Source organism: Streptomyces sp. NPDC044704, from assembly GCF_056433525.1.
In genome coordinates this window covers 1-111,440 of the sequence record NZ_JBWKGY010000002.1, presented here as the reverse complement: position 1 = coordinate 111,440, position 111,440 = coordinate 1, and the positions used below count along the sequence as shown (strand labels likewise).

Genomic DNA, 111,440 nt, shown 5'->3' with positions numbered 1-111,440 from the left:
GGTGCAGCAGGGCGGCGACCCGGGCCAGCGTGGACTTGCCGCAGCCGCTGGGCCCGAGCAGCCCGAGGGCCTCGCCGGGGTGCAGGGCGAGGTTCGCGTCGCGCACGACGGGGCTGCGGCGGTCGTATCCGGCGGTGATCCCGGCGAGCTCAAGCATGGTGGCAGGCCACCCCTTCGGCGAACGGGGGCCGGGCGGCCCGGCAGGTGGCGTCGGCGAGGGGGCAGCGGGCGGCGAAGGCGCAGCCGGGCGGGAGGTCGCCGAGTTCGGGCGGGGCGCCGGGGATGGGGGTGAAGGCCCGTTCGGGGAGGGCGTCGAGCAGGCCGCGGGCGTAGGGGTGGCGGGGGCCCGGTGCGCCGAAGAAAGCCTCGGCGGGGGCGGTCTCCACGATCCGTCCGGCGTACATGACGGCGACGGTGTCGGCGATCCGCTGGGCGGCCGCGAGGTCGTGGGTGATCATCAGCAGGGCGCGGCCGGCGTCCCGGGTGTGGGCCCGCAGTTCGTCGACGGTGCGGTGGACGAGGTCCCGGTCGAGGCCGGTGGTCGGCTCGTCCGCGAGGAGCAGGGGGGCGTCCCCGACGAGGGCGAGTGCGGTGGCGGCGCGCTGGGCGAGGCCGCCGGAGAGTTCGTGCGGGTAGCGGTCGAGGTGGCTCGCGGGGAAGGCGGCCCGGGCGGCGGCCGCCTCGGCGGCGGCCCGCAGTTCCGCACGGCGCCGGCGGGCCCCGCGCGGGCCCTTCCCGTCCGTGCCGGTGAGTTCCCGGACGGTCTCCTCCAGGTGGGAGCGGACGGTGCGGACGGGGGTGAGGTGGGCGGCGGGGCTCTGCGGTACGAGGCCGATCCGGCGGCCCCGCACGGTCCGGGCGAGGGTGGCCTCGTCGGCGGCCAGCAGGTCGAGGCCGTCGGCGAGCCGGGCGGAGCCGGCGGTCTCGGCGTTGCCGGGGAGCAGGCCGAGCAGGGCGGAGGCGAGGACGGACTTGCCGCAGCCGCTCTCGCCGACGAGGGCCAGGCAGGCGCCCGGTCCCAGCCGGAAGGTGGCGTCGGTGACGGCCTCGACGTGGCGGCCGGCGCGCATCCGGAAGCGGACCGAGAGCCGGTCCACGGCGAGGACGGTCCCGGCGGGCGGGGTCGTGGTCACAGGGTCAGCTCCGAGCGGCGTCGGGGGTTCAGCCGGTCGCGCCAGGCGCCCGCGAGGCCGGCGACGGCCAGCGTGGGGACGATCAGCAGCAGGCCGGGGAAGAGCGTGGGCCACCAGTCCCCGGCGAGCAGCGAACCGCGGGCCGTCTGGACGAGGTTGCCGAGGCTGGCCTGGTGGGACGGCAGGCCGAGGCCGAGGAAGGACAGGGCCGACTCGTGCCACATGGCGTGCGGGATCATGAGCACCGCGGCGAGTCCGGCCTGTGGGAGCACGCCCGGTACCAGGTGCCGGACGGCGACCCGCCACCTGGAGGCTCCGCCGGAGACGGCGGCGTCCACGTACGGGCGGCCGCGCAGTGAGAGGACCTCGGCGCGCACGATCCGGGCCGTGGACAGCCAGTGGGTCAGGGCCACCGAGACCACGACCGGCCACACCCCGGGCCGGAACAGGGCCACGATGAAGACGCCGAGCAGGAGGTGGGGTATCGACGACAGGGTGTCGACGGCCCGCATGACGAGGCGGTCGGTCCAGCCGCCCAGCGCCCCGGCCGCGGCGCCGACCGCCGTGCCGATGACGGTGGCGACCAGGGCGGCGACCAGTCCGACCAGCAGGGAGACGCGGAGCCCGTAGACGCAGCGCAGGAGCAGGTCCCGGCCGACGTCGTCGGTGCCGAAGGGGTGTTCCCAGGACGGCGGGAGCAGCCTCGCCGAGAGGTCGACGGCCTGCTGGTCCAGCTGCGCCAGCGGGGGTACCAGCAGGACGGCGAGGACGGTCAGGGCGGCGACGGCGGCGCAGACGCGCACGCGCAGGGTCCGGGTGGAACGCCGGTCCGTACCGCGGGACTTCCAGGTGAGCGCCGGTTCAGCCATCGAAGCCCACCCTCGGGTCGGCGAGTCCGTACAACAGGTCGGACAGCAGGTTGCCGGCCAGGACGGCCGCGGTGGCCAGTACGGTGAGCGCGGCGAGCAGCGGGAAGTCGACCGAGGTGGCGGCCTGGACGGTGGCGGCGGCGATGCCGGGCCAGCTGAACACGGTCTCCACGAGCAGGGCGCCGGTGATCAGTTCGGGGACCCGTGAGCCGATGAGGGTGAGCATCGGGAGCATGCCGGAGCGCAGTCCGTGGCCCAGCAGGACCCGGCGTTCGGCCGTGCCCCGGGCGCGGGCCCCGCGTACGGGGTCCTCCTCCAGCGCGTCGGCCACGCCCTGGCGGACGTACAGGAAGAACCAGGGCAGCTGGGAGATGCCGAGCACCAGGGCGGGCAGTACGAGGTGGGAGGCGACCTGCCCGAAGGTGACCGTGTCGCTGGCGGCGTCCGTGAGTCCGCCGGAGGGCAGGACACCCAGGCGTACGGAGAAGAACCAGATGGCCAGCAGTCCCAGCCAGAAGGCGGGGGCCGCCTCCAGGGTGTAGGCGAGGGCGGACACGCCGCGGTCCAGGAGGCCGCCCTGGCGGCGGGCGGCGAGCACGCCGAGTCCGGCGCCCAGCAGGACGGCCACGGCGAAGGCGCAGGAGGCGAGCAGGGCGGACCAGCCCACCCGCTCGGCGATCACGTCGGCGACGGGCTGGCGCATGACGGAGGAGGTGCCGAGGTCCCCGGTGAGGGCCGAGGCGAGCCAGTCCCACCAGCGGGTCACGAGCGGCTGGTCGACGCCGAGGTTGGTCCGCAGCTGGTCGAGTTCGGCCTGCGGGGCGGTGAGCCCGGCGGTGCCGGCGTAGGCCTTGACGGGGTCGAACGGGGACAGTGCGGCGACGGCGAAGACCCCGAAGGTGACGACGAGCAGGACCGGGGCGGCGAAGAGGATCCGCCGCCCCGTCATGCGTGCCATCGGCCCCCAGGGAAGGCGGAGCGGGCTGGTCACGTGCGTCGGCTCACTTCTGCTTCGGCTTCCAGGTCTCCACGTTCCACCAGGGGCCGGAGCCGAGGCCGTGGTCGTGCGGTTCGACCTGGGTGGCGGGTCCGTCCCACTTGTCGTTGACGACGTACAGGTGGTCGATGTGGGTGAGGAAGACGTAGCCCGGGTTCTTCACGAGTTCGCGCTGCACGGTGTCGTAGGCGGCCTTGCGGACGGCCGGATCGCCGCTCTCGCGGCCGTCGACGAGGGCCCGGTCGACGGCGGGGTTGTCGTACCACGCCATGTTGTTGAACCCGTCGCCGCCGAGGGAGGAGGTCAGCAGCAGGTACTGGTCGAAGTCCGGGTCGGCCGGGGAGCCGCCGCCCGCGAGGACGGCGTCGGTCTTCATCCGGGGCTCGATGACCTCCCAGGTCCCGGCCTCGGTCTTGACCTCGATGCCGGCCTTCTTGGCGTCGGAGGCGAAGGCCAGGGCGTGGTCCTGGCGGATCTTGTCGCCGGAGGTGTACCAGAGCGGGAAGGAGGCGCGGACCCCGTCCTTGACGCGGACGCCGTCCGCCCCGGCCTTCCAGCCGGCGTCGTCGAGGATCTTCTTCGCCCGGTCGAGGTCGTACGCGCGCTCGGTGCCGGCGGTGAACCAGGGGCTGCCGACCGGGACCGGGCCGTAGGCTGCCTTGCCGGCGCCCTCCAGGAGCTTGTCGACCATGGTCTTCCGGTCGACGGCGATGTCCAGCGCCTGCCGGACCGCCACGTCACCGGTGACCTTGTGGTGCGTCGGGAGGGTCACGTTGCGGTAGTCGAAGGTCTTGGCCGCGTAGGTGGTGCGGGCCTTGTCCTTCTCGAAGCCGCGGGCGAGGTTCGGGGGCAGGATCGCCGCGTCCAGTTCGCCGGAGCGCAGCCGGGTGGCGCGGACGTCGTCGTCCTTGACGATCGCCATGGTGAACTTCTTCACCGCGGGCTCGCCGCCCCAGTAGGAGGGGTTGGCCTTGAAGCTGATCTTCTCGCCCTTGGACCAGCCGGTGAGGAGGTAGGGGCCGGTGCCGACGGGCTTGGTGGTGAAGTCGCCGCTGTTGACGTCCTGCTTGCCGGCGATGTGCTCGGGCGCGATGGGCAGGACGGTCCGCTCGGCGAACGGCGCGTAGGGGTACTTCAGGGTGAAGACGACCCGGTCCTCGCCCTGCGCGGTGACGTTCTCGACGGCGTCCAGCTCGCTCTTCGAGGCGTTGTTCGTCGCCGGGTCGAGGATCTTCTTGTAGGTGAAGACCACGTCCTTGGCGCCGAAGGGCGCCCCGTCGCTGAACTTCACGCCCTGGCGCAGCTTGTACGTGTACGTGCGGCCGTCGGCGGAGACCTCCGGCAGGGCCTCGGCCAGCGCGGGCTTCAGCTTCATGTCGGCGTCGTGGGTGAGCAGGCCGTCGAAGATCTTGGAGTTGCCGTCCTTGCCGTAGCCCAGCAGCGGGCTGAGGGTCTCCGGCTCGGTCGCGATGCCGACGACCGCGGAGTCGGCTCCCGAGGCGGAGGCCCCGGCTCCGCCCGTCGGATTCGAACAGGCCGCCACGCCCGTGATGAGTACGGCGGCGAGCGTCGCCGCGGCGGCTCCCCGTGCTGTCCGGGCCGTCATGCTGTGCACATCCCTGTTCGCGATCATCTGTTATTGCAAAGAGATCGCAATAATGCCAGACGGGATCAGAAGAAGCCGAATCGGATCACAGACGGCACAGCGCCTCCGACCCCCTCAAGGCCAGGCAAATCCCTTGCCAGACCGGCGGGTTCCGGCCTCAGGGGGCTTGCCCGGGCCCCGCCGCACGTGCCATATATGTCTAGACCTTTACGAGGACGACGACGAGGATCCGGAGGAAGCGCCCCCGTGCGACGCACCGCCCCGCCGCGCCCCCTCCCGGCGGCGCTCGCCCTCTGCCTGGCCCTCGCGGCCCTGGCCGGCTGCACGAGCGCCGACACCGAGCCCCCGCCCGCCCCCTCCGGTCTCACCGCCCAGGCCGGCAGCGCCACCTCCGTGCACGTGATGTGGGAGGCGGCCGCGCCCGCCGACGGCGTGACCGGGTACCAGGTGTTCCAGGCCGGACAGCTGGTCCGGGACCTCCCCGCCGACAAGACGATGGTCGACGTCACCGGCCTCGCCCCGCAGACGCCCTACGACTTCAGCGTCCGGGCGCGCGACGCCGCCGGAAACCGCTCCGCCCTGAGCGCGGCCGCGCGCACCACCACCCCGGCCGCCCGGGCCGAGGACCGGCAGCCGCCCTCCGCGCCGCCCGCGGCGACGGGCGGCGCCCGGGGCCCCCGTACGGTCGGGCTGGGCTGGACCGCGGCCGCCGACGACACCGGCGTGACCGCGTACGACGTCTACCAGGGCGGAGTCCGGATCCACACCGTCGGCCCCGGCGAGACCTCCACCACCCTCGACGGACTCCAGCCCGGCACCGCGTACGTCTTCACCGTCCGCGCCCGGGACGGCGCCGACAACTCCTCCCCCGACGGGCCGGCCGTCGCCGTGACCACCCCGCCGGACCCGGCGCAGGGCCCCGGCACCGCCCCCGGCGCCTTCACCGCGACCGCCTCTCCCGGCATCGTCGACCTGGCCTGGACCGCCCCGGACACCGGCCGCGCGACCACCGAGTACGAGCTCTACGTCAACGGACGGCCCGTCACCGTCATCCAGTTCGGCGCGGGCGCCCGGCCCGGCGGCCCGGCCGCGCACCGCCTCACCGCGACCGAGCCCGCCGGTACGGCCTGGACGCTGAAACTGCGGGCCCGGCTGCCCGACGGCAACTGGGGCGCCTTCTCGCCGGAGCAGCGCGTCGTCCTCGCCGGCTGACGCGGCGGCCGCCTTCCGGCCACCGATCTGACCCGAACGGCCCTGCCACGAAAGAAGATCGCGCACAATACATCCGTGTTCGGTGAGTACTCGGTCAACGACAATCAGGCAGACTCCGCAGGCGGCGGCCCTGCGCCAGACTCTGGCGCCGTGCCGGGAAACCTGCCGCCGGAGACGGCGAGCTTCGTCGGCCGGGAGGGTGAACTCACCTCTCTCGGCGCACTGTTGCGCCGGCGCAGGCTGGTCACCCTGACCGGGGTGGGCGGCGTCGGCAAGTCCCGCCTCGCCCTGCGGGCGGCCGCCGACCGCCGGCAGGCCCGGGCCGACGGCGTCTGGTGGGTGGAGCTCTCCCCCCTGCGCGACCCCGCCCTGCTCACGACGACCGTCGCCCACGCCATCGGTCTCGCCGACCATTCCGCCCACTCCCTCGACGAGGAACTGTGCGCCTGGATGGCCGACAAGGAACTCCTGCTCGTCCTCGACACCTGCGAGCACCTGGTCGCCGAAGTCCGCCACCTGGCCGCCGAACTCCTCCAGTCCGCCCCCGGCCTGACGGTGCTGGCCACCTCGCGGGAGCGGCTGGGCTCCCCCGGCGAAACCGTCGTCGACGTGCGCCCGCTGCCCTGCGACGGCCCCGACAGCGACGCCCTCGCCCTCTTCCGGGCCCGCGCCCTCACCGCCACCCCGCAGGCCGCCGAGGTCTTCGCCGACGCCGGCCGGACCGCGATCGCCGCCGAGGTGTGCCGGCGCCTGGACGGGATCCCGCTCGCCCTCGAACTCGCGGGGGCCCGGATGCGGTTGTGGTCGCTGGAACAGGTGGCGCAACGGCTCGGAGCCCGGTTCGACGTCCTCGCCGACACCCGCGCCCCGCTGCTGCCCCGCCACCAGACCATGCGCACCGCCATCGGCTGGAGCCACGAGCTGTGCGAGCCCGTGGAACGGCTGCTGTGGGCCCGGCTGTCGGTGTTCACCGGGGACTTCGACGTGGCCGCCGCCCGGTCTGTGTGCTCCGGCGGCCCGTTGGCCGCTTCCCGGGTGGAGCGCGTCCTGGAGGGCCTGGTCGCGAAGTCCGTCGTACGGCGCTCCGAGGAGCGGGGAGCCGGAGCCCGCTACCGGATGCTGGACACCATCCGCGAGTTCGGCCACGACTGGCTGGCCGAACTGGACGAGGTACGCACCGTCGCGGACCGGCACGCCCACTGGTACGCGGCCCTCGCCGAGGCCGCCGACCTGGGCTGGCTGGGGCCCGCCCAGGTGGACTGGTACCGCAGGATGACCGCCGAGCACGCCCAGCTGCGCACCGCCCTGGAACACCTCCTCGGCACGGACCCCGGGGCCGCCCTGGAGATGGCCGGGGCCCTGTGGTTCTTCTGGTTCGCGTGCGGGCACGTCCACGAGGGCCGGGGGTTCCTGGAGCGGGCCCTGGCCGAGACCCCGCCCGGCGGGGCGGGCCACGTCCAGGCCCTGTGGGCGCTCGGGCTGACGGCCCTGCTCCAGGGCGACATGGGCGCCGCCCAGGACGTCGGCGCCCGGTGCACCCGCGCGGCGGCCGCGCTGGCCGACCCGGAACAGGAACTGCGCGCCGCCTACCTGCGGGCGGTGTCGGTCCTGATGCCGGGCGACCCGCGGACGGCGCTCGCGCTGGCCGGCCCCCGGGCGCGGGCCGGCCACGGCGGGCGGACCAGCGGGGCGGGGTGGCTGCTGTGCCGGCTGGCCACCGGCTACGCGCTGTGCGACCTCGGGCGCTTCGAGGAGGCCGCGGAGGAGGCGCGCGGGCTGCGGGAGGCGTGCGCGGAGCTCGGCGAGCGGTGGCTGCGCGCCTACGCGGACTACATCCTGGCCGTGTCGGCGCTCGGGCTCGGCCACCACGGCGAGGCGGCCCGCTACGTACGGGCGATGCTGTCCGGCAAACGGCTGCTGGGCGACCGCTTCGGCATCGCGCTGGGCCTGGACGTGCTCGCGGCGGCCGTGGCGGCCCTCGGCGACGGGGAACTGGCCGCACGGCTACTCGGTACGGGGCACGCCTGGTGGCGCACGGTGGGCAGGCCGCAGATGGGCGGCTCGCCCTCGCTCACGGCCCTGCGGGACCAGGGCGAGCGGCAGGCCCGCGCGGCGATCGGCGACGCGGCGTACGAGACCGCGTTCCTCGGCGGCGCGGCTGCGTCCACCGGCTGACCGGCAGCCGGTGGACGGCGTGACTCCGGGGCTCCCGTCAGTACGGGAGGGGTCTGCCCGACGGGGTACGCAGGTCCAGGTCTCGGGGGGCGGGCTTGGGGACGGGCTTGCGGATCAGCTGCTGGCGCACGCTGCCTCCTCGGTCAGACCAGGGCCGGCCGACGGGGTTCCACCGTCCGGCCTTCGGGGAGCAGTTCACCTGTGTCGTCGAACACCACGACGCCGTTGCAGAGCAGGCTCCAGCCCTGTTCGGGGTGGGAGGCCACGGTGCGGGCAGCGTCGTGATCGGCGCTGTCGGCGGGCGGGCAGGGGGGCTGGTGGGAGCACATTGGCGCACCTCCTCGCAGAGTGGGGCGGGAGGGCCGGTGGTCACCCGGTCGAATCCGCGATCCACGGTGGCGGTGAGTATTACTGATCGCCGCCCCCGGACGGAACCCATATTCGCGGTCCAGTTCAGGGTGTGTATGCCCGCTTACCATGCGCTCATGCCCGCTATCCGGATCATTCGCCGCAGTCCGCTCCCGCCCGCCGAGGTGTGGCGCAGGCTCACGGACTGGGAACGGCACGGCGCACAGGTCCCGCTGACCCGGACGATCATCGAGACGGAGCCTCCGACGCACGTCGGAACGCGGTTCACGGCGCGCACGGGAGTGGGAAGGGTCACGTTCGACGACATGATGGAAGTCGTCCTCTGGCAGCCTCCGGCGGCCCCTCCCGCAGCCCCGTCCGCCGGGCTGGTCCGCCTGGAGAAGCGGGGCCGGGCGGTGACGGGATGGGCGGAGATCGAAGTGCGGCCGCTGCCCTCCGGGGGCACGGAGGTGCACTGGCGCGAGGACCTCCGCCCGCGCGGCGTCCCCCGCCTCCTCGACCCCGTGACCGCCGCCGCCGGCCGCCTCCTGTTCACCCGCGCCCTGACCCGCCTCCTCGCCCCCTGACCCGGGTCGAACCGGGGGCGCTCGCGGCCGGGTCGTGTCGTCGAGGTCCCGCCTGCCCGGCGGGTCCCGGCACGCACGCTCCCTGGCGCCGTGACCGCGGTCCTAGTGCCGTGACCGGAAAGGTCCACCGGGTCGCGACGCCCGGCACGGCACCTCTCCGCGTTGTCGGACCACGGAGGTACGTCCGGTACGAGCCGTGGCCCTCCGCCTTGAGATGCACCGCACCGGACGCCGCGACCCGGCAAACCTTCCCGGCCACGGCACTAGCGGATGGGCATGCCCGAGAGGGTCCGCGCGATCACCAGCCGCTGGATCTCGCTGGTCCCCTCGAAGATGGTGTAGATCGCGCTGTCGCGGTGCATCCGCTCCACCGGGTACTCCCGGGTGAAACCGTTGCCGCCGAGGATCTGGACGGCCTGCGCGGTGACCTTCTTGGCCACCTCGCTCGCGAACAGCTTGGACATCGAGCCCTCCGCCGAGGTGAACGGCCGGCCCGCGACCGCCATCCACGAGGCCCGCCACACCAGCAGCCGGGCCGCGTCGATCTGCGTGCGCATGTCGGCGAGCTGGAAGGCGACGCCCTGGTTGTCGATGATCGGGCGCCCGAACTGGGTGCGGGTCTTCGCGTAGTCGAGGGCGACCTCGTAGGCCGCGCGCGCCGTGCCCACGGCCATCGCGCCGACCGCGGGCCGGGACGCCTCGAAGGTGGCCATGGCGGCGTTCTTCACCCGCTCGCCGCCGCCCGCCGCCGCCCGCTCGCGGGCCCGCGCGAGGCGCTCGTCGAGCTTGTCCTTGCCGCCGAGCAGGCAGGAGCCGGGTACGCGGCAGTCCTCCAGGACGACTTCCGCGGTGTGGGAGGCGCGGATGCCGTGCTTCTTGAACTTCTGCCCCTGCGAGAGTCCCGGGGTGCCGGGCGGCACGATGAAGGAGGCGTGGCCCTTGGTCCCGAGCTCGGGGTCGACCACGGCCACCACGATGTGCACGTTGGCGATGCCGCCGTTGGTGGCCCAGGTCTTGGTGCCGTTCAGCACCCACTCGTCCTTGGCCTGGTCGTACACGGCGCGGGTGCGCATCGCGCCGACGTCGGAGCCGGCGTCCGGCTCCGAGGAGCAGAAGGCGGCGACCTTGACGTCGTCGGGGGTCCCGTACATCTGGGGGATCCAGGTGCCGATCTGTTCCTCGGTGCCGTTGGCGACGACTCCGATGGCGGCCAGGCCGGTGCCGACGATGGACAGGGCGATGCCGGCGTCGCCCCAGAAGAGCTCCTCCATCGCCATCGGGATGCCGAGGCCGGTCGGGTCGAAGAACTGCTGGGCGTAGAAGTCCAGGGAGTAGATGCCGACCTTGGCCGCCTCCTGGATGACGGGCCACGGAGTCTCTTCGCGCTCGTCCCATTCGGCGGCGGCGGGGCGGATCACGTCGGCGGCGAAGCCGTGGATCCAGTCGCGCACCTGCTTCTGGTCGTCGTTGAGCTCCATGGTGAACTCCGCCATGTCCCCTCCAGCTGTCTCACGTGGCACCCAGCGAAGTTACTGCCGGTAACCTGAACAAGGGCCACAGTCTGTTACCGGTCGGTAAGCACTGTCAAGCGCCGCCGATTCGATCGCGAGGGTGTGCGGGGTGTTACGTTGCGTGGGCGTCACGCACATCGCAAGGGCGGGGAGAGAAACACGTCATGCAGACCACTCAGCAGGCCGGCGAGCCGGGAGCGGCGGACCGCCGTCGGCGGGAGCTGCTCGAGGCGGCCGACCGCGTCGTACTCCGGGACGGCCCCAAGGCCTCCATGAACGCCATCGCGGCCGAGGCCGGCATCACCAAGCCGATCCTCTACCGGCACTTCGGCGACAAGGCGGGCCTCTACCAGGCCCTCGCCGTCCGGCACACCGACGCACTGCTCGACTCGCTGCGGGCCGCGCTCGACGCCCCCGCCGAGCGGCGCCGGCGGGTCGAGGCCACGCTCGACACCTACCTCGCCGCGATCGAGGCCCGCCCGCAGGTCTACCGCTTCCTGATGCACCCGGCCGAGGACTCGCAGAGCCCCGAGCGGGGCTTCGACGTCGGCCTGCACTCGGCCCCGCTGCTGCGCCGCCTCGGCGAGGAACTGGCCCAGGTGGTCGGCGAACGGGTCGACCTCGGCCCGGGCGGCGAACGCATGGCCCGGATCTGGGGGCACGGCATCGTCGGCATGATGCACGCCGCCGGGGACTGGTGGCTCGGCGAGCGCCCGTGCGAGCGCGCCGAGCTGGTGGCTGGCCTCACCGACCTGCTCTGGGGCCGCCTGTCCACGGCGGGCAACCGCGAGGACGGCCCCGGCTTCTGACGGACCGCCACCCAAGGGCGGCGGGCCGGGCCCCGGGTCAGCCGCGCGGCGCCCGCGCACCCCACGGGGCCTTGCGGATCGCCCGCCGCAGGCGCCGTGCGCGCAGTCCGGTCACCCGGTCCGCGTAGACGGTGCCGTCGAGGTGGTCGCACTCGTGCTGGAGGCACCGGGCGAAGAAGCCGGTGCCCTCGATCCGTACGGGGGCCCCGTCGGAGGTGACGCCCTCGACGACCGCGCGGTCGAAGCGGACGGTCCCGGCCTCCAGTCCCGGCAGGGACAGGCAGCCCTCGGGACCGCGGTACTCGTCCCCGTCGGCCGCGACCAGCCGGGGATTGACGACGTGCCCGACGTGGCGCACGTCCTCGTCGTCCGGGCAGTCGTAGACGAAGACCCGCTGTCCCACGCCGATCTGGTTCGCGGCGAGCCCGACGCCCTGGGCGGCGTACATCGTCGCGAACATGTCCTCGACGAGCCGGTCGAGCTCCGGGCCGAAGGCGGTGACCTCCGCGCAAGCGGAATGGAGCACCGGATCGCCCAGCAGGCTCATGGTGCGGACGAGTCCGTTGGTACCGGGGAGGGGGCGCTGTCGCATGGCCGTAAGGGTACGACGGGCGAATATATGAGGAGATCCGCGGCGGCCTGGGGGCGCCGCGGTCAAGGCCGCGGCCGGTACTGGATAGGCTGGGGCCGACCGACGCAAGGAGGACAAGGGACGATGGCAGGCAACACGGAGCCGCTTTCGCCGCGGGCCAAGCTGGCCGTGACGGCGGGCAAGGCCGCGGCGGCGGTGTCGCGGGCCGCGGGACGCGGAAGCGGATCGGTGATCGGTGGCAAGGTCGCACTCAGGCTGGACCCCGATCTTCTCGGCGCGCTGGCGCAGCATCTCGACGTCGTCCTCGTGTCCGCGACGAACGGCAAGACCACGACGACCCGCCTGATCGCGGAGGCCCTGCGGGCCGCCGGTCCGGTCGTGTCCAACGCGCTGGGCGCGAACATGCCGGCGGGCATCACCTCGGCCCTGGCCGGGGGCTCGGACGCCAAGTACGGCGTCATCGAGGTCGACGAGAAGTACCTGGCCGGGGTGGCCCGGGACGTCACCCCCAAGGTGATCGCCCTGCTGAACCTCTCCCGTGACCAGCTGGACCGGGCCGCGGAGACCCGCATGCTCGCCGAGAAGTGGCGCGAGGGCCTGGAGGGTTCGAAGGCCGTCATCGTCGCGAACTGCGACGACCCGCTGATCGTGTGGTCGGCCTCCTCCTCGCAGAACGTGGTGTGGGTCGCCGCCGGCCAGGAGTGGAAGGACGACGCCTGGTCGTGCCCCTCCTGCGGTGGTGTGATGCAGCGCCCCGGCGACGACTGGTTCTGCGGCGAGTGCGGTTTCCGCCGCCCCACGCCGAGCTGGGTGCTCTCCGGCGACCACGTGCTGGACCCGCACGGCTCGGCCTGGCCGATCCACCTCCAGCTGCCGGGCCGCGCCAACAAGGCGAACGCCGCCACCTCGGCCGCCGTGGCCGCCGTGTTCGGCGTGCCGCCGCAGGTCGCGCTGGAGCGGATGTACCAGGTGCAGGCCGTGGCCGGCCGGTACGACGTCGTGAGCTTCATGGGGCGCGAGCTGCGGCTGCTCCTCGCGAAGAACCCCGCGGGCTGGCTCGAAACGTTTTCGCTGATCGACCCGCCGCCGACCCCGGTGATCCTGGCGGTGAACGCGCGCGGCGCCGACGGCACCGACACCTCCTGGCTGTGGGACGTCGACTACCCGCGCCTGGCCGGTCACCCGATCTTCGTGATCGGCGACCGCAAGCTGGACCTGGCGGTGCGCCTGGAGGTCGCGGGGCTGGACTTCCGGGTGTGCGAGACCATCGACGAGGCCGTGCAGCTGGCGCCGCCCGGGCAGATCGAGCTGATCGCCAACTACACCGCCTTCCAGGACGTGCGCCGCCGCGTCGGCAACTAGCCCCCGTCAGAAACGCAGAGGACAAGAGCATGAGCGACAACAGCCTGCGTCTGGTGTGGGTCTACCCCGACCTGCTCAGCACGTACGGAGACCAGGGCAACGCCCTCGTCGTGGAGCGCCGGGCGCGCCAGCGCGGCCTGGACGTGCAGCGCGTGGACGTGCGCAGCGACCAGCCCATCCCGACCTCGGGTGACATCTACCTGATCGGCGGCGGCGAGGACCGGCCGCAGCGGCTGGCCGCCGAGCGGCTGCTGCGCGACGGCGGCCTGGAGCGGGCCGTCTCCAACGGGGCGATCGTCTTCTCCGTGTGCGCCGGGTACCAGATCCTCGGCAAGGAGTTCGTCAACGACATGGGCCAGCGCCAGGAGGGCCTGGGCCTGCTGGACGTCGTGACCGTGCGCGGCGAGGGCGAGCGGTGCGTCGGCGACGTGCTCGCCGACATCGACCCGCGCCTGGGCCTGCCGCAGCTGACGGGCTTCGAGAACCACCAGGGCGTCACGCACCTCGGCCCGACGGCCCGCCCGTTCGCCCGGGTGAGCATGGGCCGCGGCAACGGCAGCGGCGACGGCACCGAGGGCGCGTACAACGACACCGTCTTCGGTACGTACATGCACGGCCCCGTGATGGCCCGCAACCCGCTCATCGCGGACCTGCTGCTGAAGCTGGCCCTCGACGTGAACGCGCTGCCGGCCATAGACGACCGCTGGTACGAGGCGCTGCGCGCCGAGCGCATCGCGGCGGCCACGCAGCCCGCGTAGCGCGCCGCACCCCCCGCGACCGGCCCGGATCCCCCCGAGGGGGATCCGGGCCGCGTGCGTTCGTACGACGGAGGGGACCAGCATGTGGAGGATGGTTCAGTCCACTGCGGATCCGCTTGTAGGGTGACGGTTAGTTCCAACCGGACGACGTGGTCCGGTCGTCGGCCCACGTTGCAAAGGTTCTTCCTGCCATGCGCATTGGTGTGCTCACTTCCGGAGGCGACTGCCCCGGCCTCAATGCCGTCATCCGCTCCGTCGTGCACCGCGCCGTCGTCGACCACGGCGACGAGGTCATCGGCTTCCACGACGGCTGGCGCGGCCTGCTGGAGTGCGACTACCGCAAGCTCGACCTGGACGCCGTGAGCGGCATCCTGGCCCGCGGCGGCACCATCCTCGGCTCCTCCCGCGTCCAGCCCGCGCACCTGCGCGACGGCGTGGAGCGGGCCCGCGGACACGTCGAGGACCTCGGCCTCGACGCCATCATCCCGATCGGCGGCGAGGGCACCCTGAAGGCCGCCCACCTGCTGTCGCAGGGCGGCCTGCCGATCGTCGGCGTGCCGAAGACCATCGACAACGACATCGCGTCCACCGACGTGACCTTCGGTTTCGACACCGCCGTGGGCGTCGCCACCGAGGCCCTGGACCGGCTGAAGACCACCGCCGAGTCCCACCAGCGCGTGATGGTCGTCGAGGTCATGGGCCGCCACACCGGCTGGATCGCGCTGCACTCGGGCATGGCGGCCGGCGCGCACGCCATCGTCGTGCCGGAGCGGCCCTTCGACATCGAGGAGCTGACGGCGATCGTCGGCGAGCGGTTCGAGGCGGGCAAGCGGTTCGCGATCGTCGTGGTCGCCGAGGGCGCCAAGCCGGCCGAGGGCTCGATGGCGCTGGAGCAGGGCGGTACGGACATCTACGGTCACGAGCGGTTCGCCGGCATCGGCAACCGGCTGGCCGTCGAGCTGGAGGAGCGCCTCGGCAAGGAGGCCCGTCCGGTGATCCTGGGCCACGTCCAGCGCGGCGGCACGCCGACCGCGTACGACCGGGTCCTGGCGACCCGCTTCGGCTGGCACGCGGTCGAGGCGGCGCACCGCGGCGAGTTCGGCATGATGACGGCCCTGCGCGGCACGGACATCGAGATGGTTCCCCTCGCCGGGGCCGTGGAGACCCTGAAGACGGTCCCGTCCGAACGGTACGAAGAGGCGCAGAACGTCCTGTGATGTTTCCCGCCTCCTGATGGCGCCCCCGGACGCGATCGCGTCCGGGGGCGCCATTACTGTGGTGGGGCACCACGGTCAAGGGAGTGAACAGATGGATCACAGCGGGCACGGCATGGACATGCACATGGACTTGCCGCCGTTCACTCTCGCGCGCGGGCTGGAGTTCTCCTTCGACGCCGTGTTCCTGTTCGCCTCGCTGGCCGGGCTCGGCCTGTACGGCTGGGGCGTGCTGCGGCTGCGCCGGCGCGGGGACTCCTGGCCGGTGGGCCGGACCGTCGCCTTCACCACCGGTGTGCTGACGGTGATCCTGGTGATGTGCACCAAGCTGAACGACTACGGCATGGTCATGTTCAGCGTGCACATGGTCCAGCACATGGTGATCAGCATGGTCACCCCGATCCTGCTGCTGCTCGGCGCTCCGGTGACGCTGGCGCTGCGCGCCCTGCCGCCCGCCGCGCGCGGTCACAAGGGTCCGCGCGAGCTGCTCCTGATGCTGCTGCACAGCCGGTACATGCGGATCGTCACCCACCCGGCCTTCACCATTCCGATGTTCATCGCGAGCCTCTACGGGCTGTACTTCACCCCGCTCTTCGACTTCCTCATGGAGAGCCGGGCCGGGCACGTGGCGATGATGGCCCACTTCCTCGCGGTCGGCCTGATCTTCTTCTGGCCGATCATGGGCGTGGACCCGGGCCCGCACCGCCCCGGCTACGTGATGCGGATGCTGGAGCTGTTCGCGGGCATGCCCTTCCACGCCTTCTTCGGCATCGCGCTGATGATGGCGAGCGAGCCGATGATCAAGACCTACTCCGACCCGCCGGCCTCCCTCGAGATCGACGCGCTGCTCGACCAGCAGTGGGGCGGCGGCATCGCCTGGGCCTTCAGCGAGATCCCCTCGGTGCTGGTCCTGATCGCGCTGGTCTACCAGTGGTACCACTCGGAGCAGCGGGCCGCGAAGCGATCCGACCGGGCCGCCGACCGGGACGGCGACCAGGAGCTGGCGGCGTACAACGCGTATCTCGCCTCGCTCCAGGGGCGCGGCCAGTAGCGCGGGAGCGCCTTCTGGCGTCACCATGGGGCATGACCGGATCCGTTAAGGCGATGGCCGTCACGACCCTCGCCGCTCTGGTGGCCGTCTCCGCGTACTCCGTGGCGCTCGGCAGCAACGGCTGGCTGTGGTTCGGCTGGGTGGTGCTGGGGCTGCTGACCCTCGGACTGGCCGCCTCGCGCAGCAGCGTCTGACCGGCCCGCCCCGCGGCCCTGCCCGGCGTGGCCCCGGAGGCCCGCCGGACAGCGGGCTGCCCCCGACCCTCCTGATCCGTGCCTGACTGTCCGTAGGATGGACGTGACATTGAGGCATCGACGGGAGCGGCCTGGTGTTCTACCACTTGCTCAAGCACGTCCTGCTCGGCCCGCTGCTGCGGCTGCTGTTCCGGCCGCGGATCGAAGGACTGGAGAACATCCCGGAGGAGGGCGCGGCGATCGTCGCGGGCAACCACCTGTCCTTCTCGGACCACTTCCTGATGCCGGCGATCCTGAAGCGGCGGATCACCTTCCTGGCCAAGGCCGAGTACTTCACCGGGCCGGGCCTCAAGGGCCGGCTGACGGCCGCCTTCTTCCGCAGTGCCGGGCAGATCCCCGTGGACCGCTCCGGCAAGGACGCGGGCCAGGCGGCGCTGCGCGAGGGGCTCGGGGTCCTGGCCAAGGGCGAGCTGCTCGGCATCTACCCCGAGGGCACGCGCTCGCACGACGGACGGCTGTACAAGGGCAAGGTCGGCGTGGCGGCGATGGCGCTGGGCGCGGGGGTGCCGGTGGTGCCCTGCGCGATGGTGGGCACCTTCGAGATCCAGCCTCCGGGCCAGAAGATCCCGAAGATCCGGCGGGTCACGATCCGTTTCGGGGAGCCGCTGGAGTTCTCCCGGTACGCCGGGATGGAGGGCGAGCGGGCGGTCCTGCGCGCGGTCACCGACGAGATCATGTACGCGGTCCTCGGCCTCTCCGGCCAGGAGTACGTCGACCGGTACGCGGGCGAGGTGAAGGTCGAGGAGGAGGAGAAGAAGCGGAAGAAGGCCCGGCGCCCGGGGCGCTGAGCCTTCTCCCTCACTTCACCGGTTCAGTGCTTCCCGGTCGCGGTCCTCAACGGACGGCCGGGAGCTCCTCGCGGGCCGGGAGGTCGGCGCCCGGGGCCTGGGCGAGCGACTTCGCGGCGGCCGGGGCGGGCGCCACGGGCGTGGCGTGCGGGGCGCACTTCACGTCCTTGGCGTCGACCTTGCCGGTCAGCAGGTAGCTGTCCACGCGGGTGTTGATGCAGGGGTTCACCAGGCTGGTGACGCCGTGCGAGCCGGCGTTCTGCTCGGTGATCAGGCGCGAGCCCCCGAGCCGCTTGTGCAGCGAGACCGCGCCCGCGTACGGAGTGGCGGCGTCGCGCTCGGACTGGACGATCAGGACCGGCGGCAGACCCTGACGGGCGCCGGCGCCGACCTCGATCGGGGTGCTCTGCTTGGACTTCCAGGTCGCGCAGGGCAGGTTCATCCAGGCGTTGGACCAGGTCAGGAACGGGTACTTCTGGTGCAGCTTGGTGTTGTCCCGGTCCCACTTGGCCCAGCTGGTGGGCCACTTCGCGTCGGCGCACTCGACGGCGGTGTAGACGGCGTTGCCGTTCTCCGAGGCCGCGTTGCCGACGGTGTCGGACATGTCCGGGGCGATCGCGTCGACCAGGGCCTGGGTGTCACCGGCGGCGTACGCGGCCCAGGTCTGGGCGACGGGCACCCAGGAGGAGTCGTAGTACGGGGCGCCCTGGAAGAAGCCGATCAGCTCGGCCGGACCGACGACCCCGCCGATGGGGTTGGCCTTGGCCGTGGCGCGCAGCTCCTGGTACTTCGCCTCGACCTTGGCGCGGGTGTTGCCGAGGTGGAAGACGTTGTCGTTCTTGGCGACCCAGTCCTGCCAGTCGTTCCAGCGGGTCTGGAAGGCGACGTCCTGGCCCAGGTTGGCCTCGTACCAGATGTTGTCCTGGTCGGGGTCGACCACGCTGTCGACGATCATGCGGCGCACGTGGCTCGGGAAGAGGGTCGCGTAGACCCCGCCGAGGTAGGTGCCGTAGGAGACGCCGAGGAAGTTCAGCTTCTGCTCGCCGAGGGCGGCCCGGATGACGTCCAGGTCGCGCGCGGTGTTGGGGGTGGTCATGTGCGGCAGCATCTCGCCGCTGCGCTCCTTGCAGCCGTCCGCGTACTCGGCGGCGAGCTTGCGCTGGGCGCGCTTGTCGGCCTCGTTGGAGGGGACCGGGTCGGCCTTGGGGGCCTTCACGAACTCCTGCGGGTCGACGCAGGAGATGGGCGCGGAGTGGCCCACGCCGCGGGGGTCGAAGCCGACGAAGTCGTAGGCCTTCGAGGTGTTCACCCACAGCGGGCTCTGGGTGGTGGACCGGCGCGGGAAGCGCATGCCGGAGCCGCCCGGGCCACCCGGGTTGTAGACGAGCGCGCCCTGGCGCTCCTGCTTGGTGCCGGTGCTGACGGCGCGGTCGACCGCGATGTCGATGGTCTTGCCGAAGGGCTTGGTGTAGTCGAGCGGGACCTTCACCCAGCCGCACTGGATGGGCTTCTCGAAGCCCCAGTCGGCGGGACAGTCCTTCCAGTCGATGCCGGTCCGCGCGGCGCGGGCGGCGGCGATCCGGACGCCCACCGCCTCGGCGGATCCGTTGTCCCGGCCGGCCGGAGCGGCGGCGGCGGGCGTCGCGAGCAACAGGCCTGCGGCCAGTGCGCCGGTGACGAGAGTGGCGGCGCTCCCCAGCGCCGCGGTGCGTATCACGTGGTTGTTCCCCCTGCGTAGGTGCCGCCGTGGGCGGCCGGGTTCGGTCTGCCTCGGTCGTCGGCGTGCAAGGGGATCCTCACGCCTGACCCGCACCCGGCGACAGTGCGCGGGCGGGTTCTTTGCCAACCCGATAACCGGAGAGGTGTGTACCGCTCACCGGTGTCTGCTTCGCCCCGAGTTGGGCCGTCTCACCAGCCGTAGTCCACCAGGGCCGCGTCCAGCAGTTCGCGCAGCCGCAGGGCGTCGGGGGCCAGGGCCGTCACGAGGACGGCCGGGCCGGCGAGCGGGGTGACCGCCGCGAACTCCCCCAGCAGCGCGGCCGGCGGCGGGGCCGCGGCGAACGCCGGGTCCACGACCAGGAGCTGACCGAGCGCCCGGTGCCCGGCGAGTCCCGCCGGGCCGTCCCAGCCGCCGGGGGCGCCGGGTCCGCAGGCGGTGTCCTGGTCCAGCAGGGGCCGCCCGTCCCGGGTGACGGTGAGACGGCTGCGCAGCAGGCCGGGGGCCTCGCCGGTGCGGCCGAGCACCTGCTCCTCGCGCAGCACCAGCCGGGCGGCGGGCGCCAGTTCGGCCCGGGTGCGCACCCGCAGGTCGCTGCCGCGTACGGAGACCAGCTGCTCCGGCAGCCAGCGCACCTCCGCGTCCCCGGACAGGGTCAGCCGTACGTCGTACCGCGCGGCCTCACCGCCCCGGCCGGGCAGCGCCAGGGTGGCGGCCGCCGAGCGCAGGGCGAGGCGGGCGCCGGGTCCGGCTGCGGCCTCCACCGTGAGGTGGTCCCCGCCGAGCGGGGCGCTCATCGCGCCGACCAGCATCACCTCCGCCTCGCCGGCGCCGCCCCGGGTGCGGCGCAGCGCGAGCGGGCCCTGCCCGGCGAGCAGCGGGAGGGAGGTGCCGCCCCGCCCGTCGGCGACGGCCCCGATCCGGGCGGTGGCCCGCAGGCCGGCGGCGGGCGGGGGTGCGGGGTGGGTGGCCGGTGCGCCGGCCACCGTACGGTCCGGGCGCGCGGCGGGGAGGGTGGCGGTCACCGTACGGTCCAGGCGGCCATCCGCTCGCGCACCCAGGCGGCCACCGGGCCCACGCCCTCGGGGCCGCGCAGGGACTGGAAGGCGACCGGCAGGTCCCCGCGCTGTTCGGCGGCGTCGTGGGCCATCCGGCCGAGGTCCGAGCCGACGTGCGGTGCGAGGTCGGTCTTGTTGACGACCAGCAGGTCGGCGGTGGTGACTCCGGGCCCGCCCTTGCGCGGGATGTCGTCGCCGCCGGCCACGTCGATGACGAAGATCTGGGCGTCGACCAGACCCCGGGAGAAGGTGGCGGTGAGGTTGTCCCCGCCGGACTCGACGAGGATCAGGTCGAGGGGGCCGCTCAGCCGGAAGGCCTCTTCCAGTTCCTCGACGGCCTCCAGGTTCGCGGAGATGTCGTCGCGGATGGCGGTGTGCGGGCAGGCCCCCGTCTCGACGGCGGCGATCCGCTCGGGGGGCAGGACGGCTTCGCGCAGGAGGAACTCGGCGTCCTCCCGGGTGTAGATGTCGTTGGTGACGACGGCCATGGACAGTTCGGCCCGCAGGGCCCGGCAGAGGGCGGCGACGGTGGCGGTCTTGCCGGAACCGACGGGCCCGCCGAGGCCGATGCGCAGGGCGCGCCGGGTGCCGTCGGTACGCACCGGGGCGGCGGCGTGGGTGTGCCGGTGGCTGTGGGGCAGATCGTGGTCGAGGTGCACGGGGGTGACTCCTTGGGGGGTGGTCAGGAAGCGAAGAGGCGTACCGGCCAGTCGGCATGGGCCTCGGCCGCGATGTCCAGCAGGGGGGAGGAGGCCGCGGGCAGCGCCTGCGGGCCCCGGGTCCGGGCCCGGTGCGCGGCTTCGGCCGCCCGCGCCGCGACGGCGTCCAGCTCGGGGGCCAGCCGGGCCAGTACCCCGGTCGCCTCGAAGGGGTCCAGGCCCAGCAGCCGTACCGTGGCGGTCGCCGGCCCGCTGACGCTCTCGTACGCCGCCACGTGCGCGGCCTCCAGCGGTCCGAGCCCGGCGGCGCGGGCGGTGAGGCCGAGCACCACCGGCTGGTGCGCCCCGCGGGGGAAGGCCGCCGCCAGCGCTTCCAGTGCGGGGTCGGGCCAGGTGGCGCGGGCCGCGCGCAGCAGCTGCCGCCCCAGGCGCCGCGCGGCGGCGCGCAGCGCGGGTGAGGCGGTGCGGGCGTCGGCGGCCGCGTCGAGTGCGGCGGGGTCGAGGCCGAGGGCCGCGGCGGCGGCGAGCCCGGCCGAGGTGAGGCCGGCGGTGTGCAGCCGGCCCCGGCAGAAGGCGGCCAGGGTGGCGGCGTCGTGGACGCGGCCGGTCTTGCAGGCGGCCTCCGCCCCGCCGGAGTGGGCGTGCCCTCCGGCGGGGAAGCGGCCGTCCGCGAGTACGAGCAGGGCGGCGAGGCTCACCTTGGGACGCCCCTCATCTTTGCGTGCCGCCCCATCAGAAGAGGAAGTAGCGCTGGGCCATGGGCAGTTCCGGTGCGGGCGCCGGTTCCACGGCCTCGCCGTCGATGGTGACGGTGAAGGTGTCGGCGTCGACCCTTACCCGGGGCATGGCGTCGTTGTTGCGCATGTCCGCCTTGCCGACCTTGCGGGTGCTCTCTATGGCCACGAACTCCTTGCCGAGTCCCAGGCGTTCGGGGAGTCCGTCGTCGAGGGCGGCCTGGGAGGTGAAGTTGAGCGAGTTCAGCGCGGGTGCCCGGCCGTGGCCGCCGAACATGGGGCGGGGCAGTACGGGCTGCGGGGTGGGGATCGAGGCGTTGGCGTCGCCCATCTGGGCGTGGGCGATCTGGCCGCCCTTGATGACCATTTCGGGTTTGACGCCGAAGAAGGCCGGGTCCCACAGGACGAGGTCGGCGAGCTTGCCCGTCTCGACGGAGCCGATCTCGCGGGCGAGTCCCTGGGCGACCGCGGGGTTGATCGTGTACTTGGCCACGTAGCGGCGGGCCCGGTGGTTGTCGGCCGGGCCGTCGCCGGGCAGGAACCCGCGGCGCTTCTTCATCACGTGGGCGGTCTGCCAGGTGCGCAGGACCACCTCGCCGACCCGGCCCATGGCCTGGGAGTCGGAGGAGATGATGGAGATGGCTCCGAGGTCGTGCAGGACGTCCTCGGCGGCGATGGTCGAGGGTCTGATCCGGGATTCGGCGAAGGCGAGGTCCTCGGGGACGGCCGGGTTGAGGTGGTGGCAGACCATCAGCATGTCGAGGTGTTCCTCGACGGTGTTGACGGTGTGCGGCCGGGTCGGGTTGGTGGAGCTGGGCAGGATGTTGGGCTCGGAGACCACGGTGATGATGTCGGGGGCGTGGCCGCCGCCCGCGCCTTCGGTGTGGTATGAGTGGATGGTCCGTCCGGCGATGGCGGCGAGGGTGTCGTCGACGAACCCGGCCTCGTTGAGGGTGTCGGTGTGGATGGCGACCTGCGCGCCGGTCTCGTCGCACACGCTCAGGCAGGCGTCGATGACGGCCGGGGTGGCCCCCCAGTCCTCGTGGATCTTGAATCCGAGTGCGCCGCCGCGCAGTTGGGAGTACATGCCCTCGCGGGACATGGTGTTGCCCTTGCCGAGCAGGCCGATGTTGACGGGGTGGGCCTCCAGGGCGGCGAACATCCGGGCGAGGTGCCAGGGGCCGGGGGTGACGGTGGTGGCCTTGGTGCCCTCGGCGGGGCCGGTGCCGCCGCCGACGAGGGTGGTGATCCCGGAGGCGAGGGCCTCGTCGATGACGGTCGGGGAGATGAAGTGCACGTGCGCGTCGATGGCCCCGGCGGTGACGATCTTCCCGTTGCCGGCGATGATCTCGGTCTCGGGCCCGATGACCAGGGCCGGGTCGACCCCGTCCATGGTGTCGGGGTTCCCCGCCTTGCCGATGCCGCTGATCCGGCCGTCGCGGATGCCGACGTCGGCCTTGACGATGCCCCAGTGGTCCAGGATCACCACTCCGGTGATCACCGTGTCGGCGGCTCCCTCGGCGCGGGTGGTGCGGGCCTGGCCCATGGACTCGCGGATGACCTTGCCGCCGCCGAAGACGGCCTCGTCCCCGGAGCGGCCGGGGCCTCCGCTGAGGTCCTGCTCGATCTCCACGAAGAGGTCGGTGTCGGCCAGCCGGATCCGGTCACCCGCCGTCGGCCCGAAGAGGTCGGCGTACCGCTGCCGCGACACCTCAGCCATCGAGCGGCCCTCCGGTCTCCCCGCGCAGTCCGGGCACGGCCCTGAGCCCGCCCAGCGGTACGAGTTCCACGGCGACCGGGATGCCCGGCTCGAAGCGGACGGCGGTGCCGGCGGCGATGTTGAGCCGCAGCCCGTGCGCGGCGGGCCGGTCGAAGTCGAGGCCGGGGTTGGCTTCGGCGAAGTGGTAGTGCGAGCCGACCTGGACGGGCCGGTCGGCGGCGTTGAGGACGGTGAGGCGGGTGACGGGGCGGCCCTCGTTGAGGAGCACCGGACCGTCCCCGTAGGCGATCTCGCCGGGGATCATGACGGGTACTCCTCTCAGACGATCGGGTCGTGGACGGTGACCAGCTTGGTGCCGTCCGGGAAGGTCGCCTCGACCTGGACGTCGTGGATCATCTCGGGGATCCCGTCCATGACCTCGTCGCGGCGCAGGACGGTCCGGCCGGAGGCCATGAGCTCGGCCACGGTCCGCCCGTCGCGGGCTCCTTCGAGGAGGTGCGAGGTGATGAGGGCGATCGCTTCGGGATGGTTGAGCAGCAGCCCGCGCGCCCTGCGCTTCTCGGCCACGTCGGCCGCGACGTGGATGAGGAGTCTCTCTTGTTCATGTGGTGTCAGTCGCACACGTATCACCAAGCTTCCGGGACATGATCAACATCGCGCCGGGACGACCGTAGTCGCCTTCAACGACTTGTTGACCTGCGCATATCCATGCCAAGCAGGTCTTGTCCAACGCGGGGCGAGGCTTTCCGTTACGATCACCGGTGCTTTACCGGGCCATGGGTGATCATTGGCGGAAGACCGCGGGCTCACGGTAGGGCCCGCACTTTTCCGCTGAGTTAACCCACGTTTCGGGGAGGCACCCGGTTCAACTCCGGGAGGGCCTCCGGGTGGTCGCCGTATACGGGCGGATCCGCCGCAGGCAAGGAGAGCCATGTTCGTCAACCCGGTGCGGCACATCACCTTCGACGCCCTCGACCCCTACCGGCTCGCGGAGTTCTGGTCGGAGGTGACCGGCTATCCGATCCACCCCGACGACGTGGAGGGCGACGACGAGGTCCTGCTGGAGCCCGGGCAGCCGGGTGTGCCGGGGCTGCTGTTCATCCGCGTTCCCGACGCCAAGGCCGTGAAGAACCGCGTCCACCTCGACATCCAGCCGCCCGTGGGCACCCGCGACGAGACGGTGGAGCGGCTGGTCACGGCCGGGGCCCGGATCGTCGACGACCGGCGCGACGAGGACGGGGTCATGGGCTGGGTGGTGCTCGCCGATCCCGAGGGCAACGAGCTGTGCGTGGAGCGGAGCGCCGTCGAGCGCGGCACCGCCCTGTAGGGGCCGGCCGGTCAGCAGCCCCGGGCGGCGCCGGCCGCCGGCGCGCCGACGGGCTGCCAGGGCAGGGCGATCCACACCGTCTTGCCGCCGTCCTCGGTCGGGCTGACCGAGAGCCGGCCGCCCGCCTCGGCGGCCAGCCAGCGGATGATGACCATGCCCCGGCCGTTGTCCTGCTGGACGGCGGCCGGGAGCCGGCGGGGCCAGCGCGGGTGACTGTCCGTCACGCCGACGCGGAGCCACTCCTCGCGCTCCAGGCGCATGTCGACGGTGAAGGTGGGCGACTGGCCGAAGGTGTGCTGGACGGAGTTGGTGGCGAGTTCCGAGACGATCAGCCGGACGGTGTCCGCGGTGTCCGCGTCCTCGGGCAGTCCCCATGAGCTCAGCACCTCCGCCACGTAGCGGCGGGCGGCGGCGACCGAGAGCGGATCGCTCGGCAGAGTGACGGATGCTTCCTGGTGATCTGCCATGGCGACGTCCCTTTCCCACCAGGGCGGAGCCGCCCCGGATCTACGCTGAGCGCCAGAGTGCCACCCATCGTGCCGCCGTTTCCGGCGATCCCCCAAGATATGCATATATCTGTCGCTCAATGCGGTGAACTCTGCTACGGAAGAGCGTATTTGGACGGCAGACTGGTGCGAGCTGTGCCGGTGGAAGGAGAGCGGGTATGCAGCACGGTCCCGCGGTACGCCGGCGCAAGCTCGGCGAGGAACTGCGTGCCCTCCGTGACCGGTCCCGGCTCACCAGCGGTGAGGTGGCCCGGATCGTGGGATGGCACCAGTCGAAAATCAGCCGCATCGAAACGGGGCGCAGCGGCGTCAAGGCGGAGGACATCAGGCTGCTCCTCGATGCCTACGGGGAGGTCGTGAGCGCCCAGCAGCGGGCCCTGCTGGAGGCCCTGGGCGCCTCGGCGGCGGGTCCCGGGGCGGGTGCGGACACCGGCCGGGGGCGCCAGTGGTGGCACGACTACCGGGGGCTGCTGCCGCAGGAGTACCGGGACTTCATCAGCCTGGAGGCCGGGGCCCGCGCGGCCCGGACCGTGGAACTCTCCGTGGTCCCGGGCCTGTTGCAGACGCCGGACTACGCGCGGGCCGTGACCCGGGCCGCGCTCGGGGGGCTGCCGGAGCCGAAGGTGGACGCGCTGGTCGACGTACGGCTCGCACGGCAGGCGGTCCTGCGGACGGATCCGCCGCTGGAGCTGAGCGCGGTGCTGGACGAGGCGGTGCTGCGCCGGCAGATCGGGGGGCCGGGGGTGATGGAGGAACAGCTGAGGCACCTGGTGGAGGTGGCACGGCTGCCTCAAGTGCGTCTACAGGTACTGCCGTTCAGCGTGGGGGGACATCTCGGCCTCACCGGACCGTTCGTAATTTTCTCATTTCCGAGCATCGCCGATCTGGATGTGGTGGTACTCGACCATTTGACGAGTAGCCTCTATCTGGAGCGGAAGGAAGACCTAGACGCGTACAGCGCCGCGTTCCGCACGATCCAGGCGCACGCCCTCCCGCCCCGTGACTCGTCGGATCTCATCAGCTCTATCGCTGACGACGCGTAAGGAGGCACCCCCGTGTCCGCAACCCCCTTATCCACCAGCGGACTTCTGAGAAGCGCGCGGTGGCGGCGGAGCAGCCGCAGCACCGGAATGAACAACTGCGTGGAAGCGGCCGCCCTCACCGGCGGTCTGCTGGCCGTCCGCGACTCCAAGCGGACGGACGGCCCGGCCGTGCTCTTCACCGGGCCGGCCTGGGACGGCTTCCTCGCCTCCGTACGGGCGGACGGGCTCGACTAACCCCGTAGCGCCCGCGGGTCCGTGGCCCCCGCCGGAGCGGTCCGCAGGATCGTCTCCACGGCGCGTCCGATCTCGTCCCCCGTGAGATCGGCGCGAGCCGTCAGCCGCAGCCGGGAGATGCCGTCCGGCACCGACGGCGGACGGAAGCAGCCCACGGACAGACCCGCCTCGCGGCAGTCGGCGGCCCAGCGCAGTGCCGCCGAAGCCGACGGGGCCCGTACCGACACCACGGCCGCGTCCGGCCTGGCCGCGGTCAGGCCGGACGCGGTGAGCCCCTCGTACAGCAGGGCGGCCACCTCCCGGGCCCGGTCCGCTCGCCCCGGCTCACGCTGGAGCAGCCGCAGGCTCGCCAGCGCCGCGCCCGCGGCGGCCGGAGCCAGCCCGGTGTCGAAGATGAAGGTCCGGGCGGTGTTGACCAGGTGCCGGATCACCTTGGCCGGGCCCAGTACCGCACCTCCCTGGCTGCCCAGGGACTTCGACAGCGTCATCGTCGCGACCACGTCCGGCGCGCCCGCGAGAGCCGCGGCGTGCAGTGCGCCCCGGCCGCCCTCCCCCAGCACGCCGAGCCCGTGGGCGTCGTCCACGACCAGCGCCGCGCCCTCGGCCCGGCAGGCCCGCGCGTACGCGGCGAGCGGTGCGGCGTCCCCGTCCACGGAGAACACCGAGTCGGTGACCAGCAGGGCCCGGCCCGCGTGCGCGGCGAGCGTCTTGCGCACCGGCTCCGGTTCGCCGTGCGGGGTGACCGCGACCTCGGCGCGCGAGAGCCGGCAGCCGTCGACGATCGAGGCGTGGTTGCCGGCGTCGGAGACGACGAGCGTGCCCCGGTCGCTCAGGGCGGTCACGGCGGCGAGGTTCGCCGCGTATCCGGACGAAAGGACCAGCGCCGCCTCGAAGCCGCAGAACGCCGCCAGTTCCCGCTCGAGCTCCGCATGAAGCTCGGTCGTGCCCGTCACGAGACGGGAGCCCGTGGCTCCCGCGCCCCAGCGCTCCGCCGCCTCGCTCGCGCCCCGGACGGTCTCGGGATGCCGGGACAGACCCAGATAGTCGTTACTCGCCAGGTCCAGGAGCGGTGAGGAAGCCGGGCGCGGTCTCAGGATCCGGACCAGTCCGGCCCGCTCCCGGGCCCGCTCCGCTTCGTCGATCCAGGTGAAGACGTCCGGGGGCTCGGGGGCGTGCTGAGGCATCGGCGGGTCCTCGTTTTTTGTCGGCAGTCCACAGATCAGAAAGACCCTAGCCGCCGTGACCCGTGCGCCAGGTGTGGCGATACACACACTCCGTTCCGGCCATGTTGTTCATTCTCTCCTTGGCCGGGAGTGGTCGTGTGGTCCAGGATCGGCCTCATGGACCTGCTGAACACCCTGGTGGACAAGGGGCTGCGGCGAGAGCTGCCGACCCGCGAAGAGGCACTCGCCGTGCTGGCGACCTCTGACGACGAACTGCTCGACGTGGTGGCCGCGGCCGGCAAGGTGCGCCGCCAGTGGTTCGGCCGTCGGGTCAAGCTGAACTACCTGGTCAACCTGAAGTCGGGACTCTGTCCCGAGGACTGCTCGTACTGCTCCCAGCGCCTGGGCTCGAAGGCCGAGATCCTCAAGTACACCTGGCTCAAGCCAGAGGAGGCCTCCGAGGCGGCCGCGGCCGGCGTCGCGGGCGGCGCCAAGCGGGTCTGTCTCGTGGCGAGCGGCCGCGGTCCGACGGACCGGGACGTGGACCGCGTCGGCAAGACGATCGCGGCCATCAAGGAACAGAACGAGGGCGTCGAGGTCTGCGCCTGCCTGGGCCTGCTCTCCGACGGCCAGGCCGAGCGGCTCCGCGACGCGGGCGCCGACGCCTACAACCACAACCTCAACACCTCCGAGGCCACGTACGGGCAGATCACCAAGACCCACACGTACGCGGACCGCGTCGACACCGTGCAGAAGGCGCACGCGGCCGGCCTGTCGGCCTGCTCCGGCTTGATCGCGGGCATGGGCGAGAGCGACGAGGACCTCGTCGACGTCGTCTACTCGCTGCGCGAGCTGGACCCCGACTCTGTGCCGGTCAACTTCCTGATCCCGTTCGAGGGCACCCCGCTGGCCAAGGAGTGGAACCTCACCCCGCAGCGCGCCCTGCGGATCCTGGCGATGGTGCGGTTCGTCTGCCCCGACGTCGAGGTCCGGCTCGCGGGCGGGCGCGAGGTCCACCTGCGCACGATGCAGCCGCTGGCCCTGCACCTGGTCAACTCGATCTTCCTCGGCGACTACCTCACCAGCGAGGGCCAGGCCGGCCAGGCCGACCTCGACATGATCGCGGACGCCGGCTTCGAGGTGGAGGGCGCCGGTACGTCGACGCTCCCCGCGCACCGCTCCGACATCGCCGCCGCCGCGGCGGCTCCCGCGGGCAGCCCGTGCGGCTCCGGTGCCGCGTCCGTCTGCGGCTCCGGAGCCGCGCCGGAGTCCGCCGGTGCCGGCTGCGGGTCCGCCTGCGGCGGCTGCTCCGGCCACGCCGAACCGGCCGCGGCCGTCGGCGAGGTGCCGGCCCAGGCGGAGGCGGGCGAGGTACGCCCGGACCTCGTGGCGGTGCGCCGCCGCGGCGCGGGAACGGACCTCGCCCCCAATGCCTGATCAGAACCATCCTCACCCCCCGTACCGCCGGCCGGACGCGCTGCCGGCCGCCGAACTCCTCGAACTGGACCGGCAGCACGTCTGGCATCCGTACGGTCCGATGCCGGGACGCCAGGAGCCGCTGATCGTCGCCTCGGCCTCGGGGGTCAGGCTGCGCCTCGGCGCCCCGGCCGAGGGCCAGGACGAGCTGGTCGACGGCATGTCCTCCTGGTGGTCCGCCATCCACGGGTACAACCACCCGGTGCTGAACGAGGCCGTGACGGCCCAGCTCGGCAGGATGTCGCACGTGATGTTCGGCGGGCTCACCCACGAGCCCGCCGTCCGGCTCGCGGCGAAGCTCGTCGAGATCACCCCGGCGGGCCTGGAGCACGTCTTCCTCTGCGATTCCGGCTCGGTCTCCGTCGAAGTCGCCGTCAAGATGTGCCTTCAGTACTGGCGTTCGCTCGGCCGCACCGGCAAGACCCGGATGCTGACCTGGCGCGGCGGCTACCACGGCGACACCTGGCAGCCCATGGCCGTCTGCGATCCCGACGGCGGCATGCACGAGCTGTGGCAGGGCCACCTGCCCCGGCAGGTCTTCGCGGACGCCCCGACCGGGGGCTTCGACACGCCCGTGGACCCGGCGTACGCCGACCACCTGCGCTCCCTGCTCTCCGCGCACGCGGACGAGCTGGCCGCCGTCATCGTGGAACCGGTCGTGCAGGGCGCGGGCGGCATGCGCTTCCACCACCCGGACCACCTGCGGGTGCTGCGCGAGCTCTGCGACGAGTACGACGTCCTGCTGATCCTGGACGAGATCGCCACCGGCTTCGGCCGCACCGGCGCCCTCTTCGCCGCGGACCACGCGGGGATCACCCCGGACGTGATGTGCCTCGGCAAGTCGCTGACCGGTGGTTACCTCACGCTCGCCGCGACGCTGTGCACGTCCCGGGTGGCCGACGGGATCTCCCGGGGAGAGGTCCCGGTCCTCGCGCACGGGCCGACCTTCATGGGCAACCCGCTCGCCACCGCCGTCGCGCTGGCCTCGATCGACCTGCTGCTCGGCCAGGACTGGGCCGGCGAGGTCAAGCGCATCGAGGCGGGCCTGCGCGAGGGCCTGGCCCCGGCGGCCGGCCTCCCCGGCGTGCGGGACGTACGGGTGCTGGGCGCCATCGGCGTGATCCAGCTGACGCACGAGGTCGACGTCGCCGCCGCGACCCGGGCGGCGGTCCGCGAAGGCGTCTGGCTGCGCCCGTTCCGCGACATGATCTACACGATGCCCCCGTTCGTCACCGGCGACGCCGACGTGGCCCGGATCTGCCGCGCGGCCGTCGCGGCGGCGCGGGAAGGATGAGGCCGGTGTCCGTCCTCTTCGTGTCCGGTACGGGCACCGAAATCGGCAAGACGGTGGTCACCTCCGCGATCGCGGCGGCCGCCGTGGCCGCCGGCCGGTCGGTGGCGGTGCTCAAGCCCGCGCAGACCGGCGTCGGCCCCGACGAGCCCGGGGACGCCGCCGAGGCCGTACGCCTCGCCGGCCCGTCCGTGACCGCGCTGGAACTGGCCCGCTACCCGGAGCCGTTGGCCCCGGACACCGCCGCCCGGCGCTCCGGCCTGCCGTGCCTGTCCCCCGCCGAGATCGCGGAGGCCGCGGCGCGGCTGGCCTCCGATCACGACCTCGTCCTCGTGGAGGGCGCGGGCGGCCTGCTCGTCCGCTTCGACGAGGACGGCCACACCCTCGCCGACGCGGCCAGGCTGCTGTCGGCCCCGGTGCTGGTGGTCGCCCCCGCCGGGCTCGGCACGCTCAACTCCACCACCCTGACCGCGGAAGCCCTGCGCGCCCGGGCCCTGAGCCCGCTCGGCGTGGTCGTCGGCAGCTGGCCCGCCGAACCGGACCTGGCCTCCCGCTGCAACCTCGCCGACCTCCCCGGGAGCTCCGGCATCCCGCTACTGGGCGCGGTGCCCGAAGGCTCCGGCGCCCTGTCGCCGGACCGCTTCCGCGCGGCCGCCCCGGGCTGGCTGGCGCCGGCCCTGGACGGCACCTGGACGGCCGGGCCCTTCCTCACCCGCTGGGCACCACCTCCCCTCGCGGGGGCGCTCCCGGGCTGACCCGCCGGCCGCCCGCAGCCGCGCCGGGGGTGCCGGGGCACTCCTGGACGCGGGTGCGGTGTGCCGGGCGGCCTCCGGGCGGTCCGCCGTCCCCGGGGCCGCGTCCCTGACCGCCGGCCCGGCGGGGGCCGGAGCCTCGCGGCGGGACCCCGGGCGGAGGGCGCCGGGTCAGTGGCCGCCGCTCGGCTCCCGGCAGCCGCCCTCCATGTACACGCCGTGCGCCTCCACCCTGGCCGGGGTGCCCAGTACGCCCGACAGGCAGGGACCGGTCTCGGGGATCCACACCGCGAAGCCGAGGCCCGAGCCTCCGGAGGCGTACACGTCGCCGCTGGACACGGGGTAGCCGAGGCCCTGGAGCAGCGCGGTCAGCTCCGCCGGGTTCTGGGGACCCGCCGCGCCGCCGGTGCCGGACAGCGCCTTCCTGACCCGGACGGCGTGGGCGTCGCCACGGCACTTCCCCTCGTCGCTGAGCCCGGCCCGCTGCTTGTAGGCGTGGTTCTCCGCGTACTTGCGCGCCTCCGGGTCCGCGGGGAGCTCCCCCGGGCTGTCCGGGGCAACGGGCGCGGCCCCCGAACCGCGCCCCTCGCAGTGGGCCGCCACCGCCGCGAAGCCCCCGTCGTCGGAAGCGGCCGCCTCGGCCCCCTCCTCCTCCGGGGGCGCGCCGCAGCCGGCCATCAGGAACAGTGCGGCGGCGAACAGCGCAGCGGCTGCGGCCCGGACGGGCTTCGTACGGGGTATCACGGTTCTCCATGTGGTTGCCGAGCGGCGCCCGGTGGGGCCGCCGCGTGCCGATTATTGCCAGTCCCCGGCGGCCGAACCGGGCCGGGCCGGGTTCGGACCCGGGTCCGGCCCCGGGTCCAGGTCCCCAGGAGTGGCGGACGCGGGCTCGATTCCGGTTCCGGTTCCCGCGATGACGCCTCGGGGTGAATCGTTTGTGCGGTACCGGCGCCGCCCGTCCCGACGGGTCCCGGCCGCTTTGTCCGCCGTCCGGTTTCGCGGAGCACGGACGCGGGGAAACAGCACCGCAGCGCACGCGCACCGTCAGCCCCGACCCGCGCCCGGAGGCCGCCATGCCCGCACCTCCCCCCGATCCGGTCCACCACCCGTACTTCGCCCGGTTCTACGCCCGCGCCAGCAGCGCCGCCGAGACCCGTGCCGGCATGGCCGCCCTGCGCCGCGAGCTGCTGCACGGCGTCTCCGGCCGCGTCATCGAGATCGGCGCAGGCAACGGCCTGAACTTCGGCCACTACCCGCGCGCCGTCTCCGAGGTCGTCGCCGTCGAACCGGAGCGCACCCTGCGCCGGCTCGCGGCCGCCGCCGCGCTGCGCGCCGAGGTCCCGGTGGACCTCGTACCGGGGGTCGCCGAGGCCCTGCCCGTCAAGAGCGAGGCCTTCGACGCCGCCGTCGCCTCGCTGGTGCTGTGCACCGTACGCAACCTGCCGCGCGCCCTCTCCGAGCTCCACCGGGTGCTGCGCCCCGAGGCCGAGCTGCGGTTCCTGGAACACGGGCTCGCCCCCGGCCCCGGCATGGCCGCCGTGCAGCGCGGGCTGGACCGGACCGTCTGGCCCCGCCTCTTCGGCGGCTGTCACACCGCCCGTGATCCCCTCGCCGCGATCGAGGCCGCCGGGTTCCGGATCGTGTCGCAGCGCTCCTTCCGGCTGCCCGAACGCGGCCCCGCCCTGCCCACCTCGTACTGCGTGATCGGCTCGGCCCGCCGCGTTCCCTGACGTCCCCGGAGGCACCGGAGGCGCCCGGTCACCCGTCCGGCCTCAGGCCGTGAGCGGCTTGACCCAGCGCGTCCAGATGTCCTCGGGGTGGTAGCCGGCCGCGTCCCACGCCCCGTGCGCCCCCGCGTTCCCGTCGAGCACCATCGCGTCGGCCCTGCGGCCGCCCAGGGCAGCGAACCGTGCCTCCGCGGCGGCCAGCAGGGCCGAGCCGATGCCCTGCCGACGGTGGCCGGGGTGCACCGCGAGCCGGTAGAGGTGGCAGCGCCAGCCGTCGAACCCGGCGACGACGGTGCCGACGAGCTCCCCGTCCCGCCGGGCCAGCAGCAGGGCCCCGGGGTCCCGGGCGTGGAGCCGCTCGACCCCGGCGAGGTCGTCGCTGATGCTCGTGCCCTTGGCGGCGGCCTGCCAGAAGTCGAGCACGGCGGTCAGGTCGGCCGCCGAGGCGGGAGCGATGTGAAGATCGTTCATGACCGGATCCCATCACCTGCCCGGACTCGGCCAGAAGGGCGATCGGCCGCCTTTGCCCTTCCTTTGCCGACCCGGGGAAGGGTTCCCCCGCGATCTCCCGTTCCGTCCCGACCGAAAGGTGTGAGCGTCCGCCCATGGGCGAACCCCCCGGCACCCGGCCCCCGCACAGGTGCGCGCGACACCGCGCGGCACCCCTCCGCCTGACTGATCATGGGACGGAGGTGATCGACCGATGACCGAAGTGCTTCTGCTCGTCGTGGCGCTGCTGCTGTGCGTCGCCTGCGGGGTCTTCGTCGCGGCCGAGTTCTCGCTGACCACCGTCGAGCGCAGCGAACTCGAACGCGCCGTGGAGCGCGGTGAGCGGGGCGCGGACAGTGCCCTGACCGCCGTCCGCAGCCTCACGTTCCAGCTGTCCGGCGCCCAGCTCGGCATCACCGTGACCGGACTGGTCATCGGCATGCTCTCCAAGCCGTCGATCTCCGCCCTGCTCCAGGGCCCCTTGGAGGCCATGGGCCTGTCGCCCTCCGCCGCCTCGTCCACCGCCCTCGCGCTCGGCACCGCGCTGTCGACGGTCGTGCTCATGGTCGTCGGCGAACTCGTGCCGAAGAACTGGGCGATCTCCTCGCCCCTGGCGATCGCCAAGCGGGTGGCCACCGCGCAGCGGGTGTTCAGCCGGGCCTTCAAGCCCCTGATCAGCCATCTGAACACCACCGCGAACCATCTCGTCAGGCGGTTCGGCATGGAGCCCGCCGAGGAGCTGGCCTCCGCGCGCAGCCCGCAGGAGCTCGTGGCTCTCGCCCGGCACTCCGCGAAGGCGGGCGCGCTGGAGAAGGACACCGCCGAACTGTTCGTACGGACCCTGAACCTGGCCGACCTGACGGCCGAGAACGTCATGACCCCGCGCGTGCAGGTGACCGCCCTGGACGTGCAGACCACCGCCGAGGACGTGGCGAACGCGACCATGGCGACCGGCCTGTCCCGCTTCCCGGTCTACCGGGGCAGCCTCGACACCGTCGTCGGCACGGTCCACATCAAGGACGTACTGGCGCTGCCCGCCGAGGAGCGTCACCGCCGTCCGGTGTCGCAGCTGCTGCGCGCGCCGCTGCTCGTACCGGAGTCGCTGACGGTGGACCGGCTGCTGGACCGGCTGTCCGGCAGGCAGACGATGGCCGTCGTCATCGACGAGTACGGCGGTACGGCCGGAGTGGCGACGCTGGAGGACATCGTCGAGGAGGTCGTCGGGGAGGTCCGCGACGAGCACGACCCGCACGAGACCTCGGACCTGGCTCCCGCCGGCACGGACGAGGCCGGACGCCCCCTCTACTCCGCCGACGGCGCCGCCCGCACCGACCAGCTGCGGCAGATCGGGCTGCGCGTGCCGGACGGACCGTACGAGACCCTGGCCGGGCTGGTGGCCACGGAGCTGGGCCGGATCCCGGCCGTCGGCGACAGCCTGGAACTGGACGGCTGGCAGCTGGACGTGGTCGACGCCGGCGGGAGGCGCGCCGCGCGCGTGCTCCTGCACGCACCCGCCGAACCCGTCGGTGACGCGCGGACGGAGGACGCCCGATGACCGCCGTCCAGCTGCTGATCGGCCTGGCCACCCTGGTCGTCAACGCCTTCTTCGTCGGCGCGGAGTTCGCGATGATCTCGGTCCGGCGCAGCCAGATCGAGCCGTACGCCGAACAGGGCGACCGGCGCGCCCATTCGGTCCTGTGGGGGCTGGAGCACGTGTCCGCGCTGATGGCCGCCGCCCAGCTGGGCATCACCCTGTGCACCCTGGTGCTGGGCGCGGTGGCCGAGCCCGCCATCGCCCACCTGCTGACGCCGCTGCTCGACGCCGTGGGCGTGCCGTCCGGGGTGACCCACGCGATCTCGTTCGTGGTGGCGCTGGCGCTGGCGACGTACCTGCACATGCTGTTCGGCGAGATGCTGCCGAAGAACGTGGCCCTGTCGGAGCCGGTGCGCACGGCGCTGCTGCTGGGGCCGCCGCTGGTGGGCGTGGCCAGGGGGCTGAGGCCGGTGATCTTCGCGGTCAACGCCTTCGCCAACTCGCTGCTGCGGCTGCTGCGGGTGGAGGTGAAGGACGAGGTCGCGGCGACCTTCTCGGACGACGAGCTGGCCCGGATGGTCAAGGACTCCAGTGACGCCGGGCTCATCGACGACCGGGCGAGCGAGCGGCTGCACGACGCCCTGGAACTGGGCCGCCGGCCGGTGACCGACGTGGTGCTGCCCGCGGACCAGGTGATCGCGGCCCGGCTGGGCATCAGCGCGGCCGGCCTGGAGCAGCTGTCCGCCGCGTCGGGGTACTCCCGCTTCCCGGTGATCGACCCCCAGCACCGGATCCTGGGCTACCTGCACGTCAAGGACGCCCTGGACGTGACCGAACGGGACGAGCCGTTCCCGTCGGCCGAGCTGCGCCCGATCGCGCAGGTACGGGCGGAGACCCCGCTGGACGACGTGCTGACCGCCATGCGGCGCAGCCGGACGCACCTGGCCGCCGTGCTGGGGGCCGACGGGGCCATGACGGGCCTGGTGACGATGGAGGACGTGCTGCGCGAACTGTTCGGACGGCCGACCTCCGCCTGAGGCGGCGCCCGGAGTCCGCTCCCCGGCCCTGCGCGGCCGGGGTACCGCGCGGTAGCATCGCTCCCGCCATGGAGATGAATGCGTCTTACACCAGTTTCGTCGCGGTCGGCGACTCCTTCACCGAGGGCATGTCGGACCTGCTCCCGGACGGCTCCTACCGGGGCTGGGCCGACCTGCTCGCCGACCGCCTCGCGCGGCGCGGTCCCGGTTTCCGGTACGCCAACCTCGCGGTGCGCGGAAAGCTGATCGGGCAGATCGCCGGGGAGCAGGCCCCGGTGGCCGCCGCGATGGGGGCCGACGTGGTGACGCTGGTCGGCGGGCTGAACGACACCCTGCGGCCCAAGGTCGACATGGGCCGGGTCCGCGGCCACCTGGAGGAGGCCGTGGCGCTGCTGGCCCCCTCCTGCGGGCAGCTGGTCCTGATGCGCTCGCCGGGCCGCAACGGGCCCGTCATGGAACGCTTCCGCCCGCGGATGGAGGAGCTCTTCGCCATCCTGGAGGAGCTCGCCGAGCGGCACGGCGCGCTGCTGGTGGACCTGTACGGTGCCCCCGTGCTCGGGGACCCGCGCCTGTGGGACGTCGACCGGCTGCACCTGACGGCCGAGGGGCACCGCCGGGTGGCGGAGGCCGTCTGGCAGGCCCTGGGCCTGCCGGCGGAGGAGGACTGGCGGGCGCCGCTGCCGCCCGCCGTCGCGCCGGGCTGGCCGTCCCGGCGCACCGAGGACCTGCGCTTCGCCCGCCGGCACCTGCTGCCCTGGATCGGGCGCCGGCTGACGGGCCGTTCCTCCGGGGACGGTCTTCCGCCGAAGCGTGCGGAGCTGCTGCCCTTCGGAGGCTCCCGGCTCTCGTAGCAAGGCACAATCGCGGGCGGTGTCCCGACCTGCGTAAACGCACAGCCGCGGCCCAAGTAGAATTCCTCCACGTGACAGCCAAGCCCCGCATCCCCAATGTCCTGGCCGGCCGCTACGCCTCCGCGGAGCTCGCCGTCCTGTGGTCCCCCGAGTACAAGGTGACGCTGGAGCGGCGGCTGTGGCTCGCCGTACTGCGCGCCCAGAAGGACCTCGGCATCGAGGTCCCGGACGCCGCCCTCGCCGACTACGAGCGCGTCCTGGAAACCGTCGACCTCGCGTCCATCGCCGAGCGCGAGAAGGTCACCCGGCACGACGTGAAGGCCCGGATCGAGGAGTTCAACGCCCTCGCCGGTCACGAGCACGTCCACAAGGGCATGACCTCCCGCGACCTCACCGAGAACGTCGAGCAGCTCCAGATCCGGCTCTCGCTGGAGCTGGCCCGGGACCGCACCGTCGCCGTCCTCGCCCGCCTCGGCAAGCTGGCCGGCGAGCACGCCGAGCTGGTCATGGCCGGCCGCTCCCACAACGTGGCCGCGCAGGCGACCACCCTGGGCAAGCGCTTCGCGACCGCCGCCGACGAGCTGCTGGTCGCCTACGCCCGCCTGGAAGACCTGCTGGAGCGCTACCCGCTGCGCGGGATCAAGGGCCCGGTCGGCACCGCCCAGGACATGCTGGACCTGCTGGGCGGCGACGCCGCCAAGCTCGCCGACCTGGAGCAGCGGATCGCCACCCACCTGGGCTTCGCCCAGGCCTTCACCTCGGTCGGCCAGGTCTACCCGCGCTCGCTGGACTACGACGTGGTCACCGCCCTGGTGCAGCTGGCCGCCGCCCCGTCCTCGATCGCCAAGACGATCCGTCTGATGGCCGGCCACGAGCTGGTCACCGAGGGCTTCAAGCCCGGCCAGGTCGGCTCCTCCGCGATGCCGCACAAGATGAACACCCGCTCCTGCGAGCGCGTGAACGGCCTGATGGTCATCCTGCGCGGCTACGCCTCGATGACCGGCGAGCTGGCCGGCGACCAGTGGAACGAGGGCGACGTGTCCTGCTCCGTGGTCCGCCGCGTGGCCCTGCCCGACGCGTTCTTCGCCTTCGACGGCCTGCTGGAGACCTTCCTGACGGTCCTGGACGAGTTCGGCGCCTTCCCGGCCGTCGTGGCCCGCGAGCTCGACCGGTACCTGCCGTTCCTCGCCACCACCAAGGTCCTGATGGGTGCCGTCCGCGCCGGTGTGGGCCGCGAGGCCGCGCACGAGGTCATCAAGGAGCACGCCGTGGCCTCCGCCCTCGCCATGCGCGAGCAGGGCGCCGAACGCAACGAGCTCCTGGACAAGCTGGCCGCCGACGAGCGGATGCCCCTGGACCGCGCACAGTTGGACGCCCTCATGGCCGACAAGCTGTCCTTCACCGGCGCCGCGGGTGACCAGGTCGCAACCGTGGTCTCGCGCATCGAGGCCATCGCGAAGCAGCACCCGGAGGCCGCCGGGTACGCGCCGGGGTCGATCCTCTGACCCCCGACGAGCTCGACGCCGCCCGCGACCGCGTCCTCCCGGACGTGGTCGCGGGCGGCCTGCGTGTGTTGTTCTGCGGGATCAATCCGGGTCTCCTCTCCGCCGCGACGGGCCACCACTTCGCCCGCCCCGGCAACCGTTTCTGGCCGGTCCTGCACCTGGCGGGGTTCACCCCCCGCCGGCTGGCTCCGGAGGAGCAGCAGGAGCTGCTCTCCTACCGCCTCGGCATCACCAACGTCGTGGCCCGGGCCACCGCCCGCGCCGACGAGCTGAGCGCCGAGGAGTTCATCGAGGGCGGACGGATCCTGACGGCCAAGGTGGAGGCCCTGCGCCCCCAGTGGTTGGCCGTGGTCGGGGTCACCGCCTACCGCACCGCGTTCGGCGACCGGAAGGCCGCCATCGGCCCCCAGGAACGCACCATCGGTGACACCCGGATCTGGGCCCTGCCCAATCCCAGTGGCCTCAACGCCCACTGGACGGCGGAGTCCATGGCCCAGGAGTACGGCCGCCTGCGCGCGGCCGCCGAGGCCCGGCTCGGATCCTGACCCACCGCGCACCCCGTCACGGCGGGAGTGCGTCACGGCGGGAGGGCCGGTCACGGTGGGAGGGCCGTCACGGCGGGTCGATCACGGTGACCGCCGCCATCAGCAGGTACGGGTCCTCCTCGGCCCACCGCGCCACGCAGACCACCAGCCACCGGTCCCCGGCCCGCCACAGGTACAGGTGGTCGGTGGTGTGGCTCAGTTCCCGCCACGGCTGCGGTATCTCCTCCTCGGCGAGGCCGCGGTGCGTCAGGGAGTCCAGGGAGAAGACCTGGGGCTGCCCCCACCGGCCGGTCACCGCCTGGGTGAGCGCCCCGTATTCGGCACCGGTCTGCTCGGCCGCCTCCGCTCGGCGGGAACCGTCGTCGTCCCAGAAGTCCCGGGTCCCGCCGAGCCGTACCAGGTGGTAACCCGGGCCACTGCTGTGCCGGCCGAGCCGGACCGGCTTGTCCACGAAGGCCTGCGCCCGCAGCCGGTCGATCAGGTCGAGTTGCTGTCCCGTGGTCATATCGTCAGTATTCCGGGGGCCACTGACATCTGGCCCTTCGTCACGCGTCGCGGCGCCGTACCGCGAACCAGCCGGCGGCGAGGGCCAGCACGGCCCACACTGCGGCCACGCCCAGCCCCGTCCAGGGTCCCAGGGACCCCTGCGCGTCCATCCGCATCACCATCTGGCCGGCCCGGTCGGGCATGAAGTCCATGGCGCCGCCGGCCACCTGGCCGACCACGAAGGGCACGATCAGGAGGAACGGTATGAGCAGGCTCATCACCAGGGCTCCGCTGCGCACCAAGGCGGTCAGCCCGGCCGCGAACAGGGCGATCAGCATCAGGTAGGTCCCGCTGCCGAAGACGGCCCGCAGCACCCCGGGGTCACCCAGGGAAAGTGCGTACTCCCCCATGAAGGCCTGACCTGCGAGGAAGGTGACGAGCCCGGTTATCTGCCCGACGACGAAGGCGAGTCCGGCGACCACGGCCGCCTTGGACAGGTAGAGCGCGGTCCGGTTCGGCACGGCGGTGAGGGAGACCCTCAGTGCGCCGTTGCGGAACTCGCCGGCGAACGCGGTGGCACCGAAGGCGATGGCCGCTATCTGCCCGAAGTTGATTCCGAAGAAGGCCCCGAGCAGACGGTCGTCCCCCAGAGCGTCGGGCTCCGACGTACCGATCGCGGCGGCGGTGAGGACCGTGATGCCGGCCGTGGCGGCGAAGACGGCGGCCAGCGAACCGAGGATCGAGCGGGCCGAACGTATCTTGATCCATTCCGAGCGCAGGACGGGTCCGGTGGGCAGGGCCGTGGCGGTCTGGACGGTGGAGGACGCGGCGGCAGTGGTGGTGGTCATGATGGTGGCTCCCGTCGTGGGGTCAGGCCGCGTTGACGGCATGGGCGGCGAAGGGCGTGCGGTCGGCGGTCAGATCGAGGTAGGCCTGCTCCAGCGAGGCCCGCTCGTCGGCAAGTTCCAGCAGCGGGACGCCCTCACGCGCCGCGAGGGCGCCGATCCGCTCGGCCGGTATGCCGTCGACGGTCCATCGCCCTTCCTCGGCGGGAGCCATCGCGAACCCGTCGCGTTCCAGGGCGGCCCGCAGCCGGTCGGGTTCCGAGGTCCGCAGCTTCACCCGGGGGGCGCTGCGCGCGTCGATGAACTCCTTCAGGGAACTGTCGGCAAGGAGCCTGCCCTGCCCCAGCACCACCAGATGGTCGACGAACGAGGCGGATTCGGCCATGAGGTGGCTGGAGACGAGGACCGTACGCCCCTCGGCGGCGAGGCCGCGCATCAGCTCGCGGATCCAGATGATGCCCTCGGGATCGAGGCCGTTGGTCGGCTCGTCCAGCAGCAGTACCGCCGGATCGCCCAGGAGTGCGGCGGCTATCCCGAGGCGCTGGCGCATCCCGAGTGAGAAGGTGCCGATCCGCTTCCGGGCGACCGCGGCGAGCCCCGACTGCTCCAGCACCGCGTCCACCCGCGGAACGGGGATGCCGTTGCTGACAGCGAGCGCGAGCAGGTGGTCACGGGCCCGGTGACCCCCTGGCGCCGCCTGGGGGTCGAGCAGGGCTCCCACCTCGCGCAGCGGGTGGCGAAGTTCCCTGAACTCACGGCCACCGATGGTGGCCGTCCCGGCCGTCGGCCGACTCAGGCCCAGCAGGAGGCGCATGGTGGTGGACTTGCCGGCGCCGTTCGGTCCGAGGAAGCCGGTGACCCGGCCGGGCAGGACGTCGAAGGTGAGGTGGTCCACGACCCGCTGGGTGCCGTAGTCCTTGGTCAGTTCGCTGATCTCGATGCGTTTCATGGCTCAAGATTCGCCGTCGGCCCCTGCCCTTTCCCTCCCCCGTGCGGGGGTGCCGTCTCCCCCACGTGGGGGAGACGGCGGCCGCCCGCTCGCTGCCAGGATGAGGGCATGTACAAACTGCTCCGTGCGCCGCTTCGGCCGGTGACGTACTCGCGCTGGCTGCACTTGTGCGTTCCCCTGCTGCTGCTCGCCATATGGATGTTCATCAATCCGCGCTGGCCGTGGATGCCGCTGCTGATCGTCGTGCCCTTCGGCTTCGTGCCGTGGGTGCGGCTGGCCGAGGGGCTCCAGGCTCAGTTCCTGCTGACCCCGCAGGACCGGGGCTCCGATGACAGCGGCATCAGCACCGCCCCGTCGGTGCGCTGGAGCGACCGGTGGCGGACCGTGCTGTGGCTGGAGATACGGCTGGTGGTGGCCGGAGCCGCCATGTTCGCGACCGTCTTCCTCCCGGTGATGTCCGTGGAGCTCGTCGCGACCGCGCTCGGTCACCCCCTGAACTCCGACCCCGCGATCCCCTTCGCTCCGCCGCGCTGGGCCGCGGCCCTGCTGGCGCCCCTGCCGCTGGTCGTGCTCATCGTCCTCGTGACCCTGCTCGGCGAGCTGATCACCGGGATCGCCCGGCGGCTGCTGGGGCCGTCGGCGGCCGAGCGGCTGACCGCGTTGGAGGCCCGCACGGAGCAGTTGTTGGAGCGGACCCGGATCGCGCGGGAGCTCCACGACTCCATCGGGCACGCGCTGACCGTGGCGGTCGTCCAGGCCGGGGCGGCACGAGCGGCCAAGGACCCGGCCTTCACCGACCGGGCGCTGAACGCGATCGAGGAGACGGGCCGGGCGGCGCTGGAGGACCTGGAGCGGGTGCTGCTGGTCCTGCGCGAATCCGCACAGCCGCCTTCGCAGCGGCCCACTCTGGCGGAGGCCGGCCGGCTGCTGGAGTCGGCCCGGGCCTCGGGGGCGGAGGTGGACGCACAACTGGCCGGTGCTCTGGAGAAGTTGCCCGGTCCGGTCACCCGGGAGGGCTACCGGATCCTGCAAGAGGCTCTCACCAACGTGCTGCGGCACTGCGGTCAGGTGCCCGTACGGGTGCGGGTGGAGGTGGCGGCGGGCCGGCTCGACCTGGAGGTCACGAATCCCCTGCCCGAGCGGCCCACGATGACGGGCGGCTCCGGGAGCGGCCTCCGGGGAATGCGGGAGCGGGCGGCGCTGCTCGGCGGCGAGGCCGAAACCGGTCCGTACGAGGGCGGTTGGCGGGTGCGCGCCCGGCTTCCGCTGGAACGAATACGCTGACCGGATGCCGGTTACCGTACTGCTCGTCGACGACGAACCCCTGGTGCGCGCGGGCCTGCGCGCCGTACTTGACTCCCAGCCCGACATCGAGGTGGTCGGCGAGGCCGCGGACGGGGCGTCCGTCATCCCCCTCGTGCGCCAGTTGCGACCCGATGTGGTGGCGATGGACGTGCGGATGCCGCTGCTCGACGGGATCGAGGCGACGCGGGCGGTCCTGCGCTCCGTGGACTTTCCGCCGAAGATCCTCGTCGTCACGACCTTCGAGAACGACGAGTACGTCTATCAGGCGCTGCGGGCGGGTGCGGACGGCTTCCTGCTGAAGCGGGCCCGGCCCGCGGAGATCGTGCACGCGGTGCGGCTGGTGGCCGAGGGCGACACTCTGCTGTTTCCCGCGGCCGTGCGGGCCCTCGCCGCCGAGTACGGCAACAGCCGGGCACGTACGCTCCTGGAGCGGGCGGCGCTGACCGAGCGGGAGGAGGCGGTCCTGCGGCTGATGGCGCGCGGGCTGACGAACGTGGAGATCGCCGGCGAGCTGATCGTCGGCACGGAGACGGTGAAGTCACACGTCAGCGCCATTCTGGGCAAGCTGGGGGCCCGTGACCGCACGCAGGCGGTGATCACCGCGTACGAGTCCGGATTCGTCGCACCGGCCTGAGCTAGTGCCGTGACCGGAAAGGTCCACCGGGTCGCGACGCCCGGCACGGCACCTCTCCGCGTTGTCGGACCACGGAGGTACGTCCAGTACGAGCCGTGGCCCTCCGCCTTGAGATGCACCGCACCGGACGCCGCGACCCGGCAAACCTTCCCAGCCACGGCACTAGCTCGGCGTCTTTCGTCGCTGGGCTCGGGGCGGGGTAGGTGGCGCGACTCTTCCTCACGCTTCGAGACGTCCGGCAACGACGTGCGGGAGAACGGCCGCTGCCCGTGCTCCGCGACCCGGGGCCCTTCCGCTCCGGACCGGAGGGCGAGCGGCCCCGCCGGCTGGTCGTCTCCGCCCGCACCCCGCTCTGTGCCGCACCGAAACCGTCCCGACGCGGCCCCGGACGACCTCCGGGCTCGGAGAACAAGCACGTACGCCGAGCCGAGGGGAAGGGCCGATTCCGAACAATGGGGGGCTGCTTCTCGCCGCCGCGCCGGGCGCGCAGTACGATCCGGCTGACAGGGCCGCTAGCTGGGAGGACACACGTTGGGGCAGCTGACCGGCGGGGATCCCTCTCTGCTCCGGCGGATCAATTCGGCCGTGGTGCTCCGGGCACTGCGCGCGGCCGAATCGCCGACCCTCACCGACCTCACCCGGGTGACCGGGCTGTCCCGGCCGACGGTCGAGGGCGTCGTCGAGGGACTGATCGGCACCGGGCTCGTCATGGAGGCCGAGGCGGGGGAAGGCGCACGGCGGCAGGGCCGGCCGGCCCGGCGCTACCGCTTCCGGGCCGAAGCGGGCCATCTGCTGGGCATCGAGATCGGCTCGCACCGGATCGCGGTGCTGCTGTCCGGACTGGACGGCCGGGTCATCGGCGCGGGCACCAAGGACGTCACCGAGACCGCGTCGGCCGATGAACGGCTGGACAAGGTCAGGGCGGCCGTGGCCGATCTCCTCCGCCGCGCCGGGGTCCCCCGCGACTCCTTGCGGGCGGTCGGAGTCGGCAGCCCCGGGATCGTGGAGGCGGACGGTACGGTCCGCCTCGGCACGGCCTTGCCCGGCTGGACCGGCCTGCCGCTGGGCGACCGTCTGCGGCGTTCCTTCCGGTGCCCGGTGCGGGTGGAGAACGACGCCAACGCGGCGGCGGTCGCCGAGCACTGGAAGGGGGCCGCGCGGGACACGGACGACATGGTGTTCGTCATGGCGGGGCTCAGCCCGGGCGCCGGCTCGCTGATCGGCGGGCGGCTGCACCGGGGCTTCGGCGGTGCGGCCGGCGAGATCGGCGCTCTGCACCTGCTGGGGCGCGAGGTCACGCCGGAGCGGCTGCTGTCGACGACCGGCGAACCGTTGCACCCCCTGGACGAGGCCGCGGTCGCCGAGGTCTTCGCGATGGCCAAGCGGGGCGACGAGCGGGCGGTGGCCGCCGTGGAGAGGTTCTTGCAGCGGCTGGTGCACGACGTGGCCGCGCTCGTGCTGGCGATGGATCCGGAGCTGGTCGTCGTCGGCGGCTGGGCGGCCGGCCTGGACGGGGTCCTCGAACCGTTGCGCCGGGAATTGGAGCGGTACTGCCTGCGCCCGCCGCGGGTGGCGCTCTCCCTGCTCGGCGAGGCCGCCGTGGCCACCGGGGCGCTGCGGCTCGCGCTGGACCACGTGGAGGAGGAACTCTTCGCGGTGGAGAAGACGGTCACCGCCCGCCGCTGACTCCCTCGGTCCGGGCCGGAAGGCGATGAGCCCGTAGGCAGGGGTCAGGGGCCGCGGCGCCACACCACCCGGGCCGGGCAAGGCACGCCAGGGCGGGGAAGCCGGGCCGGGCCGGCCAGGCAGGTGCTGCGGCCGAAGCGGGGGGCCGGAAGATCGTTCGGGGACGCTGATCAGGGTCGGGCAGGTCCGCATTCCTGCCGTCGACCGGGGCCGAGGCCTCTCTGGCCGAGCGCGAGCACGGGGTGTCCTTCCCGGCCGAGTACCGCACGTTCCCGAAAGAGGGGAAGGAACCCCGCGCAGCGGGTGTTCCGGCCCCGCCGGGAGGAGTCGGGAGGGGAGCACGACGTGCCGGTGAAGCTGCTGACCCTGTCGTCCCCGCACCCCGATCCGTAGCAGCCAGCGGGCGGACGACGGGCTCGTGGCGCGGGAACCCCGCCCGGAGGACTTCCCGTACGTGTTCGGGCACATGGAAGCGTGGAATGCGTGGGCCCGGGACTGCGGGGGCTTCGGGAGTGGCTCCGCCACGGTTCGTGGGGCTTGCTGCCGCCGGGCCGGGGCCGGTCTCCGGTCCGCTGGCGGGCGGCGACGACGGACGGCGCTGATGGACGGGGGCGGGAACGGCCGTACCCCGGGCCTCAGGGTCCGGGGTACGGCGGTGCGACTGCGGGGGCTTCGGGAGTGGCTCCGCCACGGTTCGTGGGGCTTGCTGCCGCCGGGCCGGGGCCGGTCTCCGGTCCGCTGACGGGCGGCGACGACGGACGGCGCTGATGGACAGGGGCGGGAACGGCCGTACCCCGGGCCTCAGGGTCCGGGGCACGGCGGTGCGACTGCGGGGACGGCGGTCAGGACGCGGCGCGGGTTTCCGTGATCTCGACTCCGGAGTCACCGAAGGTGAGGCGGCAGGTGTCGGCCCGGTAGGTGGCCACCGACACGGCGGCGGTCCCGGCGGCGGTGAAGTACCGGGTGGTCACGAGGAGCACGGGAGCCCCGGGAAGCCGGTCCAGTTCCTTGGCGTCGTCGGCGCGGGCGGAGCCCAGTTCCACCGAGCGGTCCTGCCCGTCGAGCGCGAGGCGCTGGAGTTCGCGCAGTACGGCGCGCGCACGGGCGGGTCCGGCGGGGGCGTCGATGGCGGAGAGGCCGGGCACGGACGCGGCGGGCACGTACAGCAGCTCGGCGGCGACGGCCTGCCCCTGGGTGACGCGCGTCCGCCGGACGGTGTGCACGGGCTGGTCGGCGGGGGTGCCGAGGAGTCCCAGGACGGCGGCGGCGGGAATGCCCTCCGCGGCGTCGACGGGCTCCCAGCCGTCACCGCTCTCGCCGGGCCAGCCCTGCTGCGCACTGCCGACGGCGACGCCGACGCGCGGCGGGGCGACCGTGGTACCGACTCCACGGCGGCGCTGCAGGCGGCCTTCGAGTTCGAGCTGCTCCAGCGCCTGGCGCAGGGTGGCCCGGGCGACTCCGAAGCGCGCGGCGAGCTCGCGCTCGTTCGGCAGGACCTCGCCCACGGCGAAGTCCTGGTCGAGCGCCTCGCTGAGGACGGTCTTCAGGTGCCAGTACTTCGGCTCCGGCACTGATTCGAGCTGCGTGGTCCCCACCCTGACTCCTCCTGCAATCGCCGCTTCGCCGTGTTCCAGCGGCAGTTCCGCGCCGCAGTTCCGCGCCTTTGTTTATTAAAGGTTCCTGCACTATCCCTGCGACGATAGGACGGCGCTCCCCCTTGGTCAAGACCAATCCTCGCCGCTTTGCCGGGCAGATCGGGCATATGTAGCAAGCCGTTCACAGGATGTTCGCGCGTACCCCCCTCTTGACGGGAAACCTTGTAGCGGGGGCCTACCGGGCGGTAATCATGGGGACAGTCGTTACTGACGGCCTGTCTCACACGCGTCCATCCGACGAGGAGCAGCATGACCGCCACGGTCTCGTTCACGATCGATTCGCCGCTGGGTCCCCGCACGACCACCGTCTCCTACGAACGCAAGGGCGCGGGCGAGCCGCTCCTCCTGCTGCACGGCATCGGCCACCACCTCCAGGCCTGGCATCCGGTGACCGACATCCTGGCCGCCGGACACGACGTCATCGCCGTCGACCTGCCCGGCTTCGGCGCGTCGGAGCCGCTGCCCGCGGGCGTTCCCTACGACCTGGACACCGTCACCCCGGCGCTCGGGGCCCTCTGCGCGGCGCTCGGGGTGGATCGCCCGCACGTCGCGGGGAACTCGCTCGGCGGGCTGCTGGCGCTGGACATGGGGCGCGCCGGTCTCGTCCGGTCGGTCACCGCACTCTCCCCCGCCGGCTTCTGGTCTCAGGCCGAGCGGCGGTACGCCTTCACCGCGCTGCGCGCGATGCGCGCCGGCGCCACGGCGCTGCCCCGCCCGGCGCTGGAGCGGCTCTCCCGCAGCGGCGCCGGCCGGGCCGCGCTGACGGGCAGCATCTACGCCCGTCCGGCCCGCCGCACTCCGGAGGCCGTGGTCGCCGAGACGCTGGCGCTGCGCGGCGCCACCGGCTTCGAGGAGACGCTGGCCGCGGGCGGCTCGGTACGGTTCGCGCACGACGTGCCGGGGCTGCCCGTCACCATCGCCTGGGGCACCCGGGACCGGCTGCTGCTCCGCCGGCAGGGGGTGCGGGCGAAGCAGACGCTTCCCGGGGCGCGGCTGGTGCGACTGCCGGGCTGCGGTCACGTGCCGATGAACGACGACCCGGCGCTCGTGGCCCGGGTGATCCTCGATACGGCGCGCACCGCACCCCGGGACGGCGGCCAGGACCAGGGACGGACCGCGGCGCAGAACGCGGCGTGAGGCACCGGGCCGGGCGATGACCGGCACGACACCGGACACGACCGGAAGCACCGGGCCCGACGCCGACCGGCACGACGCCGAACACGGCCTCTGGAACCACGCCGGGGCAGTGGCCGGCCGCTGGCGGGTGTTCATCCACGGTTCGCGCGGCCGACGCGGCCGGGCCGGTGTGCGGCGGCACACTGGTCCGGCCCGTCCCCGCCGGCCCCTGGAGACGCACCGATGGCACCGATGCCGCACACCCGACGTTCCCTGCTCGGCGGGTCACTCGCCGTGCCCCTGGGTCTCGCCCTGTCCGCGGCCTTCGCCGCGCCCGCCCTCGCCTCCCCCGTGGGGGCTCCGGCCTTCACCCGCTCCGGCCGTCCGGTCGCGCTGTGGGGGACGCAGTCCGGCGAGATCACCGCCCACTCGGCCACCGTGTGGACGCGCTCCGACCGTCCCGCGCGGATGTACGTGGAAACCTCGCCGAGCGAGTCGTTCCGGTACGGCGTCCGCCGCCACGGCGGCCCCTTCCTCGGCCCCGCCACCGACTTCACCGGCACGACCACCCTGCGCGACCTGCCGCCGGGCCGGCAGATCCACTACCGGATCACCCTCGCCGACCCCGACGACCCGCGCCGTACGAGCGAGCCGGTACGCGGCACGTTCCGCACGACGCCCGTCTCCCGCCGCCACGACGTGCGCTTCCTGTGGTCCGGCGACCTGGCCGGCCAGGGCTGGGGCATCAACCCCGACCTCGGCGGCTACCGCGTCTTCGAGGAGATGCGGCTGCGCGACCCCGACTTCTTCCTCTTCAGCGGCGACGCGATCTACGCCGACGGCCCCATCCAGGCAGCCGTGCCGCTGCCCGACGGCCGCATCTGGCGCAACGTGACCACGGCGGAGAAGGCGAAGGTCGCCGAGACGCTCGCCGAGTTCCGCGGGAACTTCCGCTACAACCTGCTCGACCGTCATCTGCGGGAGTTCTACGGTCAGGTCCCCGTCCTCGCCCAGTGGGACGACCACGAGGTGCGCAACAACTGGTACCCGGGCCAGCTGATCGACGACCCCCGCTACACCGTCAAGGAGGCCGACGTCCTGGCCGCCCGCGCCCGCCGGGCGTTCGGCGAGTACTTCCCCGTCACCGATCTGCGCGGCGGCCGGGCCGAGGGCCGGATGTACCGGGTGGTGCGGCACGGCCCGCTGCTCGACGTGTTCGTCCTCGACATGCGGACCTACCGCAACGCCAACTCCCCGAACCGCCAGACCGAGGACCCGGTCGGCATCCTCGGCGCCGAGCAACTGGCCTGGCTGAAGCGGGAGCTGTCGCGCTCGCGCGCCACCTGGAAGGTGATCGCCTCCGACATGCCGCTCGGCATCGTCGTCCCCGACGGCGCCACGAACTTCGAGGCCGTCGCGCAGGGTGACCCCGGGGCGCCGCTCGGCCGGGAGCTGCAGATCGCCGACCTGCTGCGGTACGTCAAGCACCGGAACATCACCGGCACCGTCTGGCTCACGGCCGACGTCCACTACACGGCCGCGAACCACTACGCCCCCGAGCGCGCCGCGTTCTCCGACTTCGCGCCCTTCTGGGAGTTCGTGTCCGGGCCGGTCGGCGCGGGCGGCTTCCCCGCAGGGCGGCTCGACGCCACCTTCGGGCCGCGGACGGCGTACGTGCAGTCGGCTCCGGTGGCCAACATGTCCCCGGCCGAGAACCCCCCGTACTACGGCGAGGTGGAGATCGACGGCGGCAGCGGGGAGCTCACCGTCCGGCTGCGCCGACAAGGCGGGGGCGTACTCTTCACCCAGGTGCTCCAGCCGGGCCTCGTGGGGCAGGCGTGAGTACGGCGCCGCACGGGGGCGCTTCGGACCCGGTATCGGAAACCGGATGGAAAACCGGGAGAAACCGGCCAGATCGACGCTTAACCAGTCGGTCACAGATCGTTCGCGATCACGCAACACCCCTGCGCCACAGTGGTGTGCATGACTGACCGTAACCCCGCCTCCGCCCCGCGTCCCCACCGCCACCACTGGCGCCGCGACGTGGTCGAACTCGCCGCCCTCTTCTGCGCCGTGGCCGTGGCCGACGGCATCGCCAATCTCGTCGTGCACGGCCCCCGTGGCCCGGTCCTGCTGGTCGCCTCGGCCGTGGCACTGCTCATCACGGCGGCCTTCCACACCTGGTGGGCACGCCGCCACAGCCATGCGCCGCCGCCCACGGCCACCGCGCCCTCCGATCCCGTGCCCGTGAAGTCCGCGACGGCAGGCGCGGGCGGCACGGGCACGACCGCCGCCCTGTGGCGGATGCGGACGACCGTACGGGACGAGCCCGGCAGCCTGGCCGCGCTCTGCACCGCGCTCGCCCGGAGCGGCGTGGACATCCTGACGCTGCAGACCCACCCGCTCCCCGAGGGCGGCACGGTCGACGAGTTCCTGCTCCGCGCCCCGCAGCAGCTGCCCTCCGCCGACCTCACCCGGGCCGTCGCCCAGGCCGGCGGCCACAGCACCTGGATCGAACGCGCCGACGCCCACGACCTCGTCGACACGCCCACCCGGGTCCTCGGCCTGGCCACCCGCACCGCCCTGGACGCCGCCGAACTCCCGCTCGCGCTGCGCCAGCTGCTCGGCCGCTGCACCATCCACTCGATCCCGGCGACCACCCTCTCGGGCCGCCCCAACGCGGGCGCCGACGCCCCCGTCGAGGGGGTCCTGGAAGCCACGGTGATGCGGCTGCGCGACCCCTCCGGCGGCGCCATCACCGTGGAGCGGCCGTACCTGCCCTTCACCCCGACGGAGTTCGCCCGCGCCCGCGCCCTCGTCGAACTCGACGCCCGCCTCGGCCCCCGCGTCCCGCGCAGCCAGGACGTCCTGACCCTGCCCGAGGGCAACGAGATCACCGTGCGGCGCGCCGACGGCTCCGACCTGCCGGCGGCCCGCGCCATGCACGACCGCTGCTCCGAGCGCACCCTCGGCCTGCGCTACCACGGCCCCGTCGCGGACGCCGACCGCTACCTCGGCCACCTGCTGAGCCCCCGCTTCGGCCGCACGCTCGCCGCCACCACCGCCTCCGGCAAGCTCGTGGCCCTCGGCCACCTGCTGTGGGACGGCGACGAGACCGAGGTGGCGCTGCTCATCGAGGACGACTGGCAGCGCCGGGGCATCGGCTCGGAGCTGCTGCGGCGGCTCCTCGCGATGGCCGTCGAGGCCGGGTGCGACAGCGTTTACGCCGTCACGCAGGCCTCCAACACCGGCATGGTCGCGGCGATGCGCGGCCTCGGCCTGCCCCTCGACTACCAGATCGAGGAGGGCACCCTGGTGATCACCGCCCGGCTGGGCGCGGCCCCCGTCGGCGCACGCACCGCCCACGAACTCCCCCGCGCACAGGCTCCGTACGAGCGCTAGCCACCCTGCCCCTCGCGGCGCCCTGCCCGCCCGGGCGGGGCGCCGTTCCGGCGCGGCCTCGGGCGCCGCTGGAGCGCGGATGGGGCGGGGCCGGAGCACGGACCGCGCCCGTTCCCGTCCGCCGGTGCGCGGGGGGCGCCGGTTTCCGGCAGCCGCCGGGTCCACCACCTCGCGCGAAGTTGCGTACGGTGCGCACGAGTTGAAAGGACGGTCGGCCCCACGGCGGCCACCGGCACCGGTTCCGTCAGGAGCCCGGCTCCCAACGGTGATGACGCGGGGCCGATCCCGTACGAAGATGGCCGCATGTCAGAGACCCTCCACAGTGACAGCGCAGCCCGGCTGCCCCGTCAGGTCGCCGACGCGTACGTCGACGACCTCATCGCCATCGACCCGATCACGGGCACCTACCTCGGCAACCCGGCCAGCTCCCGCGAGCTGCCGGACTTCTCCCCCGCCGGCCGCGCCGCCGCGGCCGAGCTGTCGCGCACCACGCTCGCCCGGCTCGACGCCGCCGAGCGGCTCCCCGGCGCCGACACCGACGCCGAGCGCCGCTGCGCCCGTCTGCTGCGCGAGCGGCTCACCGCGGAACTCGCCGTCCACGCGGCCGACGAGGACCTGCGGGCCGTCAGCAACATCCACTCCCCCGCCCACTCGGTCCGCGAGGTCTTCACCCTGACCCCGGCCGACACCGAGGAGGACTGGGCCGCGATCGCCGAGCGGCTGCGCGCCGTGCCGGCGGCCTTCGCCGGCTACCGCGAGAGCCTCGCGCTCGGCCTGGAGCGCGGGCTGTACGGCAGCCCCCGCCCCGCCGCCACCTTCATCGGCCAGCTCACCACCTGGGCCGGACAGGCCGAAGACGGTGCCCGGGACTTCTTCGGCGCGTTCGCCTCCGCCGGTCCGGACGCGTTGCGCGCCGAACTGGACGGGGCCGCGGCCGGCGCCACGGCGGCAGTGGTCGAGCTGCGGGACTGGATGCGCGACGTGTACGCCCCGGCCATCGCCGGCGCCCCGGACCCGGTGGGCCGCGAGCGCTACGCCCGCTGGGCCCGCTACTTCAACGGCACCGACCTCGACCTCGACGAGGCGTACGCCTACGGCTGGTCCGAGTACCACCGCCTCCTCGCCGAGATGAAGTCCGAGGCGGCCAAGATCCTGCCCGGTGAGCCCGATCCGTGGGACGCACTGCGGCACCTGGACGCGCACGGCACCCACATCGAGGGCGTCGACGAGGTCCGGGCCTGGCTGCAGGGCCTGATGGACGAGGCCATCGAGAACCTGGACGGCACCCACTTCGAACTCGCCGAGCGGGTCAAGCGGGTGGAGTCCATGATCGCCCCGCCCGGCGGCGCGGCGGCCCCGTACTACACCAACCCCTCCGAGGACTTCTCCCGTCCCGGGCGCACCTGGCTGCCGACGATGGGCCAGACCCGCTTCCCCGTCTACGACCTGGTCTCCACCTGGTACCACGAGGGCGTGCCCGGGCACCACCTCCAGCTCGCGCAGTGGCAGCACGTGGCGGACACGCTCTCCCGCTACCAGGCGAGCGTCGGCCTGGTCAGCGCGAACGCCGAGGGCTGGGCCCTGTACGCCGAGCGCCTGATGGACGAGCTGGGCTACCTCAAGGACGCCGAGCAGCGGCTGGGCTACCTGGACTGCCAGATGATGCGGGCCGCCCGGGTGATCGTGGACATCGGCATGCACCTGGACCTGGAGATCCCGGCGGACTCGCCGTTCCACCCGGGCGAGCGCTGGACGGTCGACCTGGCGCAGGAGTTCTTCGGCCTGCACAGCGGGCGGCCGGCGGACTTCATCGAGAGCGAGCTGACGCGCTACCTGTCGATGCCGGGGCAGGCGATCGGCTACAAGCTGGGCGAGCGCGCCTGGCTGCTCGGCCGGGACAACGCCCGGGCCGCGCACGGCGACTCCTTCGACCTGAAGGCCTGGCACATGGCGGCCCTGTCGCAGGGCTCTCTGGGCCTGGACGACCTGGTGGACGAGCTCTCCAAGCTCTGACCGCCGCGTTCGACGCGCCGACGGGCCGCGCGCTCCCCGAGGGGGCGGGCGGCCCGTCGGCGTACCGGGGTGGGCGGTTCAGCAGCCGCAGTCGTCCGAGTCGGTGGGCGCGGTCAGCGGGTCGGCGCCGGCGCGCCGCTCGGGGCCCTGCCAGGTCTCGACCTCGAAGCCCTCGCGGATCCAGTACTCGATGCCGCCGAGCATCTCCTTGACCTGGAAGCCGAGTTCGGCGAAGGCGAGGGCGGAGCGGGCGCCGCCGTTGCAGCCCGGGCCCCAGCAGTAGGTCACCACGGGCACGTTCTTGTCGAGGAGCCGCTCCGCCTGCTCGGGGATCAGGGCGGTGGGCAGGTGGACGGCGCCGGGCACGTGGGCCTGGTCCCAGGACGGGGTGGAGCGGGAGTCGACCAGCTGGAAGCCGAGGTCGGCGCCGTGCTCGCGGTGGGCCGCGAAGGCGGCGGCGACGTCCGACACGTCCGCGTGGAAGGCCAGGCTCGCCGCGAAGTAGGCGGCGGCCGCGGCGGGTCCGGCCGGGGGCACGCGGAGCACGGGGTTGACGTAGGCGGTGTCGGGGACCGTGGTGTTCGCTGTCGTCGTCATGGCTCAGAATCTACGAACTGTTGATCATCCCGTGAAGTGAGTTTCCCCGGCCTTTCCCTTGTTCACCCGGGGATTCCCCTGCTACACCTTGGCCATGACCGACTATTCCCCCGACGCCACGGACTGGCGCATCCTGGACGTGCTCCAGCGCGACGGCCGCGCCAGCTTCACCGAGCTGGCCCGCTCCGTGTCCATGTCCGCGAGCGCCGTCACCGAGCGGGTCCGCCGGCTGGAGGAGGCGGGGATCATCACGGGCTACGCGGCCGTGGTCGATCACGAGAAGCTGGGCAAGGCCATCCTCGCGCTGGTGCGGCTGCGCTATCCGCACGGCAATTACAAGCCCTTCCACGACTTCCTCGACGCCACCCCCGAGATCCTGGAGGCGCACCACGTCACGGGGGACGACTGCTTCGTCCTCAAGGTCGCCGCCCGCTCGATGGGGCACCTGGAGGAGGTCACCGGCCGGATCTCCGGCCTCGGCCCGGTGACCACCAGCGTCGTGTACTCGTCCCCGCTGGCGCGGCGGCCGCTCAGTCCGTGACGAGCACCACCGCCGGGGAGCGCACCCTCGGTCCGTGACGAGCACCACCGCCGGGGAGCGCGCCCTCAGTCCGTGACCGCCGCCGTGCGGTGACGGACGACCGAGCCGCCACGCTGTTTGACGATCTCCAGCTGGGCCTGGACCCGGGTGCGCAGGTCGCCGACGTGGCTGACGATGCCGACGCTGCGGTCCCGTTCACGCAGCGAGTCCAGTACGTCGAGGACCTCGTCCAGCGCCTGGTCGTCGAGACTGCCGAAGCCCTCGTCGATGAAGAGGGTGTCCAGGCGCATGCCGCCCGCCTCGTCGGTGACCACGTCCGCCAGCCCCAGGGCCAGGGCGAGGGAGGCGAAGAAGGTCTCGCCGCCCGACAGGGTGGCCGTGTCCCGCTCGCTGCCGGTCCAGGCGTCCACGACGTGCAGTCCGAGCCCCGAGCGGCCGCGCCCGCCCGCGCGGGCGTCGGAGTGGACGAGCGTGTAGCGGCCGCCGGACATCCGCAGCAGCCGTACGGTCGCGGCGGCGGCGACCTGCTCCAGCCGTGCGGCCAGGACGTACGCCTCCAGCCGCATCTTGCGCTCGTTGTCGGCGGAGGTGCCCGCGGTGAGCCCGGCCAGCCGGGCCACCCGCTCGTACGCCTCGCGCAGCGGTCCCAGGGCGCGCAGCTCGTGCTCCGCCTGCCGCGAGAGCCGGTCCAGCTCGGTGCAGCGCACCCGGGCGGCGTCGACGGCCGAGCCCGCGGTGCGCAGCCGGGCGGCGGCGTGTTCGGCGCGGGCCCCGGCGGCGTGCGGGTCGGCCGGCGGCAGGGCCGCGGCGCGGGCGGTGTCCTGCTCGGCGTGCCGCTCGGCCAGCATGGCCTCCTCCGCCTGCCAGGCGTCGGTGCGGTGCTGGAGGGCGGTGCGCTCGTACTCGGGCAGCACGGCGTCGGCGGCCGCCTCGGTGGTGTCGAAACCGGCCTTGAAGGCGGCGTCGGCGAGCTGGTCGTCGGCTTCCTTCAGCCGGGCGGCGGTCACTTCGGCCCGGCGCAGGGCGGTGGCGGCCGTCGTCACCATCCGGATCCGGTCCTCCAGGGTGCGGGCGCGGGCGGCGACGCTGGGGGCGTCGCCCCGTACGAGGACCAGCTCCGCCTCCAGGGAGGCCCGTTCCCGGTCGAGGGCCTCACGCCGCTCGGCGCGGGCGGCGGCGCGGCGTTCGGAGTCGAGCCGGTCGGCGCTGCGCGCGGCGTGCTCGCGCTCGGCGCGGCCCAGGCGTTCGCGGGCGGCGTGCAGTGCGGCGGCGTCCGCGTGGGCGGCGGCGTGCCGGGAGCTCAGGTCGGAGGTGAGGGCGAGGAGCTCGGCGGTGGTGGCCTCACCGGCGGCGGCCGCGGCCTCGGACTCGGCCTCGCGGACGGCGGCGAGCCGGCGCTCGACGGCGGCCCGGCGCTCCTCGGCCCCTTCGAAGCGGGCGTGGGCGGCGTCCTCGGCGGCCCGGTCCACGTGCCCGGGGGCGGGGCGGGCCGGTGCGGGGTGCCGCTCCGATCCGCACACGGTGCAGGGTTCCCCGGCGGTGAGGGCCTCGGCCAGTTCGGCGGCGATACCGCGCAGCCGGGCCTCCTTGAGCTCCAGCCAGCGTTCCCGGGCGGCGGCGGACCCCTCGCGGGCCAGGAGCAGTTCGCCCGCGGCGGCTTCGGCGTCGGCGGCGAGGGCGTCCCGCCGGCCGGCGGCGGTGAGCTGCATGCGGACGGGCTCCAGCCGGCCGGCGAGCTGCTCGGCCAGGGTCGCCGCCTGCTGGGCGGCGTCGACCCGCTCCTGGAGGGCGGCCCGGGTGTCCTCCCAGCGGTCGAGCCAGTCGAGGGACTCCTGGTGCTGCTCGTCGGCGTCCCGGGCCTCCCGCTCCAGGGTGGCGCGCTCGCGGCCGATCTCGGCGCTGCGCTGCTCCGCGCGCCGGGCGGCGCCGACCGCGCCGAGTTCCTCGCGCAGCCGCTGCTCCACGGAGGCGAGCTGTTCGACGCCCGCCTCGGCGAGGGGCGGCGGGAGGACGGAGCGGGCGACGGTCTCGGCGTGCGCGGCGGTGAGGTGGGCCGCGGCGGCGGCGCCGCGCAGTTCCAGCGCGGGGGCGACGAGGGCGCCCCGGCGGGCCCGGTCCAGGAGGTTCCGTACGCGGTCGCGTTCCGGCGCGGCCTGCGCCAGCTGCTCCGCCCGGCGGGCGGTCTCGGCGTGGCGGCGCTGGAGCCGGTCGAGTTCCCGGGCGTCCTCGGCGGCCCGCCGGGCGGCGGCGTGCCGTCCCTCGACGGCGGCCAGCGCGTACTCGGCGACGGTCAGCCGTTCGCGGGCGGAGCAGCGGGCGACGGCCGCCCAGGCCCGGACCGCCTCGGCCAGGCCGGGGTCGCCGGGCTGGTGCCGGGGCAGGGGCCAGGCCCGCAGGTCGGCGCTGTCCCCGGCGGCCTGGGCGAGGCGCTGGGCGGCGGCGAGCACCTTCTCGTCGCCGGCCCGGACCCTGGCCTCGGCGGCCCGGCGGCGTTCGGCGAGCAGGGTCTCGACGGCGGCGAAGCGGCGGGTGTCGAAGAGGCGGCCGAGGAGCCGGCCGCGGGCTTCTGCGCCCGCGCGCAGGAACTGGGCGAACTCGCCCTGCGGGAGGAGGACGACCTGGCAGAACTGTTCGCGGCTCATGCCGAGGAGCTGTTCGACCTCTTCGCCGATCTCCTGGTGGGAGCGGCTGAGCGCCGTCCACCGTCCGCCGGTGTGCTCGCGCAGCCAGCTCTGTGCCTTGTCCTTGGTGGTGCCGGTGCCGCGTTTCTTGGGGCGGTCCTGTTCGGGGCGCCGGGTGATCTCCAGGCGGCGTCCGCCCGCGGTGAGTTCGAGGGTGATCTCGGTCGGGTTGTCGGGGAGGGCGTGGTCGCTGCGCAGGCTGGTGCCCGGTGCCTGCCGGGAGCCGGGCACGGACCCGTACAGGGCGTAGCAGACGGCGTCGAGCACGGAGGTCTTGCCGGCGCCGGTGGGGCCGTGGAGCAGGAAGATCCCGGCGCCGGAGAGGGCGTCGAAGTCGATCTCCTGGGGTTCGGCGAAGGGCCCGAAGGCGGTGATGCGGAGCCGGTGCAGCCTCATCGGGCGGTCTCCTGACGGCTGTCCTGGGCGCGTACGTCGTCGAAGGCGCCCCGGAGCACGTCGCGTTCGGCCTCGTCCGCGGTGCCTCCGCCGCGGACGTGGGCGACGAAGTCCTCGGCGATCTCCTGGTCGGTGCGGCCCTTGAGGCGCTGGGCGTAGGAGGCGCTCTCGTGTTCCTCGCGGCCCTCGGGTTCGAAGGCGAGGCTGAGGGTGTGCGGGAAGCGGGCGGCGAGGCGTGCCATCGGGTCGTCGGGCCGGACCGGGTCGGTGAGGGTGGCCTCGATCCAGTGGTCCTCGCGGGGGGTGAGCGCGGGGTCGTCCAGGAGTTCCTCCAGGCGGCCGCGCAGGCGGGCGAGGGACCTGGGGACGGGGCTGTCGATCCGTTCGGCGGAGGCGATCGCGCCGTCGCCGTCGAGGTCGATCAGCCACATCGTCTTGCGGTGGTCGGCCTCGGAGAAGGAGTACGCGAGCGGGGAACCGGAGTAGCGGACCCGTTCGTTGATCGTCTGGCAGCCGTGGAGGTGGCCGAGGGCCGCGTAGTCGACCCCGTCGAAGACGGAGGCGGGTACGGCCTCGACCCCGCCGACGGTGATGTCGCGTTCGCTGTCGCTGGCCTGCCCGCCGGTGACGAAGGCGTGGGCGAGGACGATGGAGCGGGTACCGGGTGCCCGGCCGGCCAGGTCGGCCCGGATCCGGTCCATGGCCGCGCCCAGCACCGCCTCGTGGCTGACCTTCTCCGCGCCGAACTCCTCCTTGACGAGGGCCGGTTCGAGGTACGGCAGCCCGTACAGGGCCACGTCGCCGTGTACGTCGGCCAGCACCACGGGGTCGGCGCAGCCCGCCGGGTCGGTCCTGAGGTGGATCCCGGCCCGGCCGATCAGCCCGGCCCCGACGCCGAGGCGGCGGGCGGAGTCGTGGTTGCCGGAGATCATCACGGTGGGCACGCCGAGCTCGGCGAGCCGGTGCAGGGCCCGGTCGAAGAGCTCGACGGCGGGCAGCGGGGGCACGGCGCGGTCGTAGACGTCACCGGCGACGAGGACGGCGTCGACCCCGTGTTCGCGGACGGCTCCGACGAGGTGGTCGACGAACTCGGCCTGGGCGCCGAGCAGGTTCACGCGGTGGAAGGATCTGCCGAGGTGCCAGTCCGAGGTGTGCAGGAACTTCACTCGCCCGCTCCGACCCGCACGCTTGCTCTCCTTCGTGGCCCTGCACCGACCCTCCAGGCTAACCCGTTCCCCGGCCGTCCCACCCCGCCCTTCCGCTTCCCGGACCCCCCGTGCGAGGGGGCCGCGCGGGCGGGGCGACCGGGCGGCCGGGCGGGGTCCGGGCAGCGGACGTGGCGGGGCCGGAGCGGGGGTCAGCCCTCGGCGTAGGCCTCGCCGCCGAGCTCGAAGCCGGCGGTCCCGGCGGTGACGTCGGCGAGCCAGGCCCGGAAGGGTTCGACGTCCGCCTCCGGCAGCCCGATCTCGATCGAGACGGCCTCGCCGTAGCGCACGTCCAGGACGGCCCGGCCGGTGGAGCGCAGGTCGTTCTGGGTCTTCCCGGCGCGCTGGTGGTCGACGGTGACGGTGGCGAGCCGGTAGCGGTGGCGGGTGACGGTGCCGAGGGCGTCGAGGGCCTCGCCGACGACGCCGCCGTAGGCCCGGATCAGTCCGCCCGCGCCGAGCTTCACGCCGCCGTAGTAGCGGGTGACGACGGCGACGGCGTACCGGATGTCGCGCCGGGTCAGCATCTGGAGCATGGGCACCCCGGCGGTGCCGCCGGGCTCTCCGTCGTCGCTGGCCTTCTGGACGGAGGCGTCGGCGCCGATCACGTAGGCGAAGCAGTTGTGCGTGGCGGTGGGGTGCTCCTTGCGGACGCGGGCGATGAACTCCTGCGCCTCCCGCTCGGTCGCGGCGGGCGCGAGGGAGCACAGGAAGCGCGAGCGGTTGATCTCCGACTCGTGCACGCCCTCTCGGGCCACCGTCACGTACTGGTCTGCCTTCACCGCTCCACCCTACGGGGAATCGGACGGGCGTCCGTTCCGTTGATCCGGCAGACGGGCCGGCGGTCCGGCCGGGGCCCGGGCGGCAGTGGGGCCCGGCGCGGCGGCGGACCGGAGCGGCGGACCAGAGCAGCAGGAGGCGGCACACGTGTACGGCGACCAGGCGACCATCCGCAAGATCCTCACCGAACTCGGCGACACCTGGGCGGTGGTGGGCTTGTCCAACAACGCGGACCGGGCCGCATACGGCGTGGCCCGCGTGCTCCAGCGGTACGGCAAGCGCGTGGTCCCCGTCCACCCGAAGGCGGAGACGGTGCACGGCGAGCCCGGGTACCCCTCGCTGGAGGCGATCCCGTTCAAGGTGGACGTGGTGGACGTCTTCGTGAACAGCGCCCTGGCCGGAGCGGTCGCCGACGAGGCGGTGGCGGCGGGCGCGGAGGCGGTCTGGTTCCAGCTGGACGTGGTCGACGAGGCCGCCTTCGCCCGGACCCGCGGGGCGGGACTGGAGATGGTGATGGACCGCTGCCCGGCGATCGAGATCCCCGCCCTCTGAGGCTCCCGCCCGCGCGTCAGCGCTGCCCGTCGGCCCCGTGCACCGGCGGGATCGACACGGCCATGGTCATCTCCATGGGCACGGCGCCCTCGTTGCGGTAGGCGTGCGGAACGTTCGCCTCGAAGGAGACGGCCCCGCCCGCCGGTACCGCGTACCGCTCGTCGGCGATGACCAGCGTCAGCTCCCCGCTGGTGACGTGGAGCATCTCGAAGGTTCCGGCGGGGTGCGGGTCCGAGGCGGTCCCGTCGTCCGGCTCCAGCCGGTAGGTCCACATCTCCACGGGCCCGCGCCGGTCGTCGCCGAGCAGCATGTTCGCCTCGCTGCCGGCGCCACTGGACCACATGCGCACCCCCTTCCCCGGCGGCACCACGTGCACCTGGGGGCTGCGCTCGTGGTCCAGGAGCGTGGTGATGCTGACCCCGAGGGCGTCGGCCAGCTTCACGGTCGTCCCGACGCTCGGGTTCGTACGCGCCTGCTCGATCTGGATGATCATGCCGCGGCTCACTCCCGCGCGGGCCGCCAGCGCGTCGAGGGTGAATCCGCGCTCACCGCGCCACCGCTTGAGGTTCCGGGCGAGCGCCTGGGTGAGCTGTTCGAGGTCCGACACCATTCCGTCCAATATTTTGGATGACACAGTCCAATGGAGTGAACTAACCTGCGGTGTATTCGATGATGCACCCCACCGTTCACCGCACTGTACTGCGAGGCACCCCATGACCGCCCTCTTCGCCCTGGCCACAGCCATGCTGTGGGGACTCGCCGACTTCGGCGGAGGGCTGCTGACCCGCCGGATACCGGCGCTCACGGTGGTCGTGGTCTCGCAGGTCACCGCCGTCGTCGTGCTCGGGGCGGTCGTGATCGGCACCGGCGCGTGGCGGGAGGCCGGTCCGCAGCTGTGGTTCGCGGTCGGCGCCGGCCTGGTCGGTCCCGTGGCGATGCTCAGCTTCTACAAGGCCCTGGCCCTCGGCCCGATGGGCGTGGTCTCACCGCTCGGTTCCGTCGGGGTGGTCGTGCCGGTCGGCGCGGGGCTGCTGCTGGGCGAGCGGCCCGGCCCCGGCCAGTTCGCGGGCATCGCGGTGGCCGTGCTCGGCATCGTCCTCGCGGGCGGCCCCGAACTGCGCGGAGCACCCGTACAGCGCCGGGCCGTCGTCCTCACCCTCGTGGCCGCCTTCGGCTTCGGCGCGGTGATGGCGCTGATCGCGGAAGCCTCCACGACCCTGACCGGACTGTTCCTCGCCCTCTTCGTCCAGCGTGTCACGAACGTGGCCGTGGGCGGCGCCGCCCTGTGGGCGCAGACCCGGCGGGGCGTTCCCGCCCTGCCCGAAGGGACCGGACCGCGCGTCCTGTGGGGCATGCTGCCCGCGCTGGCCTTCGTCGGCCTCGCGGACGTCGCGGCCAACGGCACCTACTCCATCGCCGCGCAGAACGGACCGGTCACCGTGGCCGCCGTGCTCTCCTCGCTGTACCCGGTGATCACCGCCCTCGCCGCCTTCGCCGTACTCAAGGAAAGGCTGCGCGGGGTCCAGGCGGCGGGCGCCGGCCTGGCCCTGGCCGGCACGGTCCTGCTCGCGGCGGGCTGACCCCGGCCGGGCAGCCCCGGGGCGGGGAGGCGTTACGCGCCGCGCTGCTCGGCCTCCGCCAGCAGGGCCAGCCCGCGCAGCTGCTCGGGCGTCATCCCGTCGGGGATCGGCACCGGCGCCGGGGTGCGCAGCGGCGGCTGCCAGCCGGTCTCGGGTTCCCAGCGGCGCACGATCCGGGCCGGCGCCCCCGCCACGACCGCATGGTCGGGCACCTCGCCCCGGACCACGGATCCGGCGGCCACCACCACGTTGCGGCCCAGGCGGGCTCCGGGGAGGATCACCGCTCCCGTGCCGAGCCAGCAGCCGGGGCCGATCTCCACCGGTGCGCTGCGGGGCCACTGCCTGCCGACGGGCTCGTGCGGGTCGTCGTAGCTGTGGTTGGTCGAGGTGATGTAGACGCCGGGACCGCAGAAGGTGTTGTCACCGATGCTGATGCGGGTGTCGGCGATGACGTGGCTGCCCCGGCCCAGGACCACTCCGTCGCCCAGGACGAGCACCGGCTCGCGGCCGAGGTCGAGGCCGGGCAGCATCCCGGCCGTCAGGGTGACCTGCTCGGCGATGATGCAGTGCGCCCCGAGCCGGATCCAGCGCTCCCCGAAGACAGTGCCCTGCGGGAAGGCGAGCCGGGTCGCCTCGCCGATGGCGCCGAAACGCAGCCGCCCCGGGGTCTGCGCGGTGACCGCGCCCGCCTGCTGCATCCAGCGCCAGCCCGCGTGCGCGACCCGGCCGGCGACGCGGCGGCGCAAGGCGGTCAGGGATGAGAACGTGTTCTGGTTCTTCGGCACCCGGCCACGGTAGTGCGCCGCGCGCCGGACGTCGGGACCCCGATCCTGTGATCTTCACCCCATCACCGGTCCGGCTCGGCGCGTGCCCTACGGTGCCGGTAGCGCGGCATCCGGAAGCAGAGGAAACGATCATGACGTATCAGGCGGGCCAGGGTCAGGGCGGAGCACTCATCGCGGGCGTCGGCGGCAAGCGGCCCTCCGTCGACCCGACGGCCTTCACGGCGCCCACCTCCGTGGTCGTCGGCGACGTCACGCTGGCCGCCGGCGCGAGCATCTGGTACTCGGCGGTGCTGCGCGCCGACTGCGGCCCCATCGTGCTCGGCGCGGACAGCAACGTGCAGGACAACTGCACCGTCCACGTCGACCCCGGCTTCCCGGTGTCCATCGGCGAGCGCGTCTCCATCGGCCACAACGCCGTGGTGCACGGCTGCACGGTGGAGGACGACTGCCTCATCGGGATGGGCGCGACCGTGCTGAACGGGGCCGTGATCGGCGCCGGTTCGCTGGTGGCCGCGCAGGCCCTCGTCCCGCAGGGCATGGTGGTCCCGCCCGGTTCCCTGGTCGCGGGGGTGCCCGCGAAGGTGCGGCGGGAGCTCACCGAGGAGGAGCGCGAGGGCATCAAGGTCAACGCCGCGATGTACACGGCCCTGGCCGATCAGCACCGGGCGGCGGTGGCCCCGGACGCCTGAGGAACACCGATCCGGGGCCGTACCGGTACGGCCCCGGGGTCCTTCGTGCCGGTCCGGTCAGTCGGCGACGCCCGCGGACGCCTTCCGCGCGTCGACGTCGGTGCCGGCGCCCTCGCGCTCGTCCCCGTCGGCGCCGGTGTTCTCGTCGGCGCCGGTGTCGGCGTCCGTGTTCTCGTGGATCGAGGCCGCTGCCTTCTTCATGCGGTTGCGGATCACGAGCGTCACGACGAGTCCGGCGGCCAGGGCCAGGAGCAGCGCCAGCCAGGAGAAGCGCTTCAGCCACGGCTCGGCGACGATCCCGACCGAGTAGATGACGGCGGTGGTGCCGCCGGCCCAGAGGATCCCGCCGAGGACGTTCGCGACGAGGAACCGCCAGTACGGCATGCGCAGCACGCCGGCCAGTGGCCCGGCGAAGATCCGCAGCAGGGCCACGAAGCGGCCGAAGAAGACGGCCCACATGCCCCACTTGTCGAAGGAGCGCTCCGCCAGGGCCACGTGCTCCGGGCCGAAGTGCTTGGGGAAGCGCCGCCCCAGCTTCTCCAGCAGCGGCTTGCCGCCGCGCCGGCCGATCGCGTAGCCGATCGAGTCGCCGATGATCGCGCCGGCGATCGCGCACAGGCCCAGGATCACGGGGTCGATCTCCCCGTGCTGGGAGGCCAGCAGGGCCGAGCTGACCAGGATGATCTCTCCGGGCAGGGGGATGCCCAGGCTCTCCAGTCCGATGACCAGACCCACCAGGAGGTAGACACTGATCGCCGGAATCGTCTCCAGCCATTCCTGGATGTGCACCGGTACGTCCTCCCGAGTCCTCGGCGGCGGGCCCCCGTGACACGCCGGACGGGCAGCCTATCCGCTCCTCACGACCGCCTTCGCCCTCAAGGACAGTTCGCGTGAGGATCGACCGGCGAAGACCTCCCGGCGGCCGGAACCGAGTACCCAGGCCCGCCGCTCCGCGTCCCAGGCCGACAGCGTGCGCGCGTCGATGTCCACGGTGACCCGCTGGGACTGCCCCGGCGCCAGGGTGAGCCGCCGGTAGCCGGCCAGTACGCGCACCGGCTGGTCGAGCTCCAGCCGCGGGGCCGGCCCGACGTAGACCTGTGCGACCTCGGTGCCCTTGCGGCGGCCGGTGTTGCGGACGGTGAACTCCGCCCGCAGCCCGCCTCGTTCGGGCCGTACGGTCAGCTTCTCGTACGCCCAGGTGGTGTACGAGAGGCCGTGCCCGAAGGGGAACAGCGGGGCCGCCTGCCGCTCGTCGTACCAGCGGTGGCCCACGTGCACGCCCTCGGCGTACTCCTGCCGGCCGCCCACCCCGGGGTAGCGCAGGGGGTCCCCGCCGACCGGGGTCGTCCGCTCGTCGGCGGGAAACGTCTGGGTGAGGCGGCCCCCCGGGTCCACGTCCCCGAAGAGGACGTCGGCCGTCGCGCCCGCGCCCTCCTGGCCCGGGTAGTACATCTGGAGGACCGCACCCGTCCGGGCGAGCCAGGGCATGGTCGTACTGGAGGAGGTGTTGAGCACCACCGTGGTGCGGGGGTTGGCCGCGGTCACCGCCTCGATCAGCGCCTCCTGCCCGCCGGGCAGCGCCAGCGAGGTCCGGTCGTGCCCCTCGGTGGCGTCCTCGTACGCGAACAGCACCACTGCGCGCGCCGCCCCGGCGGCCTTGACGGCCTCGGCGACGTCGGCTGCCCGGGTCGCGCGGGTGGTGTGGCGCAGCCGGAACCGCTGACCGCCGGAGCCGCCCTCGGCGGTGACGGCGAGCCGGTGGGGGCCGGCCTTGAGGGTGAGCGTGCGGCGCCGGACGTGCAGCCCGTCGGGGGCGCGGCCGAGGAGAGCGCCCGCGAACCGTTCGGCGCTTCCCTGCCGCACGGGGAACAGTTCCTCGCCGTCGAGCCGGACCGCGGGCCGCTCGCCGGTGTAGTGGACGACGAGGGTCCACTCGTCGTCGGCAGCCAGGGTGAACCGGCCCTCGTGGCTCCAGGTCCGGCCCGGCTCGACGCGCCGGTCGTCGAGCGCGGCGGGCGGGGTCAGCAGCCCCGCCGGGAGGGCCCTGCCGTACGGGTCCTCGCCGAGGGCGTAGCGGACGGCGGCGCCGTTGCCCGCGCGCCGGGTGAGGGCGGTGAGCGGGGAGGCGGCCCCGTCGGGGACCACGTGGGCGCTGCCGCCGCCGCTGACGAAGGGCACCCGGCCGGTGGGGCCGATCACGGCGATCGAGCGGGCCGCGGCGCCGGTCAGGGGCAGCGTGCCGCGTTCGTTGCGGAGCAGCACCGCGCCGGCGGTGGCCACCTTGCGGGCGGTCCGCGCTCCGGCGGCCGGGTCGCGGGCCGGGCGGGCCGGGGGGTGGTCCGTCAGCAGTCCGAAGCGGTCCAGGGTGGTCAGGATCCGGCGCACGGCGAGGTCCACGGCGTCCTGGGGCACGGAGCCGCCGTGCACCGCCTCGCGCAGGGGGCCGCCGTAGTGGGTGCCGCCGGGCAGCTCCATGTCGAGGCCGGCGGTGATCGAGGCGACGGTGCTGTGGGTGGCGTCCCGGTCGGACAGCACCCAGCCGTCGAACCCCCAGCGGCCGCGGAGCACCTCGTCCAGCAGGGGGCCGTTCTCGCAGGCGTAGACGCCGTTGACCTTGTTGTGGGCACCCGTCACGGCGCCGGCCCCGGCGGCGACGGCCGCTTCGAAGCCGCGCAGTCCGGTCTCGTGGAGGGTCCGGTCGGCGGCGATCACGTCGACGGTGTCGCGGCCGTGTTCCTGGTCGCCCAGGGCGAACTGCCTGACGGCGGCGATCAGGCCCTCGTCCTGGATGCCGCGGACCACCTGGGCGACCGTGTCGGCGGTCAGCCGGGGGTCCTCGGCGAAGGCCTCGAAGTTGCGGCCCGCGTAGGGCGTGCGGATCAGGTTGGCCGTCGGGGCGAGCAGGACGTCCTGGCCGAGCGCGCGGCCCTCGCGGCCGAGGACCCGCCCGTACTCGCGGGCCAGCGCGGGGTCGAAGGCCGAGGCCAGCATGACGGGGGCGGGCAGCGCGGTGGCGGGCTTCCCGACGCTGACGCCCGCGGGCCCGTCGGCGAACCGCAGGGCGGGGATGCCCAGGCGCGGTACGCCCGCCACGTAGCCGGCCTGGCCCCGCGGGTCCGGGTCCCGGCCGCCGTGCAGCAGGGCCGTCTTCTCGTCGAGGGTGAGCTGGTCGAGCAGGGCGTCGATCCGGGCCCCGGCGGCGGGCTTCCCGGGGGCGGGAGAGGCCGGCGGGGACGTGCGGGGCAGGGCGCCGGGCGGCACCGTGGCCACGCAGCCCCCGGCTCCGAGGACGGAACCGGCGGCGCCGGCCGCGCCGAGCAGCCGGATCGCGGAACGTCTGGACACGGCCTCGCTCATGGGCGCTCCCTGCGGCGGCGCCTGGGCGCCGGCCTCGGCATCGGTCGGCGGGAGCGGCCCGCGCCGGACCGCTCCCCCGCCCACTGTGCGCGCCGGACCCGCGGGGCCCGGCCGGACGCGCCCCGCGGAGTCGCCGGTTCAGCCCTGCGGCGGCTAGCGCCGTGGCCCGCCGCGGCCGGTCAGGCGTTGGGGCGCAGGGTCCACACGACGGTCATCTCGCCCGTCACGGCCTCGTCCTCGCGCTGGATGGCGATGGCGACGGGGAACTCGGGGCGGCCGCCCGCGTCGAGTTCGGCGACGACGTCGGCGATCGGGCGGCCGAGGGTGGCGGTGGCGGTCACGACGCCCTTGGCGAGCTTCTTGTAGCCGATCTCGGCCTTGACGGCGAGGGGCACGGCGCGCGAGAGCTGGTCGCCGAAGGCGGCCAGGACGATCGCGCCGCTCGCGGACTCGGCGAGGGTGAACATGGCGCCGGCGTGCGGTCCGCCGACGTGGTTGTGGAAGTCGGGCTGGTCCGGCAGGCGGACGACCGCGCGCTCGGGAGTGGTCTCCAGGAACTCGAGGTTCAGGGTGCGGGCCATCGGCACGGTCTGGGCGAGCAGTTCGCCCACGTTCATCTGTTCTGCGCTCATGGCACGCGATGTTACCCACGAGTAGAAGCGCTTGGCCATACCTGGCGCGGGGGCGGCCGTGGCTCCCGGCGACCGCGCCCACTATCGTTACCGGCCATGTGGCCAGGACAGCAGCAGCAGCCCGGGGGCGATCAGAACGCCCAGGACGCGCAACAGAACCCGTACCAGCAGCAGCCGGGGCAGCCGAACCCGTACCAGCAGCAGTCGCAGCCGGGGTTCGGCGAGCAGCAGCCCGGCTACGGATACCCGCAGGCCGGATACCAGACGCCGCCCCCGGTCCAGCCCTGGGGCCAGCCCCCGACGCAGCCCCAGCCGGTGGCCTCCGCGCCGGGCGGCGGCAGCCCCTTCTCCACCCGGACCGTGGCCATCGTCGCGGCCTCGGCGGTCATCGTGACCGCGGCCGGGACCGGCGCCTTCGTACTGACCCGGGACGACGACAAGAAGACCGAGGCGAACGACAAGCCCGCCGCCTCCTCCTCCGCCCCGGCGAGCCCCACGCCGGCTCCGCCCGCCCCGAGCGGCAACCCGCGCGGCGGCGCGGACGCGAAGCCCCTGATCGCGGGCTGGAAGGTGGTCGTCAACCCGAAGTACGGCACCGCCTTCGACGTCCCGCCGGAGTGGAACGTGCTCGGCTCGGGCACCTCCATCGGCTTCGAGGACGCCGAGAAGAACGACGGCGCCCCCTTCGTCATGATGTCCGCGCCGGCCTACCTCAAGGAGGACTGGTGCAAGGTCGACTCGGACAAGAACGGCAGTGAGGAGTCGACCTCGCTGGCCGGCACCGGCACCAAGGGCGGCCAGGGCGCCAAGGACACCGCGTCCGCCTCGCGCAGCGAGGCCGGCACCTGGGTCTACGGCGGGTACGCGCAGAAGCAGCCCAAGGAGATCGTCAAGTTCACCGGCCCGAAGGAGTACACCAGCACCTCCGGCCTCAAGGGCCACGTGACCTCCGCGACCGTGACCGGCGTGCCGAAGGAGAACAAGTGCGACTCCGACGGGAAGAGCATCGCCTTCAGCTTCAAGACCGCCAACGGTGACTTCTCCACCTGGGTCCTCTACGGTGCCGCGGGCGTCCCGGGCGAGGTCGACCAGGCCACGTACGAGAAGATCCTCAGCACGGTCCGCCTGACCGAGACCGGTCCCGCCGTCTGACCGGCGCAGGCGCCGCCTGACCCGCCCCCACCCCGGTGGGGCGCACCCCGCTCCCGCCTCCGGGCCGGTGATCCGCTTTCCGGTAATTCGGTTGGATTTCCGGCCCGGAGCGGCGAGAGTCCTCGGGTGAGTTCACCCCCCGCCCTTCCCTCCGGCGCTTCCGCGCGCCGCCGGCCCGCCTGGGCCGGCCGCAACTACACCCTGCTGACGGGCGCCGCGGTCGTCACCAACCTCGGCAGCCACGGAGCGCTCATCGCGGCGGCCTTCGCCGTACTGGAGGCGGGCGGTTCCGGTGGGGACGTCGGCCTGGTCGCGGCCGCCCGTACGCTGCCCCTGGTCCTGTTCCTCCTCGTCGGCGGCGCCCTCGCCGACCGGCTCCCGCGCCACCGCGTGATGGTCGCGGCCAACGCCCTCAACTGCGTCTCGCAGGGCGCCTTCGCCGTCCTCGTCCTCGCCGGGGACCCCCAGCTGTGGCAGATGATGCTGCTCACGGCGCTGTGCGGCACCGGAACGGCCTTCTTCAACCCGGCGGCCGAGGGCATGCTGCTCTCCAGCGTCTCGGGCGAGCACGCCAACCGCGCCTTCGCGCTCTTCCGGATGGCCGTGAACGGCGCGGGCATCGGCGGAGCCGCCCTCGGCGGCGCGATGATCGCCGCGATCGGCCCGGGCTGGGTGCTGGCGGTGGACGCGCTCGCCTTCGCGGGCGCCGGCGCCCTGCGCGCCTTCCTCGACGTCAGCCACGTCGCCGACCGCGCTCCCGGCGGCGGTCTGCTCGCGGACCTGCGCGAGGGCTGGGTGGAGTTCAAGACCCGCCCCTGGCTGTGGAGCATCGTGCTCCAGTTCTCCGTGGTCGTCGCCGTCGTCGGCGCCGCGGAGGCGGTGTACGGGCCTCTCGTCGCCCGCGACCGGCTGGGCGGGCCCGCGCCGTGGGGCGTGGCCCTGGCCCTCTTCGGTGTGGGCACCATCGCCGGCGCCGTCCTGATGATGGTGTGGAAACCCCGCCGGCTGCTGCTGGTCGGCACCCTGTGCGTCTTCCCGCTGGCGCTGCCGTCGGCGGGCCTGGCCGTGCCCCTGCCGGTGTGGGGGCTGTGCGCGGTGATGTTCGTGAGCGGCGCGGCGATCGAGGTGTTCGGCGTGAACTGGATGACGACGATGCACCAGGAGATCCCGGAGGACAAGTTCTCCCGGGTCTCCGCCTACGACTGGTTCGGCTCGGTGTCGATGCTGCCGCTGGCCACCGCGCTGGCCGGCCCTGCCGAATCGGCGTTCGGCCGCACCTCCGCGCTGTGGGGCTGCGCGGCGCTCGTGGTGATCGGCACGGCCGCGGTGCTCTTCGTCCCGGACGTACGGAACATGACCCGCAGGCCCGCTCCGCCGAAGTCCCCGGAGCCCCCGGTCCCCTCCGCCCCGGACCCGGCGGACCGTTCCAGCACCGCCGGAGTGTGACGCGCGGCCTCAGCCGAGGCTGAACGCCCCCTGCGGCGGCTCCGGCGAAGCCACCGCAGCGGCGTCCGGCACCGCCGCGCCACCGCGCATGAACCGGGCCAGCGCGGCCCCGGACTCCACGCGGGCGGGGAACGCGTCGCCGGCGCACAGCCGGGCCAGGGCGGCCACCGGCAGCGCGGAGTCGGACGCCAGCAGCACCGCGTTGCCGAACCGCCGCCCGCGCAGCACCGCCGGCTCGGCGATCAGCGCCAGTTCCCCGAAGGCCTCCGCGAAATTGGCCAGCTGCGCCTTCAGGAACGCGAACGGCGCCCCGTCCGCCAGGTTGGCCGCGTACAGGCCTCCGGGCCGCAGGACCCGGGCCGCTTCCCGCGCGTACTCCACCGAGGTCAGCTGGGCCGGCACCCGGGAGCCGCCGAACACGTCGGCGACCAGGACGTCCGCGCTCGCCGCCGGAGCCTGCCCCAGCCAGGCCCGGGCGTCGGCGGCGTGCACCGTCACCTCGGCCCCGGCCGCGAGCGGCAGGTGCTCGGCGACCAGGTCGACCAGGGCGGCGTCGAACTCCACCACCGTCTGCCGGGACCCGGGGCGGGCCGCGGCGGCGTAGCGCGGCAGGGTCAGCGCTCCGCCGCCCAGGTGCAGCAGGTCCAGCGCGGCCCCCGGCCCGGCCGCGCAGTCCAGGACGTGCGCGAGGCGGCGTACGTACTCGAACTCCAGGTGCTCCGGGGCGTCGAGGTCGACGTAGGACTGGGGCGCCCCGTCGACCGTCAGCAGCCAGGCCCGGTCCCGGTCCACGTCCGGCATCAGTTTGGCGGTGCCCTGGTCCACGTCCCGGATCACCGGGATCTGTTCGTCGCTCACCCCACCATTGTCGGGCCGCCGGTCAGGCGCCCCAGACCGCCTGCGCCTCGGCCGCGTGCCCGGCGGCCTGGGCCAGGCCCGCCCGGGCCGCCGGATCGCGGCGTGCCGGGTCCAGGACGTTGCGCCCGAAGGCCTTGCGGGCCTGCGCGGAGGGGGTGATCAGCGCCACCCGCGCACCCGCCGCGCGCAGCCGCTCGGCCTGTGCGGCGGGCGAGGGGATCATCGCGGTGCCGAGCGTCATCGGGGCGATGATCACCACGCGCCGGTATCCGGCGGCGACGTCCGCGTTGGTCGCGGAGCGGATCCCCCCGTCGATGAACCGCCGGCCGTCGACCGTCACCGGCGGCCACACCCCGGGTACGGCGCAGCTCGCCGAGACCGCGTCGACGAGGCCCGCGCCGCTCTCCCGGTCGAAGGCGGTCAGTTCCCCGCTCAGCGCGTCCACCGCGGTGACGACGAGGCGCCGCCGGGGCCACTCGTGCGAGACGAGGCGGGCCTTCAGCACCTCGCGGCGCGTGGCCTCCGCGCCGGTGTCGGCGGCGAGGGCCAGCGCGCCGATCCGCCTGCGGTAGTCCGCGGCGTTCCGGGAGCGGGCCATGGCGACGGCGTGCCGGACCAGCAGGCCGGCCCCGAACCTCGCCGTCGCCTCCCCGGCGGGATCGCCGAGCTGCCGTTCGTACAGCTGCTGCGGGGTGAGCAGTCCGGAGGTGAGCTGCGCGCCCACCACCGAGCCGGCCGAGGTGCCCACGACGAGGTCGGCGGTCGACAGGTCGACGCCTTCGCGGGCGAGCCCGTAGAGGATGCCGGTCTCCCAGCCGATGCCGGTGAGCCCTCCGCCGCCCAGTACCAGCGCCGTGTCGCCGCTCATGCCCGCCCCCGTTCCGCCCGCCGTGTCCCGCCCGTGTGGTGACGGCAGTCTGACGCAGGCGGGCCGCCGTCACCACCTCCGGGGGGGGGTGCCTCCGGGGCCCGTTCCCGCGGCCGGATGTTCGCCCGCATGAGGCCTGGATTACGGCGGTGCGCCGTACGGGTCGGTTAGTCTCCCGGAATGTCCCTCCTCCTCGCACCGTGGACCCGGCTGTCGCTGCTCGTCCTGATGCTGCTCGCGGCCGGGGTGTGCGTGGTGCTGTACGAGCCCCAGCGGCTGCTCTCGCAGGGCTGGCCCCCGGAGCTCCCGGTCGGGACGGGGGTGCTGCTGTTCGCGGGAGCGTACGGGCTGTGCACGGCGGCGTTCGTGCCCCGGCCGTTGCTGAACCTGGCGGCGGGGGCGGTCTTCGGTGCCCAGTTCGGGCTGGTGGCGGCCGTGGGCGGGACGGTGGTCGGTGCCGGGCTGGCCTTCGGCCTGGGCCGGGCCATGGGCCAGGAGGCGTTGCGTCCCTACCTTCGCGGCCGCTGGCTGGAGGCGGCCGACGCGCAGCTGAGCCGGCACGGTTTCCGCTCCATGCTCGCGGTGCGGATCTTCCCCGGGGTCCCCTTCGCCGCGGCCAACTACATCGCGGCGGTCTCGCGCTGCGGCTGGCTCCCGTTCCTGGGCGCGACGGCGCTCGGCACGGTTCCCAACACCGCCGCCTACGTGATCGCGGGGGCCAGCGCGTCCTCCCCCGGATCGCCCGCGTTCCTCGTCTCGTTCGGGTTCATCGCGGTGTCCGGGACGGTCGCCGCGGCCGTCGCCTGGCGCAAGCGGCACCGGCTGGCACCGGCCGCCACCTGCGAGCTGACGCCCCAGCACCCCCCTGTGGTCACGGTCGCTTCCCACGGGCCCTAGCATCGGACCCGAACTGCCCGACGATCACAAGGACGAGCGCACCCCGACATGAGCTGGTTCGAATCCCTAATCCTCGGTCTCGTCCAGGGGCTTACGGAGTTCCTCCCGATCTCCTCCAGTGCCCACCTGCGGCTGACCGCGGCGTTCGCCGGCTGGCACGACCCCGGTGCGGCCTTCACGGCCATCACCCAGATCGGCACCGAGGCCGCCGTCCTCATCTACTTCCGCAAGGACATCGCGCGGATCGTCTCCACCTGGTTCCGTTCCCTGTACACGAAGGCCCTGCGCTCCGAGCAGGACGCCAAGATGGGCTGGCTGGTGATCGTCGGCTCGATCCCGATCGGCGTCCTCGGCGTGGCCTTCAAGGACCAGATCACAGGTCCGGCCCGTGACCTGCGGCTGACGGCCACCACCCTGATCGTGATGGGTCTCGTCCTCGGCTTCGCCGACTGGCTGGCCTCGCGCGACGAGGAGGGCGGCCGGCACCGCGTGGTCGTCCAGCGCAAGACGCTGAAGGAACTGGGCGTCAAGGACGGCCTGATCTTCGGCCTCTGCCAGGCGATGGCGCTGATCCCCGGCGTCTCCCGGTCCGGTGCGACGATCTCCGGCGGTCTGCTGCTGGGCTTCACCCGCGAGGCGGCCGCCCGCTACTCGTTCCTCCTCGCGATCCCCGCCGTGCTGGCCTCGGGCGCGTTCGAGATCAAGGACGTGATGGAGAACCCGACCCACATCTCCTGGGGTCCGACGGTCTTCGCGACGGTGATCGCCTTCTTCGTCGGGTACGCCGTCATCGCGTGGTTCATGAAGTTCATCTCCACCAAGAGCTTCATGCCGTTCGTGATCTACCGCATCCTGCTGGGCATCGCACTGTTCGTGCTGATCGGCACGGGCGTGCTGAGCCCGCACGCCGGCGAGTCGGGCTCCTAGTGCCGTGACCGGCACTAGCGGGTCGTACGCTCACCGCTTCGCGTGAATCGGAGGCCGTCCGGGAACGTTCCCGGGCGGCCTCCGCGTCGTTGTCCCCGTAGAGAGGTGTGCCGGGAGGGACCCGGCAGGCAAGAGGGGGTGTCCCATGCGCCGTGTGGTACTGGAGCGTTTTCCGGCGGGGAGTCCGAGGGGAAGCTGGCCGGCCGAGGAGTACGCCGCGCAGCGCAAGCGCGAGGGCGTTCCGGCGGAGGTGGTGATGGACCTCGACAGCGACGCGTTCCTCGTCGTGGTCCGCCAGCGGGAGGTGCTTTCCGGTCACTGACCGTCCTCGGGTGATCCTTCCGGCGCACGCCCCTTGGCCCCGGGCGCGCGCAGCCCCACACTGACCCGATGACGCAGCGTGTGGACCTCGCGACGGTAATGGACCGGCTGGCCATCGACGAAGTGGTCTCCGGCTACGCGGTGGCCGTCGACGACGGCGACTGGGCCGCCTACCGCGCCCTCTTCGTGCCCGGCGGCCGGGCCGACTACACGGCGGCGGGCGGGATCGCCGGCCCGGCCGGGGAGGTCGCGGACTGGCTCGCGGAGACGATGAAGCTGTTCCCGGTGCGCCAGCACCTCATCGTCAACCGGCTGGTCCGGCTCGCCGAGGAGGGCGGCGGGCCCGGGGACTCGGCGCAGGTCCGTGCGGACTTCCTGAACCCGATGCGGCTCGCCGGGGAGGAGTACGACGGCACGGTCACCTCCCCCAACTTCGTCGCCGCCGGCCGCTACGCCTTCACCCTGGCCCGCACCCGGGACGGCTGGCGGCTCACCGGGGTCACGGTGCACGAGAAGTGGCGCCACGTCTCGGCCTGAGCCGCGCCCCGTCGGATGCCGTCCCACACTGGAAGCGGAGGCGCCCCATGCTCACGAAGCGGACCAGGTGGCAGCGCGCGGCGGCCGCGGTGGCCGCCGGAGCGCTGCCCTGCCTCGCCTTTCCCGCCCCCGGCCTGTGGTGGTTCGCGTACGTCGCCCTCGTGCCCTGGATGCTGCTGCTGCGCTCGGCTCCCAGCGGGCGGCGCGCGGCCCTGGAGGGCTGGCTCGGGGGCGCGGGCTTCATCGTGGCCGTGCACCACTGGCTGCTGCCCAGCCTGCACGTGTTCCTGGTACCGCTGGCCGCGCTGCTGGGCCTGCTCTGGATCCCCTGGGCCCTGCTGGTGCGGGAGCTGCTCGGCGGGGCGCCGGCGGCGGGGCGGGCGGGAGCCGCGCTGGTCCTCGTACCGGCGGGCTGGCTGCTGTCCGAGCTGGTCCGGTCCTGGCAGGGGCTGGGCGGGCCGTGGGGGCTGCTGGGGGCGAGCCAGTGGCAGGTGCCGCCGGCGCTGCGGCTCGCCTCGGTGGGCGGGGTGTGGCTGGTGAGCCTGCTGGTGGTGGCGTTGAACTGTGCGGTGGTGCTGCTGATCGCGGCTCCGGCGGCGCGGGCTCCGGCGGTCGCCTCCGTGGCGGGGTGCGCGGTACTGACGGGGGCCGTGTGGCTGTGGCTGCCGCGTCCCGAGGTGACGGGCGCGCTGCGGGTGGCCGTCGTCCAGCCGGGCGTGGTGGGCGGGGCGGACGGCGCCGAGCGGCGGTTCGACGCGGAGGAACGGCTGACGCGGACCCTGGCCGGCGCGCACCCGGACCTGGTGGTGTGGGGGGAGAGCAGCGTCGGCGCGGACCTGGCGGCGCGGCCCGACCTGTCGCGCCGACTGGGCGCCCTGTCCGCCGAGGTCGGGGCCCCGCTGCTGGTCAACGTGGACGCCCGCCGCTCGGACCGGCCCGGGATATACAAGAGCTCCCTGCTGATCGGCCCCCAGGGGCCCACGGGCGAGCGCTACGACAAGATGCGGCTGGTCCCCTTCGGGGAGTACGTACCGGCCCGCTCCGTGCTGGGCTGGGCCACCTCGGTCGGGAAGGCGGCGGGCGAGGACCGGATGCGCGGCGCGGCCCCGGTGGTCATGGAACTGCCCGGGGGCACCCGCGTCGGGCCCTTGGTGTGCTTCGAGTCGGCCTTCCCCGACATGAGCCGGCACCTGGTCCGCGAGGGGGCCGCGGTGCTGGTGGCCCAGTCGGCGACCTCGACGTTCCAGGAGAGCTGGGCCCCGGCCCAGCACGCCTCGCTCGCGGCCCTGCGGGCGGCCGAGACGGGCCGCCCGGTGGTGCACGCCACCCTGACCGGGGTGAGCGCGGTACACGGCCCGTCGGGCGCGCGGACCGGCCCGGCCCTGCCCACCTCGGCCGCCGGGGCGGCGGTGTACGAGGTGCCGCTCGCCGGGGGCACGACCCCCTACGTCCGTTTCGGGAACTGGCCCGCGGGCGCCGCCCTGACCGTGCTGGCGGTGTACTGCGCGGTCCTGGGAGTCCGGGCGGTCAGGTCCGGGAGGCCTGCTCCAGAGCCGTCAGGACCACCCGCTCGCACAGCTCGTGGGTGAGCAGGGCGTCCCGGGCGCTCAGCGTCCTGCCGGTCTCCACCGCCTCCAGGAAGGTGTCGACGACCTGCTCGATCCCGCGCTGGCGGGCCACGGACACCCAGTCCCCGCGCCGCCGGACGGTCGGCTGGCCCTTGTGGTCGATGATCTCGGCGAGGTTGACGACCTGGCGCTTGGAGTCCTGCCCGGAGACCTCCAGGACCTCCTCGGTGGAGCCGGAGAGCCGGTTCATGATGCCGAGGGCGGTGAACCCGTCGCCCGACATCTGGAGGACGACCTGGTGCATCAGCCCGTCGCGGACCACGGCCCGCACGTCGACGTGGTCGGCCTCGCCGGGCAGCAGGAAGCGCAGCGTGTCGACGACGTGGATGAAGTCGTCGAGCACGAGCGTGCGCGGGTCCTCGGGGAGCCCGACCCGGTTCTTCTGGAGGACGATCAGCTCGCGCGGATGGTCGGCGCACTGCGCGTAGCCGGGAGCGTGGCGGCGGTTGAAGCCGACGAAGAGGCTGACCCCGCGTTCCTCGGCCAGCTCCACCAGGCGCCGCGACGCGTCCAGCTCGTAGGCCAGCGGCTTGTCCACGTACGTGGGCACGCCCGCCTCCAGCAGCCGTCCGACGATCTCGGGGTGGGCGGCCGTCGGGGCGTGCACGAAGGCGGCGTCGAGGTCCTGGGCGAGCAGGGCGTCGAGCGTGGTGTGCAGGTGCCCGGCGGGAACGCGGTGGATCCCGCCGATCCGCTCCAGCGTCGCGGGGGTGCGGGTCTGCAGGTGCAGCTCGACTCCGGGGCGAGTGGTGAGGACCGGCAGGTACGCCTTCTGCGCGATGTCGCCGAGTCCGATGACGCCGACCTTCACCGGGAGCCTCCAGTTGTGTTCCTTGTGGGAACCCCGAGCTTAATCCCTGGTGGTCGGGGCCCGCGTTCGCCGAGGATCACCGGCCTGACCCGGCCCAACGGGTCCGGCGGACCGAGGCCGAACCGGCCCGGCGGGCCGCGTCGGGCCGGTGCCGGCCGGCACCGCGCGCCCGGCCCTGTCCGGCTGGCCGTCACCCGTGCGGGGGCATTATCCGCCCAGGGTTTTCGCAACGGGGTCCTCGCACAGCAGAGTTGCGCGGGTGCATCCAACCCGAACCTCTACGAAACTGCTGCTCGGAGTGGCCTGTGCCGTCTCGGCCGTCTCCGGTTGTGTGAACGTGAACCCGGCGCCGGCCATGCCGGCCGCGCCGCCCTCGGCGGGGCTGCCGCCGCAGCACCTGCCGCGCGGCGGGCCGGGGGCGCTGCCCGTGGTCGTCCAGGCGCCCGCCCTGGAGGCGCTGCGTACGGTGCCGGACGGGGCCGCGCACGCGTCGGCGCCGGCCGCGTCCCGCAGGGCGGCGGCGCCGCGCACCGGGGCCCCGGTGGCGCCCGCCGGGCACACGGAGGCGGTTCCGCCGGTTCCCGACATCCCGGAGCCGCCGAAGCCCGCGCGGCACGCCCGGGAACATCCCGCGGGCCGCCCGCACCCGGCCCGGCCGGACGCACAGGTGCCGCGCGAGCTGGTGCGGGAGCTGCCGGTCCGGCCCGCCGACGTGTGCGCGCTGGGCCGCCGGCACGGGCGCTGGCACCCGGACAGCCCGGAGGCCCGCATCTGCGCGGGCGTCCACGGAGGCTGAGCCCGGGCAACGCGCCGGGCCCGCACGCCCCCGTACGGACCCGGCGCTACGGCGCTACGGCGCTACGGCGCTACGGGGACTGTTCGGGGAACGGTCTGGGGGTCTCGTCCGGCTCCGTGGCGAGGCGCCGCTCCAGCCGGGCGATGGCGGCCCGCACCCCGTTGCCGTAGCCGTCGTCGGACAGGGCCCCGGTGGCGGCCCGGGCCCGTGCCAGGTGCACGCGGGCGGCCTCGGGGCGCCGGAGTTTGACGTAGTCGGCGGCGAGGCTGAGGTGCAGCGAGGGGTAGAAGACGCGCACCGCCCGCTGCGGCTCGCGGCGTTCGGGGCGGTCCCCGGGGCGCGGTCCGGGGGGTGCTTCGGGCAGCCGCTCCCCGAGCCCCTCGGCTGCGGTCAGGGCGCGCAGGTCCCAGGCCAGTTCGTCGGCGGGGTCGTCCTGGGCGTCGGCCATGTAGTGCGCCAGGGTGCACCGGTGGAGGGAGTCGCCGTCCTCGCCGATCTCGGACCAGATCTCCCCGAGGCGGTTGCGGGCCTCCTCGCGGTCGCCGGCGTGCAGCAGGATGACCGCTTGGCCGATCCTGGTCATGACGGCGTCCTCCGACGCCTCCTGCTGCTCGGTCAACGCGGCCTCCGGCTTGCTCCGCCGGGCCTGGTACGGCCCGGTCATCAAGAAGCTAGCCGGAGGCGCCCCCTCAGGCGCCGAGGCGCGGGGTGGCGTCAGCCCAGGTCGGGAATGCGCCAGTCGATCGGCTCATGCCCCTGGGCGGCGACGGCCTCGTTGATCTGCGTGAAGGGGCGGGAGCCGAAGAACTTCTTGGCCGACAGCGGCGAGGGGTGGGCGCCCTTGACGATGACGTGCCGCTCCTCGTCGATCAGCGGGATCTTCTTCTGGGCGTAGGCGCCCCAGAGCACGAAGACGACGGGGTCGGGGCGCTCGGACACCGCGCGGATCACGGCGTCGGTGAACTTCTCCCAGCCCTTGCCCTTGTGCGAGTTGGGCTCGGCCTCGCGGACGGTGAGGACGGCGTTGAGCAGGAGGACGCCCTGCTCGGCCCACGGCATCAGGTACCCGTTGTCGGGGACCGGCAGGCCGAGCTCCTCCTTCATCTCCTTGTAGATGTTGCGCAGCGAGGGCGGGGTCTTGATCCCGGGCTGCACGGAGAAGCACAGGCCGTGGCCCTGGCCGGCGCCGTGGTACGGGTCCTGGCCGAGGACCAGGACCTTCACCTTGTCGAACGGCGTGGCCTCCAGGGCCGCGAAGACCTGCTCGCGGGGCGGGTAGACCGGCCCGTTCGCCCTTTCCTTCTCGACGAACTCGGTGAGTTCCCTGAAGTAGGGCTGGTCCAGCTCCCCGCCGAGAACGGGGAGCCAGGACTCGGGCAGCATCTGGGTCACGTCGACAACCTCCGGTACAAGTTCGTGCAACTCCTCAGAACCTACCGGGGGCCACTGACATCTCCGCGGCCCGGCTGCCCTCCGGCGGCCGTCACCAGCTGGTCTTGCGGTACAGCTCCCACATCTGCATCGCGGTCTGCGGGTCCAGGGCCCGCTCGGCGCCGGCGATGTCCTCGCGGGCTCCGACGTAGAGCTTGCCCTGCCACAGGGGCAGCAGGCGGACGTCCTGGGCGAAGATCTGCTGGGCCTTCTCGAACTGCTTGACGCCGGCCGCGCGGTCTCCCTCGCGGCGCGAGTTGGGGAGGAGCTCGTTGAGGATCTCGCCGGGCTCGTACGGGGTGCCGACCGCGTTGTCCTTGCCGACGAACGGGGCGATGAAGTTGTCGGGGTCCGGGAAGTCGGGGAACCAGCCTCGGCCGAAGACCGGGTACTCGCGGTTCTTGTAGCCCTCCTGGAAGGCCTTCCAGGGCTGGCCGCGGAGGGTGACCTTGAAGAGGTTGCTCTCGTCCAGCTGGCGCTTGATCTCGGTGAACTCGTCCGCCGTCGAGGCGCCGTAGCGGTCGGTCGTATACCAGAAGGTCAGCTCGACGGGCTGGTTGATCCCGGCGGCCTGGAGGATCTTCTTGGCCTTGCCGACGTCCGACTGGCCGTACATGTCGTAGAACGGCGTCTTGTGGCCGACGACCCCCTTGGGGACCATCGAGTACAGCGGCTCGGCCGTGCCCTGGTAGACCTTGGAGACGATCGCGCCGCGGTCGATGATCTGGGCGATCGCCTGGCGCACCGGGAGCTTGTTGACCTGCGGGTCCTGGGGGTTGAAGACCAGGTAGCGGATCTCGGCGCCGACGTTCTCGACGACCTGGACCCCGGCGTTGTGCGAGGCGGGGCTCTGGAGGTCCTTGATCTCCGCGGCGGACAGGCCTCGGTAGGTCGCGTCGATCTCCTTGTCCTTCAGGGCCGCGACCATCTGCTTGGAGTCCGAGAAGTAGCGGATCGTGACGCCGTCGTTGCGGCGGTTGGCGAAGCCCGCGTAGTTGTCGTTGCGGCCGAGGACCGCCTCGCCGCCCTCCTTGTACGAGGTGAGGACGAAGGGGCCGGAACCGGTGATCTTGCCGTCCTCGCGCACCTTGTCGGCCGGGTAGTCCTTGGGCGCGACGAGCGAGGCGGCCGGCGAGCCGAGCACGTACGGGAAGGTCGCGTCGGAGGTCTTCAGGTGGAAGACGACGGTGAGGTTGTCCGGCGTCTCGATCTTGTCCAGGCTGTTGAAGAGTCCGTTGGGTCCGAACTTGTGGTTGATCTTCCGGATCCGGTCGAGGGAGTGCTTGACGGCCTTGGAGTCGAGCGGCTCGCCGTCGGAGAACTTCAGGCCCTTGCGCAGGGTGCAGCGGTAGGACTGGTTCGCGGAGTCGGTGAACTCGCAGCTCTGGGCGGCGTCCGGCTGGGGCTTGGTGCTGCCCGTGGGGAACGCCAGCAGGGTCTGGTAGATGTTCCGGTACAGCTCCCAGGAGCCGTCCCAGGCCGCGGCGGGGTCGAGGTGGCTCGGCGCGCTCGTCGTGCCGACCACGATCCGCTTCGACTCGTCGCCGCCGTCGTCCGAAAGCAGACCGCATCCGGCGAGCAGGGATATGGACGCAAGGGCTGCAGTGGTCCGCAGGCATCTGGTCCGGTTGAACACGTGCACGCTCCTCGATCAGCCAGGGGTGCGGCAGACCCTACCGCAGTGCATCACAAATCCAATGGGCAGGTTTCGTGAGGCACTTGACCGATTACATGCACATTCGGCACGCATTTGCCTCCCCGGGGGAGGCAAATGCGTCCGGATATCGGTCAGCCGACTCCGGCATTGAGGAAGATTCCTCCGTCGACGACGAGAGTTTGTCCTGTGATCCATTCCGCTTGTGCAGATGTCAGGAATGCGGCGGCGCCCCCGATGTCCGCGGGGACCCCGAGCCGGCCGAGCGGATAGGCCGCCGCGGCTTCCTGCTCGCGGCCCTCGTAGAGCGCCTGCGCGAATTTCGTCTTCACCACGGCGGGGGCGATCGCGTTCACCCGGACCCCGGGTGCCATCTCGTGCGCGAGCTGGAGGGTGAGGTTGACCATGGCGGCCTTGCTCATCCCGTAGGCCCCGATGAAGGGCGAGGCGGAGACCCCGGCGATCGAGGCGATGTTCACGATCGCACCGCCGTTCTCCTTCTGCCAGGCGTGCCAGGTGCGCTGGGCGAAGCCGAGCGCCGAGATCACGTTGGTCTCGAACACCTTGCGCGCGACGCCGAGGTCCAGGTCGGCGATCGGCCCGAAGACCGGATTGGTGCCCGCGTTGTTGATCAGGAAGTCGCAGCGGCCGAAGGCCTCCATCGTGCGCTCCACGGCGACGGCCTGGTGGGCCTCGTCGTGCGCCTTGCCGGCGACGCCGATCACCCGGTCCGCGCCGAGCCGCTCGACGGCCTCCTTGAGCGCGTCCTCGCTGCGTCCGGTGATGCAGACCCGGTCCCCCCGGGCGACCAGCGCCTCGGCGATCCCGTAGCCGATGCCCCGGCTCGCGCCGGTGATGAGCGCGACCTTGCCGCTGTCGATGCCGTTGTCGGTCATGACGTACGCCCTGTCTCTCGTGGTCCGGTCAGTTGAGGGGGCCGCCGGCCACGTACAGGACCTGGCCGGAGACGAAGCCCGCGGCCTCGCTCGTGAAGAAGGCGATCGCGTTGGCGATGTCGTCCGGGCGGCCCACGCGCTGCACCGGGATCTGGGTGGCCGCCGCGGCCTGGAACTCCTCGAAGTCCATGCCGACCCGGGCGGCCGTCTGCGCGGTCATCTCGGTCACGATGAAGCCGGGGGCGACGGCGTTGGCGGTGACGCCGAACTTGCCGAGCTCGATGGCGAGGGTCTTCGTGAAGCCCTGCAGGCCGGCCTTGGCTGTGGCGTAGTTGGCCTGGCCCCGGTTGCCGAGGGCGGAGCTGCTGGACAGGTTCACGACGCGGCCGAACTTGGCCTCCACCATGTACTTCTGACAGGCCCGCGCCATCAGGAACGCACCGCGCAGGTGCACGTTCATGACGGTGTCCCAGTCGGTGTCGCTCATCTTGAAGAGGAGGTTGTCGCGGAGCACGCCCGCGTTGTTGACCAGGATCGTCGGGGCGCCGAGCGTGCTCGCGACGCGTTCGACGGCCGCCTCCACCTGGGCACTGTCGGAGACGTCGCAGCCGACCGCCAGGGCCTTGCCGCCGGCCGCCGTGATCGCCTCCACGGTGTCCTTGCAGGCCGCCTCGTCGAGGTCGAGTACGGCGACCGCGCGGCCCTCGGCGGCCAGACGCACGGCGGTGGCCGCGCCGATGCCCCGGGCCGCCCCGGTCACGATCGCGACGCGCTGCTCGGTGGTGGACATGCTGGATCTCCTCGCCCTTGAGAGACGGCCGCCCTGAGGTGAGCAACCGCTTAGTAGCTTCAGCTGAGGAGACGCTAGGAGCCCTGGCACCCGGTGTCAACGGGGGCCCTCCCGGGGCGTGGTGCGCGCCGCTCCCGCCCGCGTCCGGCGCCGGTCGCCCGGGCCGGGCCGCAGGCGGGGGAACCGGCGGGCCGTTCAGCGGACCAGCAGGTCCAGGAGGCGTTCCACCTCGGCCTCCGGGTCGGCCGTCAGGCCGGTGTGCACCGGGCCGGGCTGGACGACGGTGCTGCGCGGCGCGATCAGCCAGCGGAACCGCCGGCCCGCGTCGCCGTCGGCCGCCTGCCCGGCCCGTTCGCCGCCCGCGCACAGCCCCTCGACCCCGTACAGGGCCGCCCGGACCCCGGCCACGTCGGCGCCGGGGTCGAGGGCGAGGAGCTTCGCCTCGTCGAGGTGGGTGCGCGCGGCGACGTACGAACGCGCCCGGCAGTAGACGATGACGCCGGCGTTGAAACACTCGCCGCGCTCCATCCTGGGCACCACGCGCACCAGCGCGTACTCGAACACGTCCCGCTTGGTCACTGGTCGTCGCTCGTCTTCTTGTTGATCTTGTGGGGCCATTCGGGGAGGTGGTCGGTGAGCCAGCCGGGCGGACCCGACGGAGCCTTCACCCGCGCCTCCAGCGAGATCCTCTCGTGGATCGTGGCCGCGCGCGGCAGCAGCGCCTCCACGTAGGCGCGGCGGACCCCGTCGGCGGAGTCGAAGCCCGGCTCGTCGACCAGCCACTCGTCGGGGACGTCGGCGGCGACCTCGGTGAGCAGCTCCTCGGTCACGAGCGGGGCGAGCTCGGCGGCGGCAGCGGCGATGTCCGGGCCCGCGGAGGCCAGGACGTGGTCGGAGGCGTCGTAGGGCTTGGCCGAGGCGGCCGGGGCGGTGGGCCAGTTGTGCTGCCAGATCATCGTGGCGCCGTGGTCGATGAGCCACAGGTCCCCGTGCCAGACCAGCAGGTTGGGGTTGCGCCAGGACCGGTCGACGTTGTTGATCAGCGCGTCGAACCAGACCACGCGGCCCGCCTCGACCGGATCCGCCCGGTAGGCGAGCGGGTCGAAGCCGATCGAGCCCGGCAGGTAGTCCATGCCGAGGTTCAGCCCGCCGCTGGCCTTCAGCAGCTCCTGGACCTCCTGGTCCGGCTCGCCGAGCCCGATGACGGGGTCGAGCTGCATCTGCACCAGGCGCGGTACGCGCAGGCCGAGGCGCTGGGCGAGGCGTCCGCAGACGACCTCGGCGACGAGGGTCTTGCGGCCCTGGCCGGCACCGGTGAACTTCATGACGTAGGTACCGAGGTCGTCGGCCTCGACGATCCCCGGGAGCGAGCCGCCCTCGCGCAGGGGCGTGACGTAGCGGGTCGCGATCACTTCTGTGAGCATCCGCCCAGGCTATCCGGCGGCCCCGGTCCGCCTTCCGAGGCACCGTCAGCGCGCGGGCCCCCAGCGCTCCAGCAGGGCCTCGGTCGTGGTGACGGACGCGACCAGCGCGAGGGAGTTGCGGATCACCTCGGCGGTGCAGGAGGCGGGGACCCCGGCGATGGCGTCCGCCGGGACGACCACCTGGTAGCCGAGGTTCACGGCGTCGAAGACGGTGTTCGGGATCGCGATGTTGGAGGAGACCCCGGTGACGACGAGGGTGCGGACGCCGAGGTTGCGCAGCAGCGCGTCGAGGTCGGTGCCGGCCATCGGGGAGAGCCCGTGCAGCCGGCGGACCACGAGGTCGCGGTCGGCCACGGTGATCGGTGCCGCGATCTGCACCGCCCGGGTTCCGGTCAGCTGGCGCACCGGCAGTTTCCCGGCGGCCCGGAACAGCCGCGCGTTGGCGTTGGCCCCCCGCCCGTCCGGCCGCCGCTCGGCGACCGCGTGCACCACCTGTACGCCGGCCCCCCGCGCGGCGTCGGCCAGGGCCGCCACCCGGGCCAGCATGCCGGAGTCGCGGGCCTCCTTCGCCAGCTCGGGCAGGGCGCTCTCCTCGCCGACGACGCCGTTCTGGCACTCGACGGTGAGCAGCGCGCTGGTGGCGGGATCGAGATCCGGCATGGCTCCCCCTGGCGTGGCGACGGAAGAGCCCTCATGATTCCTGACACACAGTCAGATGTGAAGGGGCGTGGGGCGGATGGACGGGACCCAGCGGCGGGGGCGCCGCATCATGATGACCGACGGGGAGGTGGACGCCTTCCTGCGCGAACAGCGCACGTGCCGGGTGGCCACGGTCGCCCCGGACGGACGTCCGCACGTCGGCGCGCTGTGGTTCGCCTGGGACGGGAAGTCGCTGTGGCTGTACTCGATCACGCGCAGCCGGCGCTGGTCCGACCTGCGCGCCGATCCGCGGATCTCGGTGGTCGTGGACTCCGGCGAGTCGTACGACGAACTGCGCGGCGTGGAGCTGTCCGGCAGCGCCGTCTTCGTCGGCGAGGCCCCCCGGACCGGCGAGCCCTGCCCGGAGCTGGCCAAGGCGGAACGGCTCTTCCCGGTGAAGAACTTCGGGATCGAGGAGATGCCCCACGACGGCCGCCACGCCTGGATCCGGCTCACACCGGAGTCGGTGGTGTCCTGGGACTTCCGCAAGATCTGACGGCGCGGGCCGCGACAGGGCTCTAGACGAGCGCCGCCGCCTCGTGGAGCGCCTCGACCGCGGCGCGGATGGAGGGGCGGCGACCGGCGTCCGCCCGCCAGACGGCGTACACGTGGCGTCGTACGGCGTCGCAGACCGGGAGCAGCCGCACCCCGGGCGGCACGGGCCCGCGGCCCAGCCGGGGCGTCACGCACACGCCCAGCCCGGCTTCCACGAAGGCGAGCTGGGTGTGGTGCTCCTCGGCGATGTGGGCGATGCGCGGCTCGATGCCGGTCCCGCGCAGGGTGAAGACCAGCCACTCGTGGCAGAACTGCCCCTCGTTCCAGGAGATCCAGTCGTCGTCGGCGAAGTCCGCGAGGGAGATCCCGTCCCGGCCGGCCAGCGGGTGTCCGGCCGGGACCGCGATGTCGACGCCGTCGTCCAGGAGGTGGGTACGGGTCAGCTCGGCCGGCACCGGCATGCGCTTGTTGTGCCAGTCGATGGCCAGGGCCATGTCGAGGTCCCCGCGCACGACGGCGGCCATGCTCTCCTCGGGTTCCCGTTCCCTTACGAGGGCGCGCAGTTCGGGGTGGCCCGCGCGCAGGGAGGACAGGGCCCGGGGCAGCAGTCCGCGCATGGCCGTGGGGAAGGCCCCGATCCGCAACTCCCCCACCGCGCAGCCCCGCTGAGCCTCCACATCGGCCTGGGCGAGCTCCACCTGGGAGATGATCCGGGCGGCGTGGTCCGCGAGGAGCCGCCCCGCGTCCGTGAGCCGGACCCCGCGGCCGCTCTTGGCCAGGAGGGGCTGCCCGACCTCCCGCTCCAGCTTGGCCATCTGCTGCGAGACGGCGGACGTGGTGACGTGGAGTCCGCCCGCGGCGGCGCTGACCGAGCCGTGGCGGGCGAGGGCGTCGAGGGTGCGCAGGCGCTCCAGGTTCAACATGTAAGCGATGCTACGCCGTCACCCCCACGAACTCTCGCTTGTCCTACGAAGTCGCGCGCAGGAGAGTAAGCCACATGAGCGCATCGGCACCCTCCCGCCCCACCTCCACCTCCTCCTCCCCCGCCCCGACGACGGCCGCCCCGGGCACGGCCGCAGCGAAGGCCGGCGGCCCGTCCGTCACCCGCGTCGCCGCTCCCGGAACCGGTCCCGCCACCGGAACCGGCCTGGACTGGCGCCTGCGCTTCGCCGTCCTCTCGGTGGTCTGGGGCTTCAGCTTCCTCCTGATCAAGGTCGGCACGCAGGCGTACGCCCCCTTCCAGGTCGCCTTCGGCCGGGTCCTCTTCGGGGCACTGACCCTCCTCGCCGTCCTGCTGGTACGCCGGGAGCCCCTGCCCCGCGGACTGCGGACCTGGGGCCACCTCACGGTCGCGGCGGTGCTGCTGAACACCGTCCCCTTCTCGCTGTTCGCCTACGCCGAGCTGAGCATCCCGTCGAGCCTGGCCGGGATCTGCAACGCCACCTCGCCCCTGTGGGGCATGGCCCTGTCCCTGGTCGCCCTGTCCGAGGACCGCCCGACGCGACGCCGCTTCGCGGGTCTGGGCCTGGGCTTCGTCGGCGTCCTGACCGTGCTCGGCGCCTGGCAGGGCTTCGCCGGGGTCGACGCCAAGGGCACCGCGCTCGCCCTGCTGGCCGCGCTCTGCTACCCGATCGGCTGGATCTACGTCCGCCGCACCCTGGCGTCCGTTCCGGGCTCCCCGGTGGCGCTCACCGGGGCCCAGCTCCTGGTCTCGGCCGTCCAGCTGGCCGCCGTCAGCGCCGTGTTCACCTCGGCACCCGCCTCGTTCCCGCTGTGGCCGACCCTCTCGGTGGTCGCGCTGGGCGCCCTCGGCACGGGCATGGCCCTGCAGATGCAGTACCGGCTGGTGACGGAGGTCGGTCCGACGACCGCCCAGATGGTCACGTACTTCATCCCGGTGATCGCCACCGCCGCGGGCGTCATGGTCCTCGGGGAGCAGCTCCACTGGAACACCCCCGTCGGCGCGGCCGTCGTCCTGGCCGGCGCGGCCCTCACCCAGGCCCGCCCCGGAGCCCGCAAGCGCGGCTGAGGTCCGCCGCCCGGCTACCGGCGACCGGCCCCGCCGCCGCGTGCGGCGGGGCCGGTCGCGCCGGTGGCCGCGTCAGTCCCGGCGCCCGCCGAGCACGGGCCGCACCGCCGCCGCCACCGCGTCGGCGAGCTCGGGGACCTCCGCCGGGGCGAGGCCGGAGACGGTGATCCGTACCGCCGGCTGCGAGTCCACCCGGAACCGGGCGCCGGCCGACACCGCCCAGCCCGCCGTGAGCAGCCGCGTCACCACGGCCGTCTCGTCGGCCACCGGCACCCACACGTTCATCCCGCTCCGCCCGTGCGCCCGTACCCCCCGCTCCGCCAGCGCCGCGACCAGCGCGTCCCGCCGCGCCCCGTACGAGGCCGCCACCGCGGCCGGGTCCACGGCGCCGGTGGTCCACAGTTCCACCACCGCGTACTGGAGCAGCCGGCTCACCCAGCCCGGCCCCAGCCCCTGCCGGCCGCGGACCCGGTCCATGGTCACCCCGTCGCCCGTCAGGACGGCCAGCCTCAGGTCGGGGCCGTACGCCTTCGCCGTCGAGCGGATCAGCGCCCAGTGCCGGGTGGCGCCGCTCAGCGCGTACAGCGGAAGATCGACGATCCCGTGACCGTGGTCGTCGTCGACGACCAGCAGCTGCGGATGGGGCGCCAGCAGCTCCCGCAGGGCCGCGGCCCGTTCGGCGCTCACCGCCGCCCCCGTCGGGTTCTGCGCGCGGGCCGTCACGACGAGGGCCTTGGCACCCTCGGCCAGCGCCCGGGCCACCGCCTCCGGCCTGGGCCCCTCGTCGTCGACCGCGACCGGCAGCACCCGCAGGCCCATGGCGGGCGCCAGGTCCATCACGCTCCCCCAGCCCGGGTCCTCGACCGCCACCGCGTCACCGGGCCGCAGGTGCGCGGCCAGCACCCGCTCGATCCCGTCCAGCGCGCCCGAGGTCACGGCCATCGCCCCGGCCGGGACCCCGTCCGCCTCGAAGCCGGCCCGGGCGAGGAGCGCCAGTTCGGGGGCCACGGGATCCTGCCCGTACAGGGTCGGCGCCTCGGCGTACCGGCGGGCCGCCGCCGCGAGCGGCCCGTCCAGCGGGGGCAGCAGGTCCGGGTCGGGATTGCCCTGCGCGACGTCGCGCACCCCTTCCGGTACGGCCATCCGCAGCGCGTGGCGCGGAGCGGTCGCGGGCCGGTGCCGTACCCGGCTGCCGCGCCGCCCGTCCGTCTCGATGACCCCGCGCTCGCGCAGGGTCCGGTACGCGGCGGCCACGGTGTTGGGGTTCACCTCCAGTTCGCCGGCCAGCTCGCGCATCGGCGGCAACAACGTTCCCGGCTCCAGGGCGCCCGATCCGACGCCCGCTTCGACACTGGCCGCGATTTCCGATGCGCGACGCCCTGCGATCCGATAGTCTCCTAGCACAAACAAGATTATGCACTAGTACAACGGAGTCCGCACCATGACCACCACGCCCGCCGCCTACGAGCCCACCGACCGCACCGTTCCGAGCCGCTCCCGCGACCGGGCGCGCTACGACCGCGAGACCGTGCACTCGATACTCGACCAGGCCTACGTCTGCCACCTGGGCTTCGTCCGCGACGGCGCGCCGGTGGTCCTGCCCACCCTCTTCGGCCGGGTCGGCGACACCCTCTACGTCCACGGCTCGACCGGCTCCCGCCCGCTGCTCGCCGCGGGCAAGGCCGATCCCGGGCTCCCCGTGTGCCTGACCGTGACGCACGTCGACGGACTGGTCCTGGCCCGGTCGGCCTTCCACCACTCCCTCAACTACCGCTCGGTGGTGGTCCACGGCACCGCCTACGAGGTCACCGACGAGGCGGAGCGCCGGATGGCGCTGGACGCCCTCGTGGACCACGTCGTCCCCGGCCGCTCCGCCGACTCGCGGCCCGCGAACGCCCGGGAACTGGCCGCCACCGCGGTGATCCGCCTAGACCTGGACGAGGTGTCGGCGAAGCTGCGCACCGGCGGCCCGAACGACGACGCCGAGGACCTGGACCTGCCCTACTGGTCGGGCGTGGTCCCGGTCGCCCCGGCCTACGGGACACCGGTCCCGGCCGCCGACCTGGCCCCCGGCATCGCGACCCCGGACTACGTCGCCGCGCTCTGAACCCCGGGGGCGGGCCGGACCGCCACCGGCCCCTCCGCGGGCCTGCGCGCCTCGGAGCCGATCAGCGCGCCCACGGCCGCGAGCAGCAGTACGGTGCCCAGCACCACGGCACCGGTCAGCCGCTCCCCGAGCAGCGCGACCGCGATCACCGCGGCGCTCACCGGCTCGATCAGCATGATCACGGAAACGGTCGCGGCACGCACGGACGCGGCGCCCGTGAAGTAGAGCGCGTACGCCAACGCCGTCGGCACGACGGCCACGTACGCGAGCAGCCAGAGCACCCGCGCCGTGTCGGCGGTGTGCGGCAACAGCCCCTCGACCGCGGCGAGCGGCAGCAGGCACACCGTGCCCACCCCCACCGACCACGCGGTGGTGACGAGGGGGTCCCCGCCGGCCCCGCGCCGCCCGAGCCAGCGGGCCCGCAGGGTCATCGCCGCGTACCCGGCGGCGGAGAGCAGCGCCCAGAACACCCCGAGCGGCCGCACCTCACCGCCCCCGGAGCCGAGGACGAGTACAGCGAGCCCGGCGAGGGCGCCGGCGACGGCGGCGACCCCGCCCCGCCCCAGCCGCTCGCCCATCCAGTACCGGCCGCCGAGCGCGATCAGCACGGGTCCCGCGCCGAGGGTCACGACGGTGCCGACGGCCAGGCCGGTCTCCCGGACGGCGCCGAAGTACGCGGCCTGGAACAGGGTGAACATCAGCCCGGTCCCGATGAGCGAGGCGGCGGACGGGCGCCGCCCCCCGCCCGGCCGGCGCCCGGCACCGGGCCGGCGCAGGGCGAGCACCCCGAGCAGTACGACGAGCCCGCCGGCGCACCGCCAGAAGGACAGGGCGAGCGGGCCGAGGTCACTGGCCAGGAAGAGGAGGGAGGCGGCCGCTCCGGCGGTGCCCCAGGCGACTCCGGCGACGACGAGGTACAGCAGACTGCGCCCGGCAGCGGGCGAATGGTTCGACACGTGGTTCTCCGCGCATGCGTGAAGGATGAGGAAGGCCGGTCATCACTTCGCGGGCAGCACGAACCCGCCCGGGCCGCCGGAAGGCGGCCGGGGCGGGTGGTCCTCACAAGGGGCAGCCACCCGCGCCGGTCCTGCGCGGGAAAATCCCCGCGGGGCGCCCGCACGGAGTGCGGGACCGCGGGAGCGTCCGGGCAGGACCTAGGCGGCGGGAGGCGGCAGTACGGTCGACGGCATGGTCCGCACCCTACGCGCTCCCCCACCGCCCTGACCAGGCCCTACGGCCCGGCCGGCTACACCCGGGCCTTCTCCGGGCCGAGCACCGCGGGATCGGCCGCGCCCGGCGGGGTCGGCCGCGAGGACTGCGCGATGAAGGCACCGCCCAGCACCAGCGCCCCGCCCGCGATCTGCGGGAGGGAGAGGTGTTCGCCGAGCAGGATCCACGCGAGGACGGTCGCGATGACGGCCTCCAGGCAGGCGACCACGCCCGCCACCTGCGGGGAGAGCTTGCGGACCGAGACCACGCCGGTGACGTACGCGAACACGGTGGCGACCAGCACCACCCAGCCGAGCAGGGCGAACGCGGGCACCCGGAGGTCACCCAGGGCGGCGTACCCGCTCAGGACCTGCCAGTCCATCTGCCAGGGCCGGGCGATCACGGTCATCACCAGGGTGCCGACGATCATGCCGAAGGCGATCACGCCCATCGGGTCGGGCGCATCGTCCCCGTCCGCACCCTGGTCGGCGAAGACGAAGTAGAAGGCCTGGCAGCAGGCGGCGGCGAGGCCGAGCAGCACCCCGAGCGGGTCCAGGCTCAGCCCGGCCCAGATCTCGACCACGCAGGCCAGGCCGACGACGGCGACCGCCGCACCGGCCGCGGCCGACCGGGTCACCGGCTTGCGCTGTACGAAGCGGATCCAGCCGAGCAGCAGGGCCGGCCCCAGGTATTCCAGGAGCAGGGCCACGCCGACCGGGATCCGGGACAGCGACGCGAAGTAGAACGCCTGCACGCCGGCGACGGCTATGAGCCCGAAGCCGGCCAGGAGCAGCGGTTTGCGCCGCACCAGATCGCGGTGCCGCCAAGCCAGCGGGGACAGCACCAGCGCCGCCCCGGCCACCCTGAGCCACACCATGTGCAGCGGGTCCAGACCCGCCTCGATCAGCGGCTTCGCCGCGACCCCCGAACCACCGAACGCGCACGCCGAGACGAGGGCGAGGCCCAGTCCGGCGTTCTTCCCTGACGCTTGCATCAGGCCATCATGGCAGGGCCGGTCAGGACCGTCACCGCTATGACACCTGTTGAGACACAGCTGAGATCCACATCGTCCGGAACCCGATATCTGACAGGTCGTCAGTATTGAATGTTCCGGTCGCCGGGACTACCTTCCGCCGCACGAACCCGACGAGAAGGGGTGGACGCATGGCTGAAGTCACCGCGGAATCACGCATCGAGGCGCCCGCCGCGAAGCTCTGGGCCCAGCTGACGGACTGGGACGCGTACGGCCAGTGGAGCATGACCCACACCAACTTCCCGAAGGGCGGTCCCGAGACCCTCGCGGTCGGCTCCACCTTCGCCGAGAACATGAAGATGATGGGCTTCCCGGCCGAGGTCCTGTGGACCGTCTCGGAACTGGAGGACGAACGCCTCTTCGCCATCACCGGCAAGGGACCCATGGGCGTGGCCGTCCTCACCCGGTACACCCTGACCGCCGACGGCGGGGCCACCACCGTGCGCATCGACGGCGAGTTCACGGGCGCCGCGGTGTCCCTCATGGCGGGCAAGCTGAAGGACTCGGCCACCGCCGCCCTGAACGAATCGCTGCGCAAGCTGGCCGGGCTGGTCGCCTGACCGGCGCCACGACGGTCCGCCCGGACCCGCGAACACGACGGAGCGCCCCGCGAGAGGTCTCGCGGGGCGCTCCGTCGTCCGGGAAGCGCCGCGGCGGCGCTTCCCGGAGCCGGCCGCCGGACCAGCGCACGTCGGCTCAGCGCTCGTCGGCTCAGCGCTCGTCGACTCAGTGCTCGTCGGCTCAGTGCTCGTCGGCCAGGATCAGGTAGAGCTTCTTGCGGGCGTCGTTGATCACACCGAGGGCCTTCTCGCGCTGCTCGGGCGAGCCGGTCTTGAACACCTGCCCGAAGGCCTCCATCAGGCCGATCCCGGCCGTCCGGACCTCGTGCATCGCCTCGAAGTCGAAGCCCCGGCCGGCGTCCGCCCAGGGGGCGTCCGGACCGGACTCCGCCTCGGCGCGGCCGGCGTCGGTGAGGGTGAAGAGCTTCTTGCCGCCCTCGCTCGCGCTGAGGATGAGCCCCTCGTCCTCCAGGAGTTGCAGGGTCGGGTAGACCGAGCCGGGGCTGGGCTTCCAGGCCCCGCCGCTGCGCTCACCGATCTCCTGGATCATCTCGTAGCCGTGCATCGGCCGGTCGGCGAGCAGCGCCAGGATCGAGGCGCGCACGTCACCGCGCCGCGCCCGGCCCCGCGGTCCGCCGCGGCCGCCGCGCCCCCCGAAGGGACCGCCGCCGAAGGGCGGGCCGAACGGCCCGAAGGCGGCGCGCCGCCCCTGGAACTCCTCCCGACGGTCGGGCCCGCAGTGGCCGTGACCCCGCCCGTGCTCATGTCCATGGTCGTGCTGTCCACGTGAACGCATCACTGCGCTCCTTTCGTCATCGCTTGTCATCGCGGTCGTCGTCTTTCGACTTCTTCACTATCGCTGATCCATCGCGATGCGTCAACGATATATCGGAACCGGTCGCCGATGCGGGAGCGAACACGAGTGCACGGGGTCAGGAGGAAGCAGGCCAGTCACCCCGGATTGGCCTTTGGCCGGGTTCGGGCGACCGCCCTACGGTCGGTCCATGCGCATCCGAATCGTCGACGCCTTCACCGACCGCCCCTTCCACGGGAACCCCGCAGGAGTCCTGCTCCTCGACGGCCCGTTCCCCCCGGACGCATGGCTCCAGCAGGTGGCCGCCGAGGTCAACCTCTCCGAGACGGCCTTCGCCCACCCCCTGCCGCCCGGCGGGGACGCCGACTGGGCGCTGCGCTGGTTCACCCCGGCGGCCGAGGTCGACATGTGCGGGCACGCCACCCTCGCCACCGCCCACGTCCTCGCCTCGGACGGCCTCGCCGACGGCCTGATCCGCTTCGGCGCGCGCTGCGGCGTCCTCACGGCCCGGGCCGACGGGGACGGCTCGGTCACCATGGACTTCCCGACGTCCTCACTGACCCCGGTGGACCCGGAACCCGAGGTGGGCCGCGCACTGGGCGCCGCGATCAAGTCGGTCCACGACACCTCCGCCCACATCGGCGACCTGGTGGTCGAACTGGCCGACGAGCGGACCGTGCGCGAACTCGCCCCCGACCACGCGGCCCTGCGCGCGTACTCCCGCCGCGGGGTGATCGTCACCGCGGCCGCCGAGAACCCGGCCCTCGGCTACGACTTCGTCTCGCGCGGCTTCTTCCCGGCCGTCGGCATCGACGAGGACCCGGTCACCGGCAGCGCGCACACCGCGCTCGCCCCCTTCTGGGGCCGGCGCCTGGGCCGCACCGAGATGACCGGCCTCCAGGGCGGAGCGCGCACCGGCCTGGTCCGGGTCACCCTCGCGGGCGAACGCACCCTCCTGACGGGGAACGCCGTCACCGTCCTCGACGGCGAACTGCTCACGTCCCCCTGATCACGGCACTAGGGCCTGTCGTCAAACTCCCGTCGTCGCCCGGAGGGCGGCCCTGCGGCGTCTGGTGCGTGCTCTCGGTGCGCCGGGCGGAAGCCCGCGTACTGGACGTACTTGGCTTTCGCCCGGTGCGGCGAGAGCGCGTGCCAGGCGTCGCGGGGCAGACGGGAGTTTGACGACAGGCCCTAGGGGGTGGGCAGCCAGTCCACCTCGCCCGCGAGCAGCGCGTACCCGCCGAAGGCCACGATGTCGAGCAGCGCGTGCGCGACGACGAGCGGCCCCACCCGGCCCCAGCGCCGGTAGGCCAGGACGAAGACCACGCCCATCACCACGTTGCCGATGAAGCCGCCGATGCCCTGGTAGAGGTGGTACGAGCCGCGCAGCACGGAGCTGGCGACCAGCGCGGCCATCGGCGACCAGCCCAGCTGATCGAGCCGGCGCAGCAGGTAGGCCAGCACGATGACCTCCTCGACCACGGAGTTCTGCACCGCGGAGAGGATCAGCACGGGGAACTTCCACCACACGTCGGGCAGCGCCTCGGGCACGACCGTGAGGTTGAAGCCGGTGGCGCGGGCACCCAGGTAGAAGGCGAGGCCCGCGCTGCCGATCCCGGCGGCCACGAGCGCGCCCCGGCCCAGGTCCTGCCACGGCCGGGTCAGGTCGAAGCCCAGCACCCGCAGCCCGGGCGCGCCCTCGCGGGTCAGCAGGTGGGCGACGAGCAGGACGGGGACCAGCGCCGTCGCGATCCCGAACAGCTGCCAGGCGAGGTCCAGCCAGGGCCGGCCGGGCGCGTACGAGCCGTTGAGCGTCGCGGCCTGGTCCTTCAGGCCGCCCGGCTTGGTGAGCGAGCCGATGAAGCTGATCAGCGCGGAGACCGCGCTCGCGCCCAGCGACAGGGCCAGCACGAGCAGCGTCTCGGTGCGCAGGACACCGCGCCGTTTCTGCTCGTCCAGCTCCACGACCACCGGCTCCGGCTCCGTGCGCACGCCCGACTCCCGTCCCGCCACCGCTGCGGGCCATCCCGCCGCGACGTCCTGTTCGACCACCCCATACTGCCCCCTCGGGAGCCATGGGGGATCATCGCGGCGGGATCACGCGGCGGGATCACGGGACGGGCCGGTCAGCGGCCGACGGCCGTGGCGGCGTCCACCTCCCGTTCCGCGAGCCCGACGGGCCAGGTGTGCACGGGGTCGCCCCGGTGCATCAGCTCGCTGTACCGGCGGGTGGTGGCGGCCAGCGCGGCGTCCCGTTCCAGCCCGCCGGCGAGGGCCCGGTGGTAGGTGTCCACCTGCCAGGTCGCCCCGTTCACGCGCCGCCGGCACCGCTCCTCGATGATCCCCAGGTAGTGGTCCCGGTCCGCGGCCTCGATCCCCCAGGCGTCCAGCCCGGCCGCGGCCATCGGCAGCAGCTCGTCCAGCACCAGCCGCACCGCCGGTACGCTCACCAGTCCCCCGGCCCGCCCCCGCCGCGGCCAGCGCAGCCGGGCGTCGATCCCGTACCGGCAGGCGGCGTCGAAGTTGGCCTCCGCCTCCGCGAACGGCATCCGGGTCCACACCGGGCGCTGCTCGTCGGCGAGGGTGCGTACGAGCCCGTAGTAGAAGGCCGCGTTGGCGACGACGTCGGCGACGGTCGGCCCGGCCGGGAGCACCCGGTTCTCCACGCGCAGGTGCGGCACCCCGTCGGCGACCCCGTACACGGGCCGGTTCCAGCGGTAGACCGTGCCGTTGTGCAGGACCAGTTCCTGCAGGCTCGGCACCCCGCCGTCGGCCAGGACCCGCAGCGGCTCCTCCTCGTCGCAGATCGGCAGCAGGGCGGGGAAGTAGCGGACGTTCTCGGCGAACAGCTCGTACGCCGAGTCCACCCACCGCTCCCCGAACCAGGTGCGCGGCCGCACCCCCTGGGCCTGGAGCTCGGGCGGGCGGGTGTCGGTGGCCTGCGTGAACAGCGGCGGCCGCGACTCCCGCCACAGCTCGCGCCCGAACAGGAACGGCGAGTTGGCGCCCACCGCTATCTGTACGGCGGTCACCGCCTGGGCCGCGTTCCACACGTCCGCGAACCGCGCCGGAGTCACCTGGAGGTGCAGCTGTACGGAGGTGCAGGCGGCCTCCGGCACGATCGACCCGGTGCTCCAGGTCAGCCGCTCCACCCCGTCGATGTCGAGGGTGAAGTCCTCCCCCCGCATCATCAGGATCTGCTCGTTCAGCAGCGAGTAGCGGTCCACCGCCGAGAGGTTGGCCGGTGCCAGGTCGGCGCGGGAGAGCGTCGGCAGGATCCCGATCATCACGACGCCCGCGTCGATCTCGGCGGCCTGCCGGTGGGCGTAGTGCAGCCCTGCGCTGAGCTCCTCCGCGAGCTGGTCGAAAACCCGGCCTTCGAGGCGGTGCGGAAGTACGTTGACCTCCAGGTTGAACATTCCGAGTTCGGTCTGGAAATCGGGGCTGGCAATCCGCTCCAGCACCTGGGCATTCACCATTCGCGGCAAACCGTCGGCACCCGCGAGATTCAATTCGATCTCCAGCCCCATCATGTTCTTGGGGCGATCGAACCTCTTCTCCGCCAGAAGCCGCTCCAGTCCCTCCAGGCACTCGTGAAGCTTCCTCCGATACCGTTGCCGATCGGACAGGTCGAATCCGCCTGCCACGACCTTCTCCCCCATCGAAGCGTCCCTCCCTCGAGCGGCCCGGCTTGTGCACCCGGGCGCGCGTGTACGGTCGATGATGCCCAGACGCCGTGATCGATAACGCCGGTATCGAGCCCTCTGACGGCAGCGCGCGCCGGTATGGCCGGAAGGGCGCTTCGGCACATTCACCTGGCAAGTCTTCGTATGCAAATTCCGCGTCGACTTTGCCGGTTCCGGATAGCCGATGCTTTCCAGCCGAGCCCCCTTCCGGTAGCCTCCGAGGTCAGCGCGGCACGTTCGCGCTCGCGCGGCATGAATGGCATCACAGTGGGACCGGTAAGCGACTTGTCGGCAATGGCCGGGACAGCTAGCCGAAACACTGCGTGAACACGTGTCGTATAAACTCCGCAAACGAGGCAGAGAGTTGGCGCGCGGTCATTGCCCCTCAGCCCCCCTCTGGCCCCAGAATGCGACAGCGCCGTCCCGCACCTTCCCCCGCACCACAGGTCTCCCAAGTGAGAGGCGACCCACCATGCCGCTGCATGTCCCTCCGGCTCCCGCGCCCGCCCTGCGCAGCGTCCTCGCGGCACTCGGTTCCCCCACCGCCGTCCACGAGGCGCACACTCCGGCCCTGCGCGCGGTCCAGGGCCCGCTGACCGCGGAACTCCCGCTCCCGGTCCACGTGCTCGACCGGCTCCACACCTCCAACCTCGCGGCCGGCGGAAGGCCCCCGCGCACCCGGCTCACCGCGTGGCGGTTCCTGATCCGCAGCGGCGACCGCTTCGTGGCCGCGGCCGACACCCGCCTCACCGCGGACGGCTGGGCCTTCTCCCACTTCTTCGAGGGCCCCTACGTCGCGGCCACCGAACGCGCCCTGCGCCAGGCGGAGTCCCTCGGCCAGAGCTACCAGCCGCGCCTGCTGTCCGTCCCGGAGCTGTACATGCTGACCCTGTGGCTGCACGGCGCGGTCGGCGCCGATGCCGCGGCCGGTCTGCCGGCCGCCGCCGACCTGCTGGTTCCGCTGGCCCCGGCGCCGCCCGGGATCGCCGCGTACCGGCCGCACACCGTTTCCGAACTGCTGCCCGTGCTGACGCACCGGCTGACCCCCCAGGCACCTCCGGTACCGCCACCGGTCGCCGCCCCGGCGGCCTGAACCGATCCATCCGGATTGCCCATTCGGCCTAGTCCGCTCGGGCCACTAGCGAACCACCCGAAATGACAGGGGAGTTGACCTGAACCGCCCGCACGAGTGATGCGTCCTCAATCCATGAGGACAGCTGCGGGGAAATACCTGCGAAGCAGCCGTCCTGGGGGAAGACTGAGCCCATCCTCCCCGCAGGTGCGGGGACGACCCAGGGGGACGGCCATGAATCACGCATCGAGCCGTAGCGAACAGACCACACCGCAGCGAAAGAACGCATCCATGTGCCAGCACCAGCCTGCCTGCCCGTCATCAGAGTCCGCCGACCGGGAGGCCGCGCGCCCGGTGGCCAACCACCCGGAGCAGGGCTGGAGCCTGCTGTGCAACGGCGTCCTGCTCTTCGAGGACACCGGTGAACTCCTGCCGGACGGCCAGATCATCGCGCCGCACCGCCCGCTCGCGGCGGCCTGACCGACGAGGACGACGAAGGGGCCGGTCCCGGAGCCAAAAGCTCCGGGACCGGCCCCTTCCCACGCGTCAGCGTCCTGTCACCGCATCAGGCGGGATCAGTTGTCGTACTCGTCCAGCGGCGGGCAGGAGCACACCAGGTTCCGGTCGCCGAACGCGCCGTCGATCCGGCGCACCGGCGGCCAGTACTTCTCGGCGGCCGTGACCCCGCCCGGGAAGACGGCCTCGTCCCGGGTGTACGGGTGGTTCCACTCGCCGCCCAGCGCCGCGGCGGTGTGCGGGGCGTTGGCGAGGGGGTTGTCCTCCAGCGGCCACTCGCCGCCCGCGACCCGCTCGATCTCGCCGCGGATGGCGATCATCGCGTCGCAGAAGCGGTCGATCTCGGCGAGGTCCTCGGACTCCGTCGGCTCGATCATCAGCGTGCCGGCCACCGGGAAGGACATGGTCGGCGCGTGGAAGCCGTAGTCGATCAGACGCTTGGCGATGTCGTCGACGCTCACGCCCGTCGACTTCGACAGCGGGCGCAGGTCGATGATGCACTCGTGCGCGACCAGGTTGCCCGGGCCGGTGTAGAGCACCGGGTAGTGCGGCTCCAGACGCTTGGCGATGTAGTTCGCGCCGAGTACCGCCACCTGGGTGGCGCGCTTGAGGCCCTCACCACCCATCAGGCGTACGTACGACCAGGAGATCGGCAGGATGCCCGCCGAGCCCCACGGGGCGGCCGAGATCGGGCCCACGCCCGTCTCGGGACCGGCCGTCGGCTGGAGCGGGTGGTTCGGCAGGTAGGGGGCCAGGTGCGCCCGGACACCGACCGGGCCCACGCCGGGGCCGCCGCCGCCGTGCGGGATGCAGAAGGTCTTGTGCAGGTTCAGGTGCGAGACGTCGCCGCCGAAGTGACCCGGCTTGGCCAGACCCACCAGGGCGTTCAGGTTGGCGCCGTCCACGTAGACCTGGCCGCCGGCCTCGTGCACCTGGGCGCAGATGTCGGCGACGTGCTCCTCGAACACGCCGTGCGTCGACGGGTAGGTGATCATCAGCACGGCGAGCTCGTCGCGGTACTGCTCGATCTTGGCGCGCAGGTCGTCCGCGTCCACCTCGCCGTCGTCGGCGGTCTTGACGACGACGACCTTCATGCCGGCCATCACGGCGCTCGCCGCGTTGGTGCCGTGCGCGGAGGAGGGGATGAGGCAGACGGTGCGCTGCTCGTCACCGTTGGCGCGGTGGTAGGCGCGCACGGCCAGCAGGCCGGCGAGCTCGCCCTGGGAGCCGGCGTTCGGCTGGATGGAGACCTTGTCGTAGCCGGTGACCTCGCAGAGACGTTCCTCCAGCTCCGTGATGAGCGTGAGGTACCCCTCCGCCTGCGCGACCGGGGCGAACGGGTGCAGCTGGCCGAACTCGGGCCAGGTCACCGGTTCCATCTCGGTGGTGGCGTTGAGCTTCATCGTGCAGGAGCCCAGCGGGATCATGCCGCGGTCCAGCGCGTAGTCCTTGTCCGAGAGCTTGCGCAGGTAGCGCAGCATCGCGGTCTCGGAGCGGTGCTGGTGGAAGACCGGGTGCGTCAGGACCTCGTCCGAGCGCAGCAGGCCCTCGGGGAGGGTGTCGGCCGTGGTCGCGTCGAGGGCCTCCAGGTCGGCCGAGACGCCGAAGGCGGCCCAGACGGCGTCGACGTCGGCGCGCAGGGTGGTCTCGTCGCAGGAGAGGGAGACGTGGTCGGCGTCGACCTGGAACAGGTTGACCCCGCCCTCGCGGGCGGCGGCGACGACCTCGGCGGCCTTGCCGGGAACCCGGGCGGTGACCGTGTCGAAGTACGAGCCGTGCACGATCTCGACCCCGCCCGCCGTCAGGCCCGCGGCGATCAGGGTGGCGTAGCGGTGGGTGCGGCGGGCGATCGTCCGCAGGCCGTCGGGGCCGTGGTAGACGGCGTACATGCCGGCCATGACGGCGAGCAGCACCTGCGCCGTACAGATGTTGCTGGTGGCCTTCTCGCGGCGGATGTGCTGCTCGCGGGTCTGCAGCGCGAGGCGGTAGGCCTTGTTGCCGTCCGCGTCCAGGGAGACTCCGACGAGGCGGCCGGGCAGGGAGCGGGCGTGCTTGGCCTGGACGGCCATGTAACCGGCGTGCGGGCCGCCGAAGCCCATCGGAACGCCGAAGCGCTGGGTGGTGCCGACCGCGATGTCCGCGCCCAGCTCGCCCGGCGAGGTCAGCAGGGTCAGGGCGAGCAGGTCGGCCGAGACCGCGACGATCGCGCCGAGCCCGTGCGCCTGGTCGATGACCGGCTTGATGTCCCGTACGGCACCGGAGGCGCCCGGGTACTGGACGAGCACGCCGTAGATCCCGCGCTCGGCGATCTCGGCCGGGATGCCGGCGGACAGGTCGGCGACGACGACCTCGATGCCGATCGGCTCGGCGCGGGTCTCGATCACGGCGATCGTCTGCGGCAGCGCGTCGGCGTCCACGAGGAAGACGTTGCCCTTGGCCTTGCCGACCCGGCGGGCCAGCGTCATGGCCTCGGCGGCGGCCGTGCCCTCGTCGAGGAGGGAGGCGCCGGAGGTCGGCAGACCGGTCAGGTCGGCGACGACGGTCTGGAAGTTGAGCAGCGCCTCCAGGCGGCCCTGCGAGATCTCGGGCTGGTAGGGCGTGTACGCCGTGTACCAGGCCGGGTTCTCCATGACGTTGCGCAGGATCACCGGCGGGGTGAAGGTCCCGTAGTAGCCGAGGCCGATCATCGAGGTCAGGACCTGGTTGCGGTCGGCGAGCGAACGCAGCTCGGCCAGCACCTCGGCCTCGGTCCGCGCCTCGGGCAGGTTCAGCGCCTCGGCGGTCTTGATCACATCCGGTACCGCGGCGGCGGTGAGCTCGTCCAGGGAGCCGTAGCCCACGTGGGCGAGCATCTTCGCCTGCGCCTCGGCATCCGGGCCGATGTGGCGCTGCTCGAAGGGGATGCCTCGCTCGAGCTGAGAGAGCGGAATGCGGTTGGCGGTCATTACGGAGGCCTCCTGGTCGTATGACCTGCGAGGGGCACCACGGCGCGGGCACCCGGACGGCCTCCCCCTCTGTCATCTCAACCTGAGAGCTTCACCGGGCCTCACAGGGGTCGCCCGTGGGGTCCGGCTTTCACCGTCGGTGAGGGGAGGAGCCGGCACTGCGTCCCGGCACCGCCCCTGCTTTCCAGAGTGGCCTCTTCACGTGCGGTACGTATGCCTGAGAGATTCCGGGGAGGATTTGCTCCTTCGGCGCCTCCGTCGAGCTCACTCGGAGGACTCTCCCGCACAGGGTCAACAGCCGTCACCCAGCCTACCAGCGAGGATCTGGACCCTCCCTCGAGTGGCCCCCTCCCCGGATATGCACTTTTGTAGTGATTACGGATGGAGTTGCGACCAAGTGGAGGGACCGTGCAGACCGACATCGATCCGCGCAGCCTGATCGGCCGCAAGGCATTCGACCGCAACGGCGCCAAGATCGGAACCGTGGACGAGGTCTACCTCGACGACGCCACGGGCGTTCCGGAATGGGCGGCCGTGCGGACCGGGCTCTTCGGCCGGGACGCGTTCGTCCCCCTGGAGCCCAGCGAGGTGGTGGACGACGCCCTGCGCGTGCCGTTCGAGCGCTCCCTCATCAAGGACGCCCCCGACTTCGGGGTCGGCCGTCACCTCTCCCCCGAGCAGGAGCTCCAGCTGTACCACCACTACGGCCTGGACGTGGCCCTCCCGTCGGAGTTCCGCCACGCCCCGCCCCCGCCCGCCAAGAAGCGCCGCCGCGCCGCGGGCCGCCTGACCGGACGCAGCTAGTCCTTCCGGCCGCGGCACTGGGAATCGGACGTTCCCACCAGGGGCAGCGGATCGGACGGCTCCAGCTCGGGGTCGTCCACCCGGAAGGTGCGGACCCGGCCGGGCGGGGATCCGGGCCGCTCGAACCGTACGGTCACCCGGCCCACCCCGCTGCCCTGGACCCAGCCGGGCCCGTACACCGCGTGCCGTACGTCGCTCCCGGCCGCCCAGTGCCGCGCGACGGCCGGCCCGTCCGCCCCGGGCTCCCTGGGCGCCCCGGGCGCCTCCACGGCCTCTCCCGCCGCCTCCACGGCATCGGCACCGGCATCCGCAGCCCGCGACGGTGCGTCCGCCCCCTCCGCCCCGTCCGGCGCAACGGCCCCGCTCGCGTCGCCGACCGCCGCCGCGACCCCCTCCGCCTCCGCCTCGGCGGCCAGTACCTGGGCGAAGAGGTCCTCCTGCGTGTAGTCCGCGAGGCCCGTCACGCCGACGCCGAGCAGCCGCACCCCGCCCGTGGTGTCCACGCCCTCCAGCAGCCGCGCGGCGGCCTCCCGCACCACCCCCGGATCGTCGGTGGGGCCCCGCAGGGTCTCGGAGCGGGTCAGCGTCGAGAAGTCGTAGCGCCGGACCTTCAGGACGATGGTCCGGCCCGAGTGTCCGGAGGCGCGCAGCCGCCCCACGCACCGGTCGGCGAGCCGCTGCACCTCGAAGCGGATCCGTACCCGGTCGTGCAGGTCCACGTCGAAGGTGTCCTCGACGGACACGGACTTCGCGTCGCGCTCGGCGACCACGGGCCGGTCGTCGAGGCCCAGCGCCATCCGGTAGAGCCCCGCCCCGTGCGCCTTGCCGACCATCCGGACCAGCTCGTCCTCACCGGCTTCGGCGAGTTCCCCCACGGTGGTGATCCCGGCCCGGCGCAGGTGTTCCCCGGTGGCCGGCCCGACCCCGGGCAGGGTCCGCACCGACATCGGCGCGAGCAGTTCCCGTTCGGTGCCCGGCTCGATGAGCAGCAGCCCGTCCGGCTTGGCCTCCTCGGAGGCCACCTTGGCGAGCATCTTCGACCCGGCCAGCCCCACCGAGCCGCTGAGCCCCGTGGCAGCCGTGATGTCGGCCCGCAGACGCTCCCCGGCCGCCCTGGCACCGGCCGCGTCGAAGGCGGAGCCGCCCGCCTCCAGGTCGACGAAGGCCTCGTCCAGGCTGAGGGGCTCGACCAGCGGTGACAGCTCCCGCAGCAGGCCCATGACCAGCTCGCTGACCTCGCGGTAGAGGCTGAAGCGGGGGATCAGACAGGCCCCGTTCGGGCACAGCCGCCGGGCCTGGGCCATCGGCATCGCCGAGTGCACCCCGAAGCGGCGGGCTTCGTAGGAGGCGGTGGCGACCACCCCGCGCGGTCCGAGCCCGCCGACGATCACGGCCTTCCCGCGCAGGCTGGGCTTCGACGCCTGTTCCACCGAGGCGTAGAAGGCATCCATGTCCAGGTGCAGGATGGTCGGCGCGGCTCTCACAGCCCCGATGCTGCCCTACGGCACTGACATCGGTCAGACGGCCCGGTTCCGCCGTGCGGCGAGCTCATCGGCCGGATTGTGGCCGAGGAGGGTCTCGCCCGTGTCGATGCGCTCCCCGTGCAGCTGCGACAGGGCGTTCTCCACATCGCGCCAGACGACGCCGACCGCGATGCCGAAGACGCCCTGCCCGCCCTGGAGCAGGCTCACCACCTGGTCCGGCGAGGTGCACTCGTACACGGTCGCGCCGTCGCTCATCAGCGTCATGCGTTCTAGGTCGCGAAAACCCCGGTCACGGAGGTGCTGCACGGCGGCGCGGATGTTCTGCAGCGCCACCCCGGTGTCCAGGAAGCGCTTGACGATCTTGAGGACCACCACGTCGCGGAAGCTGTACAGCCGCTGCGTGCCGGACCCGTACGCGGGCCGGACGCTCGGCTCCACCAGCCCGGTCCGCGCCCAGTAGTCGAGCTGCCGGTACGTGATGCCGGCCGCGGCGCACGCCGTGGGGCCCCGGTAGCCGACCTGCTCGGGCGCCGGGTCGTCGCCCACCGGTCCGACCGGCGTGGACGCCGGCTGACGGTGCGCGGGCCCGGCCGCGCCGCCGTGCAGCGGGTACGACCCACCATCACTCCGTGCGGGGGTGCCCCCGGTCGTACCGTCGCCCGTGATCCTCACGCCGACCCTCCGTCCTTGACCTGCCCACCTTGAAGGTAGGCAGTGACCAGGGGTGCGTCAACGATCGCCACACTCGGCACGCCGAGTGATAATCACCCTGAGAGTGGTTTCCCGTACCCCATTGCGGGGAAAGGCTACTCGAATGGGCTGAAGGTTCCCGGTGGACGACGCGGCCCGCGTTTCGCCGCGCTCCCCGCTCCGCTCCTCACTGGGGGCCGGTACCGAAGTCCTCCGGCGAAATCTGGTCGAGGAACTCGCGGAACTTCTCCACCTCGTCCTCCTGCTCGTCGGGAATGGCGATTCCGGCGTCGTCGAGCACACCGTCACTGCCGTAGATCGGCGTCCCCGTCCGCAGGGCCAGCGCTATGGCATCGGAAGGCCTCGCGCTCACCTCGACCCCGCTGGCGAAGACCAGCTCCGCGTAGAAGACGCCCTCCCGCAGATCCGTGATCCGGACCTCGGTGAGCTCCTCACCGACCGCCTCCAGCACGTCCTTGAACAGGTCGTGCGTCAGCGGCCGGGCAGGGGCCATCCCCTGCTGTGCGAAGGCAATGGCGGTCGCCTCCCCAGGACCGATCCAGATGGGGAGGTACCGGTCGCCTCCCACTTCACGCAGGAGCACGATCGGCTGGTTGGAGGGCATTTCCACCCGGACACCCACAACGTCGAGCTCGTTCACACAGCAACCCTAGGACCTGCCCGGCCGGTTTGGGTAGTCGGGGCCGCACGCCGACCAGCGCCGTCAGCGCAACCGGACGCCGAGAGCGGTCTGCACGAGGGCCTCGTGCAGCCGTACGGAGAGTCCCGCGAGCTCCTTCAGCGTGGCCTCCGCGTGCGCCCTGGTCTGCGGGTTGCGGTGCCTGCGCAGCGGCGAGACGACCTGCTCCACCAGACCGGCCTCGCGGTCCGCGGCGGCCTTCATGGCCCGCAGGTGGCGCGGCTCCAGCCCGAACCGTCCGAGATCTGCGATCAGGCGGGCCACGGTGACGGTCTCCGCGTCGAACCCGCCGCCCGGCGCCTCGGAGATGAGCCCGTACGACTCCCATTCCACGAGCTGGACCTCGTCCGCCTCCGCGGCGGCGATCAGCTCGGCCCGCCCGACCCGGGGCACGGTCGGCCGCTCCCGGCCCACCTCGCCGTACACGGCGGACGGGCTCGCGGGATCGACGGACTCCCCGTGGGCGGTGGGTCCGGGGATGCGGATCTGCTCACCCCGGTCGAGGGCGTCGAGCTGCTCCCGGATGACCTTCAGCGGCAGGTAGTGGTCGCGCTGGAGGCGCAGGACGCGCCCGAGCCGTTCCACGTCCGCCGTGCTGAACTTGCGGTATCCGGAAGGTGTGCGCACGGGCTCCACGAGCCCCTCCGCCTCCAGGAAACGGATCTTCGAGATCGTGACTTCGGGGAACTCGTCGCGCAGCATGGTCAGCACCGTGCCGATGCTCACCAGCCGCCCGGCCTGGCCGGCGGTGCCGTTCTTCGGGGCACCGCCGGTGGGGGTACGCAGCATGGAACCTTCCCTGGGGTCCCCCCGGACCGGGTCCGGGGGAGGGTCAGATGCCCCGCAGGCTCGCGTAGAAGACCAGCCGGTACTTGCCGATCTGCACCTCGTCGCCGTTGTGCAGGGCGACCGAGTCGATCGGCTCGCGGTTCACGTACGTGCCGTTGAGGCTGCCCACGTCGGAGACGGTGAAGCCGCCTTCCTGGCCCCTGCGGAACTCGACATGGCGCCGGGAGACGGTGACGTCGTCCAGGAAGATGTCGCTCTGCGGGTGCCGGCCCGCCGTGGTCAGCTCGCCGTCGAGGAGGAAGCGGCTGCCCGAGTTGGGGCCGCGCCGGACGATCAGCAGGGCGGAACCCGGCGGCAGCGCTTCCACCGCGGCCTGGGCCTCGGGGGACAGCGAGGACGACGCGTGCGGCTGTCCCGACACCTCGGCCTCGTAGGCCTCGAGGCCCGAGATCGAGATCGTGGACGTGGTCTCCGAGGCACGCTCCGGCGTCAGGCCCGCCCGCAGCGGCGCCCCGCAGTTCGAGCAGAAGCGGCTGGCCGCATCGCTGCGGTGCCCACACCTGCTGCAAACCTGCTCGGCCGACATGGACGGCTCCTCGCGCCGCGGCTGCCCCGCGGAGGCATTGGTGGCATACGGGTCGGGCGCAAACCCTCCACCCGCACTTGAGGTTGATGGTTCACCGAAACCTATGCGTCCGGAACCGGCAGGGTCAACACTCGACGCGCCCTGCGCGCCCGAATTGTCACCCTGGCCGGCCACCTCGTCACGGAAGAGCGGCCGGTCGCCCTGCCCTTCCACCTCGCCGTGCCCAGCGCGGTGCCGTGCGGCACCGCCTTCCTCGCGGTTCTTCTTGCCGAACAACTTCTCAAACAACTTCACGGGCGATTCCCCTTGACCGAAACAGACCCGCCCGTGGGGCAGGACGAACTCTGCATGCACACACCTGCCGACCCGGACATTCTCACAACGTCCGTAACCACCAGACAGTTTCCACCACGCACCGCGACTTCGGTGCGTCGACCCCCCGCAGGCATCCGCCCGCGTGAGCCGGTCCACGTTCCGCCCGACATCACGGCGATGACGACCGAGCGTAGTCAGGCTGCTTCGCAGCCCGCAAGGCATCCACAACGATCTTCGCCGACCGTGTGACGGCGACCGTCGCCTGCTCCTTCTCCAGCGTCTGCACCACCCCACCGGGGATGTTGAGCGCCGGCTCCAGATCCTGCGGCCTTCCGATCACCTTGAACTCGTAGGGCTGTGTGATCTTCTTACCGTCGATCGCGACGCCGCCGCCCTCGTCCGAGAAGTACGAGCTCGCCACCACGCGCACACCGTTGATCTGGATCGCCTCGGCCCCGGCCGCCCGCAGCTCCTGCAGCGTGTCCAGGAGCTGGTCGGACTGCACCTGCCCCTGCGGATCGGTGATCCGCAGGGTGATGCCGGGTCCCTGCGCTGCCACCGTACCGGCGAGGATGCCCAGTTGGCGTTCCTTCTCCACGGTCTGCCTGCGCGCCTCTTCGGCCTGGTTGGAGCTGCTTTCCAGCTCCTTGCGCTGGTCGTCGAGCTTCTGCTTCTCGTCCTCCAGCCGCGTGGTCCGCCCGTCGAGCTCGTCGAGGATCCGTACGAGGTCCTCCTGACGGGCACCGCGCAGCGGGGCGCTGGAGTCGCTGTTCGACCGTACCTGAATCGCGAGGCCCAGCCCGAGGACGAACAGCAGCAACGCGACGATCAGTTGGGCCCGGCTCACGCGCGGCGGCCACAGCCCCGCCGCCAGGCGCTGCCGCCCGGTCTCCTCGGGGGCGGCCGCGGGACCTTCGGAAGGGCCCCGGGAGGGCCCTGGCGCGGCCTGCTCGGCCTGCTCGCCCTTCGGGGGCCGCTCCGGCTCCCCGGACTCCCCCAGCGGAGCGTTCTCGCTGCTCATCGGCCTCACGCCCGGAAGACGTGCCGGCGGATGGCCGCGGCGTTGGAGAAGATGCGGATGCCGAGGACCACGACCACGCCCGTCGACAGCTGCGCGCCGACACCCAGCTTGTCTCCGAGGAAGACGATCAGCGCGGCCACGACCACGTTGGACAGGAACGACACCACGAAGACCTTGTCCACGAAGATCCCGTCCAGCATCGCGCGCAGACCGCCGAACACCGCGTCGAGCGCGGCGACCACGGCGATCGGCAGATACGGCTCGACGACGGCCGGCACTTCGGGCCGGACCAGAAGTCCGACCACCACTCCGGCCACGAGGCCCAGTACCGCGATCACGATGCACCCTTCTTCGGCTCTTCTGCAGTGGCTGTGCGCACGGTCAGGCTCGACGCGGCCGGCACCCTCACCTCGTCCACGGCGGACAGGGTGTAGCGGATCCCGTAGCTCTCCTGCAGCACGTGCAGGTACTGGCCGTCCACGGAGTCCTGGAAGGTGGTCCCCAGCCGCTTCTTGTCCCCCACCGCGAGGATCTCGTAGGGCGGCACCAGCGGCTTGTTGTCGACCAGTATCGCGTCACCGGCCGCCCTGATCGCCGACAGGGCCGTCAGCCGCTGCCCGTTGATCGAGACGGCCTCCGCGCCGGCCTGCCACAGGCCGTTCACGATGCGCTGCATGTCCCGGTCGCGGACCCGGCCGGTGTCCGAGAAGCCCGCGCTCTCGCGCGGTCCGCCACCGCCGGCGGCAGCGCCCTTGGCGTCGTCCACCACCAGTTTGACGCCGGGACCACGGACCTCGGTTGCGCCCGACAGCAGGGCCACGAGCCTGCCCTGGTCCCCGCCGTGCTGCTTGAGCGCCTCGGCCTGCCGGTCGGCGACCTCGGTCCGCAGCCGCTCGATGTCGCGTTCCAGCCCGTTCGCGTGGCCGTCGGCCCGCTCGACGCGGTCGATCAGCTCCTCGCGCTCCTTGGCCAGGACCGGCGCCGCTATGCGTGCCTGTGCCGCACCCAGCGTGACGACCATGGCCGCGAGCACGAGCCCGGCGGCGAGCGCCAGCTTGGCCTTGAGGGTCCGCGGCAGCCCCGCCGTACCGTCCGCCTGGCGCCGGGCCGTCGCTTCCGCGTAGCCCTCGTCGAGGCTGTGGTCCATGACGTGCGTCAGCAGCGACATGGAGGCGTCCGGGCGCGCGGGCGGCGTGGCCGAACTCCGGTCGTTGGGCGGCTGGGACATGCCGCACATCGTCGCATGTCGCCACCGCTCCCACCGAATGCGGCCGTCCGGCGGGCCGGTACGGACGACTGCCCGTACCGGCCCGCCGGACCCCCCTGCTACGCGGTGCCGCGTACCGCGCTCAGTGCTGCCCGGCCCCGTCCACGACCGCGCCCCACTCGTCGAGGAGCGCCTGCGCGGACGCGTCGTCGGGTCCTTCCGCCCACAGGTGGGTGACCGCTTCCGCCGGGTCCGGCAGGACCAGCGCCCACCGCCCGTCGGCCTCGACCACGCGCACCCCGTCGGTGGTGTCCACCTGCCGGTCTCCGGCCGCCTCCACGACCCGCCGCATGACGAGCCCCTTGACGGCCCACGGCGTCGGCACGTCCCGCTTGAGGACGTGCGCCCGCGGGATCCGGGCGTCGATCTGGCTCAGCGTGAGCTGGGTCCGCGCGACCAGCCCGATGAGCTGCACGAACGCCGCCGACCCGTCGAAGACGCTGCTGAACTCCGGGACGATGAACCCGCCCCGCCCGTCGCCGCCGAAGATGGTGCTCTCGGCCCGGCCCACACGGGTCAGGTCGTCGGGCGAGGTCGTCGTCCACTCCACCTGCGTGCCGTGGTACGCCGCCACCTGCTCGGCGACGCGCGTGGTGGTCACGGGCAGCGCCACCTTGCCGCTGCGCTTCTCCGCGGCCACCAGGTCGAGCATGACGAGCAGCGCCCGGTCGTCCTCGATGATCCGCCCGCGCTCGTCGACCAGGGAGATCCGCTCGCCCACCGGGTCGAAGCGCACCCCGAAGGCCGCCCGGGCCGAGGCCACGATCTCCCCGAGCCGGACCAGTCCGGCCCGCCGGGACTCCCTGGTCTCCGTCGGCCGGGACTCGTCCAGTCCGGGATTGATCGTCAGCGCGTCGACCCCGAGCCTGCCCAGCAGGCTGGGCAGCACCAGACCGGCACTTCCGTTCGAGGCGTCGACGACGACCTTGAGGCCGGCGTCCGCGATCCCGGTGATGTCGACCCTGCGCAGCAGGGAGCCCGTGTACGAGTCGAAGACGCTCGACGGGAACTGCAGGTCGCCGATCTCTCCCGGGAAGGCACGCCGGTACTCCTGGCGCGCGTAGACCCGGTCCAGCTTGCGCTGGCCCGCCTGCGAGAGGTCCGCTCCCCGCTCGTCGAGGAACATGATGTCCACCGAGTCCGGCACCCCGGGCGAGGTTCGGATCATGATCCCGCCGGCGGCGCCGCGGGCCGTCTGCTGCCGGGCCACGGGCAGGGGTACGTTCTCCAGGTCCCGTACGTCGATGGCGCTGGCCTGGAGCGCCGAGATCACGGCCCGCTTCAGCGCTCTCGCGCCGCGGGAGTGGTCACGGGCCGTGGTGACGATGGCCCCCTTCTTGAGGGTCGTCGCATAGGCACCGGCCAGTTTGACCACGAGCTCGGGGGTGATCTCCACGTTCAGGATCCCGGTGACGCCCCGGGCACCGAACAGGTGGGCCTGCCCGCGCGACTCCCAGATCACGGACGTGTTGACGAAGGCGCCGGCTTCGATCGTCTTGAACGGGTAGACGCGGACGTTGCCCTGGACAATGGATTCTTCACCGACGAGGCACTCGTCGCCGATGACGGCACCGTCCTCGATCCGCGCGGCCCGCATGATGTCGGTGTTCTTGCCGATGACGCAGCCGCGCAGGTTGCTGTGGGGGCCGATGTACACGTTGTCGTGGACGACGGCCTTGTGCAGGAAGGCCCCGCTCTTGACGACCACGTTCGACCCGATGACCGTGTGTTCCCGGATCTCCACTCCGGCTTCGACCTTGGCGTAGTCCCCGATGTACAGGGGTCCGCGCAGTACCGCGTCGGGGCTGACCTCGGCGCCTTCTGCGATCCATACCCCGGGGGAGATCTCGAAGCCCTCCATGTCGACCTGGACCTTGCCCTCGAGCACGTCGGCCTGCGCCTTGACGTAGCTCTCGTGGGTGCCGACGTCCTCCCAGTAGCCCTCGGCCACGTAGCCGTAGATCGGCCGGCCTTCCTTCATGAGCTGGGGGAAGACGTCACCGGACCAGTCGACGGACACGTCGGCTTCGACGTAGTCGAAGATCTCGGGTTCCATCACGTAGATGCCGGTGTTGATGGTGTCCGAGAACACCTGGCCCCACGTGGGCTTCTCCAGGAAGCGCTCGACCTTCCCTTCCTCGTCCACGATGGTGATGCCGAATTCCAGCGGATTCGGCACCCGCGTCAGGCACACCGTGACGAGTGCGCCCTTCTCCTTGTGGAAGTTGATGAGATCGGTGAGGTCGAAGTCGGTGAGCGCGTCGCCGGAGATGACGAGGAAGGTGTCGTCCTTCAACGCCTCTTCCGCGTTCTTCACGCTGCCGGCGGTCCCGAGTGGCTTCTCCTCGTTGGCATAGGTGAGCTCCATTCCGAGCTCCTCGCCGTCCCCGAAATAGTTCTTGACGAGCGACGCCAGGAACTGCACGGTGACGACGGTCTCACTGAGCCCATGCCGCTTGAGCAACCTGAGCACGTGCTCCATGATCGGCCGGTTGGCCACCGGCAGGAGCGGCTTGGGCATGCTTGAGGTCATGGGGCGAAGCCGCGTACCTTCGCCACCGGCCATCACGACGGCCTTCATGTCGGAAGAGTCCTCCTAGAGAGATGACGGTCTTGCCGACCTCACCCGTCTCGGACGGTGACTCCGCTACTCCTCCGCGTCAGTACCGGCGCCGAGTGAGCTCAATCGGCCGTGGTGTCCGCCTTCACGAGACGGCGGACTTGCACCACGTAAAGGATTCCTGCCCACCAATAGAGCGTTGTACCCCATCCCGCGAACGCCCATCCGAAAACGGACGCCGTCCAGGCCAGCCAGCCCGTGCCGTCGCTGAGCAGGAGAAGGGGGAACGCGTACATCAGGTTGAAGGTGGCGGCCTTGCCGAGGAAGTTCACCTGGGGCGGCGGATAGCCGTGCCGGCGCAGGATCCACACCATGACCAGCAGCATTGCCTCACGGGCGAGCAGGGCGGCGGTGAGCCAGAGGGGCAGGATCTCCCGCCAGGTGAGGCCGAACAGCGTGGTCAGGACGTAGAGGCGGTCCGCGGCGGGGTCCAGTAGCCGCCCCAGGTTGCTGATCTGATTCCAGCGCCGCGCGAGTTTCCCGTCGAGGTAGTCACTGATCCCGCTGAGCATGAGGACCGCGAGTGCCCACCCGTCGTACCCCGCCAGGATCAGCCAGAGGAAGAGCGGTACGCCTGCGAGCCGAGCCATGCTCAGGATGTTCGGAATGGTGAAAATTCGGTCAGTCTGGACCCGAGTCTCCTGGACCTCCACCCGGGGGCCTCCACTGTGACTGTAGAAAATGTCGAATCGATGCCCCCTGACCCTACAGGAGTCCCCGAGCCGGCCTGCCGGGCCCTGAACGCAGAAAAGCCCCGCACCATAAGGTGCGGGGCTTTCCCACAATGATTGTTCGGCGGCGTCCTACTCTCCCACAGGGTCCCCCCTGCAGTACCATCGGCGCTGAAAGGCTTAGCTTCCGGGTTCGGAATGTAACCGGGCGTTTCCCTAACGCTATGACCACCGAAACACTATGAAGTTGACCAACCGGATGACAACACGGTCGTTACTTCAGAACTAACACAGTGGACGCGAGCAACTGAGGACAAGCCCTCGGCCTATTAGTACCAGTCAGCTCCACCCGTTACCGGGCTTCCACATCTG

The 111,440-nt window shown here is 73.1% G+C and carries 110 protein-coding genes, 1 rRNA gene and 2 riboswitches (1 of these 113 running past the window's edge); of the genes, 49 read left to right on the top strand and 62 right to left on the bottom strand.

The features are described 5' to 3' along the window. The 5 genes in view from AC07B0_RS04870 to AC07B0_RS04850 are tightly spaced (at most 43 nt apart) and all read right to left on the bottom strand, a layout consistent with a single transcriptional unit that may run on beyond the window. A protein-coding gene (locus AC07B0_RS04870; protein ID WP_356877816.1) for an ABC transporter ATP-binding protein crosses the window boundary here: on the bottom strand, positions 1-157 show its beginning. It extends 503 nt beyond the left edge of the window; the window shows 157 of its 660 coding nt (coding positions 1-157); it begins with the start codon at positions 155-157; its stop codon lies off the left edge, out of view. Further along, entirely contained in the window at positions 150-1,133 is a 984-nt protein-coding gene (locus AC07B0_RS04865) for an ABC transporter ATP-binding protein (protein WP_469377676.1), read from the bottom strand. The genes AC07B0_RS04870 and AC07B0_RS04865 overlap by 8 nt, the downstream gene beginning before the upstream one ends. Beyond that, positions 1,130-2,002: an ABC transporter permease gene (locus tag AC07B0_RS04860; protein ID WP_469377678.1), complete on the bottom strand. Its 873-nt coding sequence runs from the start codon at positions 2,000-2,002 to the stop codon at positions 1,130-1,132. Before AC07B0_RS04860 ends, AC07B0_RS04865 begins: the two co-directional genes overlap by 4 nt. Further along, positions 1,995-2,960 carry an ABC transporter permease gene (locus AC07B0_RS04855; protein WP_356877814.1) on the bottom strand — a complete coding sequence of 322 codons (966 nt, stop codon included), beginning with the start codon at positions 2,958-2,960 and terminating at the stop codon, positions 1,995-1,997. The genes AC07B0_RS04860 and AC07B0_RS04855 overlap by 8 nt, the downstream gene beginning before the upstream one ends. A 43-nt stretch (positions 2,961-3,003) precedes the next feature. Next, on the bottom strand, positions 3,004-4,605 hold the full coding sequence (locus AC07B0_RS04850) for an ABC transporter substrate-binding protein (RefSeq protein WP_469377680.1): 1,602 nt from the start codon (positions 4,603-4,605) through the stop codon (positions 3,004-3,006). Between the two features lie 246 nt (positions 4,606-4,851). Here AC07B0_RS04850 and AC07B0_RS04845 point away from each other — a divergent pair, with 246 nt between their 5' ends. Both AC07B0_RS04845 and AC07B0_RS04840 read left to right on the top strand, forming a co-directional pair. Continuing rightward, positions 4,852-5,817: a fibronectin type III domain-containing protein gene (locus tag AC07B0_RS04845; RefSeq protein ID WP_467293604.1), complete on the top strand. Its 966-nt coding sequence runs from the start codon at positions 4,852-4,854 to the stop codon at positions 5,815-5,817. A 150-nt stretch (positions 5,818-5,967) separates the two neighbouring features. Continuing rightward, the gene (locus tag AC07B0_RS04840) at positions 5,968-7,992 is read left to right on the top strand and encodes an ATP-binding protein (protein WP_478896778.1); all 2,025 of its coding nucleotides are present in this window, start codon (positions 5,968-5,970) and stop codon (positions 7,990-7,992) included. Between the two features lie 143 nt (positions 7,993-8,135). On the opposite strand, the gene AC07B0_RS04835 is transcribed toward AC07B0_RS04840, so the two are convergent. Further along, positions 8,136-8,321: a DUF5999 family protein gene (locus AC07B0_RS04835; RefSeq protein WP_356877810.1), complete on the bottom strand. Its 186-nt coding sequence runs from the start codon at positions 8,319-8,321 to the stop codon at positions 8,136-8,138. A 156-nt stretch (positions 8,322-8,477) separates the two neighbouring features. On the opposite strand from AC07B0_RS04835, the gene AC07B0_RS04830 reads away from it, so the two are divergent. Next, a complete protein-coding gene (locus AC07B0_RS04830; protein ID WP_478896776.1) occupies positions 8,478-8,927 on the top strand; it encodes an SRPBCC family protein in 450 nt (149 codons plus the stop codon). Positions 8,928-9,190: 263 nt separating this feature from the next. On the opposite strand, the gene AC07B0_RS04825 is transcribed toward AC07B0_RS04830, so the two are convergent. After that, the gene (locus AC07B0_RS04825; protein ID WP_467293597.1) at positions 9,191-10,420 is read right to left on the bottom strand and encodes an acyl-CoA dehydrogenase family protein; all 1,230 of its coding nucleotides are present in this window, start codon (positions 10,418-10,420) and stop codon (positions 9,191-9,193) included. 182 nt (positions 10,421-10,602) lie between these two features. Between AC07B0_RS04825 and AC07B0_RS04820 the strand changes: the two genes are divergently transcribed. Further along, on the top strand, positions 10,603-11,247 hold the full coding sequence (locus AC07B0_RS04820; protein WP_469377687.1) for a TetR/AcrR family transcriptional regulator: 645 nt from the start codon (positions 10,603-10,605) through the stop codon (positions 11,245-11,247). Positions 11,248-11,284: 37 nt separating this feature from the next. Here the strand turns inward: AC07B0_RS04820 and def are convergent, their stop codons facing one another. Then, positions 11,285-11,839 carry a peptide deformylase gene (gene def / locus AC07B0_RS04815; protein WP_478866119.1) on the bottom strand — a complete coding sequence of 185 codons (555 nt, stop codon included), beginning with the start codon at positions 11,837-11,839 and terminating at the stop codon, positions 11,285-11,287. A 123-nt stretch (positions 11,840-11,962) separates the two neighbouring features. Here def and AC07B0_RS04810 point away from each other — a divergent pair, with 123 nt between their 5' ends. The 6 genes from AC07B0_RS04810 to AC07B0_RS04785 all read left to right on the top strand — a co-directional run bounded on the left by AC07B0_RS04810 (position 11,963) and on the right by AC07B0_RS04785 (position 17,266). Continuing rightward, entirely contained in the window at positions 11,963-13,201 is a 1,239-nt protein-coding gene (locus tag AC07B0_RS04810; RefSeq protein ID WP_356877805.1) for a Mur ligase family protein, read from the top strand. Between the two features lie 29 nt (positions 13,202-13,230). Beyond that, positions 13,231-13,959 carry a type 1 glutamine amidotransferase gene (locus AC07B0_RS04805; protein WP_356877804.1) on the top strand — a complete coding sequence of 243 codons (729 nt, stop codon included), beginning with the start codon at positions 13,231-13,233 and terminating at the stop codon, positions 13,957-13,959. Between the two features lie 191 nt (positions 13,960-14,150). Continuing rightward, positions 14,151-15,176 carry a 6-phosphofructokinase gene (locus AC07B0_RS04800; RefSeq protein WP_356877803.1) on the top strand — a complete coding sequence of 342 codons (1,026 nt, stop codon included), beginning with the start codon at positions 14,151-14,153 and terminating at the stop codon, positions 15,174-15,176. A 91-nt stretch (positions 15,177-15,267) separates the two neighbouring features. Then, positions 15,268-16,224: a cytochrome c oxidase assembly protein gene (locus AC07B0_RS04795; RefSeq protein WP_356877802.1), complete on the top strand. Its 957-nt coding sequence runs from the start codon at positions 15,268-15,270 to the stop codon at positions 16,222-16,224. A 32-nt stretch (positions 16,225-16,256) separates the two neighbouring features. After that, complete coding sequence (locus AC07B0_RS04790) at positions 16,257-16,418, top strand: hypothetical protein (protein ID WP_356877801.1); 162 nt, start codon at positions 16,257-16,259, stop codon at positions 16,416-16,418. Positions 16,419-16,552: 134 nt separating this feature from the next. Continuing rightward, a complete protein-coding gene (locus AC07B0_RS04785) occupies positions 16,553-17,266 on the top strand; it encodes a lysophospholipid acyltransferase family protein (protein WP_478896774.1) in 714 nt (237 codons plus the stop codon). 46 nt (positions 17,267-17,312) lie between these two features. Here the strand turns inward: AC07B0_RS04785 and AC07B0_RS04780 are convergent, their stop codons facing one another. The 7 genes from AC07B0_RS04780 to AC07B0_RS04750 form a co-directional block, all read right to left on the bottom strand. After that, positions 17,313-18,983, bottom strand: a complete 1,671-nt coding sequence (locus AC07B0_RS04780; RefSeq protein ID WP_478896772.1) for an alpha/beta hydrolase — start codon at positions 18,981-18,983, stop codon at positions 17,313-17,315. A gap of 191 nt (positions 18,984-19,174) precedes the next feature. Then, positions 19,175-19,969, bottom strand: coding sequence for an urease accessory protein UreD (locus tag AC07B0_RS04775; protein ID WP_478897229.1), 795 nt, complete (start codon positions 19,967-19,969; stop codon positions 19,175-19,177). Positions 19,970-20,004: 35 nt separating this feature from the next. After that, a complete protein-coding gene (ureG, locus tag AC07B0_RS04770) occupies positions 20,005-20,700 on the bottom strand; it encodes an urease accessory protein UreG (RefSeq protein ID WP_356877798.1) in 696 nt (231 codons plus the stop codon). 23 nt (positions 20,701-20,723) lie between these two features. Beyond that, the gene (locus AC07B0_RS04765) at positions 20,724-21,398 is read right to left on the bottom strand and encodes an urease accessory protein UreF (protein ID WP_478896770.1); all 675 of its coding nucleotides are present in this window, start codon (positions 21,396-21,398) and stop codon (positions 20,724-20,726) included. Positions 21,399-21,432: 34 nt separating this feature from the next. Further along, positions 21,433-23,154 (bottom strand): urease subunit alpha, encoded by a 1,722-nt coding sequence (locus AC07B0_RS04760; RefSeq protein WP_356877796.1) that lies wholly within the window; start codon positions 23,152-23,154, stop codon positions 21,433-21,435. Further along, a complete protein-coding gene (locus AC07B0_RS04755) occupies positions 23,147-23,458 on the bottom strand; it encodes an urease subunit beta (RefSeq protein ID WP_467293585.1) in 312 nt (103 codons plus the stop codon). The genes AC07B0_RS04760 and AC07B0_RS04755 overlap by 8 nt, the downstream gene beginning before the upstream one ends. Positions 23,459-23,472: 14 nt before the next feature. Further along, positions 23,473-23,775, bottom strand: a complete 303-nt coding sequence (locus tag AC07B0_RS04750; protein ID WP_356877794.1) for an urease subunit gamma — start codon at positions 23,773-23,775, stop codon at positions 23,473-23,475. 310 nt (positions 23,776-24,085) lie between these two features. Here AC07B0_RS04750 and AC07B0_RS04745 point away from each other — a divergent pair, with 310 nt between their 5' ends. Then, entirely contained in the window at positions 24,086-24,481 is a 396-nt protein-coding gene (locus AC07B0_RS04745) for a VOC family protein (protein ID WP_356877793.1), read from the top strand. Positions 24,482-24,492: 11 nt separating this feature from the next. Here the strand turns inward: AC07B0_RS04745 and AC07B0_RS04740 are convergent, their stop codons facing one another. Next, positions 24,493-24,948 (bottom strand): ATP-binding protein, encoded by a 456-nt coding sequence (locus tag AC07B0_RS04740; RefSeq protein WP_356877792.1) that lies wholly within the window; start codon positions 24,946-24,948, stop codon positions 24,493-24,495. Between the two features lie 197 nt (positions 24,949-25,145). On the opposite strand from AC07B0_RS04740, the gene AC07B0_RS04735 reads away from it, so the two are divergent. Both AC07B0_RS04735 and AC07B0_RS04730 read left to right on the top strand, forming a co-directional pair. Beyond that, the gene (locus AC07B0_RS04735; protein WP_356877791.1) at positions 25,146-26,030 is read left to right on the top strand and encodes a helix-turn-helix domain-containing protein; all 885 of its coding nucleotides are present in this window, start codon (positions 25,146-25,148) and stop codon (positions 26,028-26,030) included. Positions 26,031-26,042: 12 nt separating this feature from the next. Continuing rightward, entirely contained in the window at positions 26,043-26,264 is a 222-nt protein-coding gene (locus AC07B0_RS04730) for a DUF397 domain-containing protein (protein WP_356877790.1), read from the top strand. On the opposite strand, the gene AC07B0_RS04725 is transcribed toward AC07B0_RS04730, so the two are convergent. Next, on the bottom strand, positions 26,261-27,448 hold the full coding sequence (locus tag AC07B0_RS04725) for an 8-amino-7-oxononanoate synthase (RefSeq protein WP_356877789.1): 1,188 nt from the start codon (positions 27,446-27,448) through the stop codon (positions 26,261-26,263). The two genes, AC07B0_RS04730 and AC07B0_RS04725, sit on opposite strands and share 4 nt — an antisense overlap. A 156-nt stretch (positions 27,449-27,604) precedes the next feature. Between AC07B0_RS04725 and bioB the strand changes: the two genes are divergently transcribed. The 3 genes from bioB to bioD are packed head-to-tail and all read left to right on the top strand — an operon-like array spanning position 27,605 to position 30,949. After that, complete coding sequence (gene bioB / locus AC07B0_RS04720; protein ID WP_478896768.1) at positions 27,605-28,864, top strand: biotin synthase BioB; 1,260 nt, start codon at positions 27,605-27,607, stop codon at positions 28,862-28,864. Continuing rightward, entirely contained in the window at positions 28,857-30,197 is a 1,341-nt protein-coding gene (locus AC07B0_RS04715) for an adenosylmethionine--8-amino-7-oxononanoate transaminase (RefSeq protein WP_356877787.1), read from the top strand. The genes bioB and AC07B0_RS04715 overlap by 8 nt, the downstream gene beginning before the upstream one ends. Before the next feature lie 5 nt (positions 30,198-30,202). Continuing rightward, entirely contained in the window at positions 30,203-30,949 is a 747-nt protein-coding gene (gene bioD / locus AC07B0_RS04710; RefSeq protein WP_356877786.1) for a dethiobiotin synthase, read from the top strand. A 168-nt stretch (positions 30,950-31,117) separates the two neighbouring features. On the opposite strand, the gene AC07B0_RS04705 is transcribed toward bioD, so the two are convergent. Next, positions 31,118-31,690, bottom strand: a complete 573-nt coding sequence (locus tag AC07B0_RS04705) for a hypothetical protein (RefSeq protein WP_478866115.1) — start codon at positions 31,688-31,690, stop codon at positions 31,118-31,120. A 329-nt stretch (positions 31,691-32,019) separates the two neighbouring features. Between AC07B0_RS04705 and AC07B0_RS04700 the strand changes: the two genes are divergently transcribed. Next, positions 32,020-32,676 (top strand): class I SAM-dependent methyltransferase, encoded by a 657-nt coding sequence (locus AC07B0_RS04700; RefSeq protein WP_356877784.1) that lies wholly within the window; start codon positions 32,020-32,022, stop codon positions 32,674-32,676. A gap of 42 nt (positions 32,677-32,718) precedes the next feature. Here AC07B0_RS04700 and AC07B0_RS04695 read toward each other — a convergent pair whose 3' ends face one another. Continuing rightward, a complete protein-coding gene (locus AC07B0_RS04695) occupies positions 32,719-33,144 on the bottom strand; it encodes a GNAT family N-acetyltransferase (RefSeq protein WP_478896765.1) in 426 nt (141 codons plus the stop codon). A gap of 232 nt (positions 33,145-33,376) precedes the next feature. Between AC07B0_RS04695 and AC07B0_RS04690 the strand changes: the two genes are divergently transcribed. The 5 genes from AC07B0_RS04690 to mug all read left to right on the top strand — a co-directional run bounded on the left by AC07B0_RS04690 (position 33,377) and on the right by mug (position 38,634). After that, entirely contained in the window at positions 33,377-34,717 is a 1,341-nt protein-coding gene (locus AC07B0_RS04690) for a hemolysin family protein (RefSeq protein ID WP_356877782.1), read from the top strand. Beyond that, positions 34,714-35,733 (top strand): hemolysin family protein, encoded by a 1,020-nt coding sequence (locus AC07B0_RS04685; protein ID WP_356877781.1) that lies wholly within the window; start codon positions 34,714-34,716, stop codon positions 35,731-35,733. Before AC07B0_RS04690 ends, AC07B0_RS04685 begins: the two co-directional genes overlap by 4 nt. 68 nt (positions 35,734-35,801) lie before the next feature. After that, entirely contained in the window at positions 35,802-36,584 is a 783-nt protein-coding gene (locus AC07B0_RS04680) for an SGNH/GDSL hydrolase family protein (protein ID WP_356877780.1), read from the top strand. 71 nt (positions 36,585-36,655) lie between these two features. After that, positions 36,656-38,089: an adenylosuccinate lyase gene (gene purB / locus AC07B0_RS04675; RefSeq protein ID WP_356877779.1), complete on the top strand. Its 1,434-nt coding sequence runs from the start codon at positions 36,656-36,658 to the stop codon at positions 38,087-38,089. After that, the gene (gene mug / locus AC07B0_RS04670) at positions 38,086-38,634 is read left to right on the top strand and encodes a G/U mismatch-specific DNA glycosylase (protein ID WP_478897227.1); all 549 of its coding nucleotides are present in this window, start codon (positions 38,086-38,088) and stop codon (positions 38,632-38,634) included. Before purB ends, mug begins: the two co-directional genes overlap by 4 nt. A gap of 67 nt (positions 38,635-38,701) precedes the next feature. Here mug and AC07B0_RS04665 read toward each other — a convergent pair whose 3' ends face one another. The 3 genes from AC07B0_RS04665 to AC07B0_RS04655 are packed head-to-tail and all read right to left on the bottom strand — an operon-like array spanning position 38,702 to position 40,914. After that, positions 38,702-39,139 carry a hypothetical protein gene (locus AC07B0_RS04665; RefSeq protein WP_469377705.1) on the bottom strand — a complete coding sequence of 146 codons (438 nt, stop codon included), beginning with the start codon at positions 39,137-39,139 and terminating at the stop codon, positions 38,702-38,704. A gap of 40 nt (positions 39,140-39,179) precedes the next feature. After that, positions 39,180-39,968 (bottom strand): ABC transporter permease, encoded by a 789-nt coding sequence (locus AC07B0_RS04660; protein ID WP_478896762.1) that lies wholly within the window; start codon positions 39,966-39,968, stop codon positions 39,180-39,182. Between the two features lie 22 nt (positions 39,969-39,990). Next, the gene (locus AC07B0_RS04655) at positions 39,991-40,914 is read right to left on the bottom strand and encodes an ATP-binding cassette domain-containing protein (protein ID WP_478896761.1); all 924 of its coding nucleotides are present in this window, start codon (positions 40,912-40,914) and stop codon (positions 39,991-39,993) included. 108 nt (positions 40,915-41,022) lie between these two features. On the opposite strand from AC07B0_RS04655, the gene AC07B0_RS04650 reads away from it, so the two are divergent. The 3 genes from AC07B0_RS04650 to AC07B0_RS04640 all read left to right on the top strand — a co-directional run bounded on the left by AC07B0_RS04650 (position 41,023) and on the right by AC07B0_RS04640 (position 44,539). After that, complete coding sequence (locus tag AC07B0_RS04650) at positions 41,023-42,198, top strand: sensor histidine kinase (RefSeq protein WP_478896759.1); 1,176 nt, start codon at positions 41,023-41,025, stop codon at positions 42,196-42,198. A gap of 4 nt (positions 42,199-42,202) precedes the next feature. Beyond that, positions 42,203-42,853 (top strand): response regulator transcription factor, encoded by a 651-nt coding sequence (locus AC07B0_RS04645; protein ID WP_478896757.1) that lies wholly within the window; start codon positions 42,203-42,205, stop codon positions 42,851-42,853. 531 nt (positions 42,854-43,384) lie between these two features. Next, positions 43,385-44,539 carry an ROK family transcriptional regulator gene (locus tag AC07B0_RS04640; RefSeq protein WP_356877773.1) on the top strand — a complete coding sequence of 385 codons (1,155 nt, stop codon included), beginning with the start codon at positions 43,385-43,387 and terminating at the stop codon, positions 44,537-44,539. A gap of 842 nt (positions 44,540-45,381) precedes the next feature. On the opposite strand, the gene AC07B0_RS04635 is transcribed toward AC07B0_RS04640, so the two are convergent. Next, on the bottom strand, positions 45,382-46,134 hold the full coding sequence (locus tag AC07B0_RS04635) for a GntR family transcriptional regulator (protein ID WP_356877771.1): 753 nt from the start codon (positions 46,132-46,134) through the stop codon (positions 45,382-45,384). A gap of 309 nt (positions 46,135-46,443) precedes the next feature. Here AC07B0_RS04635 and AC07B0_RS04630 point away from each other — a divergent pair, with 309 nt between their 5' ends. From AC07B0_RS04630 to AC07B0_RS04615, 4 genes are all read left to right on the top strand, one after another. Continuing rightward, on the top strand, positions 46,444-47,331 hold the full coding sequence (locus AC07B0_RS04630; RefSeq protein ID WP_478896755.1) for an alpha/beta fold hydrolase: 888 nt from the start codon (positions 46,444-46,446) through the stop codon (positions 47,329-47,331). 231 nt (positions 47,332-47,562) lie between these two features. Continuing rightward, the gene (locus AC07B0_RS04625) at positions 47,563-49,152 is read left to right on the top strand and encodes an alkaline phosphatase D family protein (protein ID WP_478897225.1); all 1,590 of its coding nucleotides are present in this window, start codon (positions 47,563-47,565) and stop codon (positions 49,150-49,152) included. Between the two features lie 141 nt (positions 49,153-49,293). After that, on the top strand, positions 49,294-50,712 hold the full coding sequence (locus tag AC07B0_RS04620; RefSeq protein ID WP_478896753.1) for a GNAT family N-acetyltransferase: 1,419 nt from the start codon (positions 49,294-49,296) through the stop codon (positions 50,710-50,712). 303 nt (positions 50,713-51,015) lie between these two features. After that, positions 51,016-52,725, top strand: coding sequence for a DUF885 domain-containing protein (locus tag AC07B0_RS04615; protein ID WP_478866105.1), 1,710 nt, complete (start codon positions 51,016-51,018; stop codon positions 52,723-52,725). Positions 52,726-52,803: 78 nt separating this feature from the next. Here AC07B0_RS04615 and AC07B0_RS04610 read toward each other — a convergent pair whose 3' ends face one another. Beyond that, positions 52,804-53,322: a rhodanese-like domain-containing protein gene (locus AC07B0_RS04610; RefSeq protein WP_478896752.1), complete on the bottom strand. Its 519-nt coding sequence runs from the start codon at positions 53,320-53,322 to the stop codon at positions 52,804-52,806. A 94-nt stretch (positions 53,323-53,416) separates the two neighbouring features. Between AC07B0_RS04610 and AC07B0_RS04605 the strand changes: the two genes are divergently transcribed. Next, positions 53,417-53,863 carry an Lrp/AsnC family transcriptional regulator gene (locus AC07B0_RS04605; protein WP_469377720.1) on the top strand — a complete coding sequence of 149 codons (447 nt, stop codon included), beginning with the start codon at positions 53,417-53,419 and terminating at the stop codon, positions 53,861-53,863. Positions 53,864-53,928: 65 nt separating this feature from the next. Here AC07B0_RS04605 and AC07B0_RS04600 read toward each other — a convergent pair whose 3' ends face one another. The 3 genes from AC07B0_RS04600 to AC07B0_RS04590 all read right to left on the bottom strand — a co-directional run bounded on the left by AC07B0_RS04600 (position 53,929) and on the right by AC07B0_RS04590 (position 58,927). Continuing rightward, positions 53,929-56,940: an AAA family ATPase gene (locus tag AC07B0_RS04600; RefSeq protein ID WP_469377722.1), complete on the bottom strand. Its 3,012-nt coding sequence runs from the start codon at positions 56,938-56,940 to the stop codon at positions 53,929-53,931. Then, entirely contained in the window at positions 56,937-58,106 is a 1,170-nt protein-coding gene (locus tag AC07B0_RS04595) for an exonuclease SbcCD subunit D (RefSeq protein ID WP_467293551.1), read from the bottom strand. The genes AC07B0_RS04600 and AC07B0_RS04595 overlap by 4 nt, the downstream gene beginning before the upstream one ends. A gap of 191 nt (positions 58,107-58,297) precedes the next feature. Further along, complete coding sequence (locus tag AC07B0_RS04590) at positions 58,298-58,927, bottom strand: YigZ family protein (protein WP_356877762.1); 630 nt, start codon at positions 58,925-58,927, stop codon at positions 58,298-58,300. Positions 58,928-59,072: 145 nt separating this feature from the next. On the opposite strand from AC07B0_RS04590, the gene AC07B0_RS04585 reads away from it, so the two are divergent. Next, positions 59,073-59,477 (top strand): CoA-binding protein, encoded by a 405-nt coding sequence (locus AC07B0_RS04585; protein WP_469377725.1) that lies wholly within the window; start codon positions 59,073-59,075, stop codon positions 59,475-59,477. 16 nt (positions 59,478-59,493) lie between these two features. On the opposite strand, the gene AC07B0_RS04580 is transcribed toward AC07B0_RS04585, so the two are convergent. Next, positions 59,494-60,084 carry a helix-turn-helix domain-containing protein gene (locus tag AC07B0_RS04580; protein WP_467293940.1) on the bottom strand — a complete coding sequence of 197 codons (591 nt, stop codon included), beginning with the start codon at positions 60,082-60,084 and terminating at the stop codon, positions 59,494-59,496. Positions 60,085-60,190: 106 nt separating this feature from the next. On the opposite strand from AC07B0_RS04580, the gene AC07B0_RS04575 reads away from it, so the two are divergent. Beyond that, positions 60,191-61,057 carry an EamA family transporter gene (locus AC07B0_RS04575; protein WP_469377727.1) on the top strand — a complete coding sequence of 289 codons (867 nt, stop codon included), beginning with the start codon at positions 60,191-60,193 and terminating at the stop codon, positions 61,055-61,057. A 32-nt stretch (positions 61,058-61,089) separates the two neighbouring features. Here the strand turns inward: AC07B0_RS04575 and AC07B0_RS04570 are convergent, their stop codons facing one another. Further along, positions 61,090-61,842, bottom strand: a complete 753-nt coding sequence (locus AC07B0_RS04570) for an acyltransferase (protein WP_467293546.1) — start codon at positions 61,840-61,842, stop codon at positions 61,090-61,092. Between the two features lie 131 nt (positions 61,843-61,973). On the opposite strand from AC07B0_RS04570, the gene AC07B0_RS04565 reads away from it, so the two are divergent. Next, on the top strand, positions 61,974-62,531 hold the full coding sequence (locus AC07B0_RS04565) for a gamma carbonic anhydrase family protein (RefSeq protein ID WP_469377729.1): 558 nt from the start codon (positions 61,974-61,976) through the stop codon (positions 62,529-62,531). 57 nt (positions 62,532-62,588) lie between these two features. Here the strand turns inward: AC07B0_RS04565 and AC07B0_RS04560 are convergent, their stop codons facing one another. The 3 genes from AC07B0_RS04560 to AC07B0_RS04550 form a co-directional block, all read right to left on the bottom strand. Continuing rightward, on the bottom strand, positions 62,589-63,320 hold the full coding sequence (locus tag AC07B0_RS04560; RefSeq protein ID WP_469377731.1) for a DedA family protein: 732 nt from the start codon (positions 63,318-63,320) through the stop codon (positions 62,589-62,591). A 57-nt stretch (positions 63,321-63,377) separates the two neighbouring features. Continuing rightward, on the bottom strand, positions 63,378-65,888 hold the full coding sequence (locus tag AC07B0_RS04555) for a glycoside hydrolase family 3 protein (RefSeq protein ID WP_478896748.1): 2,511 nt from the start codon (positions 65,886-65,888) through the stop codon (positions 63,378-63,380). Positions 65,889-66,067: 179 nt separating this feature from the next. Further along, complete coding sequence (locus AC07B0_RS04550; protein ID WP_356877837.1) at positions 66,068-66,505, bottom strand: DUF4442 domain-containing protein; 438 nt, start codon at positions 66,503-66,505, stop codon at positions 66,068-66,070. 111 nt (positions 66,506-66,616) lie between these two features. Here AC07B0_RS04550 and AC07B0_RS04545 point away from each other — a divergent pair, with 111 nt between their 5' ends. Both AC07B0_RS04545 and AC07B0_RS04540 read left to right on the top strand, forming a co-directional pair. Beyond that, positions 66,617-67,672, top strand: a complete 1,056-nt coding sequence (locus tag AC07B0_RS04545; protein ID WP_356877755.1) for a DUF8017 domain-containing protein — start codon at positions 66,617-66,619, stop codon at positions 67,670-67,672. A gap of 126 nt (positions 67,673-67,798) precedes the next feature. Beyond that, positions 67,799-69,118, top strand: a complete 1,320-nt coding sequence (locus tag AC07B0_RS04540; RefSeq protein ID WP_469377735.1) for an MFS transporter — start codon at positions 67,799-67,801, stop codon at positions 69,116-69,118. A gap of 9 nt (positions 69,119-69,127) precedes the next feature. On the opposite strand, the gene AC07B0_RS04535 is transcribed toward AC07B0_RS04540, so the two are convergent. Together AC07B0_RS04535 and AC07B0_RS04530 are read right to left on the bottom strand one after the other, a co-directional pair. Further along, complete coding sequence (locus AC07B0_RS04535; RefSeq protein ID WP_469377779.1) at positions 69,128-69,919, bottom strand: spermidine synthase; 792 nt, start codon at positions 69,917-69,919, stop codon at positions 69,128-69,130. Positions 69,920-69,998: 79 nt separating this feature from the next. After that, the gene (locus tag AC07B0_RS04530) at positions 69,999-70,844 is read right to left on the bottom strand and encodes a patatin-like phospholipase family protein (protein ID WP_356877753.1); all 846 of its coding nucleotides are present in this window, start codon (positions 70,842-70,844) and stop codon (positions 69,999-70,001) included. Positions 70,845-71,024: 180 nt separating this feature from the next. Between AC07B0_RS04530 and AC07B0_RS04525 the strand changes: the two genes are divergently transcribed. From AC07B0_RS04525 to lnt, 5 genes are all read left to right on the top strand, one after another. Next, complete coding sequence (locus AC07B0_RS04525; protein WP_356877752.1) at positions 71,025-71,741, top strand: TVP38/TMEM64 family protein; 717 nt, start codon at positions 71,025-71,027, stop codon at positions 71,739-71,741. 48 nt (positions 71,742-71,789) lie between these two features. Then, positions 71,790-72,668: an undecaprenyl-diphosphate phosphatase gene (locus tag AC07B0_RS04520; protein WP_356877751.1), complete on the top strand. Its 879-nt coding sequence runs from the start codon at positions 71,790-71,792 to the stop codon at positions 72,666-72,668. Between the two features lie 145 nt (positions 72,669-72,813). Then, complete coding sequence (locus AC07B0_RS04515; protein ID WP_356877750.1) at positions 72,814-72,990, top strand: hypothetical protein; 177 nt, start codon at positions 72,814-72,816, stop codon at positions 72,988-72,990. 68 nt (positions 72,991-73,058) lie between these two features. After that, positions 73,059-73,526, top strand: coding sequence for a nuclear transport factor 2 family protein (locus AC07B0_RS04510; protein ID WP_478896746.1), 468 nt, complete (start codon positions 73,059-73,061; stop codon positions 73,524-73,526). A gap of 47 nt (positions 73,527-73,573) precedes the next feature. Continuing rightward, positions 73,574-75,115 (top strand): apolipoprotein N-acyltransferase, encoded by a 1,542-nt coding sequence (gene lnt / locus AC07B0_RS04505; RefSeq protein WP_356877748.1) that lies wholly within the window; start codon positions 73,574-73,576, stop codon positions 75,113-75,115. Here the strand turns inward: lnt and AC07B0_RS04500 are convergent. Next, a complete protein-coding gene (locus AC07B0_RS04500) occupies positions 75,054-75,965 on the bottom strand; it encodes a Gfo/Idh/MocA family protein (RefSeq protein WP_469377739.1) in 912 nt (303 codons plus the stop codon). The two genes, lnt and AC07B0_RS04500, sit on opposite strands and share 62 nt — an antisense overlap. A 259-nt stretch (positions 75,966-76,224) precedes the next feature. On the opposite strand from AC07B0_RS04500, the gene AC07B0_RS04495 reads away from it, so the two are divergent. Next, positions 76,225-76,761, top strand: coding sequence for a hypothetical protein (locus AC07B0_RS04495; RefSeq protein WP_478896744.1), 537 nt, complete (start codon positions 76,225-76,227; stop codon positions 76,759-76,761). 70 nt (positions 76,762-76,831) lie between these two features. On the opposite strand, the gene AC07B0_RS04490 is transcribed toward AC07B0_RS04495, so the two are convergent. From AC07B0_RS04490 to AC07B0_RS04455, 8 genes are all read right to left on the bottom strand, one after another. After that, complete coding sequence (locus AC07B0_RS04490; RefSeq protein WP_478896742.1) at positions 76,832-77,380, bottom strand: hypothetical protein; 549 nt, start codon at positions 77,378-77,380, stop codon at positions 76,832-76,834. Between the two features lie 95 nt (positions 77,381-77,475). Then, on the bottom strand, positions 77,476-78,144 hold the full coding sequence (locus tag AC07B0_RS04485) for a uracil-DNA glycosylase (protein ID WP_356877835.1): 669 nt from the start codon (positions 78,142-78,144) through the stop codon (positions 77,476-77,478). A gap of 100 nt (positions 78,145-78,244) precedes the next feature. After that, the gene (locus AC07B0_RS04480; protein WP_356877744.1) at positions 78,245-79,828 is read right to left on the bottom strand and encodes an ABC transporter substrate-binding protein; all 1,584 of its coding nucleotides are present in this window, start codon (positions 79,826-79,828) and stop codon (positions 78,245-78,247) included. 152 nt (positions 79,829-79,980) lie between these two features. After that, positions 79,981-80,742 carry an SDR family oxidoreductase gene (locus AC07B0_RS04475; RefSeq protein WP_356877743.1) on the bottom strand — a complete coding sequence of 254 codons (762 nt, stop codon included), beginning with the start codon at positions 80,740-80,742 and terminating at the stop codon, positions 79,981-79,983. A 28-nt stretch (positions 80,743-80,770) separates the two neighbouring features. Beyond that, positions 80,771-81,532 (bottom strand): 3-oxoacyl-ACP reductase FabG, encoded by a 762-nt coding sequence (gene fabG, locus AC07B0_RS04470; RefSeq protein ID WP_356877742.1) that lies wholly within the window; start codon positions 81,530-81,532, stop codon positions 80,771-80,773. A 195-nt stretch (positions 81,533-81,727) separates the two neighbouring features. Beyond that, positions 81,728-82,111: a DUF3037 domain-containing protein gene (locus AC07B0_RS04465; RefSeq protein ID WP_356877741.1), complete on the bottom strand. Its 384-nt coding sequence runs from the start codon at positions 82,109-82,111 to the stop codon at positions 81,728-81,730. Continuing rightward, on the bottom strand, positions 82,108-82,956 hold the full coding sequence (locus AC07B0_RS04460; RefSeq protein WP_356877740.1) for a HipA family kinase: 849 nt from the start codon (positions 82,954-82,956) through the stop codon (positions 82,108-82,110). The genes AC07B0_RS04465 and AC07B0_RS04460 overlap by 4 nt, the downstream gene beginning before the upstream one ends. 45 nt (positions 82,957-83,001) lie before the next feature. Next, positions 83,002-83,616, bottom strand: coding sequence for a cysteine hydrolase family protein (locus AC07B0_RS04455; RefSeq protein WP_478896740.1), 615 nt, complete (start codon positions 83,614-83,616; stop codon positions 83,002-83,004). A 76-nt stretch (positions 83,617-83,692) separates the two neighbouring features. Here AC07B0_RS04455 and AC07B0_RS04450 point away from each other — a divergent pair, with 76 nt between their 5' ends. Then, entirely contained in the window at positions 83,693-84,151 is a 459-nt protein-coding gene (locus tag AC07B0_RS04450; protein WP_478896738.1) for a pyridoxamine 5'-phosphate oxidase family protein, read from the top strand. Between the two features lie 22 nt (positions 84,152-84,173). On the opposite strand, the gene AC07B0_RS04445 is transcribed toward AC07B0_RS04450, so the two are convergent. Then, positions 84,174-85,073 carry a LysR family transcriptional regulator gene (locus AC07B0_RS04445; protein ID WP_356877737.1) on the bottom strand — a complete coding sequence of 300 codons (900 nt, stop codon included), beginning with the start codon at positions 85,071-85,073 and terminating at the stop codon, positions 84,174-84,176. Between the two features lie 74 nt (positions 85,074-85,147). On the opposite strand from AC07B0_RS04445, the gene AC07B0_RS04440 reads away from it, so the two are divergent. Beyond that, entirely contained in the window at positions 85,148-86,179 is a 1,032-nt protein-coding gene (locus AC07B0_RS04440; RefSeq protein ID WP_478896736.1) for a DMT family transporter, read from the top strand. Between the two features lie 72 nt (positions 86,180-86,251). On the opposite strand, the gene AC07B0_RS04435 is transcribed toward AC07B0_RS04440, so the two are convergent. Then, positions 86,252-87,583 carry an aminotransferase class I/II-fold pyridoxal phosphate-dependent enzyme gene (locus tag AC07B0_RS04435; RefSeq protein ID WP_478896734.1) on the bottom strand — a complete coding sequence of 444 codons (1,332 nt, stop codon included), beginning with the start codon at positions 87,581-87,583 and terminating at the stop codon, positions 86,252-86,254. A 37-nt stretch (positions 87,584-87,620) separates the two neighbouring features. Here AC07B0_RS04435 and AC07B0_RS04430 point away from each other — a divergent pair, with 37 nt between their 5' ends. Further along, entirely contained in the window at positions 87,621-88,286 is a 666-nt protein-coding gene (locus tag AC07B0_RS04430; RefSeq protein WP_467293515.1) for a pyridoxamine 5'-phosphate oxidase family protein, read from the top strand. Here AC07B0_RS04430 and AC07B0_RS04425 read toward each other — a convergent pair. Both AC07B0_RS04425 and AC07B0_RS04420 read right to left on the bottom strand, forming a co-directional pair. Then, on the bottom strand, positions 88,268-89,242 hold the full coding sequence (locus AC07B0_RS04425; protein ID WP_356884197.1) for a DMT family transporter: 975 nt from the start codon (positions 89,240-89,242) through the stop codon (positions 88,268-88,270). The two genes, AC07B0_RS04430 and AC07B0_RS04425, sit on opposite strands and share 19 nt — an antisense overlap. 290 nt (positions 89,243-89,532) lie before the next feature. Beyond that, on the bottom strand, positions 89,533-90,489 hold the full coding sequence (locus AC07B0_RS04420; RefSeq protein WP_356884198.1) for an EamA family transporter: 957 nt from the start codon (positions 90,487-90,489) through the stop codon (positions 89,533-89,535). A gap of 170 nt (positions 90,490-90,659) precedes the next feature. On the opposite strand from AC07B0_RS04420, the gene AC07B0_RS04415 reads away from it, so the two are divergent. Next, on the top strand, positions 90,660-91,088 hold the full coding sequence (locus AC07B0_RS04415) for a type II toxin-antitoxin system Rv0910 family toxin (protein ID WP_356884200.1): 429 nt from the start codon (positions 90,660-90,662) through the stop codon (positions 91,086-91,088). A 181-nt stretch (positions 91,089-91,269) separates the two neighbouring features. Here the strand turns inward: AC07B0_RS04415 and AC07B0_RS04410 are convergent, their stop codons facing one another. Continuing rightward, positions 91,270-91,884 (bottom strand): PadR family transcriptional regulator, encoded by a 615-nt coding sequence (locus tag AC07B0_RS04410; protein ID WP_356884202.1) that lies wholly within the window; start codon positions 91,882-91,884, stop codon positions 91,270-91,272. A 208-nt stretch (positions 91,885-92,092) separates the two neighbouring features. On the opposite strand from AC07B0_RS04410, the gene AC07B0_RS04405 reads away from it, so the two are divergent. Next, positions 92,093-92,911: a PhzF family phenazine biosynthesis protein gene (locus AC07B0_RS04405; RefSeq protein ID WP_356884204.1), complete on the top strand. Its 819-nt coding sequence runs from the start codon at positions 92,093-92,095 to the stop codon at positions 92,909-92,911. Between the two features lie 182 nt (positions 92,912-93,093). Here AC07B0_RS04405 and AC07B0_RS04400 read toward each other — a convergent pair whose 3' ends face one another. Then, on the bottom strand, positions 93,094-93,894 hold the full coding sequence (locus AC07B0_RS04400) for a CPBP family intramembrane glutamic endopeptidase (RefSeq protein ID WP_478896732.1): 801 nt from the start codon (positions 93,892-93,894) through the stop codon (positions 93,094-93,096). A 134-nt stretch (positions 93,895-94,028) separates the two neighbouring features. Beyond that, on the bottom strand, positions 94,029-95,564 hold the full coding sequence (locus AC07B0_RS04395) for a glutamate-cysteine ligase family protein (protein WP_356883835.1): 1,536 nt from the start codon (positions 95,562-95,564) through the stop codon (positions 94,029-94,031). A 496-nt stretch (positions 95,565-96,060) separates the two neighbouring features. Here AC07B0_RS04395 and AC07B0_RS04390 point away from each other — a divergent pair, with 496 nt between their 5' ends. Together AC07B0_RS04390 and AC07B0_RS04385 are read left to right on the top strand one after the other, a co-directional pair. Further along, positions 96,061-96,681: a hypothetical protein gene (locus AC07B0_RS04390; protein WP_478896730.1), complete on the top strand. Its 621-nt coding sequence runs from the start codon at positions 96,061-96,063 to the stop codon at positions 96,679-96,681. A gap of 270 nt (positions 96,682-96,951) precedes the next feature. Beyond that, positions 96,952-97,140 (top strand): DUF5999 family protein, encoded by a 189-nt coding sequence (locus AC07B0_RS04385; protein ID WP_007262885.1) that lies wholly within the window; start codon positions 96,952-96,954, stop codon positions 97,138-97,140. Between the two features lie 95 nt (positions 97,141-97,235). Here AC07B0_RS04385 and gcvP read toward each other — a convergent pair whose 3' ends face one another. Continuing rightward, complete coding sequence (gene gcvP, locus AC07B0_RS04380) at positions 97,236-100,121, bottom strand: aminomethyl-transferring glycine dehydrogenase (protein WP_467293505.1); 2,886 nt, start codon at positions 100,119-100,121, stop codon at positions 97,236-97,238. Positions 100,122-100,180: 59 nt separating this feature from the next. Further along, positions 100,181-100,315, bottom strand: a riboswitch (glycine riboswitch). 1 nt (position 100,316) lies between these two features. Next, positions 100,317-100,415, bottom strand: a riboswitch (glycine riboswitch). A gap of 114 nt (positions 100,416-100,529) precedes the next feature. Here gcvP and AC07B0_RS04375 point away from each other — a divergent pair. Further along, a complete protein-coding gene (locus AC07B0_RS04375) occupies positions 100,530-100,925 on the top strand; it encodes a PRC-barrel domain-containing protein (RefSeq protein WP_356883841.1) in 396 nt (131 codons plus the stop codon). Here the strand turns inward: AC07B0_RS04375 and AC07B0_RS04370 are convergent. The 11 genes from AC07B0_RS04370 to rrf all read right to left on the bottom strand — a co-directional run bounded on the left by AC07B0_RS04370 (position 100,922) and on the right by rrf (position 111,304). Then, positions 100,922-102,409, bottom strand: a complete 1,488-nt coding sequence (locus AC07B0_RS04370) for a DNA polymerase IV (RefSeq protein WP_478896728.1) — start codon at positions 102,407-102,409, stop codon at positions 100,922-100,924. The two genes, AC07B0_RS04375 and AC07B0_RS04370, sit on opposite strands and share 4 nt — an antisense overlap. A 33-nt stretch (positions 102,410-102,442) precedes the next feature. Continuing rightward, the gene (locus tag AC07B0_RS04365) at positions 102,443-103,081 is read right to left on the bottom strand and encodes a MerR family transcriptional regulator (RefSeq protein WP_356883845.1); all 639 of its coding nucleotides are present in this window, start codon (positions 103,079-103,081) and stop codon (positions 102,443-102,445) included. 205 nt (positions 103,082-103,286) lie between these two features. Further along, entirely contained in the window at positions 103,287-103,760 is a 474-nt protein-coding gene (locus AC07B0_RS04360) for a bifunctional nuclease family protein (protein ID WP_007262890.1), read from the bottom strand. Between the two features lie 63 nt (positions 103,761-103,823). Then, positions 103,824-104,588, bottom strand: coding sequence for a transcriptional regulator FtsR (gene ftsR, locus AC07B0_RS04355; protein ID WP_356883847.1), 765 nt, complete (start codon positions 104,586-104,588; stop codon positions 103,824-103,826). Positions 104,589-104,631: 43 nt separating this feature from the next. Continuing rightward, positions 104,632-105,576 carry an FHA domain-containing protein gene (locus AC07B0_RS04350; RefSeq protein ID WP_356883857.1) on the bottom strand — a complete coding sequence of 315 codons (945 nt, stop codon included), beginning with the start codon at positions 105,574-105,576 and terminating at the stop codon, positions 104,632-104,634. 82 nt (positions 105,577-105,658) lie between these two features. Then, complete coding sequence (locus AC07B0_RS04345) at positions 105,659-106,510, bottom strand: DUF881 domain-containing protein (protein ID WP_478896726.1); 852 nt, start codon at positions 106,508-106,510, stop codon at positions 105,659-105,661. Positions 106,511-106,515: 5 nt separating this feature from the next. Continuing rightward, the gene (locus AC07B0_RS04340) at positions 106,516-106,848 is read right to left on the bottom strand and encodes a small basic family protein (protein WP_281207173.1); all 333 of its coding nucleotides are present in this window, start codon (positions 106,846-106,848) and stop codon (positions 106,516-106,518) included. Next, the gene (locus AC07B0_RS04335; RefSeq protein WP_356883851.1) at positions 106,845-107,747 is read right to left on the bottom strand and encodes a DUF881 domain-containing protein; all 903 of its coding nucleotides are present in this window, start codon (positions 107,745-107,747) and stop codon (positions 106,845-106,847) included. The genes AC07B0_RS04340 and AC07B0_RS04335 overlap by 4 nt, the downstream gene beginning before the upstream one ends. A 112-nt stretch (positions 107,748-107,859) precedes the next feature. Then, the gene (locus tag AC07B0_RS04330; protein WP_356883853.1) at positions 107,860-110,358 is read right to left on the bottom strand and encodes a mannose-1-phosphate guanyltransferase; all 2,499 of its coding nucleotides are present in this window, start codon (positions 110,356-110,358) and stop codon (positions 107,860-107,862) included. 101 nt (positions 110,359-110,459) lie between these two features. Beyond that, entirely contained in the window at positions 110,460-111,050 is a 591-nt protein-coding gene (gene clsA, locus AC07B0_RS04325; protein ID WP_356883854.1) for a cardiolipin synthase ClsA, read from the bottom strand. Between the two features lie 137 nt (positions 111,051-111,187). Further along, positions 111,188-111,304, bottom strand: a 5S ribosomal RNA gene (gene rrf, locus AC07B0_RS04320). Positions 111,305-111,440 lie beyond the last annotated feature (136 nt).

Coding starts and splice junctions, on each gene's coding strand:
- AC07B0_RS04860 (WP_469377678.1), bottom strand. CDS start 2,002: ATGGCTGAACCGGCGCTCACCTGGAAGTCCCGCGGTACGGACCGGCGT.
- AC07B0_RS04855 (WP_356877814.1), bottom strand. CDS start 2,960: ATGGCACGCATGACGGGGCGGCGGATCCTCTTCGCCGCCCCGGTCCTG.
- AC07B0_RS04850 (WP_469377680.1), bottom strand. CDS start 4,605: ATGACGGCCCGGACAGCACGGGGAGCCGCCGCGGCGACGCTCGCCGCC.
- AC07B0_RS04835 (WP_356877810.1), bottom strand. CDS start 8,321: ATGTGCTCCCACCAGCCCCCCTGCCCGCCCGCCGACAGCGCCGATCAC.
- AC07B0_RS04830 (WP_478896776.1), top strand. CDS start 8,478: ATGCCCGCTATCCGGATCATTCGCCGCAGTCCGCTCCCGCCCGCCGAG.
- AC07B0_RS04825 (WP_467293597.1), bottom strand. CDS start 10,420: ATGGCGGAGTTCACCATGGAGCTCAACGACGACCAGAAGCAGGTGCGC.
- AC07B0_RS04820 (WP_469377687.1), top strand. CDS start 10,603: ATGCAGACCACTCAGCAGGCCGGCGAGCCGGGAGCGGCGGACCGCCGT.
- def (WP_478866119.1), bottom strand. CDS start 11,839: ATGCGACAGCGCCCCCTCCCCGGTACCAACGGACTCGTCCGCACCATG.
- AC07B0_RS04810 (WP_356877805.1), top strand. CDS start 11,963: ATGGCAGGCAACACGGAGCCGCTTTCGCCGCGGGCCAAGCTGGCCGTG.
- AC07B0_RS04805 (WP_356877804.1), top strand. CDS start 13,231: ATGAGCGACAACAGCCTGCGTCTGGTGTGGGTCTACCCCGACCTGCTC.
- AC07B0_RS04800 (WP_356877803.1), top strand. CDS start 14,151: ATGCGCATTGGTGTGCTCACTTCCGGAGGCGACTGCCCCGGCCTCAAT.
- AC07B0_RS04795 (WP_356877802.1), top strand. CDS start 15,268: ATGGATCACAGCGGGCACGGCATGGACATGCACATGGACTTGCCGCCG.
- AC07B0_RS04790 (WP_356877801.1), top strand. CDS start 16,257: ATGACCGGATCCGTTAAGGCGATGGCCGTCACGACCCTCGCCGCTCTG.
- AC07B0_RS04760 (WP_356877796.1), bottom strand. CDS start 23,154: ATGGCTGAGGTGTCGCGGCAGCGGTACGCCGACCTCTTCGGGCCGACG.
- AC07B0_RS04755 (WP_467293585.1), bottom strand. CDS start 23,458: ATGATCCCCGGCGAGATCGCCTACGGGGACGGTCCGGTGCTCCTCAAC.
- AC07B0_RS04745 (WP_356877793.1), top strand. CDS start 24,086: ATGTTCGTCAACCCGGTGCGGCACATCACCTTCGACGCCCTCGACCCC.
- AC07B0_RS04740 (WP_356877792.1), bottom strand. CDS start 24,948: ATGGCAGATCACCAGGAAGCATCCGTCACTCTGCCGAGCGATCCGCTC.
- AC07B0_RS04735 (WP_356877791.1), top strand. CDS start 25,146: ATGCAGCACGGTCCCGCGGTACGCCGGCGCAAGCTCGGCGAGGAACTG.
- AC07B0_RS04725 (WP_356877789.1), bottom strand. CDS start 27,448: ATGCCTCAGCACGCCCCCGAGCCCCCGGACGTCTTCACCTGGATCGAC.
- bioB (WP_478896768.1), top strand. CDS start 27,605: ATGGACCTGCTGAACACCCTGGTGGACAAGGGGCTGCGGCGAGAGCTG.
- AC07B0_RS04715 (WP_356877787.1), top strand. CDS start 28,857: ATGCCTGATCAGAACCATCCTCACCCCCCGTACCGCCGGCCGGACGCG.
- AC07B0_RS04700 (WP_356877784.1), top strand. CDS start 32,020: ATGCCCGCACCTCCCCCCGATCCGGTCCACCACCCGTACTTCGCCCGG.
- AC07B0_RS04695 (WP_478896765.1), bottom strand. CDS start 33,144: ATGAACGATCTTCACATCGCTCCCGCCTCGGCGGCCGACCTGACCGCC.
- AC07B0_RS04690 (WP_356877782.1), top strand. CDS start 33,377: ATGACCGAAGTGCTTCTGCTCGTCGTGGCGCTGCTGCTGTGCGTCGCC.
- AC07B0_RS04685 (WP_356877781.1), top strand. CDS start 34,714: ATGACCGCCGTCCAGCTGCTGATCGGCCTGGCCACCCTGGTCGTCAAC.
- AC07B0_RS04680 (WP_356877780.1), top strand. CDS start 35,802: ATGGAGATGAATGCGTCTTACACCAGTTTCGTCGCGGTCGGCGACTCC.
- AC07B0_RS04665 (WP_469377705.1), bottom strand. CDS start 39,139: ATGACCACGGGACAGCAACTCGACCTGATCGACCGGCTGCGGGCGCAG.
- AC07B0_RS04660 (WP_478896762.1), bottom strand. CDS start 39,968: ATGACCACCACCACTGCCGCCGCGTCCTCCACCGTCCAGACCGCCACG.
- AC07B0_RS04655 (WP_478896761.1), bottom strand. CDS start 40,914: ATGAAACGCATCGAGATCAGCGAACTGACCAAGGACTACGGCACCCAG.
- AC07B0_RS04650 (WP_478896759.1), top strand. CDS start 41,023: ATGTACAAACTGCTCCGTGCGCCGCTTCGGCCGGTGACGTACTCGCGC.
- AC07B0_RS04645 (WP_478896757.1), top strand. CDS start 42,203: ATGCCGGTTACCGTACTGCTCGTCGACGACGAACCCCTGGTGCGCGCG.
- AC07B0_RS04630 (WP_478896755.1), top strand. CDS start 46,444: ATGACCGCCACGGTCTCGTTCACGATCGATTCGCCGCTGGGTCCCCGC.
- AC07B0_RS04625 (WP_478897225.1), top strand. CDS start 47,563: ATGCCGCACACCCGACGTTCCCTGCTCGGCGGGTCACTCGCCGTGCCC.
- AC07B0_RS04620 (WP_478896753.1), top strand. CDS start 49,294: ATGACTGACCGTAACCCCGCCTCCGCCCCGCGTCCCCACCGCCACCAC.
- AC07B0_RS04615 (WP_478866105.1), top strand. CDS start 51,016: ATGTCAGAGACCCTCCACAGTGACAGCGCAGCCCGGCTGCCCCGTCAG.
- AC07B0_RS04610 (WP_478896752.1), bottom strand. CDS start 53,322: ATGACGACGACAGCGAACACCACGGTCCCCGACACCGCCTACGTCAAC.
- AC07B0_RS04605 (WP_469377720.1), top strand. CDS start 53,417: ATGACCGACTATTCCCCCGACGCCACGGACTGGCGCATCCTGGACGTG.
- AC07B0_RS04600 (WP_469377722.1), bottom strand. CDS start 56,940: ATGAGGCTGCACCGGCTCCGCATCACCGCCTTCGGGCCCTTCGCCGAA.
- AC07B0_RS04575 (WP_469377727.1), top strand. CDS start 60,191: ATGACCGCCCTCTTCGCCCTGGCCACAGCCATGCTGTGGGGACTCGCC.
- AC07B0_RS04565 (WP_469377729.1), top strand. CDS start 61,974: ATGACGTATCAGGCGGGCCAGGGTCAGGGCGGAGCACTCATCGCGGGC.
- AC07B0_RS04555 (WP_478896748.1), bottom strand. CDS start 65,888: ATGAGCGAGGCCGTGTCCAGACGTTCCGCGATCCGGCTGCTCGGCGCG.
- AC07B0_RS04550 (WP_356877837.1), bottom strand. CDS start 66,505: ATGAACGTGGGCGAACTGCTCGCCCAGACCGTGCCGATGGCCCGCACC.
- AC07B0_RS04545 (WP_356877755.1), top strand. CDS start 66,617: ATGTGGCCAGGACAGCAGCAGCAGCCCGGGGGCGATCAGAACGCCCAG.
- AC07B0_RS04535 (WP_469377779.1), bottom strand. CDS start 69,919: ATGCCGGACGTGGACCGGGACCGGGCCTGGCTGCTGACGGTCGACGGG.
- AC07B0_RS04530 (WP_356877753.1), bottom strand. CDS start 70,844: ATGAGCGGCGACACGGCGCTGGTACTGGGCGGCGGAGGGCTCACCGGC.
- AC07B0_RS04525 (WP_356877752.1), top strand. CDS start 71,025: ATGTCCCTCCTCCTCGCACCGTGGACCCGGCTGTCGCTGCTCGTCCTG.
- AC07B0_RS04520 (WP_356877751.1), top strand. CDS start 71,790: ATGAGCTGGTTCGAATCCCTAATCCTCGGTCTCGTCCAGGGGCTTACG.
- AC07B0_RS04515 (WP_356877750.1), top strand. CDS start 72,814: ATGCGCCGTGTGGTACTGGAGCGTTTTCCGGCGGGGAGTCCGAGGGGA.
- AC07B0_RS04510 (WP_478896746.1), top strand. CDS start 73,059: ATGACGCAGCGTGTGGACCTCGCGACGGTAATGGACCGGCTGGCCATC.
- lnt (WP_356877748.1), top strand. CDS start 73,574: ATGCTCACGAAGCGGACCAGGTGGCAGCGCGCGGCGGCCGCGGTGGCC.
- AC07B0_RS04485 (WP_356877835.1), bottom strand. CDS start 78,144: ATGCTGCCCGAGTCCTGGCTCCCCGTTCTCGGCGGGGAGCTGGACCAG.
- AC07B0_RS04475 (WP_356877743.1), bottom strand. CDS start 80,742: ATGACCGACAACGGCATCGACAGCGGCAAGGTCGCGCTCATCACCGGC.
- fabG (WP_356877742.1), bottom strand. CDS start 81,532: ATGTCCACCACCGAGCAGCGCGTCGCGATCGTGACCGGGGCGGCCCGG.
- AC07B0_RS04460 (WP_356877740.1), bottom strand. CDS start 82,956: ATGCTCACAGAAGTGATCGCGACCCGCTACGTCACGCCCCTGCGCGAG.
- AC07B0_RS04455 (WP_478896740.1), bottom strand. CDS start 83,616: ATGCCGGATCTCGATCCCGCCACCAGCGCGCTGCTCACCGTCGAGTGC.
- AC07B0_RS04450 (WP_478896738.1), top strand. CDS start 83,693: ATGGACGGGACCCAGCGGCGGGGGCGCCGCATCATGATGACCGACGGG.
- AC07B0_RS04445 (WP_356877737.1), bottom strand. CDS start 85,073: ATGTTGAACCTGGAGCGCCTGCGCACCCTCGACGCCCTCGCCCGCCAC.
- AC07B0_RS04440 (WP_478896736.1), top strand. CDS start 85,148: ATGAGCGCATCGGCACCCTCCCGCCCCACCTCCACCTCCTCCTCCCCC.
- AC07B0_RS04430 (WP_467293515.1), top strand. CDS start 87,621: ATGACCACCACGCCCGCCGCCTACGAGCCCACCGACCGCACCGTTCCG.
- AC07B0_RS04420 (WP_356884198.1), bottom strand. CDS start 90,489: ATGCAAGCGTCAGGGAAGAACGCCGGACTGGGCCTCGCCCTCGTCTCG.
- AC07B0_RS04415 (WP_356884200.1), top strand. CDS start 90,660: ATGGCTGAAGTCACCGCGGAATCACGCATCGAGGCGCCCGCCGCGAAG.
- AC07B0_RS04410 (WP_356884202.1), bottom strand. CDS start 91,884: ATGCGTTCACGTGGACAGCACGACCATGGACATGAGCACGGGCGGGGT.
- AC07B0_RS04405 (WP_356884204.1), top strand. CDS start 92,093: ATGCGCATCCGAATCGTCGACGCCTTCACCGACCGCCCCTTCCACGGG.
- AC07B0_RS04395 (WP_356883835.1), bottom strand. CDS start 95,564: ATGGGGGAGAAGGTCGTGGCAGGCGGATTCGACCTGTCCGATCGGCAA.
- AC07B0_RS04390 (WP_478896730.1), top strand. CDS start 96,061: ATGCCGCTGCATGTCCCTCCGGCTCCCGCGCCCGCCCTGCGCAGCGTC.
- AC07B0_RS04385 (WP_007262885.1), top strand. CDS start 96,952: ATGTGCCAGCACCAGCCTGCCTGCCCGTCATCAGAGTCCGCCGACCGG.
- gcvP (WP_467293505.1), bottom strand. CDS start 100,121: ATGACCGCCAACCGCATTCCGCTCTCTCAGCTCGAGCGAGGCATCCCC.
- ftsR (WP_356883847.1), bottom strand. CDS start 104,588: ATGCTGCGTACCCCCACCGGCGGTGCCCCGAAGAACGGCACCGCCGGC.
- AC07B0_RS04345 (WP_478896726.1), bottom strand. CDS start 106,510: ATGAGCAGCGAGAACGCTCCGCTGGGGGAGTCCGGGGAGCCGGAGCGG.
- AC07B0_RS04335 (WP_356883851.1), bottom strand. CDS start 107,747: ATGTGCGGCATGTCCCAGCCGCCCAACGACCGGAGTTCGGCCACGCCG.
- AC07B0_RS04330 (WP_356883853.1), bottom strand. CDS start 110,358: ATGAAGGCCGTCGTGATGGCCGGTGGCGAAGGTACGCGGCTTCGCCCC.